This is a genomic window from Sphaerisporangium rhizosphaerae, assembly GCF_042665155.1.
Taxonomy (GTDB): domain Bacteria; phylum Actinomycetota; class Actinomycetes; order Streptosporangiales; family Streptosporangiaceae; genus Sphaerisporangium; species Sphaerisporangium rhizosphaerae.
Window position 1 is genome coordinate 1 of record NZ_JBHTCG010000029.1, and the last position, 115,343, is coordinate 115,343.

The window sequence follows — 115,343 nt, forward strand, 5'->3', positions numbered from 1 at the left end:
ACCCACCAGGAGTTCGAAGCCCTCTGGGTCAGGGCCACGCACCACCTCGACGAACGGGGCTAACAGGCCAGATCACCCAGGGCTCCGCCTAGAATTCCCACGTTCCGAATAAGACTCTCCGCCACTACCGTCCGGCCGTCTTGCCGCCGGTGAAAGTTCCATCCGGACGCTCGCCCGGAGGATGTATTACGGTGACCCGCCGCCCGGTGACCGGGCGGCGGGCGTGGCACCGCGACGTGGCCGCGGGGCGCCTGCCGCGCGGCCCGGCGCCGGTCGGACCGATCAGCCCGGCAGGCGGATGGGGTTGACGATGTCGGCGTAGATGAGCAGGCTGCTCATGGCGATCAGGAAGATCGCGACCGTGTACGTCAGCGGCAGCGCCTTGGCGATGTCCACATGCCCCGGCATCGGGCGGCGGCGCACCCGGGCGTAACCGCGCTTGATTCCCTCCCACAGGCCGCCGGCGATCTGGCCGCCGTCCAGCGGCATCAGCGGGATCAGGTTGAACATGCCGATCGCGAGGTTGAACCCGGCCAGGAGCTGGATGAAGCCGGCGATCTTGTTCTCCAGCGGGATGGCCGCCGCGGCGATCGCGCCGCCCAGACGCCCGGCGCCGACGACGCTCTGCGGGCTGTTGAGGTCACGCTCGGCGCCGCCGAAGGCCGCCTGCCAGACCCCGACGAGCCTCTGCGGCAGTTGCAGCAGTGCCGAGCCGGTGCGCCTGACCAGGTCGGCCATGGCGCCGACGACGTACCCGAGCCCCTGCTTCTCCACGACGAGGGTGGGGCTGACGCCGAGGAAGCCGACGTTCTTGTCCAGCTTCTCCGGGTCGTCGAGGGAGGGGCGATCTTGCGCGATGAGCGTGGCGTTCAGCGTCATCGGCCTGCCGTCGCGCTGGATGCCGATGGCGACCGGGCCCGCGCCATGGGTGCGGATCAGCGTGCTGGCGTCGTCCCAGGAGTTCACCGGCCTGCCGCCGAACGAGACGATCTTGTCCTTGGCCCTGAGCCCGGCGAGCGCCGCGGGCGTGGACCGGTGGGCCGGGGTGCACTGCTGGCCCTTCTCCTGCTCGGCCACGGTGACGACGCACTTGGAGACCTCGGCGACCACGGGCTTGGGCACCGAGATGCCGAAGCCCATCAGCACGATGGCGAACAGCACGAAGGCCAGCACGAAGTTCATCGCGGGACCGCCGATGAAGATGACGACCTTCTGCCACCAGGGCTTGCGGTACAGGACGCGGTCGGCGTCGCCGGGCTTGACCTCCTCCAGCGCCGCCTGCCTGGCGCTCTCGATGAGCGCCTGCCACGGCCCGGTGGAGATGTTGCGAAGCTTGTTCGGATCATCGTTGGGCCGGGGGGGAAGTGCCCCGATCATGCGGATGTAGCCGCCCAGCGGAATCCACTTGAGGCCGTATTCGGTATCGCCGCGGCGGCGCGACCACATCGTGGGCCCGAAACCGACCATGTACTGCGTGACCTTGACGCCGAAGAACTTCGCGGGCACCAGATGGCCCAACTCGTGCAGGGCAATGGACGCGGCCAACCCGACGAAGAAGATGAGAAACCCGGCCACTGCGAGCCAGCTCATAGGTGCTACCCCCACGTCGGAGAAGATGCCTTCTGTTTGGATTGCCCGTTCCGAGCGTAACCGAACGCGCGAGGGCTTCGACCGCCGCCGGAAAACAACACTCAACGACCAAGCGTAGGAGTGACTTGCGCGCGGTGGAGCGAATCGGGAGACTGCATTGACGGTACGCAATCATGTAGACACCGTGGGATATGAGTCGGCGTAGCCTAATTTGCCGGTTCTGTTCCCAAGGACCAAGGGAGCACCTTGATACGCATCCTGGTTGCCGAACACCTCCCTCTCGTCCGCCGGGGCCTCGTCGCCTCGCTGAACGGCGAGAAGGATCTCATGGTGATCGCCGACGTCGCCTCCGGCGAATACATCGTGCCGGCAGCCATGGAACTCACCCCGGACGTGGCTGTGGTCGACGTCGACCTCCCCGACGTCGACGGGCTCACCGCCGCCGCGCGCCTGCACCAGAAGGCGCCGCGCTGCAAGGTGCTGCTGCTGTCGGCCCGGCCGAACCCCGGGCAGGTGCGCCGGGCCTTCGCCGCCCACGCGCTCGGCTTCCTGAGCACGAACGTGGCGCCCGAGCATCTGGCCGACGGCATCCGCCGCGTCGCCTCCGGGCGTAAGGCCGTCGACTCCGACCTCGCCATCGCGGCGCTCACCTCGGCCGACAACCCTCTCACCCCCCGCGAGCAGGACGTCCTGCGCATCGCCGCCCAGGGCGCCTCCTCCAAGGAGATCGCCGCCAAGCTCTATCTGTCTGTGGGAACGGTCCGAAATCACCTGTCGCGCATCATCTGCAAGACCGGAGCCCGCAACCGCGCCGACGCGGTGCGCATCGCCGCCGAGACCGGCTGGCTCTGATCGCGATGGGCGCGGGCGCTACGGCCGCCAGATGAGGATCAGCGCGCAGTCGTCGTTGTGCCCGGCCGACATGGAGTTGACCAGGGGGCGGGCGCCGTCGTGGAAGCCCGAGGGCACCAGCCGCTCGGCCTCGCCGAGCAGCCGGTCGAGCCCGGAGTCGATGTCGCGCCCGGGCTGCTCGATCAGGCCGTCGGTGTAGAGCATCAGCGCGTCGCCCTTGCGCAGCACGCCGCTGTCGGGCTCGCAGTGCAGGTCGGGGACGACGCCCAGCACGACGCCCTTGGCGGCCGACACCTGCCAGGTGCCCGTGCCCGCGTCGAACTTGACCACCGGCGGATGCCCGGCGGAGGTGATCTGGTACGCCCCCGTGGACAGGTCGAGCCGGAGGTGGACGGCGGTGACGAAGCCCTCGCCCTCGGGCTGGCGGTGCAGGTAGGCGTTGCAGGCGGGCAGGAAGGACTCGACCGACCCCAGCAGCCCGCCGAAGGTGCCCGAGAGCATCAGCGCGCGGGTGCCGGCGTCCACGCCCTTGCCCGACACGTCGACCAGGGCGACCTCGAGAACGTTCCCGTGGCGCATGGAGACCAGGAAGTCGCCGCCGAAGGAGGAGCCGCCCGCCTGCTTGAGCACGACCCGCGAGCCCCACTCTTTACGGTTGAGCGGCGGCAGCTCGCCCTGCCGCTTGAGGCGGTCGCGCAGTTCGAGCAGCATCACGTCCCCGCGCAGCCCCTGGACGCCCAGCTTGCCGCGCGTGCGGGCCATGAGGAAGGCGAGCACCGTCGTGAACCCGATGGTCACCAGCAGCCCCGCGCCGACGGAGCGCACGCCGAGCGTGGCCGCGATGTAGCCCAGCGCCACGGCGACGGCGCCCACCAGGACGGCCAGGCTGCGCATGCGGAGTTGCAGGCCCCCGACGAGGGTGGCCAGGATGAACAGGCTCGGTGAGAACCACTCGGTGGAGACGCGCGCGGCGAGGGCGCCGAGCGCCAGCGTGGCGACGCTCAGCGTGATGAGCAGGTTCCGGTCACGCGCCAATGGCCCCCTCCGCAGGAACCGCACGATCCGCACCAGGAACGGGATGCGAACCAAGATCGCGCGGAGCCGCGGGGGGATCAGCGGCGCCGGACGGGAAGTCATGATGCGCTCGACTCTATCTGCCCATCTGCCGTTTGGGCAGCCGACTTGACCAAGACCTTGATCATTAAACGGGGATATTAGGTGGCCGATCCGGTTTGCCCGGTCATAACGTTGGCCAGGTGAACAGCGAACAAAGCACGCGGCCGGGCATGGTCATCCGTCCCATCGACGAGTCGGAATGGCGGGCATGGCTCGACGTGGACGAAGAGGCGTTCTCCGAGGACAACTCCCCCGCCCGCGCCGATGCGTTCAGGTCGCTGCTGGAGTTCGACCGGTCGCTCGGGGCCTTCGACGGCGACCTGCTGGCCGGGGTGGTCGCGGGGCTGACCTTCACGATGACCGTCCCCGGCGGCCCGAAGCCGGTCTGCGGCGTGACCGCCGTCGCCGTGCTCCCCTCCCACCGGCGCCGGGGCGTGCTCACCTCGCTGATGCGGCGGCAGCTCGAGGGGCTGCACGAAAGCGGTGAGCCGGTCGCGGCGCTGTACGCCACCGAGGCCGCCATCTACCAGCGGTTCGGGTACGGCAGGGCCACCGACAACCTGTTCCTCACCATCCCCGCGCGCTCCCCGTTCGCCGTGCACGCGCCGGTCGACCCCTCACTGCGGTTGCGCGTCGTCAGGCCCGCGGCCGAGGCCCGGGCGGACCTGCAGAAGGTGTTCGACACCGTGCTGCCGACCCGTCCCGGCCTGTACGCCCGCAACGACGCCAAGTGGAACATCCTGATGGCCGACGACCCTGACCACCGCCGCGGGGGCAGCGCGCTGCGCTGCGTGATCGCCGAGGACGACGCGGGGCCGCGGGGGTACGCCCTGTTCCGGGTCAAGCCGGGGGTCACCGAGAACGACGTGCCCGACGGCGAGCTGCGGGTGGTCGACCTGTTCGGCCTGGACCCCGCGGCGTACGCCCTGCTGTGGCGCCACGTCCTCGACCGCGACCTGTGCTCGCGGGTGCGCGCCCCCATCCGCCCGGTCGACGACCCGATCATGCACCTGCTCGCCGAGCCCCGCCTGCTGAACGCCGGGTTCGTGGACGAGATGTGGGTGCGGGTGGTGGACGTCGACAGGGCGCTCGCCGCCCGCGCGTACGCCGCGCCCGTGGACGTCGTCCTTTCCGTCCAGGACACCGTGTGCCCGTGGAACGCCGGGCGCTGGCGGCTGTCGGCCGGCGCCGGCGGGGCCGTCTGCGCCCGCACCACCGACCCCGCCGACGTGGAGCTGCCGGTGAGCGTGCTCGGCGCGGCTTACCTGGGCGGGCGGACGCTCGGCGCCTACCAGGCCGCGGGCGTCGTCCGCGAGACCCGCCCGGGCGCGCTGCGCGCCCTGTCGGCCGCGATGGCCTGGGACGTCGCGCCGTGGGGCGGCATGATCTTCTGACACCCGCCGGGTTTCCGGCGGCGCTGTTCTAGGCTTGGCCCATGGCACTGCAGAGCTTGCAGATCACCGCGATCACGGCGATGCGGGCGCGCGACGTCTCGCGTCCTTCGTCCGACCAGCAGGAGGCCGCCGACCGGCGGCCGCTGCGCGACGAGATGGCCCGCAAGGCCGACGCCCCGCGCAAGGGCGAGCCCGCTCGCAAGCCCGAGCCGCCGCGCAAGCCCGATCCACGCCGCCGCAAGGACGCCTAGCGGCTCAGCGGCTCAGCGGCTCAGCGGCCCGGCAGGGGCGGGATGCCGCCGCCGGTCTCGTAGGCCGAGATCTGGTCGATGCGGCGCTGGTGGCGCTGCTCTCCGGAGAACGGCGTGCTCAAAAAGACCTCGACGAAGCGCGTGGCCTCCTCCAGGGAGTGCATGCGGGCGCCCAGGCTGATGACGTTGGCGTCGTTGTGCTGCCGCGAGAGCGAGGCGGTCTGCTCGCTCCAGGCCAGCGCCGCGCGGACGCCGCGCACCTTGTTCGCCGCGATCTGCTCGCCGTTGCCCGACCCGCCGATCACGATGCCGAGGGACCCTGGGTCGTTCACCACGCCCTCGGCGGCGCGCAGGATGAACGCCGGATAGTCGTCCTCGGCGTCGTACACGAACGGGCCGTCGTCGACGACGTCGTGGCCGTGCTCCTTCAGCCAGGAGACGAGGTGGTTCTTGAGTTCGTAGCCGGCGTGATCGGCGGCGATGTAGACGCGCACGCGCCCATTGTCGCAGCCCGGCTTCCCTCGGGTCCATCGGGCCGCGCCGTAGGCGGATCACCGGCCCCCACCGGCGCGGATTCCGTTAGAGTAATAGGCGCTTGGCCACATGACCCCTTACAGGAGAGTTTCATGCGTGAGATCCGCGTGATCGGGGACCCCGTCCTGCGTACCCCCGGCGAGCCGGTCACGTCCTTCGACCGCGATCTTCGGCGGCTGATCGACGAGATGATGGAGACGATGTACGCCGCCGACGGCGTCGGCCTGGCCGCCCCGCAGATCGGGGTGTCCAAGCGGCTGTTCGTCTACGACGCCAGCGGGCGCAAAGGGCACGTCGTCAACCCCGAGCTCACCATCGACGACGCCGAGGAGGTCCTCGACGAGGAGGGCTGCCTGTCGGTGCCCGGCCGCGACACCGGCAAGCCGCTGTACGCTCGCACGCCGCGCGCGGCGGGGGTGAGCGTGCGCGGGTTCGACCGGCTCGGCCGGCCGGTGCGCCTGAAGGCGCGAGGGCTGCTGGCCCGTTGCTTCCAGCACGAGTACGACCACCTCGAAGGGGTCATCTACGTCGACCGCCTGCCCAAGAACGCCGCCCGCGACATCCTGCTGCGCACCCCCTGACGCGTCACCGGGTCACGGAGCGCGTCGTCAGGCGGCCCTGGGGCCGCCCGGCGTCATGGGCGGTCGTCGTGCCCCACGGGCACGGGCGCCGCGCGTCGGGGCTTCCGCAGGCGGGCGACCAGCCACAGCAGGGGCCGGGCGACCAGGCCCAGGCCGGCCAGGAGCAGCGCGGCGACGACGACCCACTCGTTGGAGCCGCCGGGACCGTACACGTGGCCGCGCCGCCCGGTGTCGAAGGCCGGCGAGGTGGCGCCGGCGGTGAAGGTGCCGCGCTCGCTGCCGTAGAACCCGATGTCCTGCCGCACGTCCCTGCCGTCGCGCGAGCGGAACGTGCCGGTCCACGAGCACTGCTCGTGGCCGGGATGCTGGATGCAGTCGAGCCGGCGGGCGGTGAAGGTGCCGGGGATTCCGTCGCCGCGCAGGGCCGCGATGGCCGGCCCGGCGTTCTGGACGGCCAGCAGCATGAGCAGCAGCCCGCCGAGCGCCAGCGCCATCTCGAACGCGCTGACGCGGCGCGCCGTACGGACCGACGGCTTCACCGCGACCGCCCTCCTCACTACAGTTGCAGGGACTTGACCTCGAGGTACTCCTCAAGGCCGAACTCCCCGAGCTCACGTCCGACCCCCGACTGCTTGTAGCCGCCGAACGGGGCCGAGGTGTTGAACCGGCCGCCGTTGATCGCCACCTGGCCGGTGCGCAGCCTGCGCGCCACGGCAACCGCCTCCTCCTGCGTGCCGCCCCACACCGCGCCGGAAAGTCCGTAGGGGGTGCCGTTGGCGATGTCCACGGCCTCGTCGACGGAGGTGTAGGGGATGAGCGACAGCACCGGGCCGAAGATCTCCTCCTGCTCGATGACCATGCCCGGCGCGACGCCGGCGAAAACGGTCGGCTCGACGTAATAGCCGCGTTCGAGCGGCCGGTCGCCGCCGCCGGCGACCAGCCGGGCGCCCTCCTCCTGACCCCGGTTGAGGTAGTGGACCACGCGCTCGCGCTGGGCGGCCGACACCAGGGGGCCGAGGCGGGTGCCCTCCTCGAACGGGCCGCCGAGGGTGTAGGTGCGGGCGAGGGCCGCGGCCTGGCCGGCGGCCTCGTCGTACCGGTCACGGTGCACGAGCATGCGGGTGAGGGCCGAGCACGTCTGGCCGGAGTTGATGAACGCCCCCGCCACTCCGAGCTTCACCGCGGTCGCCAGGTCGGCGTCCGGGAGGATCAGGTTGGCCGACTTGCCGCCGAGCTCCAGCGCGACGCGCTTGACGGTGTGGGAGGCCAGCGCCGCGACGCGCCTGCCCGCCCCTGTGGAGCCGGTGAAGGACACCATGTCGACGCCGGGGTGAGAGGCGATGGCCTCGCCCACGACCGGCCCCGGGCCGCTGACCATGTTGAACACCCCGGGGGGCAGCCCGGCGTCGTGCAGGATCTCGGCGAAGGCGTAGGCCGCGAGCGGGGCGACCTCGCTCGGCTTGAGCACCACCGTGCACCCGGCGGCGAGGGCCGGGGCGACCTTGCACACCACTTGGTGCAGAGGGTAGTTCCACGGGGTGATCGCGCCGACGACGCCGACCGGTTCGCGCAGCACCAGCGAGTCACCGACACGGGTCTCCCGATCGCACCGCTCCTCGGCCAGACGGGCGTGGTCGGCGAGCACCGCGGCGGGCATCAGGGTCTGCACCTTGAGCGCGAAGGCGTACGGGGAGCCCATGTCGGTGGCGATGGTGCGCGCCATCTGCTCGGCGCGTTCCTTGAGCAGGTCGGCCGCCGCTTTGAGGATCTTGCCCCGGTCGGCGGCGGCGGTGCCCGACCACGCCGGGAACGCGGCGCGGGCGGCGGACACGGCCCGGTCGACGTCACCCGGGGAGCCCGCGGGCACCCGGTCGATGACCTGCTCGGTCGACGGATCGACGACGTCGATGCCCTCACCGGACGAGGAGGATACCCAGGCTCCTTGCACGTAAAGCTGACGCATGCCCCTCGATTCTCGCGCGCGGTCGTCGCGGCGGACGGTCACCCCGCCGGGCGGCGCGCCCGCGCCGCCCGGCGGGCGCGACTGCCGAGACCACGGTGCCACGCCGCCGCCACCATCTGCCGCCTGTCATCTCACATAACGGTCAGGGAAGGAGAACGGATCGAGTTGACCATGGCTTTCATGCAGGGCGCAACCCTCCGCACGCATCCGGTCACGGACGGGCCGCGGCCCGGCCGTCAGTCGAAGATCGGATCCCGGGTGCGCGAGCGCTTCAGTTCGAAGAACCCGTCGGTGCCGGCGACGAGCCGCACGCCGTCCCACAGCCTGGCGGCCGCCTCCCCCTTGGGGGCCGGCGAGATCACCGGGCCGAAGAAGGCGACGCCTTCCACGGAGATGACGGGCGTGCCGACCTCCTGCCCGACCAGGTCGATTCCGTGCGCGTGCGACCGGCGCACGGCGTCGTCGAAGTCGGTGGAGTCGGCGGCGGCGACGAGCTCGCGGTCCAGGCCGGCCGCCTCCAACGCGTCGGCGAGCAGCGCGCGCAGGGCGGCGACGGCGTCGAAGTCCTCCTCGCCCTCGGCGGGCCTGAGGCGGCGCTCGTTGTGGATGCGGACGCCGATCTGGGTGTAGAGGTCGCCGATGACGTGCTCGCCGTACTTCTCGGCGGCGGCCTGCACGACCCGGACCGGGGCCATGGCGTCACGGAGAAACTCGCGGTACTGCTCGGGGATGTCCTTGTCCTCGTTGAGCACGAACAGGCTCATGATGTGCCATCGCGGCTCGACGGGCCGTACCTTCTCCACCTCCAGCACCCAGCGCGAGCTCATCCAGGCCCATGGGCAAAGGGGGTCGAACCAGAAGTCCACCGGGGTTCGTTCAGTCATGGCCAGCTTCCCTGCTCCTGCTCGTGGCGGATGTCCCGATACATCTGCCAGCCCCGGCCACGCGTGGGCTATTCCCAATTCCTGGTATCTCGGTGGGAAATCATTTCACCCGCGACCCCTGATGTCCCTGCACCGGTGCGGCATCATGGCGCCCGACGTGGCAGGATTCATGCATTCCTCTCGCGAAGGGGCAGAGGAGATCGGCGATGAGGAGCGGATGTGGCAGGCAATCTGACCCGTGACGAAGCCCGGGTGCGGGCTCGTCTGCTCAAGGTGCGGTCCTACTCGGTCGAACTCGACCTCACCGAGGGCGAAGAGCGCTTCGAGAGCGTCACCACGGTCCGATTCTCCTGCGCCGAACCGGGCGCGACGACCTTCATCGAGCTGGCCGAGGCGAAGATCCGCAAAGCCGTCCTGAACGGCGCCGAGCTCGACGTGACGACCTACGACGCCGAGACCGGCCGCCTGCCGCTGCCCGGCCTGGCCGCCGACAACGAGCTGCTCGTCGACGCCGACTGCAGCTACATGCGCACCGGCGAGGGTCTCACCCGCTTCGTCGACCCGCTCGACCAGAAGGTCTACCTGCACTCGCAGTTCGAGACGGCCGACGCCCACCGCATGTACGCCTGTTTCGACCAGCCCGACCTGAAGGCCGCCTTCGAGCTCGGGGTGCTGGCGCCCTCCGACTGGGAGGTCATCTCCAACGCCGCCCCCGACTCCGTCGAGGAGCTCGAGGAGCACCAGGGCCGCCACGGCACGCTCCAGCGCGCCAAGCGCTGGCACTTCCCGCCCACCCCGGTGCTGTCGACCTACATCACCGCCCTGGTCGCCGGCCCCTACGCCGTGGTCCGCGACGAGCACGACGGCATCCCGCTCGGCGTCTTCTGCCGCGCCTCCCTGGCCGAGCACCTGGACGCCGGCAACATCTTCGAGGTCACCAAGCAGGGCTTCGACTTCTTCCACCGCGTGTTCGGCCTGCGCTACCCGTTCGGCAAGTACGACCAGGTGTTCGTCCCCGAGTTCAACGCCGGGGCCATGGAGAACGCCGGCGCGGTCACCTTCCTGGAGGACTACATCTTCCGCTCCCGCGTCACCGACGCCATGGTGGAGCGCCGCGCCGAGACGATCCTGCACGAGATGGCGCACATGTGGTTCGGCGACCTGGTCACCATGCGCTGGTGGGACGACCTGTGGCTGAACGAGTCCTTCGCCACCTACATGTCGGTGCTGTGCCAGGCCGAGGCCACCCGCTGGGGCCAGGGCGCCTGGACGACCTTCGCCAACGTGGAGAAGTCCTGGGCCTACCGCCAGGACCAGCTGCCCTCCACCCACCCGATCGCCGCCGACATCCCCGACATGCAGGCCGTGGAGGTCAACTTCGACGGCATCACCTACGCCAAGGGCGCCTCGGTGCTCAAGCAGCTGGTGGCCTACGTCGGGCTCGACAACTTCCTCGCCGGCGTGCGCGACTACTTCGACGAGCACGCCTGGGGCAACACCGAGCTGAAAGACCTGCTGTCGGCGCTCGAGCGCACCTCCGGCCGCGACCTGTCCTCCTGGTCCAAGGAGTGGCTGGAGACCGCCTGGGTCAACACGCTGCGCCCGTCCTTCACCGTGGACCCCGAGGGCCGGTTCCTGCACTTCGAGGTGCTCCAGGAGGCCCCGGCCGACTACCCGACCCTGCGCTCGCACCGCGTCGCCATCGGCCTGTACTCCCGGGTGAACGGCTCGCTCACGCGGGTCAAGCGGGTGGAGCTCGACGTCGTGGGCGCCCGCACGGCCGTGCCCGAGCTGGCCGGCGAGGCTCAGCCCGACCTGATCCTCGTCAACGACGACGACCTGACCTACGCCAAGATCCGCCTGGACGAGCGCTCCATGCGCACGCTCGTCGACGGCGGCATCGCCGGCTTCGCCGAGTCGCTGCCGCGGGCGCTGAGCTGGTCGGCCGCCTGGGACATGACCCGCGACGCCGAGATGGCCACGCGCGACTACGTCCGGCTGGTCACCTCCAACGTCCACGCGATCGCCGACATCACGGTCCTGCAGACGGTTCTGCGCCAGGCGCGCCTGGCCGCCCAGCAGTACGCCGACCCGGCGTGGCGGGCCACCGGCCTGGCAGAGCTCTCGGCGGCGCTGCGCCGGCTGATCGCCTCGGCCGAGCCCGGCTCCGACCACCAGCTCGCCTATGTCAACGCCTTCACCGCCGGGGCCACCACCACCGAGGACCTCGCCTTCGTCAAGGGCATCATCGAGGGCACGTCGGTCCCCGAGGGCCTGACCGTGGACGCCGACCTGCGCTGGACGCTGACGCACGCGCTGGTGTCGGGGGGCGTGCTGTCCGCCGGCGACATCGCCGAGGAGCTGCGGCGCGACCCGTCGGCCCGGGGCGAGCAGTCGGCGGCCATGTGCCAGGCGGCCATCCCGACCCCCGAGGGCAAGGCCGAGGCCTGGTCCAAGATCACCGGTGGCGCGCTGAGCGGCGCGGCGCTGCGCTCGACCATCGTCGGCTTCATGGACCCCGACCACGTCGAGCTGCTCCAGCCCTACGGCGAGCGGTTCTTCCAGGAGGTCGGCCGCATCTACAAGAGCTGGCCCTCCGACAGCGCCCAGCGGTTCGCGATGGGGTGCTACCCGGCGCTGCTCATCGACCCCGGGACGGTGGCGAGGACGCAGGACTACATCTCCGCCGAGCAGCCGGTGCCGGCGCTGCGCCGCCTGCTGATGGAGGGCGCCGACTCCATCGGCCGGGCCCTGCGCGCCCGCGCCAAGGACTCCTCGGCCGTCTGATCCACCCCTCCTCCGGGGCCCGCCCGCCGGCGGGCCCCCTCGCTCTGAGGTGCACCCTCCTTTGAGCCCGGCCCGCCTGGTGTCCAAGTCCGGTTGAACGCCAGGCGGGCCGGTCGGCCGCGCATTCCGCGGCCGAGCCTCTCAGCGGGCTGTAAGCCTCCTGCAAGCGTTCCGCGGTGACATGAGAGCCAGCGAAAACGGCAGCGGCCGTTCACAGCGGGCCACGACCGGTCTACTGTGCGCGCTGTCACCGTAAGCCGGGAGGCCCCCCATGATCGCTCTCGCCGTCGTCGGCGTCCTCGCCCTCGTGTCGCTCTTCCTGGTGGTCTCCACCTACAACGGGCTGGTGCGCAGGCGCGGCGCGGTGGACAACGCCTGGGCCCAGATCGACGTCCAGCTCAAGCGCCGCCACGATTTGATCCCGAATCTGGTGGAGACCGTGAAGGGGTACGCCGCGCACGAGCGCGGCACCCTGTCGGCCGTGGTGGCGGCCCGCGGGCAGGCCCTCTCGGCCCAGGGCCCGCGCGACCAGGCCTCCGCCGAGAACCTGCTGTCCGGCGCGCTGAAGAGCCTGTTCGCGGTCTCGGAGGCCTACCCCGACCTGAAAGCGGACCACAACTTCGCCGCCCTCCAGGACGAGCTGGCCACCAGCGAGAACCGCATCGCCTACTCGCGGCAGTACTACAACGACGCCGTCCTGACCTACAACAACGGCATCCAGACGGTGCCGGCGAACATCGTGGCCGGCATGACCGGCTTCCAGGCGCGCGAGTACTTCCAGGCGCCGGGCGAAGAGCGCGGCCCGGTCCAGGTCCGTTTCTGACGCCCCCGATCCGATGATCTTCGTTTGGGCCGCGGCCGCCGCCGTCGCGCTGTGGCTGGCCCTGCTCGCCGCGATGGCCTTCGCCACCCGCAATCCGGGCATCACCCCGGGGCCGCCCACCAGCGAGCTGGGCGAGGAGTCCCCCGCCCTGGTGGACCTGATCACCGGCGACTGGCGCCTGTGCGACGAGGCCGCCTCCGCCACGCTGCTCGACCTGGCCGCCAAGGGCGCGGTGCAGATCGAGGAGATCGGCCCCGAGCTGTCGCTGGTGCGGCTCGGCACGCCCCGAGCACCGCTCGCCCCATACGAGAAGCTGGTGCTGGACCACGTGGCCTCGCTCGCCACCGACGGCGTGGTGGCCACCGGAGCGCTGGCCGAGGGCGCGAGGAACCTCGGCCGCTGGTGGAAGAGCTTCCGCAAGAAGGTCATCGCCGAGGCCCGCGAGAAGGGCCTGTCGCGTCCGCGGTGGAGCCGCGCGCAGGCCGTCCTGCTCACCGCCGCGGCGGCCGTGCCCGCCGTCGCCGTGGGCGTCGCGGTGGCCGCCACCGCGGACGACGGCCATGAGGGAGGCGGCATCGGCGCGGGGTTCATCGCGCTGGCCGTGCTGAGCGCTCTGATGGACAGGTTCAACGGCGAGCGCGGCACGGCACAGGGCGCCCGGGTCGCCGGCCATTGGCTGGGCGTGCGCGCCCACCTGTCCGGCGGCGGCTTCGCCGACCGGCCCGCCGCCTCGGTGACGATCTGGGGGCGGCATCTGGCGTACGCCGCCGCCCTGGGCCTGGCCAGGCGCGCGGTCACCAGCCTGCCGGTCAGCGTCCCCGCCGACGACAAACGGGCCTGGTCGGACTTCGGGGGCATGTGGCACGTGGTGGACGTGCGCTACCCCCGCCGCATCCTGTGGGGGCGCCCGCCCTGGCCGGTGATGTTCGGCGGGGTGGTCGCCGGGCTCGCCGCGGGGTTCTGGCTCTGGCTGCTGGGCGTCGTCGCCAAGGCCCTGACCGACTGGCCGGACGCGCTGGTCATGCCGGTCGCCTACCTCGGCGCGGCGGTGGCGGCGGGCGTCCCGATCGCCTTCGCCATCGCCGACCTGACCACCAGGACCGAGGTCGAGGGCCAGATCGTCCGGCTGCGGGCCTTCCGGGTGGGCGGGGACGAACATCCCAAGTACGCCTACTGGGTGGCGCTGGACGACGGCCGGCGGCGTCAGGTCAAGGCCCTCGGCGCCGAGGAGGAGCTGTGGCGCCCGCTGGCCGAGGGCGACAGGGTCAGGGCCCGGGTCGGGCGAAGGCTGGGCTGGATCCGCGAGATCGAGATCGTCGAGCGGTCGCGGCACCGCGGCGCGGCGTCCTACGACGACACCGGCGAACACGTCCTGCACGCCCCGGAGAACCTCGGCGAGGTCCCCCTCCGCGCCAGGGACGACGCCCACGGCCCCGACCACCCCGCGGACCCGTTCGCGCCGGCGGCCGAGGCGAGCCCCCTCACCCCCGCGGACCCGTTCGCGCCGGCGGGTCTGGTGACGCCAGACGACCTGCGGCGCGTCCTCGGCGTCGCGGTGGGCGCGGCCGGGCCGTACCCGGACGCGCTGCCCACGCCGGCCTGGCTCGCCGTGCGGTCCTGCCGCTACCGGGCGACCGGCGGCACGCCGGTGACCGTGGACGTGCACGCGGCGGCGGGCGCGCGCGGCGGCTACCTGATGGTGCTCGGGCACCTGCTGACCCGGGTCGAAGGACGCCAGGCGCCCGGCATCGGCGGCGCGGCCGCTGCCATGCTCCACCCCGGCGTGGTCGCCGCCCGCACCGCCGAGGGCACCTTCGCCATCCACGTCCACTCCCCCGCCGGCCCGCCGCCGCCCGACGCGCTGGTCGAGCTGGCCCGCGCGGCCGCCGCCCGCATGGACGGAAGATCGCCGGTGGCGTGAGAGGGTGTCCGGGTGGACGAGCCACTTGTGCCCCCCTACCCCCTCGCTCCGCTCGACCTGCTCACCGCGCTGGCCCGGCGGTACGCCTTCGGCGACCTCGGAGCCCTCGCTCCGCTGGTGATGCCGGAGCCCGGCGCCATCCCCGCGTTGTGCGAGTTCGGCCAGCGCCTGCTCACCCTGGACGCGGAGGACTTCGCCGCCGAGGTCGACGCCAAGGCCGTGCCCGCCGCGCTGCGGCGCCGCGCGCGCGAGTGCCACATGCCGCAGACCCCGCGCGAGCAGCCGCGCGGCGCGCTGTCCTCGCTGCGGCCCGCGTACGGGCTGCTACTGGAGGTCATCCAGGTGCGCTGGCAGCGGCGCGAGCTCAGCTCGGTGATGTCGGCGCTGCACATCGCCAGCGAGTACCTGCCGCTGCTGGCCTTCGAGCCGGTGCTCGGCCACGCCGGCGACCCCGCGCGCTGGCCGCAGGGCCTGCGGGCGGAGGGCAGCCGGTTCGGCGTGATCGGCGACCGCGACTGCGACCACACCAAGCCCGAGAAGTCCGCGGCCGAGCGCACGCTGCGCGTCGCCCACGAGCCGGGCGAGGGCTGGCGTGCGTACTTCGACCGGCAGCACAGCCAGCTCTCGGGCGCCATGGCGGCCTGCGTCGCCAAGTGCCGTAAGCCCTGCACGGCGATGGACTGGATTCCCGAACCGGCTCGCGAGGGGCTGGGCCTGCGCTGCAAGGTGGCTCTGGCCTTCGCCGACACCCCGCTGGTCCGGCTGCGCCACGCGGCGCCCGTCGGCCACGGGTTCGGCGTGCCGTCCCCGGAGGAGGTGCTGGACGCCTGGGAGCGGAGCCGGTCCTATCTGGACAAGAACGACATCGGCCACGAGGCGAGCCGCGAGGACGGCTTCCCGCTGCCCGGCCTGCCCAGCCTGTTCTCGGCCGTCGCGGCGGCGCCCATCGCCACCTCGGCCCTGCTGTCCGACGTGGCCGCCCACCTGGTCACGCTCATCGGCGCGCCGGCGTTGCGCGGCGCCGGCGTGTGAGCCCGCGTCCTCACCAGATCTCGGGGCGGCGGTCTCCCCAGAAGCCGCCCACCGCGGCCTCCACCTGCGCCGACAGCGAGATGAGGGTGGCCTCGTCGCCGAACCGGCCGGCCAGCATCACCCCGATGGGCAGCCCCGCGCCGCTCCAGTGCAGGGGGAGGTTGACCGCCGGCTGGCCGCTGATGTTGTACGGCGCGGCGAACGGCGCGAACCGCTCCATGCGGTGGAAGGTCTCCTCGGGGTCCTCGACGTCCTCGAACCAGCCGATCGGCACGGGCGGCTGGGTGACCGTCGGGCTGAGGATCGCGTCGTAGTCGTTCATGACCAGGAACGCGAAGCGCGTCGCGGTCTGCAACGTCGCCTGGGCCTGCAGGAAGGCCGGCGCGGGGGTGGCGAAGCCCCGTTCGCGCAGCCACCGCGTCAGGGGCCGCAGCCTGGGCTCCAGGGACGGGTCGACGGGGTGCATGCAGGCGAAGCAGAACCACAGCCGCTCGAACTCGGCCAAGATGGAGCCGTCGAAGGCCGGCGGCATGTCGACGACCTCGTGGCCGAGCGACTCCAGCAGCAGCGACGCCTCCTCGTAGGCGGCCATGACGTCGGGGTGCACCTCGGCGCCCGGCACGACGGGGGTGGCGTTCCTGCCGATGCGCAGGCGCCCGGGCTCGCGGCCGGCCGCTTCGAGGAAGCCGACGGGCGAGGGCGGCGCGTGGTACAGGTCGCCCGGTTGGTTGTGCGCCATCGCCTCCAGCAGCGCGGCGGCGTCGGCCACGGTGCGGGCGATCGGCCCGTTGGTCGACAGGCCGGCCAGGTCGGGCACGACCGGCGCGAACGAGATGCGCCCGCGCGTGGGCTTGATGCCGTACAGGCCGCACACCGACGCGGGGATGCGGATGGAACCGGCCCCGTCGCTGCCCTGCGCCGCCGGGGCGAGCCCGGCCGCGACCGCCGCCGCCGCTCCCCCGCTGGAGCCTCCGGCCGAGCGCGTCAGGTCCCACGGGGTGCGGGAGGGGGGCGAGACGTCGGTCTCGGTGTAGCAGGGCAGCCCGAACTCCGGGGTGGCGGTCTTGCCGAGCATGATCGTGCCGGCGGCGCGGAGCCGCTCGACCACGCTGTCGTCCACGGGCGCGACGAAGCCCCCGTAGGTGGCCGAGCCGAAGCGGATGGGCACGTCCTTGACGAGGTTCAGGTCTTTGACCGGGATGGGGACGCCGAGCAGCGGCGGCAGGTCGGCGCTCTCCATGACCTGGGCCTCGGCCCGGCGGGCCTCCTCCAGCGCGCGCTCGGGGGTCGGGGTGACGAAGGCGCCGACGCGGGGGTCGAGCCGTTCGACGCGCTCGATGTAGTGCTTGGTGATCTCGACGGGGGACAGCTCCCGGGCTCGGACGGCCGCCGCCAGCTCCAGGGCTGTAAGATCATGTATGTGCGCCACGCTACGGCACAGTAGGGCCTGTGACCACGACTTATCTAGAGAGAAAAGAAATAGATACCCGTCCTTCCGCCCTACAATGCGGGAACGCGGGGCCACAAAAATGTGAACTAGCCAACACTAGGCACACCCTTGGGCGTCAACTACCGTGAGTTACGTGGATTCCGGTCTAGAACCCGATGACGGTCACAATGGGTCACCCATCTGGGTGAGTGACCGCCCTGCGCAGCCGAGGTCACGGCCCGCCGCCCCGGAGGAGACCTACGCCCCGGTCGGTCGCGCGTCGCTGCTCGGTCTGCTCCAGCAGCCCAGATACCGGCATCTGCGCGTGCGCGCGCTGATCGCCGCCGGCGCCGGGCTGCTGGTCGGCATCCCGCTGTGGAGCTGGCGGCTCGGCCTGGTCGCGGCGATCATCGCCGCCATCGCCGACACGGTGTACCGCGCCCGCACGGTCTCCTCGGTCCCGCCCTGGCGCCGCGCGTCGGCCGCCGAGCGGCGCACCGAGGCCCAGTTGAGGAAGCTCGAACGCAACGGTTACCTCACGCTGCACGCCCGGGCCATCCCGAACAGCGACGCGCAGATCGACCACCTGGTCGTCGGCCCGACCGGCGTGTACGCCGTCGACTCCGAGAAGTGGGACAAGCGGCTCCCGGTCCGGGTGCAGTCGCACCGCAAGCTGTTCCACGGGCCGTTCAACCAGAAGCCCCGGCTCGACGAGGCGCGCTGGGAGGCCTCCCAGGCCGGCGAGCTGATCACCAAGGCCCTCGGCCGCGAGATCACCGTGGTGCCGTCCCTGGCCATCTACGGGCCCGCGATCCCGTGGAAGATCCTGAACATCCGCGAGGTGGACGTCTTCGACGGCTCCCGCGTCCGCAAGTGGATCACCAACCGCGAGCGCTCGCTGACCGGCGAAGAGGTCGAGGACATCTACGCCGTCGCCGAACAGGTGCTGCCGGCGCGTTATCCCGAATAACCGAGAAGCCGACCCGTCGAGAAGGTCCTTCGGGATTCCCGTCCCTGTTCCACCACTGCCCCCGGGGATCCCGAAGGACCTTGTCATGTCCCGCCCCGGCGCGCTGGTGTCCATGCTGTGGACGGCGGGTCTCGTCAGGCGGGCGATGGCCGTACCATTTGAAGACTCAGCAGTCGTCGGATGGGAGAACGGTCATGCCGGCCCTCAGATCTCGCACGGTCACTCATGGCAGGAACATGGCGGGCGCGCGCGCCCTGCTCCGGGCCACGGGTGTAGCCGGCGGGGACTTTGGCAAGCCGATCATCGCCGTGGCCAACAGCTTCACGCAGTTCGTCCCCGGCCATGTCCACCTGCGCGAGGTGGCCGAGGTCGTGGCCGGCGGCATCCGCGAGGCCGGGGCGATCCCGCGCGAGTTCAACACCATCGCCGTGGACGACGGCATCGCGATGGGCCACGGGGGCATGCTGTACTCCCTGCCCTCGCGCGAGCTCATCGCCGACGCGGTCGAGTACATGGTCAACGCCCATTGCGCCGACGCGCTGGTCTGCGTCTCCAACTGCGACAAGATCACCCCGGGCATGCTGCTGGCGGCCTTCCGGCTGAACATCCCGACGGTCTTCGTCTCCGGCGGGCCGATGGAGGCCGGCAAGACGCCGGGCCGCAAGCTCGACCTCATCGACCCGATGATCGCCGCGGCCGACGAGAGCGTCTCGGACGCCGAGCTGCTGGAGATGGAGGAGAACGCCTGCCCCACCTGCGGCTCGTGCAGCGGCATGTTCACCGCCAACTCGATGAACTGCCTCACCGAGGCGATCGGCCTGGCCCTGCCGGGCAACGGCACCACCCTGGCCACGCACAAGGCCCGCAAGGCGCTGTTCGAGCAGGCCGGCCGCCAGGTCGTCGAGATCACCAAGCGCTACTACGAGGGCGACGACGCGTCGGTGCTGCCGCGCAACATCGCCACCCGCGACGCCTTCGAGAACGCCATGGCGCTGGACGTCGCCATGGGCGGCTCCACCAACACGATCCTCCACCTGCTCGCGGCGGCCCGTGAGGCCGGCGTCGACTTCGGGCTGAAGGAGATCAACGAGCTGTCGCTGCGGGTGCCCTGCCTGTGCAAGGTCGCGCCCGCCACCGCCAAGTACCACGTGGAGGACGTCCACCGGGCCGGCGGCATCCCGGGGATCCTCGGCGAGCTCGACCGCGCGGGGCTGCTCCACCGCGACACCCACAGCATCCACGCCTCCACCCTCACCGACTACCTCTCCGCGTGGGACCCGAAGTCCCCGACGGTGTCGCAGGAGGCCGTGGAGCTCTGGCACGCCGCGCCCGGCAACGTGCGCACCGTCAAGGCCTACTCCCAGGAGGCGCGGTGGGAGTCCCTCGACCTCGACCGCGCCGAGGGCTGCATCCGTGACTTCGAGCACGCCTACACCCGTGACGGCGGCCTGGCGGTGCTGTACGGCAACCTCGCTCCCGAGGGCGCCATCGTCAAGACGGCCGGCGTCGACGAGTCGATCTGGCGGTTCAGCGGGCCGGCCGTGGTGTTCGAGTCGCAGGAGGACGCCTCCGAGGGCATCCTCGGCAACAAGGTCAAGGCCGGCGACGTGGTGGTCATCCGCTACGAGGGCCCCAAGGGCGGCCCCGGCATGCAGGAGATGCTCTACCCGACGAGCTTCCTGAAGGGCAAGGGCCTCGGCAAGGCGTGCGCGCTGATCACCGACGGCCGCTTCTCCGGGGGAACCTCCGGCCTGTCCATCGGGCACGCCTCGCCCGAGGCGGCCGAGGGCGGCATCATCGCCCTGGTGGAGGACGGCGACCTCATCGAGATCGACATCCCTGGCCGCGGCATCGAACTCAAGGTCTCCGAGGCCGAGCTGGCCGCGCGGCGCGAGCGGCTGCTGGCCGACCTCGGCCGTTACCGCCCGCGCGACCGCGAGCGGGCGGTGAGCGCCGCGCTGCAGGCGTACGCCGCGCTGACCACCTCCGCCTCCACCGGCGCGTCCCGCGACCTGTCCCAGCTCTCCCAGCACTGAGCTCCCCCGGTCCGGCGCCGAGACACTCGGCGCCGGACCGCGAGCTCGCCTGGCGCCGTCTTGAACGGCCCCCGCCGGGGCGCGGGGGGTGGTGGCGCGGGTCGACGACGCGGCGCCGACCACGTCGGCGGGCAGGGCGGGGTTGCCTCACGGAGTCGATGGCGTGGAGGGAAGGCCGCCGTCACCGGAGGGTGAACAACAGTCACCCTCTGGATGCCCGCGACAAGATCTGGTGTTCGAAAAATGTCGGTGTCGCGACGTAGTGTGGACCTATGGCCAACGTCACCACGCCGCTCCTGACGACCGCCGAAATCGCCGCTCTCGCCTTGTCCCTCGCCCATCTCGGCGAGGGTCCGCAGGCGCAGACCGCCCGACACGGGCTGCGCCGCGTGTTCGACAAGCTCGACCTCGACGACGACGTCATCGCGACGACCCTCGAAACGCTGACCACGCCGCTGCCCCCCGATGTCGCCCGGCGCGCCCGCACCATCGCGGGCGCGGTCACCGGCCGGCAGGTGGTGCGGCTCCACTACCGCGACGCGGCCGGGCGGGTGACCTCCCGTGACGTCGAGCCGGTCACCTGCCTGGTCCACCGTGACCATTGGTATCTGGTGGGGTGGTGCCGCTCGAAGGGCGGCATCCGCGCCTTCCGCTTCGACCGCATCGTCGCGGTGGAGCCGACGCTGGTGCCGTCCCGGCCGCACCGCGCCGAGCGCTACCTGCCGTTCCAGCGCCGCACAGCTCCCGAACGACGCCCCGGCGGCACCCTCACCCCCCTGAGAGGCCGCCGCCCGGCCTAGCGTTCAACTGCGGACATTCGCCAACTGCCCAGTGGCGCCGGCTTGTCGGTGCCACCTACGGCGCCGGGCCCGGTGAACGTTCGCAGACAGCGCACTGGCCGAACCGGTCACCAGGCGCGCCGTGGCCCAGCCGGGCCACGGCGCGACCGCCATCGTGATCAGTCAAGCGCGAAGGGCAAGGGCCTCGGCAAAGCGTGCGCGCTGATCACCGACGGGCGCTTCTTCGGGGGAACCTCCTCGGCCGCCCGCCCTGGCGACCGGCGGGCGGGGTGGGGGTCAGCCGCAGCAGCCGCCCCCGCAGCAACCGCCGCCGCTGGGGCGGGGGGCCGCGGCGCCGCCGGTGACGGCGACCGTGGACAGCAGCTTCACCGTGTCGTCGTGGCCCTGCGGGCAGACGGCGGCGTCCGCCGAGGCGGACATGGGGCGGGACAGCTCGAAGGTCGATCCGCAGGCGCGGCAGCGATAGTCGTAACGCGGCATGGCTCAAGGGTACGACGGCCGCCCGCCCGGCGGGGAGAGACCTCCTTCGCCGGCCAGGCGGGCAAGACCCCTCTTCCCGCTTCCCGACGGGAGGAACGGAGCACCTCCCGCCGGCCGGGGGGTTCGGCTGGTCAGGCGGCGGTCTCGGTGAGGTAGGGGGCCCACTGGGGGTCGCCGTCGAGTTGGGCGCCGATGAGCCGCCAGTGGACGCCGTGCGGCACCACCGGGGCCACGCGCAACGTCCAGCCGATCTCCTCCAGGAGCCGGTCGGCCTTGCGGTGGTTGCACGACATGCAGGAGGCGACGCAGTTCTCCCAGGTGTGCAGCCCGCCGCGGGAGCGGGGCAGCACGTGGTCGATGGTCTCCGCCCGCAGGCCGCAGTAGGCGCACCGGTAGTCGTCCCTGCGCATGAGCGCGGCCCGGGTCAGCGGGATGCGGGACCGATAAGGAATGCGGACATATCGCCGAAGCCGGATGACCGATGGGACGTCGACCGTGCGCGAGGCCGACCGGAGCACGGCGCCCCGGCCGTCGCGGTGGACGACGTCCGCCTTCTCCCTGATCACGAGCACGACGGCCCGATGCAGGTTGAGGGTGGTGAGCGGTTCGAACGTGGCGTTCAGCAGCAGGACCTGGCGCATCAGCGGGCCTTCCCCGCCGTCAGCGCCTCCATCGGTTGGGATGTGCCACGGCACACCCCGGCTTGCGGCCCGTCGTCTTGGGCTCCGGATGCTTCCGTCACGTGCACCTCCGCCGGACGGCCCAGCGGATGGGTTCCACGGCACCGCCCTTCAGCAAGTGTGGCCTCTCGGTCGACTCTCCCGCCACCCCAATTAACGGTCGTGTCTTCCAGACCCCGCCTCCCGGTTTATGTCCGGTTCACCCCGCTAAGCAAACCTATTGGGGAAAGATCACTCCAGATCAGGCCAACATCCGCTCTGTCCGCCACCAGCGCAACGGAGCGGAAATGTTGGCCCACGTCGGGTAACGGGGTGCCATAGGCTCGCTCCATGACGCGAACGCCGTACCCGAAGGCACGCCGTGACGACGTGGTCGACGACTACCACGGCACGCCCGTGCCCGACCCATATCGTTGGCTGGAAGACTCCGAGCAGCCTGAGGTCAAAGAGTGGCTCGACGCACAAGGCGACCTGTTCGGCGAGGCGATGGCCGCGTCACCCGGGCGGGTCGCCTTCCGCGACCGCCTGACCGACCTGGTGCGCTCGGGCACCGTGGGCGCGCCGGTGTGGCGGGGTGAGCGCGGCTTCTTCATGCGCCGCACCCCCGAGCAGGAGCACGCCGTGCTCTACACGGCCGACCCCGGCGGGCACGAGCGCGTTCTCCTTGACCCCATGGCGCTGGACCCCTCCGGGTTGACCACCGTCGACTCCTGGCAGCCGGACAAGGAGGGCCGGCGGCTGGCGTACCAGATCTCCGTGGGCGGGGACGAGGAGTCGCGGCTGCACGTCGTCGACGTGGTCTCCGGCGAGCGCGTCGACGGGCCGATCGACCGGTGCCGCTACTCCCCCATCGCCTGGCTGCCCGGCGGCGAGGCGTTCTACTACGTGCGCAGGCTCGCGCCCGGCGACGTGCCCGAGGGCGAGGAGCAGTTCCACCGGCGCGTCTACCTGCACCGCCTTGGCACGCCGACCGAGCAGGACGTCATGGTCCTCGGCGAAGGGCTGGAGAAGACCAACTACTACGGCGTGGCGGTCTCCAAGGACGGCCGCTGGCTGACCATCTCGGCCTCCCGGGGCACCGCTCCCCGCAACGACCTGTGGACGGCCGACCTGTCGGCGTCCTCGATCGAGGCGCCGGAGCTGACCGTCGTGCAGCAGGACGTGGACGCGCAGACCAGCCTGCTGTACGGCCGCGACGGGCGCCTGTACGTCTTCACCGACCGCGACGCCCCCCGCTCGCGCGTCTGCGTGACCGAGCCGGGCGAGGCCGGGTACGAGAACTGGCGCGATCTCATCCCCGAGGATCCCGAGGCGGTGATGTCCGACTTCGCGATCTTGGATGACCTGGACCATCCGGTGATGCTCGTCGGCTGGACGCGGCACGCCATCAGCGAGATCACGGTGCACGACCTGGCCACCGGCGCCAAGGTCGGCCAGGTGCCGACGCCCGGCCTCGGCACGATCGGCGGCCTGCACGAGCGGCCCGAGGGCGGCCACGAGGCGTGGTTCGCCTACACCGACCACACCACCCCGACGTGCGTCCTGCGCTACGACGCCCGCTCGCGCGAGACGACCCTGTGGGCGGCCTCGCCCGGCGCCGTGGAGATCCCGCAGGTCGACACCGAGGAGGTCGTCTACCGCTCGGCCGACGGCACCGAGGTCCACATGATCGTGGTCTCCAAGCCCGGCGACGGTCCCCGGCCGACCATCCTGTACGGCTACGGCGGGTTCGGCCTGCCGATGACCCCGGGCTTCTCCATCTCGACCCTGGCGTGGGTGGAGGCCGGCGGCGTCTACGCGGTCGCCCAGTTGCGCGGCGGCGGGGAGCAGGGCGAGCAGTGGCACCGCGACGGCATGCTCGGCCACAAGCAGAACGTCTTCGACGACCTGCACTCGGCCGCCGAGCACCTGATCGCCACGGGGGTCACCACCGCCGATCAGCTCGCGATCTCCGGCGGGTCCAACGGCGGCCTGCTGGTCGGCGCCGCGCTGACCCAGCGGCCCGAGCTGTACGCGGCGGTGGCGTGCGCGGCGCCGCTGCTGGACATGGTGCGGTACGAGAAGTTCGGCCTCGGGGCCACGTGGAACGTCGAGTACGGCACGGCCGACGACCCCGAGCAGTTCGGCTGGCTGTGGGGCTACTCCCCCTACCACCACGTCCGCGAGGGGGTGCGCTACCCGGCGACGCTGTTCATGGTCTTCGGCTCCGACACCCGCGTCCATCCGCTGCACGCCTGGAAGATGTGCGCCGCGCTCCAGCACGCCCAGGGGGCCGACGAACGGCCCGTTCTGCTGCGCAACGAGAACGAGGTCGGGCACGGGGCGCGCGCGGTCAGCCGGTCGGTGGAGCTCATGGCCGACCAGCTCGCCTTCCTCGCCGAGCACACCGGCCTGACCGGCTGAGCTTCTCTCGCGGGACCGCCGAGGCGGGCCGCCGGACGCTCCGGCAGGCCCGCCCGTCCCCCGTCACCGCCTTGCCCCCTTCACCTTCACCGCCTTGGCCGCATGTGTGCCTTGGCCGCCTTGGCGCCGGACCTTCGCCCTCCGGCGGCTCTCCCGGTGCGGGACGGCGCCCGGTCAGCGGGGGAAGACGATGGTCTTGTGCCCGTCGAGCAGAACGCGCTGCTGGGCGTGCCAGCGCACGGCCCGGGCCAGCGCCAGGCACTCCACGTCGCGCCCCATGGCGGCCAGGTCCTCCGGTGAGTGGGTGTGGTTGACCCGCGCGACCTCCTGCTCGATGATCGGGCCCTCGTCCAGGTCGGCCGTCACATAATGCGCGGTGGCGCCGATGAGCTTCACGCCCCGCGCGTGGGCCTGGTGGTAGGGCTTGGCGCCCTTGAACGACGGCAGGAACGAGTGGTGGATGTTGATCACCTTGCCCGAGAGCTTGGCGCACAGGTCTTCGGAGAGCACCTGCATGTAGCGGGCCAGCACGACCAGTTCGGCACGGTAGTGCTCGACGAGGGTGAGGACCTCGGCCTCCTGGCGGGGCTTGGTCTCGGCGGTCACCGGCAGGTGGTGGTAGTCGATGCCGTACGACTGCGTGAGCGGGCGCAGGTCGGGATGGTTGGACACGACCGCGACGATCTCGATGTCGAGCAACCCTGAGCGCACCCGGTAGAGCAGGTCGTTCAGGCAGTGGCCGAGCTTGCTCACCATGACCAGCACGCGCGGCTTGACGGCCAGGTCGTGCAGGCGGAAGTCCATGGCCAGGTCGGGCGCGAGCTCGGCGAAGGCCGCGCGCAGGTCGTCCTCGGGCAGCGAGGAGGTGAACTGGACGCGCATGAAGAAGCGCGCGGCGCCCTGGTCGCCGAACTGCTGACTCTCGGTGATGTTGCATCCGCGCGCCGCCAGCAGCCCGGAGACGGCCGCGACCACCCCCGGCCGGTCGGGGCAGGACAGGGTCAGGACATACTCGGAGATCACCGGGCACCCACCTCTTCGCTCACGTTGAGGCAGATTACCGCTCCGGGGCGTCGTTGCCCCGGCGACTTCCTGAAGCTTTCCCCGCGACTTGCCCGACGGGCGCGGCGGACGCCGCCGGCCCGCGCGCGGCGGGCCGGACCGATCCCTCGGGTATAAGCGACGTCAAACTCTCTTACGGTCACCCAGCTATAAGGTGGCGTAATCCGACGCGGGCGGTTGCTCGCCGTTGACCTGGGGCTTCATACCCTTTATGACGTGAAATGGGTCGACAGTAGGGGATTTGAGGTCGAGGCGCTGGTCGTGGGCAACCAGCCCTGCCTCCGCGTGAGCAGAGGGCGCCAGTACGTGGCCTACTACCCCGACGTCGCGGAACTGTCCCGGCACCTGGACCTGACCGACCTCGTCGTCACCGCCGAATGATCGTGGCCTGACCGCCCACCGGGCGCCGCCCCGGCGGCGGTGCTGCCGCCGGCCCTCACCGGCGAAGGCGTACAGTGGCGCCCGAAGGAGCGGGAAGGAGCCGGCGGGTGCTGAAGTGGGATGAGTTGTCAGCTGGGGAGAAGCGCGCGGCCGTCGCCCTGGCGGCCATGCTGCCCGGTTACATCAACGCCGTGTTCGTCGCCGAGCATCTGGCCGAGGCCATCGCCTGGCAGCGCGGTGAACTGACCGACGAGCAGCTCATGGAACGCACCGGCTGGACGTTCAACGCCACGCCCGAGCAGTACGCCGACATGGCGATGCGGTCGGCCGAGCGCGCCGGAGTGGACCCGGTGGAGTGGCTCGACGCGATGAAGGGCGCCTACGAGGAGCAGCGCGCCATCGCCGCCGAACTGCAGCGGCAGAGCGCCAGGAAGAGCGCCGACCGGCCCGACGAGTTCTGGGACATCATCAAGGCCAACACCTGGCCGGACGACCTCAACGGCCCCGACGACCTCGCCGGGCCGGACGATCTGCAGGGACCCAAGGACGGCCGGTCCTAGGCGCCGGCCCGATGCAGATCAGCGATCGCCCCGCCGCCCGCGTCCTCTGCCTGGACGGATCCGGCCGCGTGCTGCTGCTGCGCTGGCGTGATCCGGTCGCCGGCGTGGTGTTCTGGGAGCCGCCCGGCGGCGGCATCGACCCCGGCGAGACCCCGCTGGAGGCCGCCCGCCGCGAACTGACCGAGGAGACGGGTCTGCCCGGTGACGCCGTGGCCGACACGTGGGTCCCCGTGGAGCGCGACTACCACTGGCTGGGCGTCCGCTATGTGAAGGTGGAGCGGTTCTACCTGGCACGCTTCGCCGCCACCACGCCGGAGGTCGTCCCCGCCATGCTGACGGGCGAGGAACGCGACCTCCTCCTCGGGCACGCCTGGTTCGCCCCGGCGGATCTGGCCGCGCCGCCCGACCTGGTCGAGCCCCCGTCCCTGGCCGAGGTGATCACCCTGCTGACCGGCGCGGCCGGCCGGAAGTGACCGCGCCGGCCGGGGTCAGGCCTCGCTGAGGGCCTTCAGGACGTCGGGGTCGTGCGGGTCGAGGTCGCGGGCGCGCCGCAGGTCGTCCACCGCCTCCTCCCGCCTGCCGAGATCCCTGAGCGCGATGGCACGGTTGTAGTAGAGCGCGGCGTCCTCCCCCAGCTCTATCGCCGTGGTCAGGTCGGCCACGGCGCCTTCGTCGTCCCCCGTCTCGTGCCGCAGCACCGCCCGGTTCGCCCAGGCGGAGGCGAGCCCGGGGGCGCCCGCGATGGCCCGGTCGAATGCCGCCATGGCCTCATCGTGCCGTCCCACCGCCGCCTCCAACTGCCCGAGGACGCACGACAGGTGCGGGTTGCCCGGGTCCAGGGCCAGGCCCGCCGTCACGTCGGCGCGCGCCTGCTCCTCCAGGCCGAGCTGGACGAGCAGCCCGGCCCGGTTGATGCGGGCGTCCAGGTAGCCGGGGTCGAGCTCCAGGACGTGGTCCAGGTCGGCCCGCGCCCCGTCGAGGTCCCCCGTGGCGACGCGGAGCTGGGCGCGGTTGTAGTACCCCTCGGGCAGCGGCGGACTGAGCGCGATCGCCTCCTCGTAGTCGGCCAGCGCCGCCTCCGGGCGGCCCATCCGGTAGAGCAGGTTGCCGCGGTCGAGGTGGTGGTCGGGGTAGGCGGGGTCGATCGCGACCGCGGCGTCCATCTCGGCCAGCGCCTCCACCGGCCGTCCCAGCATGCCGAGGAGCTGCGCCCGGTTGGCGCGCAGGACCATGCGGTGGATCGGGTGCCGTCCCGGCGGCAGGTCGCTCTCGGCCAGCTCGATGGCCTCCTCCACCAGGGCCAGCGACCTGTCGGTGTGGCCGCCGCGCATCTCGATCAGCGCCTTGCCGTTGAGGTCGAAGCCGAGCTTGAACGCCCGCACGGCCCGGTCGGGCAGCAGGCCGGAGATGGCGATGGCCTGGTTGATCCAGCCCTGCGCCCGGCCGAGGTCGCGCCGGGCCGGGTCGGGATGGCGCGCGTCGAGCATGGCCGTGCCGTACGCCACCGCCGAGTGCACCTCCGCGTCCACGCTCTGGCGGCGAGCCTCCTCGTACAGCTCGCGCGCCCGGTCCCTGCGCCCGAGGCCGGCCTGGGCGGTCGCCGTGCCCTGCAGCAGTTCCCACCATCGCCGCGTCTCCGGCTCGGCGAGCCGCAGGCCGCGCTCGCCGAGGTCGGCGGCCGCCTCCAGGAACCCCTCGCGCATGCAGTGCTCGTGCGCCGCCCACAGGGCTTCGACGCCGGCGCCGCGCGGGTCGCCGCCGTGTTCGCGGTGGTAGGGGATGGCGCCCAGGGTCCAGGAGGGCCGGCCGGTGGCGGCGAGTTCGTCGGCCCGCCGGTCGTGCATGCGGGCGCGCTCGGCCTCGGGCAGCGCCCGGTACGCCGCGAGCGCCCGCGGGTCGTCGAGCACGCCGTCCGAGGCGACGTAACCGGCCGCGGAGCCCTCCGGACTCGCCGATGCGGATATTTCCGTGTTTATGTCATGACCATAGAAAAATTCCGGCGGAGGTTTACTGGAAAGCACGACAATTGTCAATCGACCGGGGTCCGAACGGCGCATAAGCGTGGCGATGAGTTCGCGGTCGGTGCCGTCGGCCTCGTCCACGTTGTCAACGGCGATGACGGGCAGCGCCACCCCGCCGTCCCGTACGAATTCGGCGATTCCGTTCGCAATGCGCAGGCTGCGGCGGGGCGCCGGGACCAGGATGCGCTCCTCGGCTGACAAGCGCGCGTCGAGGGGCTCCCGGCGGGCGACCACCCGATCACGAAAATCGGGCGCCGCCGCCCGGATCTCGGCCCCGTGCCGCGCCACCGCGTCGGAGCAGTGCTCCAACGCGGGCGGCAGCAGCCGGGCGAGCAGGGATCCGCCGAAGGTATAGGGGCCGCACAGGCGGCGATGGGCGTCGAACACCGGAACCCGGCGGGCATCCATGCCCAGGCCGGCCTGTGCGCCGAGGGCATGGAGCGCGCCGCGGCGGTCCCTGGAGCGTCCTCCGTGGATCCAGAGGTGGTGACCGGTGCGGCCGGTCACCCCTTGTGGATCGCGCTGGCGGATCCGGTCAGGTGGACCATACCCGGCTTGCGAACGACGATCTTCTTCATTGGGTGTCCTCCTCGGCTCCCAGGTGCAAAGAACCCATTATCAGGAGGAAAATCGCCAATTTGCAAGCATTGAACATGATTTGTACTAGATAAGTGAATACATGTCGCTAATGAGTTAGTTGGGTGGACGGACGGGCGGCGAGCGTCTTCTCGCCGTAAACAACCACGAGGCCTCCCCTGTCCTCTCTGCGCACTTCACGCCACCCGTACTTGCGGTACAGCTCGAGCGCCGCGCCCTGCAGCAGGGTCGTGTCGCCGCGGAGCGTGCGGTAGCCGAGCCGGACGGCGGCCTCCTCCAGCGCCTCCAGCATCAGCGTGCCGAACCCGCGCCGCTGGTGGTCGGGATGGACGCGCAGCCGGCACATCTCGGCGGACCGCTCGTCGACGCGCCGCAGCCCGCCCATGGCCACGACCCCGGCGCCTTCGACCTCCCCCACCAGGAACTCGCCGCGGTCGGCCAAGTAGACCTGGTTGATCCGCGGCATGTCGTCCTCGTAGTACACCCCGTCCCCCTCGGTGATGCCCACCTGCGCCAGACAGGTGCGATGGAGCTCCCAGACGGCTTCCCGATCGGACCAGCGATACCGCCTGAGCGAAAGCGTCATACATCGACCTCCGAGGTCGCGGAAGTGGAAGGCGGCGGCGAGGCGAGGATGTCCTTGAAGGTCTGCAGCCCGGCGATGTCACCGCATCTGGCGTGGATGTTGCGCGCGAGCTCGGTGGCACGGCGCAGGATGATGTCGGTGCGAAAGCTCTCGCCGACCTGCCGCACGGCCTCCATGCCCATGCGCAGCGCCTCGTCGCCGTCCCCCTCGAGCAGCCGGCAGTGCGCCTGGTCGAATCGGATCAACGTCTGGTCGAGCAGGTCCCCCTCGTACTTCTCCAGCGCCTGCTCCAGGATCAGGTCGGCCTCGATGGTCTGCCCGAGACGCGTGAGCGCGTCGCCCTGGTGGAAGTAGAGCTGGCGCTCGGTGTAACCGAACACCGTGTCCTCCTGCTGGGCCGGCGTCATCTGGGCGAAGGCCGCCCGGGCCCGCGACAGCGCCCGCTTGGCCTGGTCGACGACGTCCTTCTTGCCCCCGGAGTTCGCCAGCATCGACAGCGCCCGGGCCTCCACGACCGGGGCCATGGCCTTGGCCGCGCACGGCGTCTGCCCGGCCAGGTCGCGGCTCTTCTTGGCCAGGTTGAGCGCCTCGCGGGGGTCGCCCAGGAACAGGGGGACCAGCGCCTCGCGGGCGGTGACCCAGGCGCGCAGCGCGCGGTCGCCGGTCTCGTCGGCGGCCATGCGCGAGGTGCGGAAGAACGACCGGGCCATCCGCTGGTCACCGAGATCGATCATGATGATGCCGGCCAGGCCGGACAGCCGGGCGGAGAGGGCGCACAGGCGCTCCTGAAGGTCGATGGGCTGGTGGCGCTCCATCGCCTGGCGCACGGTGCTGAACTCCAGCAGCACGTCGCACAGTTGCCGCATCGGCGGCGTGTTCATGTACTGCCGGCCGAAGGAGGTCGCCGCCTCCTCCCAGTGGTCGAGCATGGCCGGCGACACGGTGGTCGACACGAGGGTCTCGTCCATCCGGCGGCGAATGCCGTCGGCGGCGCCGAGCACCGGAGCGCTCAACGTCCCGGCGGCACCCGCGCCGCTCGCGATGATCTGCAGCAGCGTCCTGCGTAACACGTTCTCGTCCTCCTCACCCCCGTCCGACGAGGGATCGCTGAGCGGCTTGATCCACAGCTCGCGCGATTCGGGGGGACTGTCGGATTCGGCCTCCTGCTGACCGCCACGTACGACGCCCGGCATCCGGTGGCCGTGGCCACAGATGCACGGGCCGTCGTATCCGAGGGCGACCGGCTCCACCCGGTAGACCGAGCACAGGTAATGGAGGTACTCCGGACCGGGGCGCTTCAGCCCGCTCTCGTAGGCGCTCAGAAGCGTCTCTCCGATGCCGGGCATGGCTTTCCCGTCACGTTCGAACAAGGCGCGCACCTGTTCGATGACGTCGGCCAGAGCGATGCCATGGGCGAGACGGTGAGATTTGATTCGAGTTGTCCCGAAATGCGGAGCACACTCATCGAAAATCTCCTCGGCGATTCGGGCCGTAGTGCGCCCCACCGCCAGGCCGCGCGCCCGGGTTCGCCGCGCTAACTCCGTTTCCTTGTGCTGTCTGCCGGACATCCCGGCCCCTCTCTCGTGGCCAGTCGCCATCCTGGTCACCGACCCCGACCGGTCCCATCTGCGCGGACGCGGCCTCTTGCCGGTCAACCGCGTCTAACGAGAATGATGGACCAGTAATGACAGGACCTGAAAGGACGCTCGAACCTGCTGGCATAGAATCGTCCCCCGCCGGGGACGTTCTTTCAACCCACTTGAAATATCCCCTTACCCAGGACGCCACCGAGCTTCGTTGACCCATCGGCACGGGTGAGTCAGATTTGGCCAACCAGCCTCGATTCACCGGCTGTGATCGCCGCGAATCGGTCTAGAGGAAGGCTCGAAGTGGACGACAGCTTCCAACACCTGGAACGCCTGGCCGACGAGCTCGACGCTCGGGGGCTGCTCGCCCGGGTGGTGCACACACAGTCGGGGCGGGCGTTCGTCCGCGTGATCAACCCCAACGCCACCAGCCTCGCCGAGAACGTCACCTGCCGGCCGCAGGCGACCCCCGCCTACTACTGGTGGTCGTGGGGAGAGCGCATGCACCAGGTCGACGATCCGGCAGGAGCGGCCACCAAGGTCGCCCGCGTACTGGCCGCGGTGAGCGAGTAGGACACGTGACGGACGCGGTGCAGCGCAGTCACCGCCGTCCGCCGTGGACACCGCGGCTCTTCGGGGTCGGCGGGGTGCCCGGTGCGGAGCGTCCGGCGTCCGTGGAGACACGGCCGCACGGACGCTGGGCATCCCGTCGGCTCCACCTCCCTGGCACGTGTCAGGGAGGCGACCTCCCTGGCACGTGCCAGAACCATCGCCCGGCGGCGCCACGCGGCGCGCGCCGGCATCCCAGAGCAGCCATCGGGTCCGAGCCTCCATCCTGGCCCGATGGTGATCGGGGACCTCCCCGATCGGAAACGGAGCGGGGCGCGCTTCCGGGTGCGTGCCCCGTCCCGGGCCGTTCGTCACCGGGGTGCCCGGGCCCGCCCTCCGCGGCCCCGGGTCCGGGCACTCCCGTCTTCCCCGGCGTCACGTGACGGCGGCCGGGCCGGTCGGCGGAGTCAGTCGGTTCAAGTACCGTTCCGTCTAGGTCGAGGACCGATAATTGTCTCCGCCGACCGACCCGATCCGAGAGGTGCCCACCGCGTGTCCATGCTCGCCGTCGACCCCACCGCCCCACCGGCGTCCGACCTGCCCTTGCTGCCCGATCTGGGCAAGGAAATGGCGAACGCCTGTACCAGCTCCAGCGGGGACGACGTGACGTGCACCTTCCTGCTCAACTGGCTGTCGCCCGGGTGGGCCTCCCCCCTCGCCTGGCTGGTCAGCGTCGTCATCATCGCGGTGTCCGCGCTGGTCGCGCGGGCGATCCTGCACCGGCTGATCGACCGGGTCATCCGGCGCGCGGCCGACGGCGTGCTGCCCGAGCGCCTGCGCCTCCGGGGCGGCACGAGCGTGGACGGCGCCGCGGCCCTGCTCACCGAGCGCCGCCGCCAGCGGGCCGAGACCCTCGGCTCCGTGCTGCGCAGCCTCATCTCCGTGATCGTCTTCGGCACCGCCGCGATGATGATCCTCGGACGGTTCGGCCTCAACCTCACCCCCATCCTCACCAGCGTGGGCATCCTCGGCGTCGCCGTCGGCTTCGGCGCGCAGGAGCTGGTCAAGGACTTCATCGCCGGCATGTTCATGCTGATGGAAGACCAGTACGGCGTCGGCGACATGATCGACACCGGCACGGCCGTCGGCACCGTCGAGGCCGTGACCCTGCGCATCACCCGCCTGCGGGACGCCGACGGGCGCGTCTGGTACGTCCGCAACGGCACGATCAACCGCATCGGCAACGAGTCCCAGGGCTGGTCGCGCGCCCTCGTCGACGTCCCGGTGGCCTACGACGCCGACATCGCCGCCATCCGCGACCTGCTCAAGAACGTCGCCGAGGAGGTCTGGGCCGACCCCGCCTTCCGTGACTCGGCGATCGTCGAGGAACCCGAGGTGTACGGGCTCGAGCAGATCTCCGACAAAGCGATGATCTTCAGGATCACCGTCAAGACGGTTCCCGCCCACCAGGCCGAGGTGGCGCGCGAGCTGCGTATGCGCGTCAAGTGGGCGCTCGACCGCGCGGGCATCACCCTCGCCGGGGTCTGAGTAGGCTGGAAGGCGTGTCCGCTACCCCTGCCGAGTCCATGTCCTTCTACGACGCCGTGGGCGGCTCAGAGGCCTTCGAGCGCCTCGTGCACCGCTTCTACCAGGGCGTGAAGGACGATCCGCTGCTGCGCCCCCTCTACCCCGAGGAAGACCTCACCGGGGCCGAGGAGCGGCTTCGCATGTTCCTCGTCCAATATTGGGGCGGCCCCACCACCTACGGCGAGCAGCGCGGGCACCCGCGGCTGCGCATGCGGCACGCCCCGTTCGTGATCGGCGAGCCCGAGCGCGACGCGTGGCTGCGGCACATGCGCGACGCCGTGGACTCCCTCGAACTGCCCGACGACCTCTCCGCCAAGCTCTGGACCTACCTGCAGTACGCGGCCCACAGCCTCGTGAACGCATAAGTGGCCGCCTCGGGGGGCAGCCAAGGACGTGTGAAGAACTCCCCTTGGTGGCGTGATGCCGTCGTTTACGAGATCTACGTTCGCAGCTTCGCCGACGCCTCGGGAGACGGCGTCGGCGACCTCCAGGGGATCCGTTCCCGCCTGCCCTACCTCGCGGAACTCGGCGTGGACGCGATCTGGCTGACTCCCTTCCAGCCTTCTCCCATGGCCGACGGCGGGTACGACGTGGCCGACTACCGGGGCGTCGACCCGCTGTTCGGCACGCTGGCCGACTTCGACGCGCTGGTCGCCGACGCCCATGCCCACGGCCTGCGGATCATGGTCGACGTGGTGCCGAACCACAGCTCCTCCGCCCACCGGTGGTTCCAGGCCGCGCTGGCCTCCCCGGCCGGCAGCCCCGAACGCGACCGCTACATCTTCCGCGACGGCGACGCGCCGCCCAACAACTGGACGTCGGTGTTCAGCGGGCCGGCGTGGACCCGCCTGCCCGACGGGCAGTGGTACCTCCACCTGTTCGCTCCCGAGCAGCCCGACTTCAACTGGCGCAACCCCGCGGTCCACGAGGAGTTCTTGGACATCCTGCGGTTCTGGCTCGACCGGGGCGTGGACGGGTTCCGCATCGACGTGGCGATGGGCCTGTACAAGGACGCCGACCTGGCCGACGTGCCGCCCTCGGAGGAGGGGTTCCAATCGCGTTCGCCCATCTGGAGCCAGCCCGAGGTGCACGAGGTGTACCGCGAGTGGCGCAAGGTGCTCGACTCCTACCCCGGCGACCGCGCCGCCGTCGGCGAGGTGTGGACCGACACCGCCGAGGACCTCGCGCTCTACGTCCGGCCCGACGAGCTGCACCAGAGCTTCAACTTCGCCTGGCTTGAGGCCCCCTGGTCGGCCACCGCCTTCCGGAAGATCATCGACGACACGCTGGCCGCCGTCACCGCGCCCACCTGGGTGCTGTCCAACCACGACGTGGTGCGCCACATCACCCGTTACGGCGAGGGCTCGCTGGACCCCTCGGCCGGCCTCGCCCGCGGGCGTGCCGCTCTGCTCGCCATGCTCGCCCTGCCCGGGTCGGCGTATCTGTACCAAGGGGAGGAACTCGGCCTCCCGGAGGTGAAGGACCTTCCCCCGGAGTCGCGCCAGGACCCGATCTTCGCGCGCTCCAAGGGCGAGCTGCTCGGCCGGGACGGCTGCCGGGTGCCGATCCCGTGGTCCGGCGACGCGCAGCCGTACGGGTTCTCACCCGGCGGCGCCGGCCCGTGGCTGCCCCAGCCGGCCTCATGGGCGGCTCTCACGGCCGAGCGCCAGGCCGGCGACCCCGCCTCCACGCTGGCGTTCTACCGCCGCGTCCTTGAGCTGCGCCGGTCGCTGCGGGGCACGCTGCCCGACGCCATCGCCTGGCTGGAGGCTCCGGGCGACGCGCTCATGTTCACGCGGGGCGAGCTGATCTGCGTCATCAACTGCGGCGAGGAGGCCGTCCCTCTGCCGCCGCACCGGGAGGTCCTGTTGTCCAGCGGCAACGGCGAGGGGGCTTCCCTGCCCCCCAACACCGCCGTGTGGCTCCGCTCCGCCTGAACCGGGGGGAGACCGGGGGCGGCATCAGACCATCTCGGAGGTAAGCGCGTCCACCTGGGTGGTAAAGAATCCAACCCAGGCAGGACGACCGGCCGGTGTGTGTCACCGGGGAGGAGATATCTCCACCACAGTACGGCGAAACCACATCACACCTCGGCCGAGTGCTACAGATCTCCACCCACCGCCCGCCCCCGGTTCACCCCACCCCCACCCGGTGGAACGATTCCCACCCCGGCTCGCTCGCCCGGCGTCCTTCCCCCGGCCCCGCTCCTCCGGCCCCGCTCCTCCGGCGTTCGCTCGCCAGGCGTTCGCTCGCCAGGCGTTCGCTCAGGCGTCGCTCACGGAGCGAGCCGGTGCAAATCACGCGGGAACAGCGCGACCTGGCGGACGTTCGGCACGTCGAGCAGGCGTGCCATGAACCGTTCGAGCCCGAATGCGAAGCCACCGTGTGGTGGCATGCCGTAGCGCATCGCGTCGAGGTAGCCCGAGTACGCCGACAGGTCGGTCTCGCCGCGCGCGGTCAGCGCTCGCACGTAGTCGGCGTACCGGTGCATCCGTTGGCCCCCGCTGACCAGCTCCAGGCCACGGAAGATCAGATCGATGGCGCGCGAGTAGCCGGGACGAGCCGGGTCCGGATGGGTGTAGAACGCACGATGCGCGGTCGGGTAGCCCTCGACGAACACGAAGTCCGAGCCATGCTCGCGCAAGGCCCACTCGCCGATCCACCGCTCGTGCGCGGGCGCGAGGTCGGGCTCGCCGGTCACGTCCTCGCCGGTCGCCCTGCTGATCATCTCCAGTACGTCGGCGAAGTGCACCACCACGGGATCGTCGGTCAGCGCGGGCATGGTGACGTCGAGAAGCTCAAGTGAGGCGCCGGCCGATGCCTGGATGCCGGCCAGCATGCCCCCGACCGTCGCATGGCACGCGGCGATGACGTCACGGTGGTCTTCCACGAAGCCCATCTCGGCATCGAGAGAGGTGTAGGAAGCCAGGTGGCGGGCGGTGTCGCTCGGCTCGGCGCGGAAGACCGGTCCGACCTCGTAGACCCGCTCCAGGACGCCGACCATCATCTGCTTGTAGAGCTGAGGGGACTGCGCCAGGTACGCCGGACGGCCGAAGTAGTCGAGCTCGAAGACGTTGGCGCCGCTCTCGGTGGCCGCGCCCACGATCTTCGGGGTGTGGATCTCGACGAACGACATCGCTTCGAGCGCCGTGCGGAAGCCGCCGACCGCGGCCGCACTGATGCGGTGGACGGCGGCGAGCTTCGGGTGGCGCAGCGCGACCGGCGCGTAGTCCAGCATCGTCGGCAGGCTCGCGCGCAGGTCGGGCCGGTAGAGGTCGAACGGAGCCGGCTCGGCCGGGTCGGTCAATGCCTCGATCACCGGCGAAGTGATCTCCACTCCGCCCGGAGCGGACGGCTCGACGGTGACCGTGCCCACCACGGCGACCGTCGTCTCTTCCGGCAGGGTCTCGAGCCGAGCGCGAGCGGCCTTCTCGGACACGACGATCTGGGTCAGGCCGGCGGCGTCGCGCAGGATCAGGAAAGCGACCGACTTCAGCAGCCGGCGACGATGTATCCAGCCCGCGATGCGTACGGTCTCACCGACGTGTGCGGACAGCTGGGTGGACAGGATGCGTTGCATGGTGGTGGCCTCCTCTGGTCGCAACGCGTCCCCTGAGAGGCGTGGGCGAGCGGGATCCTCGCGGTACCACCACACCTTCACCACGCCGTCGTGCGGCGTGGCCTCTGCAAACCCGTGACGTGGGCGATTCGGCGGGACTCTACTAGACGCGAAGGTCGTTCTTCCCCGCAGCTCAGGAGGGTCTTCACGCCCCGGCCGGAGTCCGCCTTCGCAGCTGCCGGCGGCTCTCTCCGACTCCGGTGATCGAGGTGCTACTCGGCTCCGTCGTCGCTGTTGGACGCCATCTTACGCAGATCCGCGTTCGTCGATGAGAGGCGACAGCGTCCGTCAACGAGTTCGGCCGGCACCTGGTGACCGATTCGCACCGATATGACGGTGAGAGATGGCAACGTGCCATGCCTTGCCGAGCCGCCGGCCGGCCCCTGGCTCCGATCGCCGCTCCCGAGACCGGACAACCGGCTGACCGGCACCCACGGCGACGTGCCAAGCGCCCGGGACGACTCAGGGTCGGCTCCCTGGTTGAAGCGCCCGTCGCTCCGGGCGGCGCCGAGGCGAGTGGGCCGGCTGGGTGAGAACCAGAGCCCAACGGTCGAGCAGCCGACGAGCCGGTCGATGGTCGGCGAGTCGAAGACGCCGGCCAATTCCAGGACGGTCCGAGGGCGGTGGTCCAACGGCGGGGTACAAGGAATCGCCACCCCGGTCCGCGACCGGGGTGGCGATGCCGCCTGCTCATCTGTGGACTCAGCCGCGGACCGTCGGTCCTCGCCCGTCCTACTTTGACCCTCAGGCGCTGCCCGTCAGGCGTGGGGTGTCAGTCGCGGGTGAGCTTGCGGTAGGTGACGCGGTGCGGGCGGGCCGCGTCGGCGCCGAGCCGCTCGATCTTGTTCTTCTCGTAGTCGGCGTAGTTGCCCTCGAACCAGAACCAGTTCGAGCCGCCCTCCCACGCGAGGATGTGCGTCGCGGTGCGGTCGAGGAACCACCGGTCGTGCGAGGTGATCACCGCGCAGCCCGGGAACTCGAGCAGGGCGTTCTCCAGGCTGGACAGCGTCTCGGTGTCGAGGTCGTTGGTCGGCTCGTCCAGCAGCAGCACGTTGCCGCCCTGCTTGAGGGTGAGCGCCAGGTTCAGACGGTTGCGCTCGCCACCGGACAGGATGCCCGCGGGCTTCTGCTGGTCGGGGCCCTTGAACCCGAAGGCGGCGATGTAGGCGCGGGAGGGCATCTCGACGTGACCGACCTTGATGTGGTCGAGCCCGTCGGAGACGACCTGCCAGACGTTCTTGGTCGGCTCGATGTTGCCGCGCCCCTGGTCCACGTAGGAGATCTTGACGGTGTCGCCGATCAGGATGTCGCCGTTGTCGGGCTTCTCAGCCTGCATGATCATGCGGAACAGGGTCGTCTTACCGACGCCGTTCGGGCCGATGATGCCGACGATGCCGTTGCGCGGCAGGTCGAACGACAGATCCTCCATGAGGAGCCGGTCGCCGAAGCCCTTGGTGAGGCCGGTCGCCCGGATGACCGTGGTGCCCAGGCGCGGGCCCGGCGGGATCTGGATCTCTTCGAAGTCGAGCTTGCGGTACTTGTCGGCCTCGGCGGCCATCTCCTCGTACCGCTGCAGACGCGCCCGGCTCTTGGTCTGCCGAGCCCTGGCGTTGGAGCGCACCCACTGGAGCTCCTCCTCCAGGCGCTTCTTGCGCTTGACGTCCTTCTGGCCCTCGACCTTCAGCCGGGCGGCCTTCTGCTCGAGGTAGGTCGAGTAGTTGCCCTCGTACGGATAGCAACGGCCCCGGTCGAGCTCGAGAATCCACGTCGCCACGTTGTCCAGGAAGTACCGGTCGTGGGTGACGGCCAGGACGGTGCCGGGATACTTCTCCAGGTGCTGCTCCAGCCACTGGACGCTCTCGGCGTCGAGGTGGTTGGTGGGCTCGTCGAGCAGCAGCAGGTCGGGCTGCTCGAGCAGCAGCTTGCAGAGGGCGACGCGGCGGCGCTCGCCACCGGACAGCTTGGTGACCTCGGCGTCCGGCGGGGGGCAGCGGAGGGCGTCCATCGCCTGCTCGAGCTGGCTGTCGACATCCCACCCGTTGCGGTGGTCCAGCGCCTCCTGCAGCTTGCCCATCTCGTCGAGCAGCTCGTCGCTGTAGTCCGTCGCCATGAGCTCGGCGATCTCTTCGAACCGGGCGCGCATGGCGAGCGTCTCGGCGACGCCCTCCTGGACGTTGCCCAGAACGGTCTTGGACTCGTTCAGCGGCGGTTCCTGCTGCAGCATGCCGACGGTGAAGCCGGGCATCAGCCGAGCGTCGCCGTTGGACGGCTGCTCGATGCCGGCCATCATCTTCAGCAGCGTGGACTTACCAGTGCCATTGGGGCCCAGCACACCAATCTTGGCTCCGGGCAGGAAATGCAGCGTGACGTCATCAAGGATGACCTTGTCGCCGTGCGCCTTGCGGACACGCTGCATCGTATAGATGTACTCGGGCATGCTCCTAAGAGTAGGGGATTCCGCCATCGGAGTTGTCCCCTCACGCCCACCCACAGCCCCCGACCACGAGCCCACCCCCCAGCAGGCCGCCACCCACACGTGATATCGCCATAGTGTCGTCGTCCGGCATGGGATGGACGCGATGAACCATGCTCAGGCGATACCGCCGTCGGTGTTCTCGGCTCGGGCGTGGGGTGGGGGCTCGGGCGCGACGGGGAGGCAGATGCGGTCGCGGCCGAGCTCTTTCGCCCGGTAGAGGGCCAGATCGGCGGCGGCGAGCAGCTCGATCAGATCGTCGCCGTGCAGGGTCATGATGGCCACCCCCGCGGACACCGTCACCGAGATCATCGTGTCCTCGACGGGGATGGCCATGCGGCCGACACGTGACCGCAGGCGCTCGGCCACCCTTCGCGCCTCGGCGACGTCGGCACGCGGGAGCAGCACGACGAACTCTTCGCCGCCGAACCGCCCGACCACGTCATAGTCGCGGAGCTGGCTGCGCAGGGCCGTGGCGACGCCCGCGAGGACCTGGTCGCCCACCAGGTGGCCATAGGTGTCGTTGACCCGTTTGAAGTAGTCGATGTCGACGATCAGCAGCGCCAGCGTCTCGCCTGTGCGCCGCGCCCGGACGATCTCGGTGTCGGCCTCCCGCTGCCAGGCCGTCGCGTTGAGCAGACCGGTCTTGGCGTCCGTACGGGCCGCGGCCTTGAGCTGGGCGTGGAGCAGGCTGCGTTGCAGCAGGACCACGGGCGGAAGGGTGAGCACCAGCAGGACCACGCTCAGCCCGCACGCGATGGCGACCAGCACCCCAAGGCACAGCTCCACGACGTCGAGCAGCACACGCTCGCGATCCCACAGCACGTCGCGCCAGCGGGTGTCCGGATCGAACATGTGAAGCGCGATGGCGATCAAGGCGGTGTTGAGCACGGTGAACAGCGCAGCGCACCCCACCGCGATCGCCAGCGGCCCGCTCGACCCGAGCGCTCCGCCCTTACCGCTCGGCACGAGGGCATGGAAGATCACCGACGCCGCGCCGGCCGCGAGACCGATGGCGGCCGCGCTGAACACCCGCCGGTACAGCACGGTCGCCCGGACGCGTATCTGCAACAGGAACTGCAGCGGCAGCGGCGCGAGGACCGCGTAGACCGGTGGCAGCAGTAATGCGACGGGCAGCCACCAAGCCGAGAGCAGGTCACGAGACACACCCGCCGGCATGCCGAGACGACGGGTCGCCTCGATGCAGATCGCCCCACACGCCATCAACGCGAGGAAGGTCAGCATTTCGGACCAGCGGAACTCGGTGGAGGCCGCGAGATAGGCCGCCACCCCGAAGGCCAGGCCCACGGTGCCGCACAGATAGACGACCAGAACGGCTGGCTGCGCCAGCAGCGGCCATCGGTCGGCTAGCGAAAGCATGCCGCCGCGTGGCTCGACCGAGAGTTCACCGGACGTCATCACATCCCCCAACGCTCACTTCCATCCGGACCGGTTCGTTGCCTCGACTCTACGTCTCACGATGTGTAACACAATAGTCGCGCAGTGTGCGGCCCGCGATGGGAACCGCTACGTTGAGCACTGCGGCCGACACAGCCGGTTGGCCCGATGCGCCCGCTCCCCATCGAGCGGCCCATGCACGAAAGGAACAGCCATGGCGCGAGGCATCATCTGGACCTGACCAACCGCCAGGCCGTATTCATGGTTCATGCTGCTAGACGGTCGGTGGGGCCGGGGGTGGCCAAGGGCGTGTCGTCGCCGGTCGCGCATTGCTCGCTCACCGGGTCCGTCGGGTCGGCGAGGGCGGGAGCATGGGCGCCCGGCAAGGGGTCGGCGGCGTTGCCCGTATGGCCGGACTCGCCGGCCCTCTGCTCGCCTGCCATGGAGTCGACGCTTCTCAATCGGACCCCTTGGCCATCCGTAGCGGCCGGGCTCGCGGCCCCGATGAGCTCCCAGTCGCGGGTGGTGTCCGCGAACTGTCCCCGTGTCGCCTCGTCGAACGCGGGGGCGGCGGGCCCCCGCTGCGGTCTTTCGAAGGTGCTCACGCCGCGTCGCAGGTCATGGCCGACGGAGGTGGCCTCGACCTCGGCGACGAACCGGCGCTCGCCGTCACGCTCATAGGAGCGGATGCGCAGCCGACCGTGGACGACGATCGGCTGGCCCAGCTTGATGGACTGGGCGACGTTCTCCGCGAGCGTCCGATAACACCGCACGGAATAGAAGCTGGTCTCGCCGTCATGCCAGGTCTGGGAAGATCTGTCGAACACGCGCCGCGTCGAGGCCAAACGCAGCGACGTGACGCGGGTGCCGTCGTTGAAGTTGAACTGGCGGGGGTCGGCGGTGACGTTACCGACCAACGTGATGTAGGTGTCGTTCATCGTGCCTCCCATGGCGGACCGGCGGACCGTCTCCGCCGACATGGGAGCCAGTCTGGCCCGGCCCGTCACTCTCCATGATTGCCGAACTGCATTCTGTGGATAGGACGCCGCGCCGCACGCGCGCCTGTGGAGAACCGCGAAGGCGCAGGCCAGAGCACCACAGCAGCCGGAATCGTGCCACAGAAAGCAGACACAACACCACGATCAGCGCGTCGAGGGCGCCTGCCTCACCGCTTCATCTGTTCACATCGCGACGCCATGAGGATGTCCACGCACGGTCCGCGGCGCCATGGTCCGCCTGCCGTCGGCGCCGCTCAGGGCCCGGTCTCCGAAGAGGGATGGCCCGGCGGCGCGGGTGGGGATGACTCAGCGGCAGGCAGGCGAAGGGGTGACTCGGCGGCGGGACGGCTCAGCGGCGGGCGGACGGGTGGCTCGGCGATCGATGGCTCAGCGGCGGGCGGAGGTCAGGGCGGCGAAGAATTCGTTGTAGCGGCGCAGTTCCTGTTCCACCGGCTGGACGACCATCCGCTTGGAGACGGCCGAGATGCGGCGGCGCATCTCGCGTTCGAGTTGCTCGCGTTCGTTGCCGGCGCCGAGGACCACGAAGTTACGGCTCGCGATCGCCGAGAACAGGCCCAGCCCCAGCACGCTGACGATCATGAGCCCGAGCCATGGCAGCGTGGTCACATCGCCCAGCAGCTCGGCCGGCGCTCGGCCGATCTTGAAGACGCCGTACAGCAGGATGGCCCCCGCCCAGCCGACTCCGGCGACGAACAGCACGACCAGCAGGTACTGCCAGATCTTCAGCAGCCACCACCAGCGAGGCACGCGGTCGAGGCTCGGGGCGATCTCGGCGAGCTCGCCGGACAGGACCTCCGGCAGTTTGCCGAGTTGAGACCGGGCGGCATCCCGGACGCCGTTGCGCCATGCCTCGGGCATGCCGGAGCTCAGGCCGTCGGCGAGGGCCTGGACGGCGTTCTCCACCTCGGCGGGCTGGGCGCTCACCGAGGCCGCGGTCACGGCTTTGATCTCGTCGCGCAGGTTGCCCAGACGCAGGCTGTTCAGCGGGTCGGGGCGCAGCCGCGCGGCCCAGCGCGCATAGGGCCAGCCGACCCAGTCGATGGAGCGCACGCCGTAGACGTTCTCCAGAGCCTCGCCGACGGCCGGGACGCCGACGGCGTCGCAGAGGGCGTCGGTGAGCCCCTCCTGCCGGGCGAGGTCCACGGTGGGCTGCACGGCCAAGGCCTCAGGGGCGGGCATGACCTTGGCGAGCTTGCCCATGAGGCGGTTGAGGTCGGCCTCCAGGCGCTGGACGGCGGCCCGCCGCTGGGCGACGGACTCGGCGAGCACGCTCTTGAGGCTGTTCACTCCCCTGCCGGTGGTCGCCGAGGTGGGCACGATGCGCGGATGCTGCACGCCCTCGCGCTTCAACAGGTCCGACAGGTCGACGACGCACTCGGCGAGCTCCTCGGGCGCCAGCCTGTCGGCCTGGTTGAGCGCGAACACGGTGACCGCCTCGTGCCCCGCCAGCTCGGAGACGTACTTGGTGTGCGTGGCCGCGTCGGCGTACTTCTGCGGGTCGAGCACCCACACGATCAGGTCGGCGACCTGGATCAGCCGGTCGGCCTCGTGGTCGGTGATCGCCCGGATGGAGTCGTGGTCGGGCAGGTCGAGCAGGATCAGCCCGTGGAGCTGGCTCTCTCCCCGGTCGAGGGCGCTCGCGCGGGCGAACCGGTGGCGCCACTGCACCTGCAGCCAGTCGAGCAGCGGCCCCGCCCCGTCCAGGCCCCACACGCAGGCGTGCGTGCGCGCGGTCGTCGGGCGGCGCACCCCGGTCGGGGACAGTTCGAGCCCGGAGACGCGGTTGAAGAGCGAGGACTTGCCGCTTCCGGTCCCTCCCGCGAGGGCGACGACGGTGTGCTCGCCGGACAGCTTGAGCCGGTCGCCGGCGCGCAGCAGCAACTGGCCGGACTCGGCGATCAGCGCCGGATCGACCCTGCCGGGACCGAGCTCCACGATCTTCGCCAAGGCGGAGAGCCGGTACGCCAGATCGCTTCGCGTATCGGTCGTCCCCGGACGAACGCTGACACTCATCGGGCGACCTCAAGGTTGTACGTTGCCTGGTAGAGCCGCTTGGCCGCGGCCTCGTCGGGGATCCCCGCCTCGTCGAGCACCTGCACGTATCGGAACGTCTCCTCGTCGAAGAGGACGCTGATGCGGGCTCGCAGGTCGCTGCGCGCCTTGGTCCCGATGTTGCGCAGCGCCTCGGCGCCGAGCACGCCGCGCAGCAGCCGCTCGGGAAGGGTGCCGGTGCCCGAGACCGCGGCGACCTCCGAGCTCCCGTAGCCGAGCAGGCCCATCATGAAGACCATCGACAGCGCCTCCTCGTCGAAGGCGACCAGCTTGGCGACCGTGCGCTTGGTCACCCCGCCGGAGCGGATCAGCCCGATGACGTGCTCCTGCCAGGCCCCGATGGTACGGCCGACCCGGCGGGCGAACTCGTCGGACGGCCGGCCGAGTCCCTGCGTCTCGGCCAGGCGGTCGCCGGCGCCGTCGCGCTGACGCCACCTCGCGATGACCTCCTCGGCCGCCCGCTGCCCCGCGGAGACGATCACCGCCTCGAGCCCGGAGCGGAGCGCCGAACGGAAGGCGTGCAGGCGGGCGGGGGCCTGCTGGGCGGTCTTGGTGGCCAGGCGGCCGGGACGGCGCAGATGCAGGGTCTTCATCAGGTCGCCCGAGCCCGCGAAGTCCTGCCAGCGGGCCAGGACCTCTCCGCGCAGCAGCGAGCCGTTGTTCATCGCGTCGTCGATCTCGGCGAGCGCGCCCATATACGCGGCGTCCACGTCGGTCCGCAGCTCGGCCCGGAGGGCGACCTGGGCCTCCATGTGCCGCGCCAGTGCGGGCACGCGCCCGCGGAAGCTGTTCAGGACCCCTTCGAGGGTCGCCCGGACGGCCTGATCGCGGCGCTGGTCGTCGACCGACAGCTCGGTGAGCCACATGCGCAGGTCGGCGACCTCCTCCTCGGGAAGGCGGCCGGCGGTGACGGCGACCTCGTTGACCACGAACCGGTCGATCTCGCCGAGGCCGTACTCCTGGAGCATCCGGGCGAAATGCTTGTCGATCACGTCCCGGGACTTCGGCGGGACCCGGGACAGCACGATCGCCATACGCGCGCCGCGCTCCTTGGCCAGCCGTAACAGGTTCCACGCGGGCGCGTCGGCGTACCGGGTGGCGGTCGTGACGAAGATCCACAGGTCGGCGGCGTCCATCATCCGCTGTGCCACCTCGTGGTGGGTCTCCACCACCGAGTCGATGTCGGGGGTGTCGAGCAGCGCCGTCGCGGGGGGCAGCCGCTCGCTCGTGGCCAGCACGAGGCTGTCCAGCCCGCTGCCGGGCGCCGGCCGGTCGAGACGGACCAGGCCGCCGAGCACGTCACCCTTCGCGAACCACTCGCCGTCGTCGGGGTGGCAGACCAGGACGGGCGTCCCGGTGGTGGGACGGCGCACGCCCGTCGCGCTGACCTTGGCCGCGGCCAGGGTGTTCACCAGCGTGGACTTGCCCGCCCCGGTGGACCCGGCGACGGCGATGAGCGCCGGCGCGGTGCTCATGTGCACCCGGGGGATGACGTAGTTCTTGATCTGGGCGAGGATCTCGGCCTGCGCCTTGCGGGCCTCCTCGACGCCGGGGACCTCCAGGCCGAGCCGGACCCCGCTGACGGCGTCACGCAGCCCGGCGAGCGCCGCCGTCAGCGCCCGCGAGACGGGCTTGGGCAGCGCCACCTCGCGCACGCGGTCGTACGGACCGTGCTGCGCGTCCGGGCCCGGGTCCGCTTCTGGATGATCCGCCGAGCCTGTGGAGGACTCGGGCTGGGCGGTGGTCGCGGGGACGGAGGAGGCGTCCGCGTGGGCCTCCCAGACCGAACGGGCTTCGGCGGTCGCCGCCGAGCGTGCGGGCTGGAACAGGCTGCCCGCGGTCGGGTCGGACGTGGGCGCCGCCTCCGGAACGTCGGTGGCGGCGTCATCGCCGACCGGCGTCACGCGGGCGTGCCAGATGTCCTCAACCGGCTGAAAGCCTCTGGCGTCGTCCGCCGCGCCCCCAATGCCCTCTACGCCCTCGGCGGTTTCCAGGCCCTCGGCGTCCTCGGCGTCCTCGTGGTTCCAGAGGGCTTCGGCGTTCCCCAGGTCGTCAGTTCCAGGGGCGTCGTTCCCAGGGGCGCCGGAGTCGTCGTTCCCGAGGTCGCCGGGGCCATCGACGGGCTCGGCGCCGTCGCCTTCGCCGGCGTTGTCGGCATCGTCGGCTTCGTCGGCGTTCTGGACGGCCGCCGCGTTGTCCGTGCCTTCGAGATCGTCGAGGTTCCGAACGTCCCCGGCATCATCGGCGCCGGCGCTCTCGACGCTGCCGAAGTTCTCGACGTTGCCCGAGGTCTCAACGTCGCCGGTGTCCTCGCTGTTGCCCGAGGTCTGGACGTCATCCCGGTTGTCGGCATCCTCGGCGTCGTCGGCGTCGTCGGCGTCGTCGGCGTCGTCGGCGTCGTCCGGGGTCTGGACAGCCTCGGCGCCCGGGACGTCTCCGGCGTGCACAGGGTCCTGGACGTCGGCGGTGGCCGCCGTCGGGTCATCCGCGTTGACGGTCGAGGGGGCGAAGTCGGCGGCGGGACCGCCGGAGGAGTCCTCAGAGGCGGAAGCGTCGGCGGACTCGCTGTCGGTGGATTCCGCGTCGACGGACTCCGCCTCGACGGAAGCGGTGTCGACGGAATCGGCGGCGGAAGCGGACTCTGCGGCGGTGGACGCCGCGGCTTCGACGGGCGCGGCGGCGGCCGGGCCGTCGTCATCGCCCCGGATCGCCTGGAACGTTACCGTCCGCTCCTCCGGGGCCTCGGGGGAATCCTTGCCCTCGATCACCGTTTCACCCGACTGCTCGGTGTGTTCATCGGCCCGCTCGGTCTTCCTCGCAGCCGATTTCACGGAACCCGCTCCGCTCGAACCATCTCGATCTCCTGGCCGACCTTGACGACGTCACCGACGACCACGATCGCCGGCGGCCGCGTCCCAGCGGCGATCACTCGCTCCGCCACCGTGGAGAGGTCGGCATAAAGAGCTCGCTGGGTCGGAAGAGTACCGTCCTGTACGACCATTACGGGGGTTTCCGGCGAACGTCCCTCGCGTAGCAGGGTGTCAGCGATCATGGCTATTCGTTCAACAGCCATCAGAAGTACCAGGGTTCCCTGTGATCTCGCCAGTCCTGCCCAGTCAACAGTTGATCTCGGATCGTCGGGCGCGACGTGGACGGAGATGACGTGGAACTCCTGGCTCACTCCCCGGTGGGTCACCGGGACGCCGGCGGCGGCGGGAACGGCGACCGCGCTGGTGACGCCGGGGACCACGATGACGGGGATGCCGGCCCGCGCACAGGCCAGGGCCTCCTCGCCGCCGCGGCCGAAGACGTACGGGTCGCCGCCCTTGAGCCGGACGACGAACCGGCCCTTCCTGGCGTGCTCGACCAGCAGTTCGTTGATCTTCTCCTGCGCGAGGTAGCGACCGTAGGGGATCTTGGCCGCGTCGATGAGCTCGACGTCGGGCGCGAGCTCGTCCAGCACCGATCGGGGTGCGAGCCGGTCGGCGATGACCACGTCCGCCTGGGCCAGCAACTGGCGCCCGCGCACGGTGATCAAGCCGGGGTCTCCGGGGCCCCCGCCGACCAGAGCGACGCCGACGGGTTTGGTGCGGTCGCGGCGCGCGTCCACCGTGCCGTCGCGCAGAGCGTCGACCACGGCGTCCCGGATGCCCGCCGCGCGGCGCGGGTCGCCTCCGGCGGTGATCGCGACGCTGATCTCGTCCACGCGTCCGCTCGCGGGCGTCCAGGCGGCGGAGGCGTCGCGGTCGTCGGCGCGTACGCACCAGATGTGTTTGGCCTCGGCCTCGGCGGCGATCGCCGCGTTGACCGACCGCTCGTCGGTGCACGCCTGGACGAGCCAGGCCCCGTCGCAGTCGCCGACCTGGTACGGGCGGCGCTCCCAGGCCACCAGGCCGTCGGCGATGAGGTCGTCGAGCGCGGGCGTCACGCTCGGGGACACCAGGGTGACCGACGCGCCGGCCTGGAGCAGAGTGGGCACCCTGCGCTGGGCCACGCGCCCGCCGCCGACGACGAGCACGCGCCTGCCGTTGAGACGTAGACCGAGCAGGTAGGGCGACGACATGGGACGGTGTTCCCTTTCCCGGGAAGAGGCAAAACCCGTTGTCCGTGAGGTAAACCTACAGGCCCGCCGCCGCGGGAGGCACGGCTCGCCTGCCTTCCAGGAGCGGCTTTCGCGGATCCCAGGGCTCGCCTCCCGCGGCCGTCTCGCGCCTGCGCGCGATGGCCGACAGCGCCTCCAGGATGACCCGGTTGCCGAGGTAGGCGGTGATGTCCGCGTGGTCGTACGGCGGGGACACCTCGACGACGTCGATGCCGACCACCGGCAGCTCGTAGCAGATGCGGCGGACGGCGTCGAGGAGCTGGCGGGAGGACAGGCCGCCGGGCTCGGGAGTGCCGGTGCCCGGCGCGTGCCCGGGGTCGCACACGTCGATGTCCACCGAGAGGAACACCCCGTCGCACTCGTCGGTGGCGATGGCGAACGCCTCGGTCAGGCACTCGGTGAGCCCGCGCTCCACGATCTCGGTCATCTCGTAGGAGCGCATGCGCTGCTGGGCCATCCAGTCGAGCGTGTCGGGGCCGGGCCAGTATCCGCGCAGCCCGATCTGCAGGAACCTGTCGCCGCGGATCGCCTCTGACTCGATGAGGCGCCGCATCGGCTGGCCGTGCCCGTAGAGGTTGCCGAACTCGACGTCGCCGGTGTCCGCGTGCGCGTCGAAGTGGATCATGGAGACCCGGCCGTACCCGTGGTGGCGGGCGACGCCGCGCGCATCCGGAAGGGCGACGGTGTGGTCGCCGCCGAGGATCAGCGGGACGGCTCCGGAGGCCGAGATCGTGTGGACGGCCTCCTCGATGTCGCGGATGGAGGTCTCGATGTCGCCCGAGAAGCACTCGACGTCGCCGGCGTCCAAAACCTTGAGGTCCTTCAGGGGATCCACGCGGAGAGCGAGGCTCGGACGTGATCCGTCGTGGGGCAGGTAGCACGCCTGCCGCAGGGCCATCGGGCCGAACCGGGCGCCGGGGCGGTTGCTGGTGCCGCCGTCGAAGGGCGCCCCGACGATCACGACGTCCGCTCCCTCGAAGCTCGCCGGATCGCCGAGGTCACAGCGCTCCACGCCGAGGAAGGTGATGTCGGGTCCGAACATCGGGCCGTAACGCATCGTGGTCCAATCACGCCTGACAGCAGAACGTCACCATTTAACCGCATTGTCGGCAAAATTCCCCTGCTAGCCGACTTTCCCCGGAATGCCGCCGATGCCCGGCGCCGCACACCACCCGATATGGGGCCATCCGGCGTTCGATCAGCGTCCACGGCTTAGGCGCGCGTCCGCGTCCGTCAGGGGTCCCAGACGCGGACGTCGCTTCTCTGGTCCGAGGTGGGCGTTCCTTCTCGGTCATGGCGACGTGGGCCGGGTGTCCTTGTCGGTCACGCCTGCGGAGTCGAAGGTCGCGACCTCGTGCATGACGCGGACCGCCGAGCCGACCAGCGGGTAGGCGAGCAGCGCGCCGGTGCCCTCGCCCAGACGGAGATCCAGGTCGACCAGCGCTCGGAGGCCGAGATGATCGAGCGCGACCCCGTGCCCGGGCTCGGCCGAGCGATGGCCCGCCACGCAGTAGTCGATGGCGTGCGGGGACAGCGCGACGGCGACCAGGGCCGACGACCCGGCGATCACCCCGTCCAGGATGACCGGGACGCGGGCCGCGGCGGAGGCGAGGATGAACCCCGCGAGGGCGGCGTGCTCCAACCCACCGACCGCCGCCAACGTGCGCAGCGCCTCCGACACGCCTTCGGACACGGCCGGGGGGGCCGCTGACGCCGGGGGCGTGGAGAGGCCGTTGATCTCAAGGGCGCGGCGGATGACGGCGATCTTGAGCTCGAGGGTCGTGTCGTCGACGCCCGTGCCCCTTCCCGTGGCCAGCGCAGGGTCGTGTCCGGTGAAGGCGCAGATGAGCGCGGCCGAGGCCGTGGTGTTGGCGATGCCCATGTCGCCGGTGATCAGACAGGCCGCCCCCGCGTCGATCAGGTCGACCGCGACGGCGATGCCCGCCTCGAGTGCCGCGACGGCCTGGTCGGAGGTCATGGCCGGGCCCTGCGACAGATCGGCGGTGCCGTAGGCGACCTTGCGGGAGACCAGGCCGGGGGCCTCCGGCAGGTCGGCCGCGACTCCGACGTCCACCACGGTCACCGACGCGCCGGCCTGGGCAGCGAAGGCGTTGGCCACCGCACCGCCCGCGAGGAAGTTCGCCACCATCTGGGTGGTGACCTCCTGCGGCCAGGGGGTGACTCCCTGGGCGTGCACGCCGTGGTCACCGGCGAAGATCGCCAGGGCGGCGGGAGCCGGGAGCGGGGGCGGGCAGGCCCCCGCGACGCCGGCGAGGCGTACGGCGACGTCCTCCAGCGCTCCGAGCGCTCCGCGGGGCTTGGTCAGGCGGTCCTGATGGGCTCGCGCCAGGTCCATCGCCTCGGTGTCGGCGGGCTTGATCGCCGCCAGGGTGCGTGCCAGGGGGCCATCGTGCACGATCACACCAGTCCTTCCGCCGGGGGGCCTGGCGACCGGACCACTTCGCCGCCAGGGGTGCGCGGAGGAAGCCTCGCGGAGGGAGCCTCGCGAACGACCATCCGCGCCGAAGAAGTCTCGCGCATGCGCCCCCCGCCCCCGCCATCCGGGGCCCCGGCCGGCCCGACCACGAAAGGTCACCGGGTTCCCGCCGCAAGCGGCGCCGGATTCGCCGACCCCCCTCTCGCCGACCCGGCGCCGGGAAGAGGCCAACACGGGTGGGAGAGCCTGGTCAGGCAAATCGCGGGTCGGGTTGAGTACCAGGGGTGGGGCGGCGAGGTCGAAGCGCGGGCGGCGAGCGGCTTGGGGAACCGTACCTGCCCGCGCGGGAAGCCGTGAGAGGGCTACACGAGGCCTTCGGCGAGGGTGGGCTGGTCGCGGGTCAGGCGGCGGACGGGGGGTTCGTCTCCGCCCAGCACGTCGTCTCCCCGTAGCGGGTCGTCTTCGCGCAGGACGTCGTCGCCTCGCAGGACGGGGGCGGTCGGGTCTTCGAGGATTTCGGGGGCCGGGAGGGAGTCCAGTTCTTCCAGGGACAGAGGCTCGTCGGCGGGGTCGAGGACGGCTTCGACGGGATCGGTGAACGCCGGGAGCTCCCCTTCGACCGCGCGGAAGGCAGCGGTGTCCGCGCCGAAAGCGGCGGTGTTCGCCTCGAAGGCGGTGTCCGATTCGAAGGCGGTGTCCGCCTTGAAAGCGGTGTCCGCGTCGAAGGCGGTGTCCGCCTTGAAAGCGGTGTCCGCCTCGAAGAGGGTGTCCGCGTCGAAAGCGGCACTGTCCGCGTCGAAGGGGGCGTCCGGGGCGAAGGCGGCGGTGTCCGCGTTGAAGGGGGTGCGCAGGGCGAAGGGGGTGCCGTTCTGGTGGCTCGGCCATGGGGAGGCGGCGTGGAGGGCTTGTTCGTATCTGTCGATGATCAGGTCGGCCAGGCCCTCGCAGTCGCCGATCACCTCGGCGCAGCGCACGTCGAGGTCGATGTGCCCGGCGGCGTAGGCCAGCGCCTCCGCCCAGATGCGTTCGAGGACACCGCCGGCGAACAGCAGGTAGGGAAGCACGACGACCCGCTTGGCGCCCAGGCGGCGGCAGCGTTCGATGCCCTGCGCGACCGACGGCGGGGCGTCGGAGACGTACGCGGTCTCGACGGTCAGCAGGTCGGCGGCGTGGGTCTCCCAGAACAGGCGGGACACGCGGTGGACCTCGGCGTTGGCGGCGGTGTCCGGTGATCCGTGCCCCACCAGCACCACGGCGGTCTCGGCAGGGGAGATCGGCTCCCAGGCCGCCTCGCCGTGCTCGTCCCCCACGGTGACGGAGGCGAGGCGGGGCATCTCGGCGAGCGCGTCCGCGAGCCGCTCGGCCATCAGGCCCAGCACCTGGGGTGAGGCGTCGAGCGGGCGGGCGAGGTCGCAGCTGAGGGTGGGGTGCATGACCTGCGCTCGAGCGATCTCGGCGGGAATGTCACCATTGTCACCGAGGGCGAGCGGGACGGTCACGAGGCGGTGGTGTCCGCGGGCGAGGAGAGAGGCCACGGAGTCGTTCAGCGACGGCCGGCCCTTGGCCACGAAGCCGCCGGACACGTCCGCGGCGACCTGGTCCAGACGGCACCGCAGTCGGTGGACGAAACGGCCGAACTCTGCCGCGCCCGTGTCATCGTGGGCGCCGTGCCCTATGAGCAGAAGCGGCGGCTTCATATGGATCTCCGATCCTTTGACCTGCGGTTTTCTGGTCGGGTCGCGAGGATATCTGAATCTGTCAACGCTTGGACATGCCTTTGCCCACCTTTTGGGCGAACCCAGACCTTCCGTTCATGGTCGTCCGGCCCGCGGGCCTTACGTACCCTGGAGATGCCTTCCTATCGTCACAGCGCGCGATTCGTCGACCTCAATGGGTGATCGGATGTCCGGGCGCGGCCGGGGACGCATCGAACGGTCTCGTCAGACGGTCTCGCCCTTGAGCAGGCTGAACAGGACCGCGTCGGATATGCCGCCGGAGATGGGCAGCGCCCCGCGCAGGACGCCCTCCTCGGTGAAGCCGGCCTTGCGGGCCACGGCCTGGCTGGCCACGTTTCCGATGGCGACCAGCAGCGTGACCCGGTGGAAGCCGCGCATCATCAGAAACGTGCTGACGGCGCGCGTCGCCTCGCAGGCGATGCCCTGGCGGCGCGCCCACGGCGAGATCCAGTAGCCCACCTCGACGTCGCCGCGTTCCCAGTCGGCCCGCTGGATGCCGGCGGACCCGGCCAGGCGGCCGCCCGCCTTCGACTCGATGGCGAACTGCACGCCGTTCACCGAGTCCACGTGGGCGAACCTGGTGCACCATTCGTAAGCCCTCTGCAGGTCGTATCCCGCGGCCCAGGGCATCCAGCGGTTGATCTCGGGGTCGCCGTCGACGGCCTCGAAGACGTCCTTGGCGTCGGTCCCGGTGAACGGGCGCAGGATGAGCCGCTCGCTCTCGAGGCGCACGCCCGTCCCGAAGCCCCGGCCGTTCATCGTGGGCGGGCCCATCGCCAGGTCGCGGGCGAGCAGCCCGAACACGACCAGGTCGTGCGGGCCGTCGTCCTCGTAGCCCGCGCCGCGCAGCAGCCCCTCACGGGTGAATCCGGACTTCTCGGCGACGCGCAGGGAGGCGGTGTTGTCCAGGTTGGCGCGCAGCTCGACGCGGCGCAGGCCGCCCTTGGTGAGCGCCCACTCGGTCAGGCCGCTGACGGCCTCGGGGGCGTACCCGCGGCCACGGTGCAAGGGGTGGACTCCGTACCCGACCTCGGCCGTCCCGGCGCCCCAGACGGTCTTGAACAGGCTGATGGCGCCGACGACCGTGCCCTCGGCGACCATGGCCAGGTGGATGCCCTGGCCGGAGCGCCACAGCTCGTGCACGCCGTACGAGAGCCACTGCGGCACGCCGGACGGATGGCCGGGCACGCCCGGCGGGAGGAACTGCGCACCCGACTCGAGGATGGCGCGCACCCGGTCGGCGTCCCGTGGGCCGAAGGGCCGCAGGAGCAGCCGCCGGGTGGTGATCGTCAGGTGCTGATCGAAGCCGGTCAATCTTCATCCCCCTTGTGCGGACACATCAGCTCATCGCACAAGGGGGGGTGTCCGCAACTTGGCGGGCCCGGGTGAACCGGTGCGGTGCGCCGGTTCGGCCGGGACCACGTCGTCTCTCGTCACACCGGTCCCAGCGGACGCGCACGCCGGGCGCCGTCCGCGGAGGCCACAGGAGTTCACTGCCGTCCACGGAAGCCGCGGTGGTCAAAGAGCCGTGTGAGGAAGCCGCGCGGAGGCCGCGGGGGTTCAGGAATGGCGGCGCAGCACCTCGCTCCACCGCACCCGGGTGCCCGTGCGCAGCACCGCCCGCTGGTAGACCCGCCCGCCGGCGTACAGCACGGCGGCCACCGCGGCCACCATCAGGCCCATGGCCAGGGCGGTCTCCCACACCGGCACCCGCACGACGGTGGAGCGCACCGGCATGAGCATCGAGGAGAACGGCGGGACGATGGACAGCACCCGCGCCAGCGTGCTGTCGGGCGACTGGCCCACGAAGAACCCGACCAGATAGGAGGCCGTCATGAGCATCGTGGCCGGGCTCAGAACGCCGCTCAGCTCCTCCTGCCGCGATACCAGCGAGGCGATCGCGGCGAACATCGCCGCGTAGAAGGCGTAGCCGAGCAGGAACCACACGACCACGCCGGCCACCACCCCGTAGGTGCCGTCGGGCAGGTGGGGCACCGCGCCGGAGATCTGCGCGGCGGCGAGCCCGACGGCGGCGATGACGACCAGCTGGGACAGCCCTAGCACGCCGAGGCCGATGACCTTCCCGGCCAGCAACTGCCATGGCCGTACCAGCGTCAGCAGGATCTCGACGATGCGGCTGCCCTTCTCCTCCACGACGCCCATCGCGACCCAGGTGCAGATCTGGAGGAGCAGCATGAACAGGACGACGACGATGGTCAGCGCGATCACCATCCGGACGGTGGCGTCCTCGCCGCTGCCGTTCAGCGTGACCCTCGACATGACGGGCACCTGCTGGGCCTGGGCGACCTTCGCCGGGTCCAGGCCCGCCGAGGCGAGGTTCTGTTCCGTGGTGACCATGCGGTGGGCGGTGTCGAGCAGGACCGAGAGTCCGGTGCCCAGGACGGTCTTGGAGATCACCGAGGTGTTGTCCACGATCGCCGCCTCGACGTCGCCCGCGGCGACGGCCGCGCGGGCCGCCGCCGCGTCGGCGTAGCGCGTGACCTTGATGGACCGGTCGGCGTCCTGCGCCGCCTGGGCGCCGAGCGCGGCCTGCAGCCGGTCGGCCCGCGCGCCCGCGAGCCCGATGGCGTGGTCGTCCGCGCCGCCGAACAGCTTGGGGAGCATGGCGAGCACGGCGACCAGCACGGCGGTGACGAGCAGGCCGTAGCGGTATCCCTTGGTGCGGCCGCGCACGGCGATCTCACGGCGGGCGACCAGGGCGATGGGGTTCACGCGACCACCTCACGAGGGATGCCGGCCAGGGCGCGGGGGTTCACACGACCACCTCCCGCAAGGAGGTCGGCCAGGGCGAGGAGGTTCACGCGACCACCTCGCGGAAGATGTCGGCCAGGCCGGGCTCCTGCCAGCCGAAGTGCTGGACCCGGCCGGCCCGCGTGGCCAGCCGCAGCGCCTCCTGGTCGTCGGCCGGGACGAGGATCACCTCGTCGTAGCGCTCGTGCTCCTCGGCCGTCGCGAGCGGCGAACGGTCGGTCCTGGCGACGATCTCCCCGGGCAGCCGGTCGGCCCAGCCGGCCTCGGCGCCGGTCACGACGATGCGCAGGCGCTTGCGCGACTCCCGTGCGCGCAACTCGGCGACGGTGCCCACCGCGACCATGCGGCCGGCCTTGATGATGCCGACCGAGTCGCAGAGCCGTTCGACCAGGTCGAGCTGGTGGCTGGAGAAGACGACCGGCACCCCGGCGGCGGCGCGCTCGGCGAGCACCCCGGCCAGCGCGTCGACGGCGATCGGGTCCAGGCCGGAGAACGGCTCGTCCAGGACGAGCACCTCGGGATCGTGGATGAGCGCGACGGCGAGCTGGACGCGCTGCTGGTTGCCCAGGGACAGGCTGTCGACGTCGTCGCCGCGTCGCTCTGCCAGGCCCAGCCGCTCGATGAGGGCGTCGGCGGAGCGGCGGGCGTCCGGCGCGGCCATGCCGCCGAGCCGGCCGAAGTACTCGACCTGCTCGGCCACCCGCATCTTGGCGTACAGCCCGCGTTCTTCGGGCATGTAGCCGAACCTGCGGCGGGTGTCGTGGCCGACGGGCGCGCCGTTCCAGCGCACCCGCCCGGCGTCGGCGCCGAGCACGCCCATCACGATGCGCATGGTGGTCGTCTTGCCGGCCCCGTTGGCGCCGACGAAGCCGAACATCTCGCCGGGGCGAACGGTCAGGCTCACGCCGTCGAGCGCGACGGTGTCCCCGTAGCGCTTTTCGAGCCCTTCCACCTCAAGCATGGGGGGATCCCTTCATGATCTTCTCGAGCACCGAGACGTACTCGCGGAAGGCCTCGCGTCCCCGGGGGGTGAGCGAGAGCCAGGTGCCGGGCTTCTTGCTGATGAAGGCCTTCTCGACCTTGACGTAGCCCGCCTCTTCGAGGGTCAGCATGTGCTTGGACAGCAGCGAGTCGCTGACCTCGATGGTGTCGCGCAGGAACCGGAACTCCACGTTGTCCGCGGCGGCCAGCGCCGCCATGATCGACAGGCGGACCGGCGTGTGGATGAGCTGGTCCAGGTCGTGGCGGGGGTGGGCGCCGCTCTCGGTCACCTGGCGCCGTCCCAGGGACGCAGGCGCCAGGCGGCGTACAGCACGGGGACGGCGGCGGCGACCGCGGCGGCGAGGCCCGCGGCCACCCACCAGCCGGAGGGCCGCTCGGGCATGACGTAGTACCCGAACAGCGCCACGCCGACCATGACGGCCACCCAGACGAGGGCCACCCGCGAGTGCAGGCGGGAGTGGCCGTAGACGCCGAGGCTGTAGGCGTAGACGAAGGACAGCGCGGTCATCGCCAGCCAGGCGATGCCGGCGATCCGCGGGATGGGCGACGAGGCGAAGAACATCGCCGGCCAGTACAGCAGCGCCGCGACGCCCCAGACGAGGTAGAGCCACCCCATCGCGGCGGCGGACCGTCCGACGCTCCTGCGCACGCGGCCGATCTGCGCGAGCGCCTCGCCCGCGCTCATGTCCGTCTCGGAGCCCGTGTGCGTCCCCGCACCCTGATCGTCACCGGCGTTCATGCCCTCATCCCCCTTTCCTGTACTCAACAAGTTAGCAAGCGCTCAACTCCCATTCAAGTGCTTCACCGGACGTTGAGAACAACGAACCCCGGCACGGCGCGCGGCAGCCGTACCGGGGCGGACGAGGTGGACGTCAGAGGACGATGATCACCTCGAGCGTGCGGGGGCCGTGCACCCCCTCGACGCGGTTGAGCTCGATGTCGCTGGTCGCCGACGGGCCGCTGATCCACGTCATCGGCCGCGACGCGTCCAGGCGCGCGACCGCCTCGGGGACGCCGGGCACGATCTGCCCGGCGCGCACGACGCACAGGTGGTAGTCGGGCACCAGGGTGAGGGCCCTGCGTCCCTGGCCGGGGCCCGCGTCCAGGATGATCGTGCCGGTCTCGGCGATGGCGGCCGCGCAGCCGGTGACCACGCCGTCCGCCGCGTCCAGCTCGGCGGCGGACGGCGGCGGGACGTCGCCCAGCCGTTCCACGCCGGGCGGCAACGCGCCCAGCCACTCCTCGGGCAGCCCGCCGGGGACGACCAGGCGGCGCGCGCCCCGGCCGGCCAGCGCGTCCGCGACCGTGGCCGCCACCTGGGCGGCGGGGACGACGTGCACGGTCGCCCGGTAGTCGCGGACCCGTTCTGCGAACAGTTCGACGCCGCCCGGCTCATCGCGGGAAGGACGGTAACCGCGCGTCACCTCCACCGGCGGCGCGCCGGCGACGGCCGAGCGGATGCGCGCCAAGATGGCCTCGCGCGAGCTCATCGGCCCACCTCGCGGACGCACGCCACGATCATCCCTCTGTGCGAGCTCATCGGCCCACCTTCCGGACGCGCACCGAGACCACATCTCCCTGCGAGCTCATCGGTCCTCCTCCTGCGTGCGCCGCCACCAGTCGCGGAACGACTCGCGCGGCACGGGCGGCACGTCCCGGGTGGCGGTCCAGGCCGCGCCGGGGCCCGGCAGGTGCGTCTTGGGCACCAGCCCGCGAAGGCGGGTGACCAGCCGCTGGGCGCTCCGCAGCCGCACGGGCTCGTCCAGCACCCAGCCGGCGGCCGCCAGCCCGGCCCGTTCGGCCGGGGCGTGCGGAGCCCTGGCCCGCAGATGGACCAGCACCTCGGGGATGTCGATGGCCACCGGGCACACGTCGTAGCACGCCCCGCACAGACTGGAGGCGTACGGCAGCGAGGCGTCCAGCTCGGAGGTCATGCCGCGAAGCTGCGGGGTGAGGATGGCCCCGATCGGCCCCGGGTAGACCGAGCCGTACGCGTGGCCGCCGACCCGCTCGTAGACCGGGCAGACGTTCAGGCAGGCCGAGCAGCGGATGCAGCGCAGTGCCTGGCGCCCGATCTCGTCGGCCAGGACGTCGGTGCGGCCGTTGTCCAGCAGCACCAGATGGAACTCCTGGCCCTCCGCGGCGCCGGTCCACATGGAGGTGTAGGGGTTCATGCGCTCCCCCGTGGAGCTGCGCGGCAGAAGCTGCAGGAACACCTCCAGGTCGCGCCAGGTCGGCAGGACCTTCTCGATGCCCACCACGCTGATCAGGGTCTGCGGCAGGGTCAGGCACATGCGGCCGTTGCCCTCCGACTCCAGCACGACGAGCGTGCCGGTCTCGGCGATCAGGAAGTTGGCGCCCGAGACGCCGACCTTGGTGGACAGGAAGCGCTCGCGCAGGTGCAGCCGGGCGGCGTCGGCGAGCGTGCCGGGCTCGTCCCCCAGGCCTTCGGGGGCGGGACGGCCCCACTCCCCCATGTGCGCGAGGAAGATCTCACGGATCTCCGAGCGGTTGCGGTGGATGGCCGGCACCAGGATGTGCGAGGGCCAGTCGTCGCCGAGCTGGACGATGAGCTCGGCCAGGTCGGTCTCGTAGCCGGTGATGCCTTCGCGTTCCAGGGCCTCGTTGAGGTCGATCTCCTGCGTCACCATGGATTTGACCTTCATGACCCGCGTCTCGCCGGTGGCCTTGATCAGGCCGGTGACGATGCGGTCGGCCTCGGCGGAGTCCGACGCCCAGTGGACGTGGCCGCCCGCCTCGACGACGGCCTCCTCGGCCTGGACCAGGTAGCGGTCGAGGTTGCGCAGCACGTCGTCCTTGATGGCGCGCCCGGCCTCGCGCAGTTCGTGCCAGTCGGGCAGCTCCGACACCACCGCGCCGCGCCTGGCCCGGATGGTGTGGGTGGCCTTGCGCAGGTTGAACCGCAGTTGGGAGTCCGCCAGCGCCTTCTCGGCGTTGCGCGGGAAGGAGGGCATCCCGAGAAAGGTGCCCTGCCCGGGGCCGCTCATCGCGTGTCTCCTTCACAGGTGTGGAAGCACGGGGCTCCTTCGCGGACGGACAGGGGCCGCCTCACCGCTCGGCCTCGGTGCTCGCGAGGATCTCCGCCAGGTGCATGACCCGGACGCCGGAGCGCTGGCGGTTCAGCGTGCCGCCGATGTGCATCAGGCAGGAGTTGTCGGCCGCGCAGAGCACCTCGGCGCCGGTGGTCATGACGTTGGCCACCTTGTCGGCGCACATGGCCGAGGAGACGGCGGCGTTCTTGACCGCGAAGGTGCCGCCGAACCCGCAGCACTCCTCGGCCCCCGGCAGCGGGACCAGTTCGAGGCCCCGGACGTTGCGCAGCAGGGCGGCGGGGCGGTCGCCGACGCGCAGGCCGCGCAGCGAGTGGCACGTCGGGTGGTAGGTCACCCGGTGCGGGAAATAGGCGCCGACGTCGGTGACGCCGAGCACGTCCACCAGGAACTCCGACAGGTCGTGCACCTTGGGCGCCGTCTCGGCCACCGCCCGCGCGAACGGCGAGCGCCCCGCGTGGGCGCTCGCGAACGCCGCCGGCCGCGTGGCGCCCATGCCCGCCGCCAGCTTCGGGTACTGCTCGCGCACCATGGCGGCGCACGACCCCGAGGGCGTCACCACGGCGTCGTATCCGGCGAAGACGTCCAGGAAGTGCCGGGCCAGCCGGACGCCCTCGTCCCGGTAGCCGGTGTTGGCGTGCATCTGGCCGCAGCACGTCTGGGCCTCGGGGAACTCCACCTCGCAACCGAGGCGGCGCAGCAGCGTCACGACCGCCTTGCCGGTGTCCGGGAAGAGCGTGTCGTTGACACACGTGATGAACAGTGCGACCCGCATCGCGGCCTTTCCTCAAGACGCTCCGGACCCACCCGGAACGAACGCGCCGGTGGACGCCCCTGGAACCGAGTATGGTCAGACCATACTCCAGGCGAGAGGGACGGTCACGTGGCGGACGGCAGGCGACGCACACGCGCGTTCGAGGAGGTGCTCCTCCAGGTCGAACGGCGCATCGCCGACGACGGCCTCAAGGTGGGAGACCGCCTGCCAGGCGAGCGGCAACTGGCCGAGCAGCTCCAGGTCAGCCGGTCCTCGGTCCGCGAGGCGATTCGCGTCCTGGAGACGCTGGGGGTGGTGTCCTCGCAGGTGGGCCGCGGTCCGGACGCGGGGGCGGTGCTCACCTCCCGGCCCGACAGCGCGCTGACCGACCTGCTGCGCCTGAGCCTCGGCCTGTCCAGCCTCTCGCTGCGCGAGGTCATCGACACCCGCCTGATGATCGAACGCTGGTCCGCCGAACACGCCGCGCGCGCCGCCCCCCTGCCGGAGCCCGCCGAGGCGCTGATGGAGGCGATGCCGGCCATGGAGGCCGCCGCGAGCGCCGAGGACTTCGTGCGACACGACATCGCCTTCCACGTGGCCATCGCCGAGGCGTCGGGCAACCGGCTCATCGCCGCGGTGATGCGCGCGCTGCGCGGGGCGATGCGCAAGTACGCGATCGAAGCGGTCGACCGGCTCGGCGACACGCGCGTGCTGCGCGAGGACCACCGCCGCATCCACGACGCCATCGTCTCCGGCGACGCCGCCACCGCGGTCGACGCCGTAACGGCGCACCTGGCCCACGCCTACCCCGAGCTCTTCTAGGACTTCCGCCGGCCGTCCGTCCCCCGGAGCACCGGCATGGAACCACGCAGGACGTGAACACGACAAAAGCCAAAGAAGTGTTTGACATCCGCCGATGCCAAAGTATTGTTTGACATATGCAGATCAGCGATCCGAAGGCGATCAGGGCCCTGGCCCACCCGCTCCGCCTCGACCTGCTCGAACTGCTCGCCACGATCGGCCCGGCCACGGCCGCCCGGTGCGGGCGCGTCCTCGGCTCCTCCCAGGCGAACTGCTCCTTCCACCTGCGCCAGCTCGCCAAATACGGCTTCGTGGAAGACGCCGGCCCAGGGCGCGACCGGCGCGAGCGGCAGTGGCGGGTCCCCGACCGGCGGCCGGCGCTGCGCATCGCGGCCGGCGGCGACGCCGTCGTCACGCGGCAGCTCCAGCGGGTCGTGGTCGAGCGCGAGACGCAGGCGATCCTCGACCACATCGACCGCGGGGGCGGCGACGAGCAGGCATGGGACCACAAGGCGGGCATGGTGACCGCGGTGGCCGTCCTGTCCGCCGACGAGGCCGCCGAACTCAAGGAGAGGTGGAAGGCGCTCCTCGAGCCCTACACGACGAGGACCACGAGCGGCTCTCACCAGCTCGAACCCGGACAGCGTCATGTCCGGTACTTCATGGCGGCGACGCCGATGCCAGATTTCGACTCACGGGACGACGATGATGAATCCGACGACTGACGGCCTGATCGACTTCGTGAGCGCCGCCCCTGCCACCGGCTCCCTGGACGTCGCGTGGAGCCACGGCGCGCCCCCTGGAAGGCCCGCCCGCGATCCGCTGATCCAGGTCCACCACTACGACGAGCACACCGTCATCATGCGTCAGAGCAAGTCGGTGAATTACGAGGCCCCGTTCCTCTACCTGCTGTTCGGCAACGACCGGGCCCTGCTGCTCGACACCGGCGCCACCGCCGACCCCGGCCTGTTCCCGCTGCGCGAGACGGTCGACCGGCTCATCGCCGCCTGGCTCGAACACCACCCGCGCGAGGAGTACGAACTGATCGTCGCGCACACCCACGGGCACGGCGACCACGTGGCCGCCGACCCGCAGTTCGCCGGCCGCCCCGCGACCACCGTGGTGGCGCGGGATGTGGAGGCCGTGCGGGCGTTCTTCGGATTCGGCGAGGGCTGGCCCGCCGAGACCGTCGCCTTCGACCTGGGCGGCCGGGTCCTTTCGATCCTGGGCTCGCCGGGCCACCACAAGGCGGCGATCACCGTCTACGATCCCTGGACCGCGATCCTGCTCACGGGCGACACCGTCCTGCCCGGCAGGCTGTACGCCTTCGACTTCCCCGCCTACCTCGCGACGCTCGATCGCCTGGTCGCCTTCGCCGAGACCCACCCCGTGGCCCACGTGCTCGGCTGCCACGTCGAGATGACGAGCCACCCAGGCCGCGACTACCCGCTCGGCGCCGCCTACCAGCCCGACGAGCGCGCCCCCGAGATGACCGTGGCCCACCTGGCGGCCATCCGGGACGCGGCGGCGTCCGTCGCGGGCAAGCGAGGAGTCCACCGGTTCGACGACTTCCTCATCTACAACCAGCCCCGCCGTAGCGACATGCTCAAGCTCATGGCCCGCGGGCTGGCGCACAAGGCCCGCGCCGCGCTCTCGCGGCGGTGAAGCCCCCGCCGTGAGCCGGCCCCTCGCGCCACCACCGCCCCTCGCTGACCCGTCCCCGGCAGGCTCGCCACCACCTCACCAGTCCTTCGTGGGACGGTCGCCGCGTTCGGCGGCGCGTGTGCGTGTTCAGGTGAGCTGCCGTTCCTTCTGTCGCCGCATGAGCTCCTCGATGGCGGTGGGCAGGGTCGTCTCGAAGTCGATCAGTTTGGCCCAGGTCGGCTTCACCACGACCCGGACCATGCCGAGGTAGAGCGACTTCACGCCTTCCTCCCACTCGGCCCGTTGCTCGGGCGTCATCTCATACGTGCCGTTCCACTGGAGGTACTCCTCCGGGATGCCGTCGACGACGTCCAGCTCCGCCCGGCCGCGGATGAGCAGGACCTTCGGCGGGTGCGACTCGGTGTCGATCGTCAGGGCGACCGCGGGATCGCGACGCAACGCCGGGAGCTTCCGTGCGTTCGTCGCGGTGCACATGACGATCTCCGTGCCGTTCCAGGTGACCCCGATCGGGATCGACCGGGGCGTCCCGTCGAGCGCGATGAAGGCCAGCCTGGCCAGGTCGCGGGCCAGCAGTTCCTGGCTGAGCGGGCGGTTCAGCACCTCGTCGATGGCGTGCTGGTCCATGGTCGGAGCTCCTCTAGTTGTAGTAGCGGCGGGCGCTGGACCCGACGCGGGTGATGTCGGTGCCGTAGATGTGCAGGCTGATGGCGATCTCGTCGCCGACGTTGCGGATGCGGTGGATGTCGCCGGGCGGTGCGAAGCCGCTGACCTCGCCAGGCGGGTTGTCCCGCGTGCCGATGGGGTTGAGCGCTTCGTCGAACAGTTCCTCGTGCTCGATGCCGGACAGCACGCCCACGACGCACCAGGTGATGTGGTCGTGGATCCGGGTGGTCTGCCCGGGGCGCCAGACCAGGCCGAGGATGGAGAACGCCCCGTCGGGCTCGGCGTGCAGCAGGTGGCCCGCGACCCGGTCGTGCCGGCCGAGACGCTGATCGGGCGTCAGGACCTCGGGGCCGGGCAGATGCGCCCGGAGCCGATCGGCGACCAGGTCCGCGGTGTCCGTCCAGCCGGTCCGCACGTCGGTCGCCTGGCGCACGGCCGCGACGAGATCGGTGAGCGTCGTGAGTGAGCGTGTCATCGCCGCGTCCTCCTCGCAGAGCGGGTTCGTCCCCCTCAGCCTCCCGCGCGCCTACCCATTCGTCTAATGACAAGGATTGAGCCAACTCATGCGTAATCTTTATGCATGCTGGATATCCTGCGGTTACGGGTGCTCGCGGCGATCGCCGCGCACGGTTCGGTCACCAAGGCCGCCAAGCACCTGAACTACTCCCAGCCCGCCGTCAGCCATCATCTGGCCAGGCTGGAGGCCGAGACCGGCGCCAGGCTCGTCCAGCGGGTCGGCCGGGGCATCCGGCTCACCCCGGAGGGCGAGCACCTGGCCCGCCGCGCCGCCGAGATCGTGGGCCGGGTCGACACGGCCGCCGCGGAGCTGTCCGCGATGGTGGGCCTGCGCACCGGCCGGGTCCGGGTCGCCGGCTTCCAGTCGGCGCTCGCCGCGCTGGTGCCGCACGCCGCGGGCATCCTGCGCCGCGAGCACCCCGGCATCGAACTGCGCCTGGTCGAGGCCCACCCGCGCGTGGCACTCGATCTGCTGCGAGCCGGGCAGGTCGACGTCGCGGTCGTCTTCCGCTACGACGACGCGACACCGGACGACGTCCGCGCCACGCACCTCTTCGACGACCCGATGTACCTGCTCAGCCTCGAACCCGGCCAGACACTGGCGGGCAACCGCGACTCCGCCTGGATCGCGGGCTGCGAGAACTGCCGCCGCGAGTTCCTCGAGGCCTGCGACAGGGCGGGCTTCGTCCCGCCCATCGCCTACACCAGCGACGACATCATCGTCCAGCAGGCACTGGTCGCCGCGGGCATGGGCGTGACCACCATGCCGGGGCTGGCACTGCGCACCCACCGCGCGCCCGGAATCGAGGCCAGCGTACTTCGCGACTTCCGGCGGCACGTCTACCTGGCCACCTACGGCGACCCGCCGGACCCGCCGGCGACCACCGCCTTGGTCGGCGCGCTGCACCACGCCGTCCGGCAGGTCCGGCCGGGCGAGCCGGCCCCGCCCTCGTAGGCCCCGCACTCGGCGCACCTCGGCCCCGCGGGCGTCCCTCGACCCTGCGGATAGAACGTGTTCTAATTGCGCCGGACGGACCTTGGAGGATGGGCATGAGCGGTGAGCTGAGGCTGGGGTTGAACCTGGGCTACTGGCAGCGGGACGCCGACGACGCCACCGAGGTCGTCCAGACGGCCGAGCGGCTCGGGTACGACTCGGTGTGGACCGCCGAGGCGTACGGGTCGGACGTGTTCACCCCGCTGGCCTGGTACGGCGCGCGCACCAGCACGATCAAGCTCGGCACGAGCGTGGCGCAGATGTCGGCGCGCGCCCCGGTCACCACGGCCATGACCGCCATGACGCTCGACCACCTCACCGGTGGCCGGCTGCTGCTCGGCATCGGGGCCTCCGGGCCACAGGTGGTCGAGGGCTGGTACGGCGCCCCGTTCCCCAAGCCGCTCGCCCGCACCCGCGAGTACGTCGACATCATGCGCAAGGTGTGGCGCCGCGAGGAACCGGTCACCAACGACGGCCCGCACTACCCGCTGCCCCACCCCGGCGGCGCAGGGCTCGGCAAGCCGCTGAAGTCGATCACCCACCCGCTGCGGGCCGAGATCCCGATCTACCTCGGCGCGGAAGGGCCGAAGAACGTCGCGCTGGCCGCGGAGATCACCGACGGCTGGCTGCCGCTGTTCACCTTCCCCGAGAAGATCGAGAGCATGTACGGCCCGTCGCCGGCCGCCGCACGGCCGGGGTTCGACGTCGCCGCGATGGTCTACGTCATGATCACCGATGACGTCCGGGCCGCCCTGGACGGGGTGAAGATGATGCTCACGCTGTACATCGGCGGCATGGGCGCCAAGGCGCGCAACTTCCACGCCGACATCGTCGGCCGCATGGGCTTCGCCGACGCCGCCCACAAGATCCAGGAGCTGTACCTGGCCGGGCGCAAGGACGAGGCCTTCCGCGCCATCCCCGACGAACTGGCCGACGGCATCTCCCTGGTCGGCCCGCCCGGCCGCATCCGCGAGCGCCTCGCGCCGTGGCGCGCGAGCCCGGTGACCACCCTGCTGGCCATGGGGCCCCGCGACGAGCCGACCCTGCGCACGGTCCGCGACCTCGTGCTCGGCTGATCAGGCGGCGGCGCGGCACCGGGGCGGCGAGCGCGAGCCGCGCCACCCCGATCCGCCGAGACGGCCTGGGGGGAAGGCCCCGGCGCCCGCGGGACGGGCGCCGGGGCGCTGGGTCAGTTGAGCTGGGTGAACCTCCACTGCTGGTTGGTGCCGCTGTTACAGGTCCACTGGACGAGCTGGACGTCGTTCGCCGTGGAGGCGTTGGGAACGTCCAGGCACTTGCCGCCGTTCGCCGAGATGACCCGGTAAACGTTCGTCCCGACGGATTCCAGGCGCCATCTCTGGTTGGCGGCGCCCGAGCATCCCCACTGCTGGACCAGGGCGCCGTCGGCGGTGGAGGCGTTCGCGACCTGCATGCACTTGCTGCTGTGCACGGCGGCCAGGGTGTAGGTCCCGCTTCCTGCGTCGGTCACCTTCCACTGCTGGTTGGTGCCTCCGCCGGCCGTCCACTGGATGACGGCGGCGCCGTCGGCGGTCGACTGTCCTCTGACGTCGGCGACCTTGCCGCTGTGCCCGGCGGTCAGCGTGTAGTTGCGCCCGCTCTGCGGGCCACCGGTGTTGCCGCCGCCCTGGCCGACGCCCTGGCCGTTGAAGGTGATCGAGTCCAGGTCGTAGGCGTTCGCCGTCGGCGCCCGGAACACCAGGTAGTAGTTATGGGTGCCACCGGGGTTGGTGACCGTCGCCGCCGGCAGGGACTGGTAGGTGTTCGAGCCTCCGGTGCTCGGCACCGAACTGGAGGCGACGAGCGTCCCGGTCGGCGAGTCGGCGCGCAGCTCGATCGATCCGCCCGTGTTGGACGCCGCCGAGACGCGGAAGGACACCGAGTCGATCCCGGACAGGTTCATCGGCGTGTAGGAGACCCAGTCGCCGCCCGAGATCTCGCCGACGCGCCTGCCGCCCTCGGCTCCGCTCTGGTCGACGACCTGGACGCCCGACGAGCCGGTGAAGAACTCCGCCTGCTTGTGCTTGGGCTGCAGCGTGATCCCGGTGCTGCCCTTCAGGCCGCTCTTGTCGGTGTACTCGGCCAGAAGCACGTAGTAGACGTTGGCGGCCTCGTCGTGCCCGGACGCGGTGGTCGTGATCGTCCCGGAGCAGCCGGTGACCTGGCCGGTGTCGTGGCTGTGCGTGTCGTGCCCGAGCGCGGGGATCACCGTCACCTTCGAGCAGTCGATGGTGCCGTCCTCGGGATCGGTGACGGTCACGTTGTAGTTGACGGTGTCACCGAAGTTGATGAACCCGCCGTCCGGCGGAGCGCTGAAGGCGACCGTGGGACGGGTGTTGCCCACCCCGATGGTCAAGGTGATGGTGCCGGTCTTCCCGCCGGAGTCCTTTACGGTCAGCCTGGCGGTGTAGGTGCCGTTGGAGCTGTAGGTGTGGGACGGGTTCGCGCTGGTGGAGGTCCCGCCGTCTCCGAAGTCCCAGGCGTAGGTGATCGCGTCGCCGTCCGGGTCGGACGAGCCGGCGGAGGAGAACGCGACGGTCAGCGGCGCGCTGCCGGTGTCCGGCGAGGCGCTCGCCTTGGCGACGGGAGAGCGGTTGCCGCCGGCGCCGCCGATGTAGTCGATCCGGTAGATGCCGTCGTCGGTGTTGCTGTGGCCGAAGCCGTTGCCCCAGTCGGCGTAGTACAGGGCGCCGTCCGGGCCGAACTTCATGTCGACCGGCGCGTGCAGGGAGAGCTGCGGGACGAAGGAGTTGATCTTCAACAGGTTGCCGGAGGAGTCCAGCCGCAGTTCCTTGACGAAGTTGCGGCTCCACTCGTAGAAGAACGGCGTCTTGTCGAAGTACTCCGGGAACTTGCGGTCGGAGGAGCTGTTCGGGTCGTAGTGGTAGAACGGGCCGCCCATCGGGGCCGCGCCGCCGCAGCAGTTGATCTCGGGGAACTCCGCGGAGGCGTGGTAGTTGTACCAGATGGTGGCGGACTTGGCCGCGGGCAGGTTGGTCAGCCCGGTGTTGTTGGGCGAGTTGTTCACCGGCGCCGAGCAGTTGAACTTCGAGCCGGAGGTGTTGGTGGAGAAGTTGAAGTCGTTGAACGGGATGTTGTTGCCGACGCAGTAGGGCCAGCCGTAGTTGCCCGGCTCCTTGATCAGGTTCCACTCGACGGTGCCCTCGGGGCCCCGGTTGGAGTTCGCCGACCCCGCGTCGGGACCGTAGTCGGCCGCCGAGATCCAGCCGGTGTCCTTGTCGACCGAGAAGCGGAACGCGTTGCGGAAGCCCATCGCGTAGATCTCGGGGCGCGTCTTGGCGGTCCCGGGCGCGAAGAGGTTGCCGCTCGGGACGGTGTAGGTGCCGTCGGACTCGGGGTGGATGCGCAGGATCTTGCCGCGCAGGTCGTTGGTGTTGGCCGCGGACCGCTGGGCGTCGTAGTGCTCGCGCCCGGACCGCTCGTCGATCGGGGCGTACCCGCTGGAGCCGTTGGGGTTGGTGTCGTCCCCGGGTGCGATGTAGAGGTTGCCGTTCGGGCCGAACGCCATGTAGCCGCCGGTGTGACCGGGTTCGTCGACGTTGCGGTACGCCGGAACCTCGAGGATCTTCTTCTCGCTGGACAGGTCGAGCGTGGTGCCGTTGAGCGTGAACCGGGACACCCGGTTCACCTCGCCGCCGTTGCTGGGCGAGTAGTTGAGGTAGATCCAGCGGTTGGTGGCGAAGTTCGGGTCGAGCGCCAGGCCGATGCCGCCGTCCTCGCCACCGTCGTACACCGACAGGGTGCCGATCGTGCGGGGGGAGCCACCGGGGGCGATCATGTTGACCTTGCCCGACCGGGAGATGTAGTAGAGCGTGCCGTCGGCCGCCACTTCCAGCTCCATGGGCTGGTCGGGCGCGCCGTCCAGGGTGACCTTCTGGAACCGGCTCGCGACCGTGCCGCCGCAGTCGCCGGGTTCGTAGCCCGCCGCCCACTTGAGCCCGCCGAGCAGGTGCTGCTTGAACAACGTCTCGGAGTAGGAGGAGGCGTTGTGACCCATCGCGGTGGCCCACACCCGGCCGCCCTCAGGGTTGTGACACCAGGAGATGGGGTGGTCGGCGCCCATCTTGTTCGCACCGGCGTCGTAGGTCGTCTCGTCCGCGGTGACCAGCACGTGGACGCTGCCGCGCATGTTCTTGTCGAAGTTGTACCACTCTTCGGTACGCGTCCACCGGTCCGGCAGCCCCACGGTCGACGGGTGCACCTTGTCGGCGACCTTGGCCGTGCCCTGCACGATGGAGGAGTGCTGGGTCATGTGGGCGCCGGCCAGCACGGTCTGGTCCCACCAGGGGAACTGCGACTCGATGTTCTGGTCGACGGCGTTGTGGATCGCGACGATGCCGTGGCCACTGCGCACGTACGCCTGCGCGGCCGCGCGCTGCGAGTCGTTGTCCCAGACCATGCCGGAGGTCTGGAGCATGATCACCGCGTCGTAGTTGTTCAGGTTGGTCGTGTTGAAGACGCTGGAGTCTTCGCTGCGGTCGAGCTGGAAGTTGTTGGCGGCGGCGAGTTGCTGGAACATCGTGATGCCGGCGCTGATGGAGTCGTGCCGGTAGGCGCCGGACGCCGTCTTGCTGAACAGCAGCACCCTGTACAGGGGCGCCGCCGCGTTGGCCGCCGGCACCGCGCCGAACGGCAGCATCAGCAGCACGGCGGTCAGGAGGAGGAGCAGGCGTGGTCTTCGCATTCGGGATCTCCAGGGGACGGACGACGCCGGCTCTCGGCCGGCGCCGCGGAGGAGGAGCGGGATTTCGATGACGGGGAGGGTCACCTCCAGAGGGTGCGCAGGAAGGACAGTCCCTCGGTGGCGAGGGCGTCCTGGGACGGGGCGAGCGGTCGCCAGATGGACGCGGCGGTGGCGATGGTCGTGTTGTCGGCGGTGAAGGACTCGATCACCAGCGGACCGGCGTAGCCCGCGTCGCGAACGGCGGCGGCAAAGCCGGGCCAGTCGAAGTGGTCGGCGCCCGGGGCGCCGCGGTCGGTCCCGCACACCTGGATGTGCGCGATCCGGTCGCCGGCCAGCCGTACCGCCCGCGCCGGGTCCTTCTCCTCGATGTTCATGTGGTAGGTGTCCAGGGCGAGGCCGCAGTCGTCCGGGAGGGCTTCGAGGGCCTGCTCGACGGTGTTCAGCAGGCTGGTCTCGTACCGGTTGAGCGGTTCGACGCCGATCCGGACCCCGCACTCGCCCGCGTGGGCGAGCACGGGCTTGAGGTTCTCCCCGAGCTCGGCGTAGACGGCGCGGCGCTCGTCCGGGCTCATCGGCCAGACCCGGCCGACGGAGGCGTAGGCGGGCCCGCTCACCGCGGGCGCGCCCACGGCCACCGCGACGTCCACGCAGTGCCGCAGATAGTCCTGGGTCTCCCCGATGGTCCAGCTCGGCGCACTGACCAGTTCGCGCCCTATGGGCATCGTGAGCACGACCGACGCGCCCAGCCCGAGCTCGGCCAGCAGGTCCGCCGCCCTGCGGGGGTCCCATTCGCCCGGCCGCTCGACCGGCAGCTCGATGACGTCGAACCCCCACTCCGCGATGCGCGGCGCCAGGGCGGCCAAGGAGTCGTCGGTGAGCGGCGAGACCCACACCCAGGTGTTGACGCCGATCAAGGCTTGCCACCCCACTTCTCGGGGTAGCCGGGCAGGTCCTCGCAGCCGCACAACGCGTAGTGCAGCGGCGGCATGCCGGGCTTGAGGTAGGTGGCGAGGTTCTCCTGGGTGACCGTCGGCTGGGGCAGATTCCACACCTTCGGCACCTGCTCGCCCTTGAGGATCTTGAGCGCGGCGATCACCGGGGTCCGCCACTGGTAGGTCGGGTAGGTCGGGGCGATCGCGGTCAGCTTCGCGTCGCTCCACTTCTGCAGGAAGTCCTCCTGGTCCTCGCCGTTGATCGGCGGCACGGGCTGCCCCGCGTCCTCGAAGGCCTCGACCGCCGCGACGGCGGTGGCGCCCGCGTCCATCCAGACACCGTCGATCTTGCCGTGCCGCTGGATGTAGTCGCCGACGATGCTCTTGGTCTTGGCGGCGTCGCCGTCGGTGAACTCCACCCCGACGACGTCGAGGTCGCTCTTGTCGAAGGCGATCTTCGCCGCCGACCAGCGGGTCTCCAGGACGTCCACACCGGGAAGGATGCGCAGTGCGAGGATCTTCCCGCCTGCGGGCACCTTGCCGACGAGGAACTCGGCGGCCTCGGCGCCGAAGGCGTAGCCGCCGATCGGCTTGATGAAGGTGACCGGGCAGTCGGTCTGCACTCCCCGGTCGAACACGATCACGGGCAGCTTCGGGCACGCCCCGGAGACCGCGGGGGTCAGCGTCGCGGTGGTGTTCGGCGAGATGATCAGCGCGTCGCAGCCTTTGCCCTGCAGCTCGGCGATGTCGGAGATCTGTTTGTCGTCCTTGCCCTCGGCGTCGAGCATGGTGAACTTCTTGATCTCCTTGTGCAGGCCGACCTCCGCCTGCATGGTCTTCAACCCGACCTGCCGCCAGGGGTTGTTCACCGCGGCGTTGGAGAAGCACAGGTGGTAGGGCCCGTCCTTCTTGTGTTCGGCGGTGTCGACGAGCTTGGAGTCGATGCTCTGCTCCCACGGTTTGCCGTCCGGGCCGGTCGGCTGCGCCGACCGCATCGCCATCTGGGCGTCGTAGTCGCCCTGCACGAAGAACTTCGACTGCTCTCCGGTGTTCGAGCCGGACGACGGCGCCGCCGAGGCCGCGGCCGTCGTCGGCGCGGCGGAGGTGGCGGGCCTGTCGGTGGTGCACGCGGTCATCGACGCCACCAGTCCGGCCAGCGCCACGCCGGCGAGCGTTCGCCGCGAGGAATATCGCAAGGTCGTTCCTTTCGATCGGTATCGGGTCAGGTCGCCGCGGCTCTTCTGCGCGGGAGGCTCACGGCTCCCAGCGCCACCGCGGCGATGATGATGACCCCCTGCACGGCCGGCTCCAGTGCCCCCGAGATGCCGTACAGATTGAGCAGGGTGAACAGCGCCTCCAGGGTGAAGGCGCCCGCCATCGCGGCGACCACGGAGCCGCGGCCGCCACCGAGGGCCACGCCGCCGAGCACCACCGCGGTGATGGCCTGGAATTCGAGACCGGCGCCGACCTGCGCGGAGACGCCGGCGAAGCCGCCGAGCAGGATCGCCGCGACCGCCGCGGAGAGCCCGGAGATCATGAACGCCACCGTCCGGACCCGCGCGACCCGGACACCGGACAGGGCCGCGGCCCGGTCGTTGTCGCCGGCCGCGACCAGCGTGCGGCCGAAGTCGGCGCGCATGGCCAGCATCGCCACGGCCCCGGCCACCACGAGGATCAGCACCGACCAGGGCACCGGGCCGAGGCTCCCGCGCCCGAGTTCGCGGAACTGCGAGGACAGGGCGCCGCGGGGCGCGCCGCCCGTCCACAGGAAGACGGCCCCGGACAGGATCAGCAGCATGCCGAGGGTGGCGATGAACGACGGCACCCGCAGCATCGTGGTGACGACCCCGTTGACCAGCCCGGCCAGCAGCCCTAGGGCGATCAGCAGGGCCAGCACGGGCCAGGTCGCCTCCGCCGAGCCGTCGATGAGCCGGGCGGCGATCACCACCTCGGCGGTGACCAGCGAGCCGACCGACAGGTCGTACTCGCCGGACACGATCACGAAGTACTGCCCGGCCGCGAGGATCACCAGCGGCGCGGCGCGCTTGACGAAGGCGAGGAAGGCGGGCGGCTCCAGGAAGTACGGGTTGATGACCGCGATGGCCACCAGCAGCCCGGCCAGCACGACGAAGATCGGCAGCGCTCGCCTCATGCCGTACGCCTCCCGCGCGCGTAGATCGCCAGGGCGGCCACCAGGACCACGCCGCGCACGACGTCCTTGGCGAAGGAGTTGATCTCCAGCTGGTTGAAGACGCTGTCGAGGACGGCGAGGAGCAGGACTCCTCCGACGGTGCCGGCCACCCCGCCGCGGCCACCGGCCAGCGCCGTCCCGCCGAGCACGACCGCGGCGATCGACTCCAGGTCGTAACCGCCGTCGGTGCCCACCGTCGGAGCGCCGGCCCCGAGCCGGGAGGCGAGCAGCAGCCCGGCGATCCCGGCGCAGAGCGAGCACAGCACGTGGGCGACGACCACGACCCGCCCGGTCCGCACGCCCGACAGCCGCGCGACCTCGGCGTCCCCGCCGACGGCGTAGATCCGGTGGCCCAGGCGCGTCCTGCTCAGCAGGAACCACGCCGACACCGCCACGGCGGCCCACAACAGTGCCGACACCGGCAGCGGGCCGATGCGGTCGTACCCGAGATGCTGGAAGGAGGGCGGCACGCTCCCGGCCGGCCCGTCGTACCGCCAGTCCAGCACCCCTTTGAGGATCAGCGCGACGCCGAGCGTGGCGATGAAGGGGTGCACCTTGAGGCGGGTGACCACCAGTCCGTTCACCAGCCCGACCGTCGCGCTCACCGCGAGCGCCGCGGCGACCGCGGGCACCACCCCGGCGTCCCCGCCTGCCATGATCTCGGCCGCCACCAGGGAGGTCAGGCTGATCAGGTAGGCCACCGACAGGTCCAGGCTTCCGGTCAGGATCGCCACGGTCTGCCCCACGGCGACGATTCCCAGCGCCGCCGACCGCTGCTGGATCCCGACGACGTTCTCAAGGCCCAGGAACCCGCCGCCGTCCAGTTCGAACAGCACCCAGCCCAGCGCGATGAGCAGGACCAGGGCGAGGTACACCGCGCGCGCGGGCCGATCGGCCGACATCCACCCGAGATGGGCCACGCGGGCGGGGATTCGCCGCGGTTTGACGTGCTCGGTCATGACGCGGCCGCCAGGCGCATGACGTCCTCCTCGGACGGGCCGGCCGGCAGTTCGCCGGTGACGCGGCCTTCGCGGAGCACCACGATGCGGTCGCTCATGCCGATGAGCTCGGGAAGCTCGGAGGAGATCATGAGGATCGCCATGCCACCGCGTGCCAGTTCGCGCATCAGGTCGTGGATGGCGGCCTTGGCTCCGACGTCGACGCCGCGGGTGGGTTCGTCGAACAGCAAGACGCGCGGCGCGACCGCCATCCACTTGGCCAGCACGACCTTCTGCTGGTTGCCTCCGGACAGTAATCGGACCTCCTGCGCGGGCCGGGGTGGTCTGAGCCCCACGCGCTCCAGCAACCGGTCCACTCCCTCCGGGCGCCGCCCGGTGGCCCGGGCGACCAGCATGGCGTTGTCGCGCACCTGCTGGTCCAGGAGCAGCCCCTCGGCCTTGCGGTCCTCGGTGACCAGCCCGATTCCGGCCACGATGCCCTCGCGGGGCGTCCGGGGACGGCATGGGGTCATCTCGCCGGTGGTGAAGGGCTCGGCGCCGAACAGCGCCTTGGCCAGTTCGGTGCGGCCCGAGCCCTGCAGTCCGCCCAGCCCGACGATCTCGCCCGCCCGAAGGTCGAGGTCGATGCCGCGCAGCTTGGCGTTGCCGCCGCCGCGCACGCGCAGCACCACCTCCCCGGGCGGCTGCGCGGCCCGGGGCGGGAAATAGGAGTCCAGCTCCCGTCCGACCATCAGACCGACCAGCGCGACGGGGGTCAGCGTGGACGCGGCGGCGGTGGTGACCCGGACGCCGTCCTTGAGCACCGTGATGCGGTCCGCGAGCTCGAAGATCTCGCGGAGCCGGTGCGAGATGTACAGGACCGCGATTCCGCGCCCGGTGAGCCGCCGCACCAGGGTGTAGAGCAACTCGACCTCGTGGTCGGCCAGGGCGGCGGTCGGCTCGTCCATCACCACGATGCGCGCGTTCAGCGACAGCGCCTTGGCGATCTCGACGACCTGCTGCTGCGCGACCGACAGCCGCCGGACGAGATCGCGCGGGCCGAACGACTCCTCACCGAGCGAGCGCAGCAGCTCACCGGTCGCCGACTCCATCGCGGCCCGGTCGACCAGCCCCCACCGGCCCGGTTCCCGGCCGAGGAACACGTTCTCGGCGACCGTCCGCTCCGGCAGCAGAGTGAACTCCTGATGGATGATCGCCACCCCGGACCGCTGCGCCTCGACCGGATGCCCGAACACCACACGCCGGCCGTCGATCTCGATCGTCCCCTCGTCCGGGGTGTGCACCCCTGCGAGGATCTTCATGAGCGTGGACTTGCCGGCGCCGTTCTCCCCCACTACGGCGTGCACCTGTCCGGCGGCCGCTTCCAGGTCCACGTCCCGCAGGACCCGGACGCCCAGGAAGCTCTTGCCGATGCCGGTCATCTTCAGCACGCGACCCGCCCTGCGGGGCATGCGCCGGCGCCGGCCGGGGCGGGAACGGCGCGCGGTGTCACGGCGGTGAGCCCGGCCATGACGAGTCTGCGTACCGCGTGTGGCGCGGCTTCGCGCATGGGCGCTCCTAACGAGGATGCGGGGGTGGGCGGATGACCAGGGCGGCGGCCGTGGTGGTGGCGGTCGGCCGGCGCCATCGCGGCGAAGGTCACTCGTCGCGGCGTGGAGGTCCTCCGGGCGGATCTTGTGCGGATGCGGGTATGGGTGTGGGCCGCGGGTGCGGGTGTGAGGTGCGGATGTGGCGTGGCCGACGTCCGGCGCGGTCCGCCGGACGATCCGGCAGGCGTCGCGCCGGAGCCCGCACGCACGGGTCGGGAGCCGCCGGTCCCGGCGGTCTCCACCTCTGGTGGTGCGGGGGCCCTACCTGGCTGCCACGCGGCCGGACGGGCGCACCCCTCCACCGGCTGCGATGAAGGCGGCGGACAGAGCACTCTGCGTCCGGCCCCGCAGGGTGGCCGGGGTCAGGTGTCCCGCGACCACCGTGCGCGACCGGGTGTGGCCGGCGCGTCCCTCCGGGGGTCGCCTCGTCCGCGAAGCTTGTTCCGATCGGTCACGTGCTTCTCCAGGTTGACATGGCCTCGCGAGGCATGACATGGGATGTCTCCGAAGCAGGCAATGGAAGTCGACGTGGCCGACCACGCTGTGAAGGAACCGTGAGGCGCCTCCACACCCGCCGAGATGTGGCCCAGCCGTACAAGTCCTCGAAGGTGTGTGACCCGAGGTCTTGGCTACCAATTACGTTCTGATCACCCCGGGCGCGTCAAGACCTTAGGCATGCCTATTTTCCGGGATCGGCGGTCCGGTCTCCGGCGCGGCCGACGTCATTTCGCTGCTCACCAGCCCGAATGGCCGCGCCGCGCACCCTGGACGCCTACTGTCTCGATCCCGCTCCGCGCGAAATGATTCATACACAAAAGGTGGGATGTCTCAGGCTCATCCAGGGTGCTGATCGTCCTCGTCACACCGCCGGCCCGCAAGGCGCATGAACGTTTCATTCCTCGTACGCTCCGAGGCGGGCGAGGGTCGCTGACGAGGTGCCGGTTGGCGCCTCAGGCAGGTGGGGGGAACCGACCGGAGGCTTGACAGGTGCCGTGCGGCCATGTGTGCTCTCTGGACCTGGCGCCACATCCAACCGCCGATGGAGAAACGCCGGGCTTTTCCGACAGTAGCCATCATCGACACTTTGGCCGCGCCCGTTGTCGGGTACGCGGCGAGGCCGGATTCGGTCGCGCCCGTACTCGAATCGGTTCGACGGCCACTGCCGAGGGCGCTTCGGGAGCGGGCGCTCGATGGACCCGTTCCCGCGGCGATCCTCCCTTGGGACGTGCCAGCTCCCGTCGGCTTCTCCTGGGCGCGGTGACGCCTGCTCCACCTCGTCAAGGATTCGACGACGCGGCCTCTATCGGATCGCGCAGGTCTGAGCACCGGAGGGCAGGGCGGCCAGCCCCGGTTACGCCCTGCCCTCCAGTGCTCGCGGGTACGGTGGCCATTCTCGAAGAGTGCGCCCCACTCCTCTCACCGCACCCGGGCTTGTCACCCGTGAATCACACCTTCAACGGTAGGCGGCCGGGCGCAGATTTGCAACTATTCCTACTAGCTTTACATGGTTAGTTCGCGCTTCCCCATAAGCCGGCGGACCGGCCGACAAGCATCGGGCAAGTGATCCACGGCATCGTGGGAAGCGTCCTAGGAAGGCCGCGGCGACGGTGTGGAGACAGCAGCCATGAGCGGTACGGTGCTCGTCCTCACCGAGGACGGCGACCCCCAGGCGCGGCACGTCGCTCGCGCCCTCGCCGGACGGGGAGCCGACACGCTGGTCCTGGTGCCGGAATGGTTCCCCGGCTCCGCGCGGCTGTCGGTGACCCTCGACCCGTCGGGATCGGCCCGGCGCACACTGGTCACCGGAGACCGGCGCCTCGACCTCGACCGGCTCACCTCCGTCTGGTTCCGGCGCCCCGGCCCCCCGGCCGGGGCCGGTTCCGGCGAAAGCGCCGTCCAGCAGAACGGGTTCGCCTCCGACGTGTGGGACACCCTGGCCTGCCCCGCCGTCCCGGCGTCCCGTGCGGTGATCCAGCGGGCCCAGCGCAAGCTCTACCAGCTCTCGGTGGCCGGCCGGCTCGGCTTCGAGCTGCCCTCCACGCTGATCAGCACCGACCACGACGAACTGCTCGACTTCTACCTCGCCCACCAGGGGCAGATCGTCACCCGGGTGCTCGACCGGCCGTGGGCCATCCCCGAGCGCAACCCGTCAGAGGACGAGGTCGTCACGCTCTCCGACCCGCACGGGACGGGCCCGTTCCCGCTGGTCGCCCAGGCGCACGTGCTGCGCCGGCTGGCCCTGCGGGTGGTCGTCACCGGCGCGCGGCTGTTCGCCGCCGAGATCCACTCACCCAGGAGCACGCGGCGGCTGCGCCCGCACCGGCTGCCCGAGGACGTGCACCGGCGCTGCCTGCGCCTCATGCGGCACCTCGGGCTGTCGTTCGGGACGATCGACCTGACCCTGACCCCCGAGGGCCGCTACGTCTTCCTGGAGGTCAACCCGGAGGGAGGCTTCCTGCTGATCGAGCAGATCACCGCCATGCCCATCACCGAAGCCCTCTGCGACCTCCTGCTCACCCCGCCGGCGCCGGAACAAGCATGAATCCCCCGTCATCGTCCGGCCCGGCGGGGATCCGCCGGTCCGGACGACACGGTCAGAGGCGGAGGAAGGCGAGGTCCACGGCGTCGGCCATGGCCTGCGCGCCCGCGTCGTTGGGGTGCAGGTGGTCGCCGCTGTCAAGGTCGGGGCGGATCGCGTCCGGCTGACCGGGGTCGGCCACGGCGTGCGCGTAGTCCACGACCGCGTCGAAGACGCCGGAGGTGCGGATCCAGTCGTTGACCGCCCTGCGCACGACCTGACCCTCCGGGGTGTCCACGCCCGGGTAGATGGTGCCCAGGTACGGTCCCATGGTCCCGCCGATGACGGTCAGGCCCGCGTCGCGGGCCCGCCGGGCCAGCTCGGCGAAACCGGCCGTGAGGTCGTCGGCGGACGGCGGCCGGTCGCCGTTCGCGGAGCCGAGGCCGATGTCGTTCAGCCCGAAGTGCAGCAGGACGTGCGTCGCGCCCGGCACCGACAGGACGTCCCGGTCGAAGCGCGCGAGCCCGTGCAGGCCCACCTCGTCGGTCAGCAGGCGGTTGCCGCCGAGACCCTGGTTCACCACCCAGCCGCGCTCAAGCCGGGCGTTGAGGAGGTTGGGAAAGCGGAGATTGGCGCCGTGGGTGGTGCCGGCCCCCTCGAACCAGGAGTCCCCGAAGGCCACGGCCACGGCGGTCCCCTCGGGGGCCAGGACGTCCACGCCGGTGATGAAGAAGCGGGAGTCGACCTCCTCGGCGGCCGGAAGCGAGGACGCCGACACCGCGTCGCCCTCGGCCACGTAGCCGGTCTCCAGCGGAGTGTGGGAGTAGGTCGCCGGGCCGGTCTCCTCCGGCAGGTACAGGCTCACGGCCAGGTCGGTCCCCGCACTGACGGCCTGGGGCACGGCGTCGGAGGCGACCTCGGCGCCGGGGGCGAGGGTGACCTCGGCGGCGCCGCCGAACGTGAGCGGCGCGTCGGTGCCGGGAAGGATCTCGCCGCCGGACTTCCGTAAGGCCACGCGGGCGGCGGCCACCACGAGCGGCCGGTCGCCGAAGCGGTTGGTGAGCAGCACGCGAAGCGCCTCTCCCCCGCCGTCGAGGTGGAGGATCTGCCGGAGGGTCTGGCCGGCGAAGCCACGGGGCTCCTTGAAGCTGAAGCTTTCAGCGGGACTGAGAACGGCTGAGCGGAACGCGGCGGTCCAAGTCGTCGTCATGGCCGTCCAGAACACCCGCGCATACCACCCTGTTCCCGATATAGGCGGCAAATGACTTCCTCAGCTGATCCTCCCGGCATATCCTCCAGCGATACTCGCCCGGGAAGCGGCTCAGAGGAGGAACACGATGTCACGGCGTTCCGGAGCAGGGAAATGGTCGCTATGCGCACTCGGGCTGACGCTCCTGGCCCAGGGGCAACCCGCCTCGGCAGCCGCCAACGGGCCCGTACGCCCGGCCGGCGGCCCGGCCGCCGCCACCGGCACGACTGCGAACCGGGCGGCCGATTTCACGGTCTTCGCCTTCAGCCAGTCCGACGTGGAGCAGGAAGACCCGCAGGTGTACAAGCTGGTCCCGGACATCAATATCAGGGCCATCGGGAAATGGTCCACCAACGGTGATGAGCCGGCCGACTACAACTTCGGCCAGATCAGGCGTTACCACGACAAGGGCATCACGTTCATGGGCAGCGGGACGTCCAGCGTCATCTTCCCGCAGGACTTCCCCAGCGCCGAAGTGTTCGACGACATGTCGACGCGCGACGCGAACGGCGATCCGGTCCCCCACGACGAGTTCGGGTTCCCCGAGCCCGCACGCCGGGGCAACCTGTTCAACCCGAAATATCGCCGGTACCTGCTGGACTGGGCCGAGATCCAGGTCGACGGCGGCGTGGACGGGGTCACCTTCGACGAGGTGAACGCCGGGTTCAGCGGCGGGCAGAAGTACGGCTTCAATGGCAACGAGGGATTCGACGACTACGCCATCGCCGACTTCACCCGATACCTGCTGAACAAGTACCCCGCTTTCACGGCCACCGACTGGAAGAGCCGCTTCGGAATGACCGACGGCAACCTCCCGAGGCGCGACGTCCCCGCCGGAGACCTGACGCGCAACTTCGACTACCGCGCCTACCTCAAGGCGAACGGCTGGAACGCAGACCCCCTCGCCTCCGCCAATCCGCTGGCCGGCGAGTGGGGGCGGGTGACCGCCAACCGGATGTACGCCGAGGACACCTCGTTCACCGGGACCTACCTGCGGCGCTACTGGAAGCAGATGGTGGACGAACTGCGGGCCTACGCGCTGCGGACCGCGCACCGCCGGATCCTGATCTCCTCCAACGGGCTCCTGCCGTACGTGGACTTCAACAGCGTCGGGATGTACCCCTGGAATCCCGACGAGCAGACGCCCGACTACCGGGGCGCCGACTACGTCCCCGTCGTCGGCGGCCACCTGAACGGCGCCAAGTCGCTGCAGGCCAACTACCGGTACCTGAAGGACCAGAGCCGCCGCATCGCCGGCGACGTCCCGGTGACCGTCTTCATCGACTGGCCGAACGACATGATGACCGACTACCTGAACCTGCCGCTCGCCGAGAAGCAGGACTACTGGAAGATCTTCGGCGCCGAGGCCTACGCCAACGGCATCTTCCCGGCCTTCCACCTGAAGGACACGGTCGGCAGCCCGACCGCCGAACAGTACGGCATGCTCGACTTCTTCCGGACCTACACCCGGTTCTACAAGGATCACCGATCGCTCTACCAGCGCAACGACATCGGGGCGCAGGCCGTGAGCGTCGGGACGCCCAACGTGTCGGCGAGCCTGCTCCAGCAGCGCGGCACCAGAGCGCGGTCCATCCACCTCGTCAACCACAACTACGCCCAGGGCATCGTCCCGCAGAGCCAACTCAGCGTGCGGACGCGGCTCCCGCAGTGCCCGCGAAAGGTCTCCCTGATCTCCCCCGACTTCGCCGGCTCCAAGACCCCCGCCTCCTCCTGCCACCAGGGCCAACTAACGGTCACCGTCGACCGCCTCGACCACTACGACATCCTCACCCTGAGCTGAGGTCCCGCAGCATCGAGTCAACCGCGACGGAGACCAGGATCACGCCAGGTGCGCGCCCTGGGCTGTGGCGAGGATGCCGAGGGAGCGGAGTTCCTCGTCCAGGGTACGGACGTGCTTGTTCCCCGCCCAGGGCTGGAGGCGGGCGCGGGCCTGCCGTACGGAGTCTGCGAGCCGGGTCGAGCTGTGCCTGACGGTGGTCCGCGCCGCGCCACGGATCTTGTCGACGGCGCCGGGGATCTCCCGTTTACGGGTGAGCGCCTCGGCGTAGTGGAGCAAGGCATGCCCGCGCGCGAGACTGAGGGTCGTCGGCGCAGCCAGGGTGTTAAGGACAGAACCGATCGCTTCGTCCGGCCGCCCCCAATGAAGCTGGCAGTCGGCGGTGCTAGCCCGCACCTGGCCGATCGTCCACCAGTACAGATAGGCGGGGTCGGCCTCGGTTCTCGGCTGCTCGACCATGCCGCTCGCATAGGCCAGCGCTCGCTCACTCTCGTTCGTCTCGCCACGGCGAGCCAGCACGCGGGCGAGTTCCATCGCGTGCACTGAGCGCATCAGATTGCTGGGACTGTGCCGCGCCCAACCTTGGGCGGCGTAGACGTGGTCGAGCGCCTGCCCTATCTGGCCTCGATAGACGGCCACGTAACTGAGGCAGGTGTGCAGGTAGGCGATCATCGTGCCGTCGCGGATCTCGTGGGCTGCGGTGAGCCCTTCCTGATACCGCAGACGTGCGCCTTCGTGATCCATCAGGTCGTGGTGGAGCCAACCGGCGAACTGACTGAGCTCGGCGTAGGCGTAGGTGAGGCGGTCACGCAGGTCCGGAAGCAAAGTGGTGCGGCTCAGCAGGTCGGTGACGAGGCGGCGTTGGCCGTCGACGATGGGCAGGACGGTCTGCGGGCCGAAGTCGTCGTCCAGGCGGCGGCACCGGGCGGTGAGCTTCTCGATCACCTCCACGGTCGCGGCGTCCACGCGGGCGGACGCGCGGACGGCCGCGGCCAGACGGTCCTTCTCCGGCGGGGACAGATGGCGGAGCAGGATCACAGCGGGGGCTCCGCCGAGCGCCAGGGCCAGCTCGAACAGCAGATCGCGGCGCTTCACATCGGCCTCCTCGGCTCCGAGAGCACGCAGCAGCGAGGCGCAGTCCTGCGGCGTGGGGACAGGAACCGTGTCGCGTGCCGCTTCCAGACTCATGGTGACATGACCGGGAATCGGGCTCGGGACGCGAGAAGGCCGCTGTGCCGGGAGGTGCCGATGATCCGTCCGGTCGATGAGCTGCCGGTCGCGGACGCTGTAGGAGGCGTACACCTCGTCGGTGATCAGGTGGCGGGCGGCGGTGCGGTAGACCTGCGCGAACAGCGCCACCGTGCGCGCGGTCGGCCGCTTGCCGCGCCTCGGCCAGTGCTCGAAGTCGTACAGCCGTGACTCCCGCAGCGCGGCGGTGCCGGCCGGATCGAGATCGTTGTACAGCGCCACGGCCTCGGCGGCGGTACGCCCATAGGCGTACCGGTACAGCCGCAGCGGACTCACCTCGTGGTACACCGAGAACAGTTCGGCGATCTGCTCGAAGCCGTAGCCTTTGGCCCGCAACGCCTCACTGCGCCGCCGGCATTCGAGCAAGGTGTGGACCGCTTCGCCTGACATCACGCAACGCCTCCCCGGGTACGACGCGGTAGAGGAAATCTTACACACACCGTGCCCGTACGATTACCTTGAGCGACGAAGATTGTGATGCTCGCCGTCGCCCGCGAGAGGCGGCGATCCGGGCGATCCTTCTCGTCGGGGCAGTTCACCGGCCCGTCGCAGGAGAGTGGTCCGGCCGGGCGAGGCGGGGATCAGCGAGCCGCGTGGCACCGGCCATGGTTCTGGCTTGTGCACCCGCCCTTCGATTCCCGTGACGAGGAGGCCCGCGTGGCCGCCGATCCGGTCACGCTCCCCGACCTGCTCGCCGACGGCCATCCGTCTGCGATCGCCCTCCCCCACCCGCTCGTGGACGGCCATCCGTCACGGTCGGAACCGATCACCGAGGCCGTGCGGCTGGGACCCGAGGTCCTCATCTGGCGGCGCGCCTTCTCCGCCAGGCCGGACCAGGCGGCCGAGGCCAGGAGGTTCGTCCGCTTCCTGCTCGGCAGCACCGTCTTCGCCGACGACGCCGAGTTGATCGTCGGCGAGCTGGCGGGCAACGCGATCCGCCACACCCGCAGCGGGCCGCCCGACGGCCACTTCACCGTGGAGATCACGCTGACCTCCGCCCGCCACGAGGCTCTCACCGCTCCGGCATCGGCGGTCAGCGTCCTGGTCACCGTGTACGACCTCGGCGGTGGCGGCGTCCCCCGGTTCGGCGACGACCGGCACGGCTCGTACGAGGAGAACGGACGCGGCCTGGCGATCGTGACCGCGCTCGCCGCCCGCGTCGGCTACCAGGGCACCCCCACCGGTGGCCACCGAGTATGGGCCTACCTCACCACCCCGGACCCACGACCGCCACCCTCCTGACCGCGCGCCGACCCGCGACGACTTCGTCCGGAACGCTCCTTGAGCGTCGGCCCGTCGGTGTCGGCGACCCTTCGGTCCGGCACGCCTGGCCGGCCTCGTCACCGGACATTAGAGTGGAGGGCAGGCCGCCCCGGGGCCGATGGCCACCTGGGAATCACGGCCTCGACTGTGTGTAGGTCCTTTCCAGGCGTCACAGCCTGCTCGGATCGCGTGTCGTTCCGGGTGAAGCGTCATCCTCCGGGGGCGTCCACCCCCGGAGGCCGCCTCACCTCGACCAGCGTGCGCTCCCGGGATGCCGCCTCAGCCGCCGAGCATGCCCTGGATGGCGGTGACCACGCCCACCAGCGCGGTGCCGGCCGCGCCCGCGTCGGTGGCGATCTCGAAGATCGTCTTCAGCCTGGCCTTCAGGCCGCCCTCGCTGCGCTTGCCCGGCTCCTTGTCCAGTTCGCGCTCCACGCCGTTGGCCGCGTCCTCGACCGCCACCGCCTGCTCCTCGGGCAACTGGTCGCGCAGCACGTAGACGGCGTCGAGCAGGTCCTCCACCAGGGCGCGCAGGTCGGCCGCGTCGTCGGGCGCGTTGTTCACGGTGGCGTCACCGGTGCCGGTGCTGATCGCGCTGTTTCTGAAGGTGTTGCCGTTGAAGGCGGTCACGTTGACCTCCGGGGAGTAGAAGAACGGCCGGTCGGACTCGGCGGCGGCCATGAGCACGCGTAGTTGTTCGACGCGGGCGGCGATGACCGGGTTGGCCGAGGAGCCGGCGAGGAAGTCGAGGGTCTGCACGGTGTCGGCGTAGACCTCGCGGGTGCGGGCGAGCATCTGCGCCAGCATCTCGGCGGCGGTGAACCCGAACCGCGAGGGCCGCAGCAGCAGGTCGAGTGCCCGCTTCAGATAGCCCTCGACCTCCGGCCTCCCCACCTCAAGCCTGCCGTCCTCGCACAGCGCCAGCACCTGCTCGACGACGGCGTACTCGGAGTGCAACCGCGACAGCAGCATCCGCATCCGCCGCAGCTCCTCGTCCGGCTCGTCCTGCTCGTGGGAGGGGGTCACGTGCCACATCGACACCCGCTGCCCCGCCTCGCGCACCCAGGCGTGGTGGACGGCCTTGTGGCGCCACCAGTAGTCCTCCACGACCACCGACGGCGTGCCCGCGCGCACCCACCACTCCTCCGGTTCCGCCGCCGCCGAGGTGCTGTCGAGCAGGTGCCGCGCGAACCGCGGTCCGAACGCCACCAGCGGCACGTGCGCCCCGCGCTCGCCTCGCAGCCACGTCGGCGCCGACATGGCCAGCCGTACGACGTTCTCCTGGCCCTCCCAAATCTCGTTGGGGTCGAGCCATCGTCGCTGGAACCCCACCTCCAGCCGGTTGACGACGCGGTCGGCGTAGAAGTTGCGCAGCACCGGTGTGACCGTCACCGACTTGCGAAACCCCTCACTGTGCCGCTGCCGGGTGAGCCGGACCAGGTTGCCGACGTCGACGTAGTAGGACTCGGAGATCCAGGGCGCCACCCCGCCGCGCAGCCGCGGCCGTACCGCGCCCACGCCCCGCACATGATCGGAGCGATGGTGCTCTGGTGAACGGCCCGGGAAGACCCGGTCGGGGCGCGGCCAGCGCGGCGGCTCGCGGCGCCGGGTCTCGGCGGGCAACAGCGGACGCAGGTCCACGATCGGTAGCTGGACGGTGACGTGCACCCCCCAACAGTGACGCGGAACCCCCGCGACCTCAACGCGTTGACGTCATTTCCCGAACGCGGGACCGCTGATGCCGGACCGCCGCGGTGACGGTGGTTCAGCGGGTGGGCTGGGTGGGGTGGGTGGGCCAGGGGCCGGGGGCGAACATGGTGTTGGTGAGTGCCCAGCGTTCGTGGTCCGCCCAGGTGCCGTCGATGAAGAGCAACTCAGGCGAGATGCCCTCGTAGCGGAAGCCGAGCCGCCGCACCAGGTTGATCGAGGCGTGGTTGCCCGGCTGGATCTGGGCGTCCAGCCGGTGCAGGCGCAGCCGCTCGAACGCGTACCGGAGCACCAGGCGAAGGCCCTCGGACATGTAGCCCTTGCCCGCCGTCGGGGCGAAGGCCCCGTAGGCCAGGGAGGCGTTCTGGAAGCGCCCCCGGATGATGCTGTTGAGGAACACCGTGCCGGCGATCGCCCCGGTGTCGCGCAGGCAGACCAGCAGGCCCTGCGCCGTCACGTGGTCGAATCTCGCGAGGTACGCCTGGTAGTTCTCCGGCGTGTCCGGCAATGCCATGTAGGGGCCGTGCAGCTCCGCGCTGTCCCGGACGAGCGCGACGAACTCGTCCTGGTCGTCCCGGGTGAGCGCCCGCAGGGTCACCCGGGAGGAGTCCTCCAGTCGGTCCGACAGGAACGCCTCGACCTCCGCCGTCGTCCGCACGACGCCGACGCCATCACCGTGATCCATCCGAGGAACCGTACCTTGTTCTACTCAACCGGACATAACTGGAATCGGTCGGTCGGGTGGGGAGTCGGGTCGGTGGTCGCCGAACGCAGGAGAGGGCGGACCAGGCGCCGGCCCCTGTGCCGGTGACCTGGGCGGCCGCACGGAGGTGGTGGAGCACCCACCTCAGGCTCTCCATGGCAGTGTGGAGCCTGGCATTCTCTATGAATGCGACAAGTAACCGTTCTCGGCAGTTGTGGTGCGTACCCGGAGCCGGGCCGTGCCTGCAGCGGGTTCGCGGTGGACTGGGACGGTTATCGCCTGCTGCTCGACCTGGGCTACGCCACACTGCCGCGGCTCCTCGCGCACTGGCCGGACGGCGCGGTGGACGCCGTCGTCATCACTCACGAGCATCCCGACCACTGCATCGACCTGCACGGGCTGTTCCGGATGCGGTTCTACGGCGACCCCGGTGGGCCGCGGCTGCCGTTGTACTGCCCGCCGGGCGTACTCGACCGGATCAGCGGCCTGGAGCCCGATGCGGACCTCCACGCGGTCTTCGACATGCATCCGCTGCCTGGCAGCCACCAGGTGGGGCCATTCACCCTCACCGGACTGCCGCTGCCGCACTATGTGCCCAACGCCGGCATCCGCGTCGAGGCCGACGGAGTCGCGCTGGCCTACACCGGTGACACCGGCCCGGCCCCCGCGCTCGCCGACCTGGGCCGCGACGCCGATCTGTTCATCGTCGAGGCCACCGATCACGACGGCGAGACCGACCGCCCTTCCCGCAATCTGCTGACCTCCACGGAGGCCGGCCGATGGGCCGGCCGCGCGGGTGCCCGACGGCTGATGCTCACCCATTTCTGGCCGGGCAACGATCGGGCCGTCTCCGTGGCCGCCGCGCGGCGGGAGTTCGGCGGTGAGGTGCTGGCGGCCGAGGAAGGACTCACCGTCGCGCTCGGACCGAAGTAGCGCGATGAGGGAGCCCCCACTAGTCGGGGCGGGGGGCCGGGTCGGTGGTGACGGAGCGGAGGAGGGGGCGGCTGAGGGCGCCGGCGCCGATGACGCCCGCGAAGCCGGCGGCGGCGCAGACCAGCAGGGTCAGCCCGCCGGTCGCGCTCATCGCCAGACGGGCGAACGGGGCCGCGCAGAACATGCCCGCGGCGATCGAGCCGCCGCCCATGACGGTCAGCGGGATCAGCGTCTCCAGTCGCCGGGCGCGGTCGAGCACCGAAAGGTCGGTGCCGGCCAGGCGCAGCAGCGCGTAGGTCTGGCGACGGTCCAGGACCGCGGACGCGGCGGTGATGCCCGCACTGACGATCGCCACCAGGAAGGACACCAGCAGAACGATCAGCGTGCCCGTTCTGATGTCCTGTAGAAGCCAGGCCGTCACCGGGTCGTTCTCGACGGAGATCGACGCGCTCGGAGCGAGCAGCCCGATGAACCCGGCGACGAACCCGGTCAGCGCCACCCCGCTCACCGTGCGCCAGGCGGAACGGGGGTCGTCCACCAGGCGCCGCCCGGCCAGCAACCTCGCGGGCCGCTTGGCGGTGCGGGCCGTGATCCGGCCGATCATCGCCACCACCCACGGCCCCACGAGGTTGACCGCGAGGAACGACAGGCTCAGCACGACCACGACGACCGTCACGCTCGCCCCGGCGCCGAAGGCCGGCACCGCGGCCAGGCACGCCAGCAGCGCCACCACGCGCACGAACCGCATCGCGGGCGGCGTCTCGCGCCTGGCCACGCCGAGCGGGCTGACCACGACCCGCCGCAGGCCCACCACGGCCGACAGCCCGACCAGCAGCGGCACCGCGAGCAGCACGGCCGCGATGGGCAGCGGCCCGGGCCAGATGTCGGAGGCGAACCAGGCGCCCCCGGCGATCCGCACCTGGCTGAGCGGCGGGATGGCGACCGTGTACAGCAGCAACCCCAGCACCGCCCCCGCGAACGCCGTGATCACCGCCTCGGCCACGGTCATCGCCACGACCTGGCCGGGGGTCGCCCCGACCAGACGGAGCGCGGCCAGACGCCGGTCCCGGCGCGCCACCGTCAGCCGGGCCGCCGCGCCCCCGAACACCAGCAGCGGCACGACCATCAGCACGCTCGCGACCGCCGCCAGCGCCTGGTAGGCACCCGCGTCAGGTGACGGGCTCCCGGTGAGGTCGGGGACCTTCGTCGCGGACACGCCGAGGCGGTAGTCCCCCTTGTACTTGGCCGTCATGATGTCCTCGCCGGGCGCGTGGCCGACGACGGCGACCAGCTCGCCGGGGTGGACCAGCGCCTCGTCCCCGATCGTCCCGGCCCTCTTCTGCGGGAAGCGGCGGCCCACCGAGCCGTCGTCCCGGGCCAGCTCGGCGAGCGCGGGCGACATCACGACCTCGCCGGGCGCGGGCAGGCGGGACACCCCGCGAGGCGGGGAGACGCCCGGCGACAGGACCGCCACGTGCACCACGGTGATCCGCCGATCGCCCGAGAACTCGCCGCGGACGGCTTCGACCGCCCGTGGCGGCCCGCCGGCCGTAGCACCGGTCGGCGGCTCGGGGTTACGCCAGGCGCCGCGCTCGGCCCGTCCGGCGAAGGCGAAGTTGATCGCGACCGCGAACAGCAGCAGCGCGGTGGACACGCCCACCGCCGCCAGCGTCAGCGACGACCCGAGCAGCCCGCGCCGCCCGCCGCCGCGCAGCAGCCGCCAGGTGAGGTCGAGCAGGTTCCTCATCGTCCGCTCCCCTCGGCCCCGTGGACGGGAACGTGCGAGACGGACGGCACCTGGCCGAGCACCTGCGTGTGCGGGGTGGGGGTCTCGGCGTACCGGACGCCGGACGTGGGGAGGATGTGGCCGTCTCTGACCTCGACCACGCGGTCGCACCAGCGGGCCACGTGCGGGTCGTGGGTGACGACGACCAGCGACGCGTCGTTGTGCCTGGTCGCCTCCACCAGCAGGCGCATCGTGTCGTGCCCGGTGGCCTGGTCCAGCGCGCCGGTGGGCTCGTCGGCGAACACCACCGCGGGCCGGGTCACGAGCGCGCGGGCGATGGCGACCCGCTGGGCCTGCCCGCCGGACAGCTCGCCCGGGCGACGCCCCTCCATGCCGGCCAGGCCCAGCGGCCCGAACCAGGAGCGGGCCTGGCGGACGGCCTGAGCGCGCGGGACGTCGCCGAGCATGAGCGGCAGCGCGACGTTCTCGTCCACCGGCAGCTCGGGCAGGAGCTGGCCGAACTGGAAGACGAACCCGAAGCGGGTGCGCCGCAGCGCGCTGCGCCTGCGCTCCCCCAGGTTGTCGATGCGCTCGCCGAGCAGGTGGACCTCGCCGGCGTCCGGCTTCATGATCCCGGCGAGGCAGTGGAGCAGGGTGGACTTCCCGGAGCCGCTCGGCCCCATGATGGCGACGGCCTCACCCTGGTGGACCATCAGCTCGACACCGGCCAGGGCGACGGTGGACCCGAAACTCTTCCTCAGGCCGAGCCCGTGGAGAACGATTTGCGACGGCATGAGCAGAGCCTCTCCCGCGGGCGGCGGCCCGCGGATCGGCCGCCCGCCCGATCCACCGGACGGCCCATCGGCCGAAAGGCCGATCTCCCCCGGCCGGCGGGCCCGCGCTCGGTTCCTGGCGTGCGGGCCCGCGGTTGGTTCGTGGCGTGCGGGCGCGCGCTTGCTGGCAGAATCGGGCGGGTGAGGGTACTCGTCGCGGATGACCAGGAACTGGTGCGCACCGGCTTCCAGATGATTCTCGACGCCCAGCCCGACATCGAGGTGGTCGCGGCCGTGGCCGACGGCGTCGCCGCGGTCGAGCAGGCCCGCCGCCTGCGGCCGGACGTGTGCCTGCTGGACATCCGGATGCCCCGGCTGGACGGCCTGGAGGTCACCAGGATTCTGGCCGGCCCGGGGGTGCCCGACCCGCTGCGCGTGGTCATCGTGACCACCTTCGACCTCGACGAGTACGTGTACGGCGCGCTGCGCGCGGGCGCCTGCGGGTTCCTACTGAAGGACAGCGGCCCCACATTGCTCATCGAGGCGGTGCGGGCCGCCGCCAACGGCGACGCCCTGGTCTCGCCGTCGATCACCGTGCGGCTGCTGTCCCACCTGGCCCGGCCGATCCCGGTCGTGACGCGCCCGCCGCGCGAGCCGCTCACCGACCGCGAGATGGACGTCGTCCGCCTGATCGCCCGGGGCCGCACCAACCAGGAGGTGGGCGGGGAGCTGTTCATCTCCCTGTCGACGGTGAAGACGCACCTGGCGAGCATCTTCGCCAAGCTGGGCGCCCGCAACCGCGTCGAGATCGCCGCCTGGGCCTGGGAGGCCGGCGTCGTCCGCTGACGCGCCACCGGCCCGCCGCGCGTGCCGGTCAGAACAGGACCGGCACGGCGGATAAGGCCACTATGTGCCTGGTGCGCCGCGGACGCTCACCGGGCCGGGCGACGTAGATCGGCGCCGGCTTCGCCGTACCCCCGACCCGCCGACCCGGCGCCGATCGCCTCCAGCACATGGCGGGGAAGTGGTCGCGGTGACGACGGTGTGGCGGGCGACGGTTCAGGGGGTGGTTGTGGCGGTTTCGGTGATCACGGTGTGGTGGGTGACGGTGGGGTCGAAGGCGGTGAGGACCTTCTGTGCCTCGGGTTCGACGACGGCGGCGTCCACGTCGGGCGCGGCGAAGTCGCGCACCGCGTCCATGGACGCCCACAAGGTGATCACCTCGATCTCGACCTGACCGTCTCTGTCGCGGTTGAGCAGGTAGGCGCCCCGGTGGCCCTCGATGCCGCTCAGCTCGGGGATGACGGCCTGGGTGAAGTGCCGCCGGTAGGCCTCGGCGCCCTCGGTGGTCGCGGTCGCACGCCAGATTCTCGCGATCATCACGCTCTCCTCCGGTTCGGACGGGTTTCGCCGGTGGTTGGGCAGTGTCGGGCAAACCCTAGATCATCTCGGGGAGATCCAGGATCTTCTCCTCCGCCTCGCCGATTAGCGGAGAGGCGCACGGGATAGGAGTGAGTCAGGCGTCGCGCTACGTCACAGATGAAACCACGACTTTCAGCGCATGCCGGGGGGAGACATCATGCGCTATGCCCGATCCGCAGTGAGCAGGTCGGCGGTCGGCGTCTACCTGGCGCTGGCCGCCCAGATCGCCACCCTGACCTGCCTGGTCGTCTTCGAGGAAGCACGCGGCAAGCAGCTCGCGCGGCAGGTCGCGCGGCTGGGCAGCGACCCGCACGCGCCCGGGGCGGAGGCCGTCGTCGGCGCCGTCACCTGGTTCGCCATCCTCATCCTGCTGGTGGCCGCCGCGACGGTCGCCGCCGGCTGCTCCTACTTCGCCTGGCTCCGCCACGCCGGGGCGACCCCCCGCATGATCGCCATCGCCTGGTTCGTGCCGGTGCTCAACCTCGCCGCGCCCGCGCTGCTCGTGCACGCTCTGCGGGAGGACGCCGGGCTGCGGGAGGGCCGCCGCCGGTCATGGGTGGTGCTGCTCGCCGCGTGGTGGGGGTGCTGGCTGGCCATGGTGTTCCTCATCCTGATGCGGCTGCCGTTCACCCACTCGCCGCAGGGCAGGGACCTGACCGGTCTCGGCGCGGCCGAGCTGGTGGTGGCGGTGGTCGCCGCGCTGCTGTGCGCGGCGACCGTCAGGGAGATAACCCAGGCCAGGGTCAGCGCCCGTCCTTCGTCGATCGCGCATTCTCTGAAGCTGCTGCCCGCGTTGCGGTCGCTTCCCCGGCACACCTATCCGGCGGGGGACTGAACCCGAGCGGCCCGGAGCTTCCCGGGCTGGCGTGCCACAGTTTGCGGGGCGGCCCGGTCACCCCGGGCGCGGCGCCGAGGTCGGCGTAGGGGGACAGCCGGTAGCCGTTGCCGTACTCGATGCGGCGCCCGCCGACGCCCGCCCGCTCCTCCCGCGAAGCGCGCGACCTCGCCCCGGCCGGCTGCGGGGTGAGGCCCAGGGCGGCCCGCACCGCGTCGGGCCCCTTCTCCCGCCACAGCCGGTCGAGCTCGGCCAGGTCCCAGCAGTCGACGGCGCGCAGCGACACCGCCCGCGCGCCGACCCGGCGCACGACCCCTCTGGCGACCAGCATCCACGACCCGAACACCGTGGCGGCGCAGCGCGCCTGGACCGACTCGAAGAAGGTGAGGTCGACGGGGCCGGTCGAGTCGTCCAGCGTGGCGAAGATGACGCGCTGCCCGGAACGGATCGCCGGGGTCTGCGTGGCGACCTTCACCCCGGCGACCAGGATCTCGGCGCCGTTGCGCAGCGTGAGCAGCTCGCTGGACCTGACCACGCCGATCGCGTCGAGCAGTTCGTCGTAGAAGCCGATCACGTGCCGGCTGACGTCCAGGCCAAGGATGTCCAGCTCGGCCTCCACGGCCTCGGCCTCGGTCATCTCCGGCAGCTCGCCGGGCGCGATGTGCTCGGTGAACGCCATGGGGATCTGCACGGCGGACGGCGGCCCGCCCGCCCCCGAGCCGGCCGATCCGGGATTCGGGCCGGGGCCAGGAGGGGAGGCGGGGGCGGGAGGGGAGGCGGGGGCGGCGGGACGGGGGCGACCGCTCGGGCGGGCCTTGCGCCGCGCGGTCACGCCGGTGGAGGACGCGCGGTCCAGGACGCCGATCTGGGCGATCAGGTCGCGCCTGGTCAGCTCCCCGGGACGCCAGCGCGGGCCGCCGGGGTGCAGCCCGTGCAGCGCGTCGAGGCCGCCGACCTGCACGATGCGCTCGGCGACCGGCCGGGACGGGCGGGCGCGCTCCCAGAAGTCGGCCAGCGAGGTGTAGGGCCGCCCGGTGACCATGCGGTCGACCTCCGCCTCACTGATCCCCTTGACCGCCGAGAACGGCACCCGCAGGCCGTACCCCGCGGAGAACGTCCCGGGATCGCCGCCGGCGGCCCCCGCGCCGCCATTGTTCTCCGCATCACCTGGACGCATCGCATCACCTGAACGCGTCGCGTCGCCGAAACCCGGCGCGTCGCCGAAACCCGGCGCGTCGTCGGAACCCGGCGCGCCGCCGCGGGGATTCCGGAGGCGTTCGACGAGCCAGTGGCGGCCGGAGTGGTTGACGTCCAGGGGGAGGACGGCCACGCCGCACTTGCGGGCCTCGTCCAGGATCACCCGCCCGGGGTACATGCCGGGGTCGTGCGTCAGCACCCCGGCGAGGAACGCCGCCGCGTGGTGCCGTTTCAGCCAGGCCGACTGGTAGGTGGGCAGGGCGAACGCCGCCGCGTGCGCCTTGCAGAACCCGAACGAGCCGAACGCGTCGAGCACCTGCCAGGCGCGGTCGGTGGTCTCGCGGTCGAACTCGGGCAGCACTTCGGCCTCCCACCACGCGCGCACCCGTTCGCGGCCCTCGGGGGTGCCGAGGGCGCGGCGGACCTTCTCGGCCTCCGACAGGCCGCAGCCGGTCATGACGTCGACGACCCTCAGGACCTGCTCGTGGAAGACGACGACGCCGTTGGTCTCCTGCAGCGCCGGCCGGAGCAGGGCATGGGGGTAGGACGGCTCGCGCCAGCCGTGCCGGGACTCCAGGTACGGGGTGACCATGTCGGAGTTGACCGGGCCGGGCCGGAACAGGGAGATGTCGACGATCAGGTCGTGCATGGTGCGCGGTTCGAGCTTGGTCACCAGCTCGCGCTGGCCGGGCGACTCGATCTGGAAGCAGCCGATGGTGCGGCCGGTGCAGATCATGTCGTAGGTGGCGCGGTCGTCCTGGGGGACGTCGCGGTCGAGGTCGATGTCCTGGCCCTCCACCCGCCTGATCTCGCCGAGCGCGTACGCCATCGCCGACTGCATGCGCACGCCGAGCACGTCGAGTTTGAGCAGCCCGGCCTCCTCGACGTCCTCCTTGTCGAACTGGCTCATCGGGAAGTCGAGCAGGCTGCGCTCGACGGGGGTGCGGTCGCGCAGCCCGGAGTTGCCGACCAGCACGCCGCAGGGGTGCAGGGCGATGTGGCGGGGCAGGCCGTCGAGCCGTTCGGCGAGCTGGAACATGGCCGACAGGGCGCGGTCGTCCAGGCCGCTGCCGCGCAGTTCGGGCAGGTCGGACAGGGCGGCGCGGATCTGCCGGGCCCGGACGTGCGGGAACGCCTTGGCGATGAGGTCGGTCTCGTGCGGCGGCAGCCCCATGGCGGCGCCGACGTCGCGGATGGCGCTGCGCGCGCGGTAGGTCTCCATCATCGAGACGCAGGCGACCCTGTTCTCGCCGTAGCGGTCGAGGATGGCCTGGTAGCAGTCGAGCCGCCGCGCCGACTCCACGTCGATGTCGATGTCGGGCAGCCCTTTGCGCCCCTCGGACAGGAAGCGCTCCATGAGCAGGCCGTGGTCGAGCGGGTTCACCTCGCCGATGCGGATGAGGTAGTTGACCAGGCTGCCCGCGCCGGACCCGCGGATGGCGCAGCGCACCCCCATCGCGCGGATCAGGTCGGTGATGCCGGAGACGACGATGAAGTATCCCGAGAGCTGCTTGCGCTCGATGATCCGCAGTTCCTCGGCCAGCCGTTCGCGCGCCTGCCTGGATCGTTCCATGCCGCGCGCGTACAGCCCGTCCTCGCACCGGCGGCGCAGCAGGGGGACCGGGTCCTCCTCGACCTCCGGCAGGTGCACGCGTTCGGGGTCGTTGCGCAGCGCGAGGATGTCCAGCGGGTCCAGGACGCACCGTTCGGCGACCTGCCGCGTGGCGGCGAGCAGGCGGCGGGCGTGGTCGTGGTCGCCGTCGCAGACCCGCGCGGCGACCTGCGCCATCTCTTTGCCGCTTTTGAGGTAGGCGTGCGAGGCGGAGTGCTCCAGGTGCCGCGTGTGCAGCGGCACGAGCTTGCGCGCGGCGTCGAGCACGTCGCCGACCCGGTAGTCCCCCGCGTCGAGGTGGCGCACGGCGTTGGTCAGGACGGCCGGCACGCCCAGCGAGCGGGCGAGGGCGAGCATTCGCCGGGCGGTGCCCGCCTCGTGCTGACCGTACTGGTCGACGACCTCGACGACCAGGTCGGGGACGGCCGCCCGCCAGGCGGCGAGCAGGGCGCGCGCCCGCTGGTCGTGGCGCGCGGCGACGGCCCGCCCGACGTCGGACCTCGGGCCGAGCATGACCAGCAGCCCGGCGGCGTGCCGGGCGACCAGTTCGCGGGTCACCCGCGGCTCGCCCCGCCGCCCGGCGTGGTGGGCGTCGGTGGTGAGCCGGCACAGGTGCGCCCACCCGCCCGTACGCGCGAGGACGGTGACGCGCTCCTCGCCGTCGCCGTCGTCCCCCGCCGGGCCGCGCAGCGCCAGGTCGACGCCCACGACCGGGTGGAGGCCGGCGTCGAAGCACGCCTGGACGTGCTTGACCGCGCCGTACATGCCGTCGCGGTCGGTCAGCGCGAGGATGTCCATCTCGTGCTCGGCCGCCCGCGCGACCAGCTCGCCGGGGAACGCCGTGCCGTACCGCAGGGAGTAGGCGGAGGCGACGTGGAGGTGGGGGAACATCAGTCCCACGCCCTGAGCATCAGCCAGCCGTCGCCGGCGGTGTCGAACCGCAGCTCGTAGGTGCCGGTCGCGGCGCCGGGGCTCGCCTCCACCCGCCAGAAGCGGCGCTCGCCCGGGTCGTTCTCGGAGATCTTCCACCACTCGCGGGAGGTCACCCAGTGGTCGAGGACCCGGTGGACCACGTAGAGACGGTCGCGCCAGACGAAACGGGCGGGCTCGCCGTCTCGCGTCCACACCTCGATGGGGTCCCCGTAGATTCTGCTCAAGGCGCTCCTTCTCCCTGGGCCGCGGTGGAACTTCGTGAGCACCCGGGGGAAGGCGGGTCGTGCTACATCGAACATATGTTCTCAGAGCCCAGAGGGCAAATCACCTCACCCTTCGCGTGTCGCCCCGGCCGTCGCGCCAGTGAACGATCACGTCACCGTGTGTTCACACAACGACACCCGAACGCAGCGGAGTAGATACGTTTTGTTGTCCGGCCCCGCCTATGTTCATCCCCACAACCTCGAAAGTGGGATACAAGCGTGCAAACACCTCGAAAGCGGCTCGTCGGGCTGGCAGCCGCACTGACCGTCGCCGCGTCGCTGGGCGCCGCCGCCTGCGGCGCGGCCCCGACGGCCGACTCCGGCGCCTCCGCCGGTGGCGCCGGTGGCGCCGCCAAGACGGCGACCTCCGCCGCCGACCTCGGCGGCCTGGACAAGCTCGTCGAGGCCGCCAAGAAGGAGGGGCAGCTCAACGTCATCGCCCTCCCGCCGAACTGGGCCAACTACGGCGAGATCATCAAGGCCTTCTCCGACAAGTACGGCATCAAGGTCAACAGCGAGAACCCCGACGGCTCCAGCGCCGACGAGATCAACGCCGTCAAGACCCGCAAGGGCCAGGACCGCGCCCCCGACGTGCTCGACCTCGGCCAGGCGTTCGCCCTCAGCGGCGCCCAGGAGGGCCTGTTCGCCCCCTACAAGGTGCAGACCTGGGACAAGATCCCCGAGGGCCAGAAGGACGCGAACGGCACCTGGTACAACGACTACGGCGGCTACGTCTCCATCGGCTGCGACGCCAAGCGCGTGAAGACCTGCCCCGCCACCTTCGCCGACCTGCTCAAGCCCGAGTACAAGGGCCAGGTCGCGCTGAACGGCAACCCGACCAAGGCCGGGTCCGCCTTCGCCGGCGTCTACGCCGCCGCCCTCGCCAACAGCGGGACCTTCGACGACATCCAGCCGGGCCTCGAGTTCTTCAAGAAGCTGAAGGCCGCCGGCAACTTCAACCCCGTCGAGTCCACCCCGGCGACCGTGCAGAGCGGCGAGACCCCGATCAGCATCGACTGGGACTACCTCAACGCCGGGTACACCGACGAGTTCGTGAGCAAGGGCGTCGACTGGAAGGTCACGGTCCCCTCGGACGGCAAGTACGCCCAGTACTACGCCCAGGCGATCAACAAGGACGCCCCGCACCCGGCCGCCGCGCGGCTGTGGCAGGAGTACCTCTACAGCCCCGAGGGCCAGAACCTCTACCTGAAGGGGTACGCCCGCGCCGTGCTGCTGCCCGCCATGCAGACCGACGGCACCGCCGACGCGACGCTGGTCGGCAAGCTGCCCAAGGTCGAGGGCACCCCGCAGTTCCCCACCGACGCGCAGGTCACCAAGGCCAAGGAGACCCTCGCCTCGGGCTGGGGCGACGCGGTCTCCGGATGACCCGCACCTCGACGATGCGATCGGCTCTCCCCCATGGCTGAAACGCACTCGGCGGCTCCCGCCGGCCTTCCTCTCAACACCAAGGTGAGGGAAGGCGGGAGCCGTCCCCGCTCCAAGGGCTGGACCGGCGCCCTGCCGCTGCTGGTGTTCGTCGGCCTGGCCTTCGGCATCCCGACCGTGGCGCTGCTCGGCGGGGCGTTCACGGCGGACGGCGCGCCCAGCACCGCCAACCTCACCGCCTCCCTCAAGGGCGCCTACCTCACGGCGCTGCTCGGCAGCGTCAAGCTGTCCGCGGTCGTCGCCGTCGCCGGAGCCGTCGTCGGCACCTTCCTCGCCCAGGCGGTCGTCACCTCCCGGTTCCGCGCCCTGCGCGAGGCCGTGCTGACCGCCTCCGGCGTGCTGGCGAACTTCGGCGGCGTCCCGCTGGCCTTCGCCTGGACGGCCACCCTCGGCAACTCCGGCGTGCTCACCCGGCAGCTGAACCTGGGCGACCACGGCTGGAACCTCTACAGCTTCTGGGGCCTCGCCCTGGTCTACCTGTACTTCTCGGTCCCGCTGATGGTGCTGGTCGTCGTCCCGGCCCTGGACGGCCTGCGGCCGCAGTGGCGGGAGGCGGCGCAGAACAACGGCGCGAGCGCGTGGCAGTTCTGGCGCCACGTCGGCATCCCGGTGCTCACCCCGAGTTTGCTCGGCGGCGTGGTCCTGCTGTTCGGCGGCGCCTTCGCGGCGTACGCGACCGCGGCGGCCATGGTCGGCACCGTGGTCCCGCTCGTCACTTTGCAGATCGCCGACGCGCTCACCGGCAACGTGCTGATCGGCCACGAGAACGTGGCGCTGGCCCTCAGCCTCGACATGATCGTGGTGGCCGGCCTGGTCATGGCCGTCTACCTCCCCCTCCAGCGCAGGAGCGCCCGATGGCTCCGCTGACCCCCCGCCCGCACGCGGCCCCCGACCACCGGAGCCCGCGATGGCCGCGCTGACCCCTACGGTGCTGCCCGACGCCGGCGCCCCGGCCGCGCGCCCCGGCCGCCCGCGCCGCGTGCGCGTGTGGCGCGGCGTGGTGCTGCTGGTGGCCGCGCTGTACTTCCTGACGCCGCTGCTCACCTCGTTCGTGTTCACCGTGAACGACCCGATGCGCGGCTTCACCCTGGACGCCTATCTGGAGATCTTCTCGGCCGAGGGCTTCGTCCAGAGCCTGCTGCTGTCTCTCGGGCTCGCGGTCGCCACGATCGTCGTCGTGCTGGCCCTCACGCTGCCGGCGATGCTGGCCGTGCGGCTCAGCGCGCCCCGGCTGCGGCCGGTCATGGAAGTGGTGTGCACGCTGCCGCTGGTGGTGCCGCCGATCACCTTCGTGGCCGGCATCAGCACGGTGCTGCGCTGGGGGCCCGACTACCTGGCCACCACCCCCTTCTACCAGACGATCATCGCCGTCCAGAACCCCGCCTTCCCGGCGGTGCTGGTCATCGCCTACGTCGTGCTGGCGCTGCCGTTCGTCTACCGGGCCCTGGACGCCGGGCTCGGCGCGATGGACGTCCGCACGCTGGTGGAGGCCGCGCGGAACTGCGGGGCCTCCTGGCCGCACGTGATGCTCCGCGTGATCATCCCCAACCTGCGGACCGGCCTGGCGAGCGCGTCGTTCCTCACCCTGGCCCTGGTGCTCGGGGAGTACACCGTGGCCCGGCTGCTCGGCTACCAGCCGTTCCCCGTGTGGATCGTCACGATCTCCGGCTCCAACGCCGCCATGTCGGTCGCCGTATCGATCTTCAGCCTGCTGTTCGCCTGGCTGTTGCTGCTCATCCTTTCCACCGCCGGCAATAGGCAAAGGAGTGGTTCGTGAACGGGGCTCGGGTGGAGTTCCGGGGGCTTCGCCGCGCGTTCGGCGCGACCGTCGCCCTCGACGGCCTCGATCTGACCGTCGAACCGGGCGAGCTGATCGCCCTGCTCGGCCCGTCGGGCTGCGGCAAGACGACGGCGCTGCGCTGCGTCGCCGGGTTCGAGAGCCCCGACGCCGGGGCCGTGCTCGTCGACGGCGAGGACATCACCAACGTCCCGGCCAACCGCCGCGACGCCGGAATGGTCTTCCAGTCCTACAGCCTGTTCCCCAACCTGAACGCCTTCGACAACGTGGCGTTCGGGCTGCGGGTGCGCAAGGTGCCCGCCGCCAAGCGGCGCGCCCGCGCGGCCGAGCTGCTGGAGCTGGTCGGCCTGCCCTCGCACGGCGACCGCTACCCGCACCAGCTCTCCGGCGGCCAGCAGCAGCGGGTGGCTCTGGCGCGCGCGCTCGCCCTGGAGCCGCGGGTGCTGCTGCTGGACGAGCCGCTGTCGGCGCTCGACGCCAAGGTCCGGGTCACGCTGCGCGAGGAGATCCGGCGGCTCCAGCTCTCGCTGGGCATCACGACGATCTTCGTGACGCACGACCAGGAGGAGGCCCTGTCGGTCGCCGACCAGGTCGCGGTGCTCAAGAGCGGGCGCCTGGAACAGGCCGGGCCGCCCGCCGAGATCTACAACCGCCCCGCGACGCCGTTCGTGGCCGAGTTCGTCGGGACGATGAACCACCTTCCCGGCCTGCTCGACGGCCAGGAGGTGCAGGTCGCCGGGCAGCGGCTGCCCGTCCACGGCGCGACGCCCGGCACCCCGGAGGTGGACGTGCTCGTCCGCCCCGAGACCGTGCTGGTCACCGCGGCGCACGACGGCGAGGCGCTGGTGGTGACCAGCTCGTTCCGCGGGTCGTCGGTGCGGCTGCTGCTGCGCCTGGCCGACGGCACCGAGCTGCTGGCCGACCTGCCCGCGCACGACGCCGCGCGGCTGTCCCCCGGCGTCCAGGCCGCCGTCCGGCTCGTCGAGCGCCCCGTCCTGGTGGCAGCCCGCACCCCGGCGGCGACCCCGGCCACCGCGGCCACCGCGGTGGCCGCCGCCGAGTAGGCCGCTTGACGGCCCGGTGGCGGTTCGCAGGACGACCGCCGCCGGGCCGTTATGCGAGGAAGGCCGCCGGGGGGCGCGCTCTCGGTAGGCTTGCCGTCCCGAAAAGGTGCATAGCGGTAAGGCGACGTGGTGAACAACCTAGGTCCGGGCGACCCCCTCCAGATCGGCCGATACCGGCTGCTCGGCCGGCTGGGCCGCGGTGGCATGGGCACCGTGTACCTCGGTCAGGACGAGACCGGGCAGCGGGTCGCCGTCAAGGTGATCAACCACGAGTACAGCCAGCACGACCAGTTCCGCGTGCGCTTCCGCCGCGAGGCCGAGGCGGCGGGCCGGGTGCGCCGCTTCTGCACGGCGGCCGTCCTGGACGCCGCCCTCGACGGCGACCAGCTCTACGTCGTCACCGAGTACGTCGAGGGGCCGAACCTGTACGACGCCGTGCGGTCCTCTGGGCCGCTGCGCGGCTCCAGCCTGGACGCGCTGGCCGTCGGCGTCGCCACCGCCCTGACGGCCATCCACAGCGCGGGCGTCGTCCACCGCGACCTCAAGCCGTCCAACGTGCTGCTGTCGCCGGTCGGCCCGCGCGTCATCGACTTCGGCATCGCCAGGGCCCTGGACACGCTGAGCGGGATCACCGGCACCGGGCAGCTCATGGGCACGCCCCGGTACATGGCCCCGGAGGTGCTGCGCGGCGCTCCCGCCTCGCCGGCCTGCGACGTGTTCTCGTGGGGCTGCCTGGTCGCCTTCGCCGCCAGCGGCCGCACGCCGTTCGGCGGGGAGTCCCTTCCCTCGATCGTGTACCAGGTGCTCAACAGCGAGCCCTCGCTGGAGGGCATGGAGGCGGCGCTGCGCGGACTGGTTTCGGCGACGCTGGACAAGGACCCGGCGCGGCGGCCCACCTCGCAGCAGATCCTCGACCACATGGTCGGCCGCACCACCCCCGAACGCGCCCAGCACACGGTCGTCCAGACCTGGCAGGCGGAGCGGCCGGAGGCAGGACACCCGGAGGCGGGGCGTCCCAGTCAAAGCACGGCGTCCCCCGGTCAGAGCACGGCGTCCCCCAGCCAGAGCACGGTGTACCCCGGTCAGACGCCCGCCCACCCGGCCCCGTTCTCCACCTTCGCGGGCCCGCCGCCCACCGCCCCGCTCACGGGCGGGCCGACCACGGCCGCCTGGCAGCCGCCCGGCCAGGCGCCCACCGTCGCGGGGCAACCCCCCACCATCGGAGGAGGATCGCCGACCGCCGGAGGGCAGCCACCGACCATCGCCGGGCAGCCTCCAACCGTCGCGGGCGGGACCGCCGGGCCGGGAACCGGCTGGCCGGGGGCCGGCGGGGCTGGGGTCAGCGGGGCGAACCGGCGTACGCGGCTGATCGGGCTCGCCGTCGCCGGCGTCGTCGTGCTCGCCGCGGGCGGGCTCGGCCTGCGCGCCTGGCTCACGCCGTCCGGGCCGCCCACCGAGCTGAGCTACCTCTACCGGGACGACTTCAACGACAGCGGCACCGGCTGGGGCGGCAGCGCGTACACCGGCCAGGAGTACAACACCTACGGCTACGCCTCCGGCGGGTACTACGCCATCGACGTGACCGACGATCGCGCCGAGCGCATCGAGACGGCCCCGCTGCCGTTCGTCCCCAAGCAGCCCGCCACGCCCGATCCGTCCGCCACCCCGACCCCGACGACGCCCGAGCAGGTGCTGATCACCGTCACGACGCGCGTCCGCGAGTCCAAGGGGCCCGGCGAGTACGGGCTGTTCTGCCGGGCCGACAAGGAGTCGCGGAGCAGCCGGTACGAGTTCCTGGTCACCGCGGAGGGAGAAGCCCGCATCCGCCGGGTCACCAAGGGCACCGGCGGCAACCTCACCACGCCGGTCAAGGTGGGCGATCTGTCCAAGAGCGCCACCTTGCAGGCCGAATGCGCCGCCACCGGCGAGGGGGTGCGGCTGCGGATGTGGGTGAACGGCGAGGCGGTGCAGTCCTACGTCGACGACTCCGGCGCGCCCGCGAGCCTGCCCAACGGCGACGTCGGCTTCCTCGCCCGCGTGCCGGACAAGGCCGGCGCGACGCTGAAGACCTCCTTCGACGACTTCGTCGTCCAGGGCCCCTCCCCCAGCGCCTCCGGCCACGGCTGACCGCACCACGCGAAGTCCGGACGGCGCGAGACCCTGGCCCGCTGCCACGAACGTTCGCCGGGACGGGAGGATCAGGTGGTCGCTGGATGTGAACCGGCGGGGACGGGGACGGGGTCGGGGGCGCGGTTGAGTGCGGCGGCGCGAACGATCTCTTCGGCGATGACCTCCCGCGTGGGCCAGGTGGTCACCGCGACCGCCATCAGGACCAGGCCGCACAGCGCCCAGGCGCCGACCACGACCGGCACGGGGAACCGTTCGGCGAACGCGCCGGCGGCGAGCACGGCCACCGCGTGGGTGAGCTGGATGCCGCCCAGCATGATGCCGAAGGCGCGGGCGCGGTAGGCGTCGGGCAGCATCTGGACGAACAGCCCGTTCAGCGGGACCAGCACCGTGTTGACGGCGGCGGCCGCCAGGAGCACCAGCGTGAGCACCACCGGGAACGGCGGCGCGGCCAGGACGCCCACCAGCAGCAGCGGCCCGGCGAGCAGGAGCGGCTTGAGCAGCCGCAGCCGCCGCTCGGGACCGGTCATGCGGGTCACCAGCGCCCCGATGACGGCGCCGACGGGCAGCGCGGCCATCAGCAGGCCGGTGATCTGCGAGCCGCCTCCATAAGTGGGCGCCCACGCCGCGGCGAGCCCTTCGGGGACGATGGTGATGCCCACCACGCTGAACACCACCACGGCGGTGGGCCGCATGACCCGGTGCCCGAACACCAGGCCCAGCCCGTCGCCGGTCTCCCGCAGCAGCGAGCGCCGCGCGAGGTGGGTCACCGGGAGCGGCCGGGGACGCACGCCCCGCCAGAGCAGCAGTGTCGACAGGGCGAACGTCGCGGCGTTGATCAGCAGCGCGGCGTGCGGGTCGATGGCCGTGACCGCGCCGCCGACCGCGTACCCGGCGACCTGCGCGGCCTGGCCGGCCATGTTCTGGAAGGACAGCCCGACGACGTACCGGTCGCCGGTGAGGAGTTGCGCCACCATGGCCGAGCGGGCCGCCTGGAACGGCGGGGTGAGCAGCGAGGCGCCGAGCAGCAGCAGGAGCAGTCCGGGCATCGGCATCCCCGGCAGGGCCATGAGGCCGACCAGCGCCATCCGCGCGACGTCACAGATGATCATGACGCGGCGGTACGGGTAGCGCTCGGCCAGCGCCGCGAGCACCGGTCCGCCGGCCACCCAGGGGAGGTAGCTGATGGCGAAGCCGATGGCCGACAGCAGCACCGAGCCGGTGTCGGCGAAGACCAGGAAGGTCACGGCCACCTTGGCGAAATAGTCCCCCACCCAGGACAGGACGGCGGCGCCGAACAGCGCGCGGTACTCCGCCACCCCGAACACGTCCCGGAACGTCGCCGGCCGGTCGCCCGCGTCGGCGTCCGCGTCGGCGTCCGCGTCGGCGTCCGCGTCGGCGTCCGCGTCGACACCCGCCTCCCCGGTGACCGGTTCCCGATGTTCTCCGGCCTCGATCTCTCCACGCTTTTCGCTCACCGGCGTCCGTCCTCGTGTCAAGGGTCGCAGGTGGCGTGGTCCAGCGTGGGAGCCCGCGTCACGCCCGTCGGGTCGGCATAGCCCCCCACGACGCCATGTCGCATTTCTCCCTCTTCGACATGGCAAGGCTACAAAAAGTCATGATTACAGAACGAGGAGAGGTCTGTGGGACATTCTGCCGTGGATCCCTGGGATACCCTGGGGTCACCCCTAGCCACCCCTATTGCCTCTTGAGTGATATCTACCCCTGAATCCCGTTCAAGGGCTTATGAGGGGTAATCGATGCTGTTGACACAATACGTTCCGCTTCCGTCACCAGCGCCGCCAGCCGGGTACCGTGCGCGCCCCGCCAGTACACCCGGGCGCACACCGCGCAGCGCGCGAAGGTGTCGTAGCTACGCCGCGTGCCCGGGCGCAGCGCCGGCGCCACCCGCTCCTTCGGCACCGCCGCCAGCCGTCCGTTGCAGGCCGTGCATCTCGTCCAGGGCGCCAGCGGCGGGGCGAACCGTTCGAGTATGTCCTCGAACTGCTCCCTCGGCCGCGTGCCGCGCACGTAGGCCCCCAGCCACAGGCTCCGGCGGCACAGCAGCCCGCGGTCCTGCGTGAGCAGCACCCGCCGCTCGGCGTTCGCCCAAGTGATCAGCGCGTCGTCGTCCCGGTCGTTCTCGTACGCGGCGTCCACCCCGACCACCCGCAGCCACCGCGCCGGCGTCCCCAGATGCACGTCCAGCAGGAACCGATGCTCCGGCACCGCCTGCGGCCGCCGCACCCCGAGCACCGACACCACGGCCCCCGCCACCGGCCGGAACGACGGCGCCACCCGCCGGCCGTCCACCTCCAGCCCGCCCACCTCGGTCAACGGCACCCCGACGGACTCCACCACATGCCCCACCGACGACGTCCCGTCATAGGCGACGACGACGTCGTCATCGGCGGCCACGGCCCCCGCCCGCCGGCGCCGTCCGAGGAACACGCGGAGCCCGTCGTCGAGCCGGACCGCCAACTCCCCCACACCGTCCAGCATGCCAGGCGGGCCTCACGCCGAGCTTCTCACCACCAGCTCCGCCGGGAGGATGACCGAGGAGACCGGGCCGCCGTCGAGGTGGCGGAGGAGGAGGCGGACGGCGGCGCGGGCCTGGTCGGCCGGGGAGGTGCGGACGGTGGTGAGCGGCGGGACGGTGTAGGCGGCGGCCTCGGCGTCGTCGAAGCCGACGACCGCGACGTCCTCGGGCACGCGGCGGCCCGCCTCGCGCAGGACGCTCAGCGCGCCGACCGCCATCAAATCGCCGGCCGCGAAGACCGCGTCCAGGCCGGGATCGTCCTGGAGCAGCTCGCTCATGGCCCTGGCCCCCGACGAGCGGCTGTAGTCGCCCATGGCGACGATTGACCGGCGCCCGGCGTCGCGCAGGCCGTCGCGGTAGGCGGCCAGGCGGTCCTGCGCGGCGGTGCCCTCCAGCGGGCCGCAGATCATCGCGATGCGGCTGCGCCCCTGGGCGAGCAGGTGGGTCACCGCCGCCCTGGCGCCACCGGCGTCGTCGCTCGCGACATAGGGGACGGTGATCGGGGCCGAGGGCCGGCCCAGCGAGACGATGGGGACGCCCGTGCGCACGAGCGCGCTCAGCAGCGGGTCGGCGCCCGCCGTCGAGACGAAGACCACCCCGTCCAGGTGACCGGCCCCGACGTGCTGCTCGACGCGCTGCCGGCTGCCCACCGAACCGCCCAGCATCAGCGTGACCTGCTTGCCCGACGCCTCCAGGGAGTGGGCCGCCGCCCGGACGACGGCCGCGAACAGCGGGTCGTCGGCCCCGTCGGGCGACCCGGGCACCACCAGGCCGATGGTGTCGGTGCGCTGGGTCACCAGGCTGCGCGCCGCGGAGTTCGGCACGTAGCCGAGCTCGTCCACGGCGTTCATGACGGTCTGGCGGAACTCCGGGCTGACCGTGGCCTGCCCGTTGATCACCCGCGAGACCGTGGAGCGCGACACGCCCGCCCGCGCGGCGACCTCCTCCAGCGTGGGACGCCTGGCGCGCTCCCTCCACAGCCCGTTGCGCCGGATCACCTCGCGGTACCACAGGCCGCTGTCCTTCAGCAGCCTGCGCTGGCTGTCGAAGTCGACGTGCACGATGCCGAACCGCTTGTTGTACCCCTCGGCCCACTCGAAGTTGTCCAGCAGCGACCAGACCAGGTAGCCCCGCAGGTCGGCCCCCGCCTCGATGGCGGCGTGCGCCGCGCGCAGGTGGCCCTCCAGGAACGCGGTGCGGTCGGCGTCGTGCACCCGCTCGCCGCTCACCGCGTCGTCGAAGGCGGCGCCGTTCTCGGTCACCAGCAGCCCGACGCCGGGGTAGTCACGCGTGAGCCGCAGCAGCAGCGCAGACAGGCCCGTCGGCACGATCGGCCAGCCGGTGGCCGTCGTCGGGGCGTAGGCGCCGGTGAACTCGATGTCCTCGGTGCCGGGATAGGCGGGGTTGGCCGGCTCACCCGGCCCGGACCGCACGACGCACGGGGTGTAGTAGTTCACGCCCAGCAGGTCGATCGGCCGGCCGATGGCCGCCAGGTCGCCGTCGTGGATGTGGCCGAGCCCGGCGACGCGTTCGATGATCGGCAGCACCCGCTCGGGGTAGCGCCCGCGCAGCACCGGGTCGAGGAACTGCCGGTTGATCAGCGCGTCCACCCGGTCGACCGCCTCGGCGTCCTCGGGCGACAGCTCCAGCGAGGGATCGTTCACCTGGCCGGGGGTCAGCACGGGCGCCAGGTTGACGGGCAGGGTGATCTCCTTCGCGCCGCCGCCGCGCAGCACCTGCACACCGAGCCCGTGTGCGAGCAGCAGGTGGTGGGAGACGCGGAAGGCGTCGGCCCAGGAGGTGCGGCCGGGCGCGTGGACGCCGATGCCGTACCCGAGCACGGCCGCCACCCACGGCTCGTTGACGGTCATCCAGGTGCGCACCCGGTCGCCGAGCCGGTCCTGGACGATCTTGGCGTAGTCGGCGAACCGGTACGCCGTGTCACGGTCGGTCCAGCCGCCGCGGTCCTCCAGCGCCTGCGGCAGGTCCCAGTGGTAGAGCGCCACGTACGGCGTGACGCCGGCCTCCAGCAGGTCGTCCACCAGCCGCTCGTAGAAGTCCAGCCCGGCGGCGTTGACCGCGCCGCGCCCGTCGGGCTGCACACGTGACCAGGACACCGAGAACCGGTAGACGTCCAGGCCGAGCCGGTCCATCAGGCGGATGTCCTCGGCGTGGCGGTGGTAGTGGTCGCAGGCGGTGTCACCGGTGTGGCCGCCGGCGATCGCGCCCGGCCTGCGGCAGAAGGTGTCCCAGATCGACGGCCCCCGGCCGTCCTCCCGCGCCGCGCCCTCCACCTGGTAGGCCGCCGTCGCGGCCCCCCAGACGAACCCGTCGGGGAAAGCGAGCGTCTGCCCGCGGGTGGCGGTGCTTGTCACGGACATCCTCTGGAAGCTCCCGTCCTGCCGTGCCTCTGGGCCCTGCCCGTTCCACCCGAACCAGGTGGAACGCGACACAGCCATTCTGGCCGTCCGGCCCCTCCCGCGCACCTCGCTATCGACGCCGATGTGAGCCGGAGGGAAGAGACCGGAGGGGGAACAACCGGGCGGCCACGGGTGGTTGGCCATCGCGAGGCACGGCCTCACGCCCCGCCGCTCGCAGAAGCACGATCGCGAAGGAGTTCAGCGCCATGCATGCCATCGTCGTCGCCGATCCAGGAGATTCTTCCGCGCTCGTCCCCACCGAGGTGCCCGACCCCGAGCCCGGCCCCGGCGAGGTGCTCGTGGACGTCGCCGCGAGCGGCGTGAACTTCATCGACGTCTACCACCGCGAGGGGCGCTACCCGCTCCCCACTCCCTTCGTCCCCGGCTCCGAGGGCGCGGGCACCGTCGCGGCCCTCGGCCCCGGCGTGGCGGACATCGCCGTGGGCGACCGGGTCGGCTGGCAGGGCGTGCTCGGCGGGTACGCCCAGAAGGCCGTGATCCCCGCGGACAGGGCCATCCCGCTGCCGGAGGGCATCGACCCCGAGCAGGCGGCGGCCGTGCTCCTGCAGGGCCTCACCGCCCACTACCTGGCCACCTCGACCTACGCCGTGCAGCCCGGCGACGACGTGCTCGTCCACGCGGCGGCGGGCGGCGTGGGGCTGCTGCTCACCCAGATCGTCAAGCTGCGCGGCGGCCGGGTGATCGCCACGGTGTCCACCGCCGAGAAGGAGAAGCTCGCGCGGGACGCCGGCGCCGACGAGGTGATCCGCTACGAGGGCTTCGCCGAGGCGGTGCGCGCCCTGACCGGCGGGCAGGGCGTCCACGTCGTGTACGACGGCGTCGGGGCGGCCACCTTCGACGACAGCCTCGCCTCGCTGCGCCCGCGCGGCGTGCTGGCCCTGTACGGCGCGGCCAGCGGCCCGGTGCCGCCGTTCGACCCGCAGCGGCTGAACTCGGGCGGCTCGCTGTACCTGACCCGGCCCACGCTGGCCCACTACGCGGCCACCCGCGAGGAGCTGCTCGCCCGCACCGGCGACGTGCTGGGCTGGGTGGCCTCCGGCGAGCTCAAGGTGCACATCGGCGGCCGGTATCCGCTGGCGGACGCCAAGCGCGCCCACGACGACCTCCAGGGCCGCCGCACCACCGGCAAACTCCTGCTGATCCCCTGACCCGTCCGTCCTGGCCCCAGGCTCCGGTGTCAGCCGGAGCCGGTGGCCAGGCCGAAGATCAGGACGCCCAGATAGATGCCGCCCGCGATCGCGATCACGTGCAGCGCGATCGCCCAGGCGCGCAGCGCCGTCTCGTTCCTCATCGCGTCCTCTCGTCTCAGTGCCGGTCGCCTCGGTGCCGGTCGCCTCAGTGGTGGCCGTTGAGCAGCCGCGCCTTGGCGGCGGCGTACTCGGCGTCGTCGAGCCGGCCGTCGGCGTGCAGCGCGGACAGCCGTTCGAGCCGCCCGACCAGGTCGCCCGGGGCGGCGTCGGCCGGGGCGTTCTCCGGCGTCAGCTCGGCGAATCTCGAACCGTCCGCCCGGGCCGCGCCCGCGAGCCGCGAGGCGTCCCCGGGGGGCGCGTCGGAGGGCCGGACGGCGTCCGCGGGGGGCGCGTCGGTGGAGCGCGGCGCCGGACGCGCCGGAGGGCCGTCCGGCGGCCCGTCCTGCCGCTCGTCGCCGGGCGGGTAGTCGGCCTGCGGCCCGGCGGCGCGTCCCCGGCCGCGGCTCCGGTCGTCCTCCCCCGGCAGCACCACCGACCGCGTCCACCGCACCGTGCCCGGCGGCGTCCTGTCCGGCGGCGCGGACGGCGCGGGCGCCGTCCCCCAGAACACCGACCGCAGGGCGCTCCGGTTGAACAGCACCAGCAGCGGCGCGCCGCCCATCAGCACGAACATCACTCCGCAGACGACGAACCCCGCATCGACGGAGGAGCCGGAAAAGGCGCTCTCCAGGAAGGCGTAGCCGAGGCTGAGGAACAGGGCGGGCCATGCCAGCATCGTCAGCCGGGGCCCCACCGGCAGCCCGCTGAAGGCGTAGACGAAGATGCCCGCGATGCCGGCGAAGATGGAAGCCGGGACGAGCCAGGCGACGCCGTCCGGGCAGGACGCGGCCACGACGGACGGCCCGCCCGACCCGCAGCTCCCGCCGATGCTCATGACCGCGCGGGACCCCAGGAACAGGACGGTCATGCCGCACGAGGCGCCGCCCAGCCCCACCAGGATGCCGATCGACCGGCGGACGAGCTGAAGGGGGGTGATCACGCTCCGTATGGTAGGGCAGAGTCCCCGTACCAGGACAGAACCCCGTTCTTTCCGTTCTAGACCACAAAGCCGCTGGACCAGCCCGGTTCAGGAGGTGGGGCCGGGTGGCCAGCCGAGCAGGCGGGCGCCGAGCACCGCGGTCTCCAGCGTGAAGCGCTGCGTCGGATCGTCCGGCGAGAAGCCCGTGAGCCGGCGGACGCGCTCCAGCCGGTAGGTCACCGCCCGGGTGCTGATGCCGAGCCTGCGCGCCGCGGCCGTCTGATTGCCCTGCGCCGCGAACACCGCCTCCAGCGTCTCCAGCAGAGGCCCCGCGCCGCCGCGCGCGTTCACCAGCGGGTCCAGGACGGTGGACACCAGGTCCTCGATCGCGTCCCTGTCGCGTAACAGCACCGGGAAGACCAGCAGGTCGGACGCCTTGAGCACCTGCGGGCGCAGTCCCAGCCGCTCCCCCAGCCCGATGGCGTCGCCGGCCTCGCGAAAGGAGGTCACCACCCCGCCCGGGCCACGATGCGGACGTCCGATGCCCACCCGCCAGTCGCCCGCGAGCGAGCCTCGCACGTGGTGGGTGAACTCCCCGGTGGCCGCCGTCAACGTCCCGGGCGCCACGCAGACCAGCAGCCCGTCCCGGGCCGCGACCAGGATGTTGTGCGAACCGAACCGCGCGATGAGCGCCTGCTCGATGCGGCGGACGATCGGATCGCCCTCGGCGATCGGCTCGGCGTCCTTGGCCACCGCGACGACGTACGCCTCGGCGAACCGCAGCCCGAAGTGCTCGGCGCGCTCGGCCAGCCGGTCCGCCCGTCCCTGGAGCAGGTCGTCGATGAACTCCCGCCGCGCCTGCTCCTCCTGCCGCAGGGCACGCGACTGCGCTTCCTCGTACCCCTCGAAGTACGCGCCGAGCGCGCGCCGCACCGCACCGAGCACCGGCGCCTCGGCCGGGCGGGCGGTCAGCTCGGAGGTGAGCAGGCAGGCGTCGGCCAGGGAGCGCATCGGCACGCCGCGCTCGGCGGCGGCCGTCCCCAGCGCGCGAAGCGCCTCGACGGCGTCCCGGCCGGGCAGGCGGCCGGTGGCGCCGGCCGCGACGAGCACCGGAAGGCACCCTTCGAGCAGGTCGGAGGGCACCCCGGTGGCCTCGCTCACATGAGCGAGAACGTCCATCACACTCCTACGTCGCGCCGGTCGAACGACAGCACAGCGGTCAGGGCGAGCACGGCCGTCCCGGCGAGCAGCACCAGGTAGTCCCCCACCGGCAGGCCGTTGGCCAGCGGGTTTCCCTCACTGTAGTAGTGGAAGGGCGACACCCAGCTCAGCCATCTCATCACCTCGATGTCATGGGCCAGCACGGTGACCACGTAGCCGGCGACCGCGTACACGCCCGCCACCGCCAGGGCCGTCCCCTTGCGGCCGGTGGCCGCCCCCACGGCCAGCGCCAGCGTCCCGTAGAACAGCACCAGCAGGTACAGGCCGAGGTGCGCGGCCAGCAGCCTGCCGAAGGGGACGCCGAGGTCCACCACGGCCCCGAGCACGACCAGCACCGTCAGCGACACCGCGGCGACGGCGAGCAGCCCGGCCGCCAGGGCCGCCAGCCGCTCCAGCACCAGCCGCCTGCGGTCCACCGGCAGCGTGAGCGTCAGCTCGAGCGTCCCGGACTCCTCGGGCGCCGCGATCGCCTTGTTGCCCAGGACCACGGCGCACATGATGAAGAGCAAGGGGATGAAAAGCTGGTAGATGACCGCCTGCAGGAAGCCGGCGCCGGAGGTGAAGTTCTCCAGGCCGCCCATGAGCTTGCGGACGCCCTCGGGGTACTTGGCCATGGCGATTTCGCTGTAGAGGCCCGGGTTCGCCCGCATCTGCGGGTAGAACGAGGTGTACATGCCGATGAACGCGCAGATGCCGATCGTCCAGCCGATGAGCGCGCGGCGGTACTCCCGCAGGGTCTTACGCACCAACGTGGGCATGGTGCACGTCCTCGCTGTAGTAGGTGAGGAAGATCTCCTCCAGGTCCGGCTCGGCGGAGATCAGGTGGACGACGGTGAAGCGCGCCGCCGCCTTGATGAGCGCGTCGGGACGGCCGTCGATCGTGCAGCGCAGGCTCGCGCCCTCGATCTTCAGGTCGCGCACCCCGGGCAGGTCGCGGAACGCCTCCTCGGGGATCGGCGCGTCGAAGTGCAACTCCACCTTGCGCACCGCCTTCTCCCGCAGCGCCGCTATGTCCTCCACCGCGACCAGCCGCCCGCGCCGGACGATGCCCACCCGGTCCGACACGTGCTCCACCTCGGCCAGGACGTGCGACGACATCAGCACCGTACGCCCCGCCGTGCGGACCTCCCGCACCATCGCCAGGAACTCCTGTTGCACCAGCGGATCGAGCCCGCTCGTCGGCTCGTCCAGGATCAGGAACTCCGGCTCGTGCATGAACGCCTGGATCAGGCCGACCTTCTGCTTGTTGCCCTTGGACAACTGACCCATCCTGACCGACAGGTCGGCCTCCAGCCGCTCGGCCAGCGTCTCGATCTTCCCCTTGGCGACGCCGCCCCGCACGCTCGCGAGGAACTCCAGGTACTCGCGGGCCTTCTCGCGGCCCTCCAGGGCCAGCTCGCCGGGCAGGTAGCCGATGCGCCCGCGGACCGCCGCGTCGCGCGGGTCGGCGCCGAGCACCCGCACGACGCCGCGCGTCGGCCGGATCACGTCCAGGAGCAGCCTGATCGTCGTCGTCTTCCCGGCGCCGTTCGGCCCGAGATACCCGAACACCTCGCCGGGACGGATCTCCAGACTGAGATCCTCAAGCCCCCGGCGCCTCCCGTAGAACTTCGTCAGCCCTTCGGCCTCCACCACTGCTGTCATGCCCGCATCTTGATCCCCACCCGGACACCACCAACAGCCCAACCCCCGGACACTTACACCCCCCTTCCTTTCCACACCCCGGCAACCACGCAGCCCGATGTCGACTGTCCCCGAACCACGCAAGCCCAGCTCCCCCAGAACCGGCCGTCCAAGAACTGCGCCCTTCAACCCCCGCCCAGACCGGCTCCTCCCGAACGGCGCACGCTCAAACACCCGCCCCGCATGGCTCCTTCTGAACGGCGCCGGGTCGGCGGGACGGTGTACGGCGAAGACGGCGCCGCCGTACGGCGGGCTAGCTGGTCAGCGGGTCTCGCCGATGGCGCAGGCGGTGGTGCCGCCGGGGAGGCGGTGGCGGTAGCGGGCGATGAGGCGGTAGACGCCCTCGGCGGTCCAGCTCACCGGGGGCGCCAGCATCACCATGCCGGCCGCTCGCAGGACGGCCCGCGGCTGGAGTGCGAGCAGCACCGCGACGGCCCGTGCCCCCTCGGCGCGCAGACCGTGCGGGCCGAGGAGCTGCACCGACCGGGTCACCTCGTCGAGGGTCAGCCCGTGCTCGGCCAGGTCGAGCTCCTGCCAGGGACGCGTCTCGGGCATGAAGGGAAGGTGTTCGCGGCCGAAGTCCACGCACCGCCGGCAGAAGCCGCAGTCGCCGTCGTACACCAGCACCCGTCGATTCTCGCACGCGCCCTCAACACCTCACCGTCCCCCCGGCGGCACCACGGGTGTCTTCGGCGACATGGCGAGGGTGCCTTCGACGGCACCAAGGTCCTCGGGTGACGCTACGGTGCTCCCGGCGGCAGTACGGGGAGACCTGCGGGTGCGCCCTCCTCCAGGAGGCGGAGCAGAGCGTCGGTGTCCACGTGCCGTTCGATCAGGTCGCCGAGCGCGTCGAGCTGGCGTTCCCTCAGGGCCGCGAAGGAGACGCCGGACGCGGGCACGAAGCGCCGGCCCGCCGCCGCGGCCACCTCCGCGAGGAACGCACGGCGGAACCCGTCGTTCTCCAGCGCCCCGTGCCAGGTCGTCCCCCACACCGCCCCGGCCCGGCACCCGTCCAGAAACGGCTCCACCTGGTCGAACGACGTGACCCGGCCATCGGCGGGCGGCTCCGCCTCACGATCGCCCTGGGAGCCGGGCCAGGCGACGGTCACGGTCCCGTGGTGGATCTCGTAGGCGGCGACGCGGCAGCCGTACGCCTCCCCGACCGGCCGGGCCAGGGTCTTCTCGGCGGCGAACTCGACGGAGGCGGGCAGCAGCCCGAGTCCTTCGACGAGCCCGGCCCCCGACTCCACCTCGTCCCTGATCGAGCGGGCGAGCATCTGGTATCCGCCGCAGATACCGAGGATCGGCCCGCGCCTTGCCGCCAGCGCGGCGGCGAGCCCGGTGCGGCGCAGCCAGTCCAGGTCGGCGACCGTGGCCCGCGAGCCCGGCAGGACGACGAGATCGGCCTCCCGGAGCTCTCCCACCTCGGCGCCGGAGGTGACGAACCGCACCACGACGCCCGGCTCGGCGGCGAGCGCGTCCACATCGGTGAAGTTGGAGATCCGGGGATACCGGACCACGGCCACCCGCAGGACGTCCCCGTCCGCCGGACCCGCCACCGCCGGCCGGGACCGGCCGTCCAGGGCGAGGGAGTCCTCCAGGTCCATCCACAGCCCGTCGAGCCAGGGCAGGACCCCGTACACCGGCCGCCCGGTCATCGCTCGCAGCATGTCCAGCCCGGGTTCGAGCAGTTCCCTTGCCCCCCGAAACTTGTTGATCAGGAAACCGCTGATGAGCGCCTGATCACCGGCGTCCAGCAGAGCCAGCGTGCCGTACAGGGCGGCGAACACCCCGCCACGGTCGATGTCCCCGACGACGACCACCGGAATGTCCGCCGCCCGGGCCAAGCCCATGTTGGCGATGTCCCCCCGGCGCAGGTTGATCTCCGCGGGACTCCCCGCGCCCTCGCAGACCACGACGTCATACGCGGCGCGCAGCCGCTGATAGGACTCCAGCGCGACCTGCCTGAGACGGTCCTTGTAGGCGCCGTACTCCATCGCGTCGACGTCGGCGAGCGGCCTGCCGAGGACCACCACCTGGCTGCGCCGGTCGCTGCCCGGCTTGAGCAGGATGGGGTTCATGTCGGCCGTCGGCTCCACCCCGGCCGCCTGCGCCTGGGCCACCTGCGCGCGCCCGATCTCAGCCCCGTCCGCGGTCACGAACGAGTTGAGCGACATGTTCTGCGCCTTGAACGGCGCCACGCGCACGCCCCGGCGGGCCAGCCACCGGCAGATGCCCGCCGTGACGACGCTCTTGCCCGCGTCCGACGTCGTCCCCGCGACCAGCAACGTCCCTTTTGGCACGGACCAAGGATGCCAGGGCCGATCACGACGCCGAGACCCGCGGTGCCGCGCGATTAATCGAGTGGCCCTCACCTGTGCCTCTGCACTTCGATGGTCTTCATCACCGGTGGCTCCGACGGCTCCATCACCGTCGATCGAGACCGGTCCTACGCGCGCGATGGCCATGCGACGGAAACGCTCAAGGGAGGCGAGGAGGCATGACGATCGTCCCGGCGGCGGGTGTGCGACGTCCCTGGCAGGACGTGCCGGACGAGCTGCGCGACGCCATCGAGTCCCACATGGGGGCGAAGGTGACGCGGGCCGTGACGCAGAGCGGCGGGTTCTCCCCCGGCGTGGCCGCGAGACTGCTCTTTCAGGACGGCAGCCGCGCCTTCGTCAAGGCCGTAGGTCCGACGCCCAACCCGCACAGTCCGGACATCCACCGGTCGGAAGCCCGCGTCGCCGCGCTGCTTCCCCCGCAGGTTCCGGCGCCGCGGCTGCTCGCCTCTTTCGACCTCGACGGGTGGGTGGCGCTGCTCTTCCAGGACATCGACGGCCGCCAGCCCGCCCAGCCGTGGCGGGCGGACGAACTGACGCGGGTCCTGGACGCGCTGGACGAAATGGCCACGCGGCTGACGCCGTCCCCGATCGCCGTCCCGTCCGCCTATGAGCGGCTCACCGGCATGTTCGAGAACTGGCGCACCGTGGCCGCCGCCCGCGACGCGGGCGAGGACGATCTCGCCGACCTGGGCCCCTGGGTGGCCGCGCACCTGGACGACCTCGCGGAGCTGGAGAGCCGATGGCCCGCGGCGACCGAGGGCGACAGCCTCGTCCACGGTGACATCCGGGCCGACAACCTGCTGCTGACCGATGACGAGGTCTTCGTCGTCGACTGGCCGCACGCGTTCCTCGGTCCGCGATGGTTCGACGTGGTCGCGATGCTGCCAAGCGTGCGGATGCAGGGCGGGCCGCCGCCTGAGGAGGTGATCGCCGGGCACCGCGTGGCCCGCGAGGCCGACCCCGCCGCGCTGACCGCCCTCCTCGCCGCGTTCGCCGGCTACTTCGCCTGCCAGTCGCGCCTGCCCGCCCCACCCGGCCTGCCGACCCTCCGCGCCTTCCAGCACGCCCAGGGCCAAGCCGCCCTGGAGTGGCTGCGCACCCGCACCACCTGGCCCTGATACCACGACCAGGAACACCAAGATCTTTCCGTCTCCCGACTCCTGCCCCGCGACGTGGGCCGCGCCACGGCCGATCACCTGGGGCGACGGCCACGCCCGGGTTCATGCGCCTCGGCGGCGCCCCCGGCCCAGGGCCCAGGCGGCCGCGACGGCGAGCCCGGCCGCCGCCAGGTTCACCGCGCGTGCCAGCCGTACCGACCTGGCGATGTCGCCGACCCGCGGATCGCGGCCGTCCCCCAGGACGGGCCGGTGC

95 protein-coding genes (1 of these 95 running past the window's edge) are annotated in these 115,343 nt (G+C 71.6%); 37 read left to right on the forward strand and 58 right to left on the reverse strand.

Annotated elements, in window-relative coordinates:
• Nucleotides 1–282 precede the first annotated feature (282 nt).
• Nucleotides 283–1,590 (reverse strand): M50 family metallopeptidase, encoded by a 1,308-nt coding sequence (locus ACFQSB_RS30900; RefSeq protein WP_380830396.1) that lies wholly within the window; start codon nt 1,588–1,590, stop codon nt 283–285.
• 246 nt (nt 1,591–1,836) lie between these two features.
• Between ACFQSB_RS30900 and ACFQSB_RS30905 the strand changes: the two genes are divergently transcribed.
• Nucleotides 1,837–2,442, forward strand: coding sequence for a response regulator transcription factor (locus ACFQSB_RS30905; protein WP_354850656.1), 606 nt, complete (start codon nt 1,837–1,839; stop codon nt 2,440–2,442).
• A gap of 18 nt (nt 2,443–2,460) precedes the next feature.
• Here the strand turns inward: ACFQSB_RS30905 and ACFQSB_RS30910 are convergent, their stop codons facing one another.
• The gene (locus tag ACFQSB_RS30910; RefSeq protein WP_380830397.1) at nt 2,461–3,579 is read right to left on the reverse strand and encodes a PP2C family protein-serine/threonine phosphatase; all 1,119 of its coding nucleotides are present in this window, start codon (nt 3,577–3,579) and stop codon (nt 2,461–2,463) included.
• A gap of 119 nt (nt 3,580–3,698) precedes the next feature.
• Here ACFQSB_RS30910 and ACFQSB_RS30915 point away from each other — a divergent pair, with 119 nt between their 5' ends.
• A complete protein-coding gene (locus ACFQSB_RS30915) occupies nt 3,699–4,952 on the forward strand; it encodes a GNAT family N-acetyltransferase (RefSeq protein ID WP_380830398.1) in 1,254 nt (417 codons plus the stop codon).
• Between the two features lie 41 nt (nt 4,953–4,993).
• Nucleotides 4,994–5,203 carry a hypothetical protein gene (locus tag ACFQSB_RS30920; RefSeq protein ID WP_354931778.1) on the forward strand — a complete coding sequence of 70 codons (210 nt, stop codon included), beginning with the start codon at nt 4,994–4,996 and terminating at the stop codon, nt 5,201–5,203.
• Between the two features lie 20 nt (nt 5,204–5,223).
• Here ACFQSB_RS30920 and ACFQSB_RS30925 read toward each other — a convergent pair whose 3' ends face one another.
• Nucleotides 5,224–5,697: a ribose-5-phosphate isomerase gene (locus tag ACFQSB_RS30925; protein ID WP_354931781.1), complete on the reverse strand. Its 474-nt coding sequence runs from the start codon at nt 5,695–5,697 to the stop codon at nt 5,224–5,226.
• 132 nt (nt 5,698–5,829) lie between these two features.
• On the opposite strand from ACFQSB_RS30925, the gene def reads away from it, so the two are divergent.
• Complete coding sequence (gene def, locus ACFQSB_RS30930; protein WP_354850642.1) at nt 5,830–6,318, forward strand: peptide deformylase; 489 nt, start codon at nt 5,830–5,832, stop codon at nt 6,316–6,318.
• Nucleotides 6,319–6,371: 53 nt separating this feature from the next.
• Here def and ACFQSB_RS30935 read toward each other — a convergent pair whose 3' ends face one another.
• The 3 genes from ACFQSB_RS30935 to ACFQSB_RS30945 form a co-directional block, all read right to left on the reverse strand.
• Nucleotides 6,372–6,857 (reverse strand): hypothetical protein, encoded by a 486-nt coding sequence (locus ACFQSB_RS30935; protein ID WP_380830399.1) that lies wholly within the window; start codon nt 6,855–6,857, stop codon nt 6,372–6,374.
• A 17-nt stretch (nt 6,858–6,874) separates the two neighbouring features.
• A complete protein-coding gene (locus tag ACFQSB_RS30940) occupies nt 6,875–8,281 on the reverse strand; it encodes an aldehyde dehydrogenase family protein (protein WP_380830400.1) in 1,407 nt (468 codons plus the stop codon).
• Between the two features lie 236 nt (nt 8,282–8,517).
• Nucleotides 8,518–9,165: a mycothiol-dependent nitroreductase Rv2466c family protein gene (locus ACFQSB_RS30945; RefSeq protein ID WP_380830401.1), complete on the reverse strand. Its 648-nt coding sequence runs from the start codon at nt 9,163–9,165 to the stop codon at nt 8,518–8,520.
• Between the two features lie 219 nt (nt 9,166–9,384).
• Here ACFQSB_RS30945 and pepN point away from each other — a divergent pair, with 219 nt between their 5' ends.
• The 4 genes from pepN (at nt 9,385) to ACFQSB_RS30965 (ending at nt 15,728) form a co-directional block, all read left to right on the forward strand.
• Complete coding sequence (gene pepN / locus ACFQSB_RS30950) at nt 9,385–11,952, forward strand: aminopeptidase N (protein WP_354931959.1); 2,568 nt, start codon at nt 9,385–9,387, stop codon at nt 11,950–11,952.
• A 271-nt stretch (nt 11,953–12,223) separates the two neighbouring features.
• On the forward strand, nt 12,224–12,775 hold the full coding sequence (locus ACFQSB_RS30955; protein ID WP_354850628.1) for a LemA family protein: 552 nt from the start codon (nt 12,224–12,226) through the stop codon (nt 12,773–12,775).
• 13 nt (nt 12,776–12,788) lie between these two features.
• A complete protein-coding gene (locus tag ACFQSB_RS30960) occupies nt 12,789–14,696 on the forward strand; it encodes a DUF2207 family protein (RefSeq protein WP_380830403.1) in 1,908 nt (635 codons plus the stop codon).
• A gap of 12 nt (nt 14,697–14,708) precedes the next feature.
• Nucleotides 14,709–15,728, forward strand: coding sequence for a hypothetical protein (locus ACFQSB_RS30965; RefSeq protein WP_380830404.1), 1,020 nt, complete (start codon nt 14,709–14,711; stop codon nt 15,726–15,728).
• Nucleotides 15,729–15,738: 10 nt separating this feature from the next.
• On the opposite strand, the gene ACFQSB_RS30970 is transcribed toward ACFQSB_RS30965, so the two are convergent.
• Nucleotides 15,739–17,157: an amidase gene (locus ACFQSB_RS30970; protein WP_380830405.1), complete on the reverse strand. Its 1,419-nt coding sequence runs from the start codon at nt 17,155–17,157 to the stop codon at nt 15,739–15,741.
• 205 nt (nt 17,158–17,362) lie between these two features.
• Between ACFQSB_RS30970 and ACFQSB_RS30975 the strand changes: the two genes are divergently transcribed.
• From ACFQSB_RS30975 to ACFQSB_RS30985, 3 genes are all read left to right on the forward strand, one after another.
• Nucleotides 17,363–18,127: a nuclease-related domain-containing protein gene (locus ACFQSB_RS30975; protein ID WP_354850617.1), complete on the forward strand. Its 765-nt coding sequence runs from the start codon at nt 17,363–17,365 to the stop codon at nt 18,125–18,127.
• A 194-nt stretch (nt 18,128–18,321) separates the two neighbouring features.
• Nucleotides 18,322–20,163, forward strand: coding sequence for a dihydroxy-acid dehydratase (gene ilvD / locus ACFQSB_RS30980; RefSeq protein WP_354850614.1), 1,842 nt, complete (start codon nt 18,322–18,324; stop codon nt 20,161–20,163).
• Between the two features lie 272 nt (nt 20,164–20,435).
• Nucleotides 20,436–20,963: a helix-turn-helix transcriptional regulator gene (locus ACFQSB_RS30985; RefSeq protein WP_354850611.1), complete on the forward strand. Its 528-nt coding sequence runs from the start codon at nt 20,436–20,438 to the stop codon at nt 20,961–20,963.
• A 276-nt stretch (nt 20,964–21,239) separates the two neighbouring features.
• Here ACFQSB_RS30985 and ACFQSB_RS30990 read toward each other — a convergent pair whose 3' ends face one another.
• Nucleotides 21,240–21,443, reverse strand: coding sequence for an FmdB family zinc ribbon protein (locus ACFQSB_RS30990; RefSeq protein ID WP_354850608.1), 204 nt, complete (start codon nt 21,441–21,443; stop codon nt 21,240–21,242).
• A 131-nt stretch (nt 21,444–21,574) separates the two neighbouring features.
• Nucleotides 21,575–22,084 (reverse strand): HNH endonuclease, encoded by a 510-nt coding sequence (locus ACFQSB_RS30995; RefSeq protein WP_354850605.1) that lies wholly within the window; start codon nt 22,082–22,084, stop codon nt 21,575–21,577.
• Between the two features lie 369 nt (nt 22,085–22,453).
• On the opposite strand from ACFQSB_RS30995, the gene ACFQSB_RS31000 reads away from it, so the two are divergent.
• On the forward strand, nt 22,454–24,526 hold the full coding sequence (locus ACFQSB_RS31000; RefSeq protein ID WP_380830406.1) for a prolyl oligopeptidase family serine peptidase: 2,073 nt from the start codon (nt 22,454–22,456) through the stop codon (nt 24,524–24,526).
• A gap of 174 nt (nt 24,527–24,700) precedes the next feature.
• On the opposite strand, the gene purU is transcribed toward ACFQSB_RS31000, so the two are convergent.
• Nucleotides 24,701–25,549 (reverse strand): formyltetrahydrofolate deformylase, encoded by an 849-nt coding sequence (gene purU, locus ACFQSB_RS31005; protein WP_380830407.1) that lies wholly within the window; start codon nt 25,547–25,549, stop codon nt 24,701–24,703.
• 255 nt (nt 25,550–25,804) lie between these two features.
• Between purU and ACFQSB_RS31010 the strand changes: the two genes are divergently transcribed.
• From ACFQSB_RS31010 to ACFQSB_RS31020, 3 genes are all read left to right on the forward strand, one after another.
• Complete coding sequence (locus ACFQSB_RS31010; protein WP_354850600.1) at nt 25,805–25,969, forward strand: hypothetical protein; 165 nt, start codon at nt 25,805–25,807, stop codon at nt 25,967–25,969.
• Nucleotides 25,970–26,076: 107 nt separating this feature from the next.
• Nucleotides 26,077–26,529 (forward strand): hypothetical protein, encoded by a 453-nt coding sequence (locus ACFQSB_RS31015; protein ID WP_354850597.1) that lies wholly within the window; start codon nt 26,077–26,079, stop codon nt 26,527–26,529.
• A gap of 11 nt (nt 26,530–26,540) precedes the next feature.
• Nucleotides 26,541–27,002, forward strand: a complete 462-nt coding sequence (locus ACFQSB_RS31020) for an NUDIX hydrolase (RefSeq protein WP_380830408.1) — start codon at nt 26,541–26,543, stop codon at nt 27,000–27,002.
• 15 nt (nt 27,003–27,017) lie between these two features.
• Here ACFQSB_RS31020 and ACFQSB_RS31025 read toward each other — a convergent pair whose 3' ends face one another.
• From ACFQSB_RS31025 to ACFQSB_RS31035, 3 genes are all read right to left on the reverse strand, one after another.
• Nucleotides 27,018–29,057, reverse strand: coding sequence for a tetratricopeptide repeat protein (locus ACFQSB_RS31025; RefSeq protein WP_380830409.1), 2,040 nt, complete (start codon nt 29,055–29,057; stop codon nt 27,018–27,020).
• A 178-nt stretch (nt 29,058–29,235) separates the two neighbouring features.
• Entirely contained in the window at nt 29,236–29,733 is a 498-nt protein-coding gene (locus tag ACFQSB_RS31030; protein ID WP_354850590.1) for a GNAT family N-acetyltransferase, read from the reverse strand.
• On the reverse strand, nt 29,730–31,079 hold the full coding sequence (locus ACFQSB_RS31035) for an XRE family transcriptional regulator (RefSeq protein ID WP_380830410.1): 1,350 nt from the start codon (nt 31,077–31,079) through the stop codon (nt 29,730–29,732). The genes ACFQSB_RS31030 and ACFQSB_RS31035 overlap by 4 nt, the downstream gene beginning before the upstream one ends.
• A gap of 543 nt (nt 31,080–31,622) precedes the next feature.
• On the opposite strand from ACFQSB_RS31035, the gene ACFQSB_RS31040 reads away from it, so the two are divergent.
• The 4 genes from ACFQSB_RS31040 (at nt 31,623) to ACFQSB_RS31055 (ending at nt 35,392) form a co-directional block, all read left to right on the forward strand.
• Entirely contained in the window at nt 31,623–31,892 is a 270-nt protein-coding gene (locus ACFQSB_RS31040; RefSeq protein ID WP_354850584.1) for a hypothetical protein, read from the forward strand.
• 534 nt (nt 31,893–32,426) lie between these two features.
• Nucleotides 32,427–33,416: a mechanosensitive ion channel family protein gene (locus tag ACFQSB_RS31045; protein ID WP_380830467.1), complete on the forward strand. Its 990-nt coding sequence runs from the start codon at nt 32,427–32,429 to the stop codon at nt 33,414–33,416.
• Between the two features lie 14 nt (nt 33,417–33,430).
• Nucleotides 33,431–33,820 carry a globin gene (locus tag ACFQSB_RS31050; RefSeq protein ID WP_354926931.1) on the forward strand — a complete coding sequence of 130 codons (390 nt, stop codon included), beginning with the start codon at nt 33,431–33,433 and terminating at the stop codon, nt 33,818–33,820.
• Nucleotides 33,821–33,850: 30 nt separating this feature from the next.
• The gene (locus ACFQSB_RS31055) at nt 33,851–35,392 is read left to right on the forward strand and encodes a glycoside hydrolase family 13 protein (RefSeq protein ID WP_380830411.1); all 1,542 of its coding nucleotides are present in this window, start codon (nt 33,851–33,853) and stop codon (nt 35,390–35,392) included.
• A gap of 338 nt (nt 35,393–35,730) precedes the next feature.
• Here ACFQSB_RS31055 and aspS read toward each other — a convergent pair whose 3' ends face one another.
• From aspS to ACFQSB_RS31145, 18 genes are all read right to left on the reverse strand, one after another.
• Entirely contained in the window at nt 35,731–37,035 is a 1,305-nt protein-coding gene (gene aspS / locus ACFQSB_RS31060) for an aspartate--tRNA(Asn) ligase (protein ID WP_380830412.1), read from the reverse strand.
• An 811-nt stretch (nt 37,036–37,846) separates the two neighbouring features.
• On the reverse strand, nt 37,847–39,511 hold the full coding sequence (gene ettA, locus ACFQSB_RS31065) for an energy-dependent translational throttle protein EttA (protein ID WP_380830413.1): 1,665 nt from the start codon (nt 39,509–39,511) through the stop codon (nt 37,847–37,849).
• A 153-nt stretch (nt 39,512–39,664) separates the two neighbouring features.
• Nucleotides 39,665–40,927: a GGDEF domain-containing protein gene (locus tag ACFQSB_RS31070; protein ID WP_380830414.1), complete on the reverse strand. Its 1,263-nt coding sequence runs from the start codon at nt 40,925–40,927 to the stop codon at nt 39,665–39,667.
• A gap of 284 nt (nt 40,928–41,211) precedes the next feature.
• Nucleotides 41,212–41,883 carry a single-stranded DNA-binding protein gene (locus ACFQSB_RS31075; protein WP_380830415.1) on the reverse strand — a complete coding sequence of 224 codons (672 nt, stop codon included), beginning with the start codon at nt 41,881–41,883 and terminating at the stop codon, nt 41,212–41,214.
• A 447-nt stretch (nt 41,884–42,330) separates the two neighbouring features.
• Nucleotides 42,331–43,977, reverse strand: coding sequence for a GTPase (locus ACFQSB_RS31080; protein ID WP_380830416.1), 1,647 nt, complete (start codon nt 43,975–43,977; stop codon nt 42,331–42,333).
• Nucleotides 43,974–46,847 carry a GTPase family protein gene (locus ACFQSB_RS31085; protein ID WP_380830417.1) on the reverse strand — a complete coding sequence of 958 codons (2,874 nt, stop codon included), beginning with the start codon at nt 46,845–46,847 and terminating at the stop codon, nt 43,974–43,976. The genes ACFQSB_RS31080 and ACFQSB_RS31085 overlap by 4 nt, the downstream gene beginning before the upstream one ends.
• Nucleotides 46,844–48,079 (reverse strand): uroporphyrinogen-III C-methyltransferase, encoded by a 1,236-nt coding sequence (gene cobA / locus ACFQSB_RS31090; RefSeq protein ID WP_354850551.1) that lies wholly within the window; start codon nt 48,077–48,079, stop codon nt 46,844–46,846. Before cobA ends, ACFQSB_RS31085 begins: the two co-directional genes overlap by 4 nt.
• Nucleotides 48,080–48,134: 55 nt before the next feature.
• Nucleotides 48,135–49,160 (reverse strand): agmatinase, encoded by a 1,026-nt coding sequence (speB, locus tag ACFQSB_RS31095; protein WP_380830418.1) that lies wholly within the window; start codon nt 49,158–49,160, stop codon nt 48,135–48,137.
• Nucleotides 49,161–49,409: 249 nt separating this feature from the next.
• Nucleotides 49,410–50,540 (reverse strand): nicotinate-nucleotide--dimethylbenzimidazole phosphoribosyltransferase, encoded by a 1,131-nt coding sequence (gene cobT / locus ACFQSB_RS31100; RefSeq protein WP_380830419.1) that lies wholly within the window; start codon nt 50,538–50,540, stop codon nt 49,410–49,412.
• Nucleotides 50,541–50,917: 377 nt separating this feature from the next.
• Nucleotides 50,918–52,252, reverse strand: coding sequence for a sirohydrochlorin chelatase (locus ACFQSB_RS31105; protein WP_380830420.1), 1,335 nt, complete (start codon nt 52,250–52,252; stop codon nt 50,918–50,920).
• Between the two features lie 243 nt (nt 52,253–52,495).
• The gene (locus ACFQSB_RS31110; protein WP_354850540.1) at nt 52,496–53,605 is read right to left on the reverse strand and encodes a GNAT family N-acetyltransferase; all 1,110 of its coding nucleotides are present in this window, start codon (nt 53,603–53,605) and stop codon (nt 52,496–52,498) included.
• A 246-nt stretch (nt 53,606–53,851) separates the two neighbouring features.
• Nucleotides 53,852–55,024: an ABC transporter permease gene (locus ACFQSB_RS31115; RefSeq protein WP_380830422.1), complete on the reverse strand. Its 1,173-nt coding sequence runs from the start codon at nt 55,022–55,024 to the stop codon at nt 53,852–53,854.
• An 85-nt stretch (nt 55,025–55,109) separates the two neighbouring features.
• The gene (locus ACFQSB_RS31120; RefSeq protein WP_380830424.1) at nt 55,110–56,024 is read right to left on the reverse strand and encodes an ABC transporter ATP-binding protein; all 915 of its coding nucleotides are present in this window, start codon (nt 56,022–56,024) and stop codon (nt 55,110–55,112) included.
• Complete coding sequence (locus ACFQSB_RS31125) at nt 56,017–56,334, reverse strand: winged helix-turn-helix domain-containing protein (protein WP_354850531.1); 318 nt, start codon at nt 56,332–56,334, stop codon at nt 56,017–56,019. Before ACFQSB_RS31125 ends, ACFQSB_RS31120 begins: the two co-directional genes overlap by 8 nt.
• On the reverse strand, nt 56,331–56,804 hold the full coding sequence (locus ACFQSB_RS31130; RefSeq protein WP_380830426.1) for a hypothetical protein: 474 nt from the start codon (nt 56,802–56,804) through the stop codon (nt 56,331–56,333). Before ACFQSB_RS31130 ends, ACFQSB_RS31125 begins: the two co-directional genes overlap by 4 nt.
• A gap of 133 nt (nt 56,805–56,937) precedes the next feature.
• Nucleotides 56,938–57,555 carry a LutC/YkgG family protein gene (locus ACFQSB_RS31135; RefSeq protein ID WP_380830427.1) on the reverse strand — a complete coding sequence of 206 codons (618 nt, stop codon included), beginning with the start codon at nt 57,553–57,555 and terminating at the stop codon, nt 56,938–56,940.
• Between the two features lie 96 nt (nt 57,556–57,651).
• Nucleotides 57,652–59,073: a lactate utilization protein B gene (locus ACFQSB_RS31140; protein WP_380830429.1), complete on the reverse strand. Its 1,422-nt coding sequence runs from the start codon at nt 59,071–59,073 to the stop codon at nt 57,652–57,654.
• Between the two features lie 61 nt (nt 59,074–59,134).
• Nucleotides 59,135–59,911: a (Fe-S)-binding protein gene (locus ACFQSB_RS31145; RefSeq protein WP_354926965.1), complete on the reverse strand. Its 777-nt coding sequence runs from the start codon at nt 59,909–59,911 to the stop codon at nt 59,135–59,137.
• Between the two features lie 108 nt (nt 59,912–60,019).
• On the opposite strand from ACFQSB_RS31145, the gene ACFQSB_RS31150 reads away from it, so the two are divergent.
• From ACFQSB_RS31150 to ACFQSB_RS31160, 3 genes are all read left to right on the forward strand, one after another.
• Nucleotides 60,020–60,712, forward strand: coding sequence for a FadR/GntR family transcriptional regulator (locus ACFQSB_RS31150; RefSeq protein WP_380830430.1), 693 nt, complete (start codon nt 60,020–60,022; stop codon nt 60,710–60,712).
• Between the two features lie 116 nt (nt 60,713–60,828).
• Nucleotides 60,829–61,416 carry a winged helix-turn-helix domain-containing protein gene (locus ACFQSB_RS31155; RefSeq protein WP_380830431.1) on the forward strand — a complete coding sequence of 196 codons (588 nt, stop codon included), beginning with the start codon at nt 60,829–60,831 and terminating at the stop codon, nt 61,414–61,416.
• A complete protein-coding gene (locus ACFQSB_RS31160; protein WP_380830432.1) occupies nt 61,400–62,356 on the forward strand; it encodes an MBL fold metallo-hydrolase in 957 nt (318 codons plus the stop codon). Before ACFQSB_RS31155 ends, ACFQSB_RS31160 begins: the two co-directional genes overlap by 17 nt.
• 126 nt (nt 62,357–62,482) lie before the next feature.
• On the opposite strand, the gene ACFQSB_RS31165 is transcribed toward ACFQSB_RS31160, so the two are convergent.
• Nucleotides 62,483–62,980 carry a pyridoxamine 5'-phosphate oxidase family protein gene (locus ACFQSB_RS31165; protein WP_380830433.1) on the reverse strand — a complete coding sequence of 166 codons (498 nt, stop codon included), beginning with the start codon at nt 62,978–62,980 and terminating at the stop codon, nt 62,483–62,485.
• A 13-nt stretch (nt 62,981–62,993) separates the two neighbouring features.
• Nucleotides 62,994–63,494, reverse strand: a complete 501-nt coding sequence (locus tag ACFQSB_RS31170) for a cysteine dioxygenase family protein (RefSeq protein WP_380830434.1) — start codon at nt 63,492–63,494, stop codon at nt 62,994–62,996.
• Between the two features lie 105 nt (nt 63,495–63,599).
• On the opposite strand from ACFQSB_RS31170, the gene ACFQSB_RS31175 reads away from it, so the two are divergent.
• Both ACFQSB_RS31175 and ACFQSB_RS31180 read left to right on the forward strand, forming a co-directional pair.
• The gene (locus tag ACFQSB_RS31175) at nt 63,600–64,490 is read left to right on the forward strand and encodes a LysR family transcriptional regulator (protein WP_380830435.1); all 891 of its coding nucleotides are present in this window, start codon (nt 63,600–63,602) and stop codon (nt 64,488–64,490) included.
• A 95-nt stretch (nt 64,491–64,585) separates the two neighbouring features.
• A complete protein-coding gene (locus tag ACFQSB_RS31180) occupies nt 64,586–65,605 on the forward strand; it encodes an LLM class F420-dependent oxidoreductase (RefSeq protein ID WP_380830436.1) in 1,020 nt (339 codons plus the stop codon).
• A gap of 113 nt (nt 65,606–65,718) precedes the next feature.
• Here the strand turns inward: ACFQSB_RS31180 and ACFQSB_RS31185 are convergent, their stop codons facing one another.
• The 6 genes from ACFQSB_RS31185 to ACFQSB_RS31210 all read right to left on the reverse strand — a co-directional run bounded on the left by ACFQSB_RS31185 (nt 65,719) and on the right by ACFQSB_RS31210 (nt 74,755).
• On the reverse strand, nt 65,719–69,252 hold the full coding sequence (locus ACFQSB_RS31185) for a ThuA domain-containing protein (protein ID WP_380830437.1): 3,534 nt from the start codon (nt 69,250–69,252) through the stop codon (nt 65,719–65,721).
• Nucleotides 69,253–69,332: 80 nt separating this feature from the next.
• Nucleotides 69,333–70,166, reverse strand: coding sequence for a sugar phosphate isomerase/epimerase family protein (locus ACFQSB_RS31190; RefSeq protein ID WP_380830438.1), 834 nt, complete (start codon nt 70,164–70,166; stop codon nt 69,333–69,335).
• Entirely contained in the window at nt 70,163–71,320 is a 1,158-nt protein-coding gene (locus ACFQSB_RS31195) for a substrate-binding domain-containing protein (RefSeq protein ID WP_380830468.1), read from the reverse strand. Before ACFQSB_RS31195 ends, ACFQSB_RS31190 begins: the two co-directional genes overlap by 4 nt.
• An 86-nt stretch (nt 71,321–71,406) precedes the next feature.
• Complete coding sequence (locus tag ACFQSB_RS31200) at nt 71,407–72,336, reverse strand: ABC transporter permease (protein WP_380830439.1); 930 nt, start codon at nt 72,334–72,336, stop codon at nt 71,407–71,409.
• A complete protein-coding gene (locus tag ACFQSB_RS31205; RefSeq protein ID WP_380830440.1) occupies nt 72,333–73,295 on the reverse strand; it encodes an ABC transporter permease in 963 nt (320 codons plus the stop codon). The genes ACFQSB_RS31200 and ACFQSB_RS31205 overlap by 4 nt, the downstream gene beginning before the upstream one ends.
• A gap of 35 nt (nt 73,296–73,330) precedes the next feature.
• Complete coding sequence (locus ACFQSB_RS31210; RefSeq protein ID WP_380830469.1) at nt 73,331–74,755, reverse strand: sugar ABC transporter ATP-binding protein; 1,425 nt, start codon at nt 74,753–74,755, stop codon at nt 73,331–73,333.
• 1,792 nt (nt 74,756–76,547) lie between these two features.
• On the opposite strand from ACFQSB_RS31210, the gene ACFQSB_RS31215 reads away from it, so the two are divergent.
• Nucleotides 76,548–77,465, forward strand: coding sequence for an ATP-dependent carboxylate-amine ligase (locus tag ACFQSB_RS31215; protein WP_380830441.1), 918 nt, complete (start codon nt 76,548–76,550; stop codon nt 77,463–77,465).
• Nucleotides 77,466–77,517: 52 nt separating this feature from the next.
• Here ACFQSB_RS31215 and ACFQSB_RS31220 read toward each other — a convergent pair whose 3' ends face one another.
• Nucleotides 77,518–78,651 (reverse strand): SGNH/GDSL hydrolase family protein, encoded by a 1,134-nt coding sequence (locus ACFQSB_RS31220; protein WP_380830442.1) that lies wholly within the window; start codon nt 78,649–78,651, stop codon nt 77,518–77,520.
• A gap of 127 nt (nt 78,652–78,778) precedes the next feature.
• Between ACFQSB_RS31220 and ACFQSB_RS31225 the strand changes: the two genes are divergently transcribed.
• Nucleotides 78,779–80,491, forward strand: a complete 1,713-nt coding sequence (locus ACFQSB_RS31225) for a hypothetical protein (RefSeq protein WP_380830443.1) — start codon at nt 78,779–78,781, stop codon at nt 80,489–80,491.
• Between the two features lie 39 nt (nt 80,492–80,530).
• On the opposite strand, the gene ACFQSB_RS31230 is transcribed toward ACFQSB_RS31225, so the two are convergent.
• On the reverse strand, nt 80,531–82,126 hold the full coding sequence (locus ACFQSB_RS31230) for a hypothetical protein (protein ID WP_380830444.1): 1,596 nt from the start codon (nt 82,124–82,126) through the stop codon (nt 80,531–80,533).
• A gap of 267 nt (nt 82,127–82,393) precedes the next feature.
• Between ACFQSB_RS31230 and ACFQSB_RS31235 the strand changes: the two genes are divergently transcribed.
• Complete coding sequence (locus ACFQSB_RS31235) at nt 82,394–82,978, forward strand: ATP-binding protein (RefSeq protein WP_380830445.1); 585 nt, start codon at nt 82,394–82,396, stop codon at nt 82,976–82,978.
• 300 nt (nt 82,979–83,278) lie between these two features.
• Here ACFQSB_RS31235 and ACFQSB_RS31240 read toward each other — a convergent pair whose 3' ends face one another.
• Both ACFQSB_RS31240 and ACFQSB_RS31245 read right to left on the reverse strand, forming a co-directional pair.
• Complete coding sequence (locus tag ACFQSB_RS31240; protein ID WP_380830446.1) at nt 83,279–84,667, reverse strand: hypothetical protein; 1,389 nt, start codon at nt 84,665–84,667, stop codon at nt 83,279–83,281.
• 97 nt (nt 84,668–84,764) lie between these two features.
• Nucleotides 84,765–85,391, reverse strand: a complete 627-nt coding sequence (locus ACFQSB_RS31245; RefSeq protein WP_380830447.1) for a GNAT family N-acetyltransferase — start codon at nt 85,389–85,391, stop codon at nt 84,765–84,767.
• A 204-nt stretch (nt 85,392–85,595) separates the two neighbouring features.
• On the opposite strand from ACFQSB_RS31245, the gene ACFQSB_RS31250 reads away from it, so the two are divergent.
• Complete coding sequence (locus ACFQSB_RS31250) at nt 85,596–86,342, forward strand: MBL fold metallo-hydrolase (protein ID WP_380830448.1); 747 nt, start codon at nt 85,596–85,598, stop codon at nt 86,340–86,342.
• Between the two features lie 19 nt (nt 86,343–86,361).
• On the opposite strand, the gene ACFQSB_RS31255 is transcribed toward ACFQSB_RS31250, so the two are convergent.
• Entirely contained in the window at nt 86,362–88,089 is a 1,728-nt protein-coding gene (locus ACFQSB_RS31255) for an FtsX-like permease family protein (protein WP_380830449.1), read from the reverse strand.
• Nucleotides 88,086–88,862: an ABC transporter ATP-binding protein gene (locus ACFQSB_RS31260; protein WP_380830450.1), complete on the reverse strand. Its 777-nt coding sequence runs from the start codon at nt 88,860–88,862 to the stop codon at nt 88,086–88,088. The genes ACFQSB_RS31255 and ACFQSB_RS31260 overlap by 4 nt, the downstream gene beginning before the upstream one ends.
• Nucleotides 88,863–89,042: 180 nt before the next feature.
• Between ACFQSB_RS31260 and ACFQSB_RS31265 the strand changes: the two genes are divergently transcribed.
• The gene (locus ACFQSB_RS31265; protein WP_354927019.1) at nt 89,043–89,687 is read left to right on the forward strand and encodes a response regulator transcription factor; all 645 of its coding nucleotides are present in this window, start codon (nt 89,043–89,045) and stop codon (nt 89,685–89,687) included.
• A 213-nt stretch (nt 89,688–89,900) separates the two neighbouring features.
• Here ACFQSB_RS31265 and ACFQSB_RS31270 read toward each other — a convergent pair whose 3' ends face one another.
• Nucleotides 89,901–90,221, reverse strand: coding sequence for an antibiotic biosynthesis monooxygenase family protein (locus ACFQSB_RS31270; RefSeq protein WP_354850457.1), 321 nt, complete (start codon nt 90,219–90,221; stop codon nt 89,901–89,903).
• 199 nt (nt 90,222–90,420) lie between these two features.
• On the opposite strand from ACFQSB_RS31270, the gene ACFQSB_RS31275 reads away from it, so the two are divergent.
• Nucleotides 90,421–91,098, forward strand: coding sequence for a DUF4328 domain-containing protein (locus ACFQSB_RS31275; protein ID WP_354850454.1), 678 nt, complete (start codon nt 90,421–90,423; stop codon nt 91,096–91,098).
• On the opposite strand, the gene ACFQSB_RS31280 is transcribed toward ACFQSB_RS31275, so the two are convergent.
• Nucleotides 91,007–94,798, reverse strand: a complete 3,792-nt coding sequence (locus tag ACFQSB_RS31280; RefSeq protein ID WP_380830470.1) for a DNA polymerase III subunit alpha — start codon at nt 94,796–94,798, stop codon at nt 91,007–91,009. The two genes, ACFQSB_RS31275 and ACFQSB_RS31280, sit on opposite strands and share 92 nt — an antisense overlap.
• Nucleotides 94,798–95,064, reverse strand: coding sequence for a DUF6504 family protein (locus ACFQSB_RS31285; RefSeq protein ID WP_354850451.1), 267 nt, complete (start codon nt 95,062–95,064; stop codon nt 94,798–94,800). The genes ACFQSB_RS31280 and ACFQSB_RS31285 overlap by 1 nt, the downstream gene beginning before the upstream one ends.
• Nucleotides 95,065–95,322: 258 nt before the next feature.
• Here ACFQSB_RS31285 and ACFQSB_RS31290 point away from each other — a divergent pair, with 258 nt between their 5' ends.
• The 5 genes from ACFQSB_RS31290 to ACFQSB_RS31310 all read left to right on the forward strand — a co-directional run bounded on the left by ACFQSB_RS31290 (nt 95,323) and on the right by ACFQSB_RS31310 (nt 101,538).
• Nucleotides 95,323–96,489: an ABC transporter substrate-binding protein gene (locus ACFQSB_RS31290; protein ID WP_380830451.1), complete on the forward strand. Its 1,167-nt coding sequence runs from the start codon at nt 95,323–95,325 to the stop codon at nt 96,487–96,489.
• Between the two features lie 33 nt (nt 96,490–96,522).
• Nucleotides 96,523–97,416, forward strand: coding sequence for an ABC transporter permease (locus tag ACFQSB_RS31295; RefSeq protein WP_380830452.1), 894 nt, complete (start codon nt 96,523–96,525; stop codon nt 97,414–97,416).
• A 40-nt stretch (nt 97,417–97,456) separates the two neighbouring features.
• A complete protein-coding gene (locus tag ACFQSB_RS31300) occupies nt 97,457–98,326 on the forward strand; it encodes an ABC transporter permease (protein ID WP_380830453.1) in 870 nt (289 codons plus the stop codon).
• The gene (locus ACFQSB_RS31305; protein WP_380830454.1) at nt 98,323–99,411 is read left to right on the forward strand and encodes an ABC transporter ATP-binding protein; all 1,089 of its coding nucleotides are present in this window, start codon (nt 98,323–98,325) and stop codon (nt 99,409–99,411) included. The genes ACFQSB_RS31300 and ACFQSB_RS31305 overlap by 4 nt, the downstream gene beginning before the upstream one ends.
• 129 nt (nt 99,412–99,540) lie before the next feature.
• The gene (locus tag ACFQSB_RS31310) at nt 99,541–101,538 is read left to right on the forward strand and encodes a serine/threonine-protein kinase (RefSeq protein WP_380830455.1); all 1,998 of its coding nucleotides are present in this window, start codon (nt 99,541–99,543) and stop codon (nt 101,536–101,538) included.
• A gap of 71 nt (nt 101,539–101,609) precedes the next feature.
• Here the strand turns inward: ACFQSB_RS31310 and ACFQSB_RS31315 are convergent, their stop codons facing one another.
• The 3 genes from ACFQSB_RS31315 to ACFQSB_RS31325 form a co-directional block, all read right to left on the reverse strand.
• Nucleotides 101,610–103,016 carry an MFS transporter gene (locus tag ACFQSB_RS31315; protein ID WP_380830456.1) on the reverse strand — a complete coding sequence of 469 codons (1,407 nt, stop codon included), beginning with the start codon at nt 103,014–103,016 and terminating at the stop codon, nt 101,610–101,612.
• Between the two features lie 241 nt (nt 103,017–103,257).
• Nucleotides 103,258–104,019, reverse strand: coding sequence for a Mut7-C RNAse domain-containing protein (locus ACFQSB_RS31320; RefSeq protein ID WP_380830471.1), 762 nt, complete (start codon nt 104,017–104,019; stop codon nt 103,258–103,260).
• Nucleotides 104,020–104,052: 33 nt separating this feature from the next.
• A complete protein-coding gene (locus ACFQSB_RS31325) occupies nt 104,053–106,452 on the reverse strand; it encodes a GH1 family beta-glucosidase (protein ID WP_380830457.1) in 2,400 nt (799 codons plus the stop codon).
• 251 nt (nt 106,453–106,703) lie between these two features.
• On the opposite strand from ACFQSB_RS31325, the gene ACFQSB_RS31330 reads away from it, so the two are divergent.
• On the forward strand, nt 106,704–107,666 hold the full coding sequence (locus ACFQSB_RS31330) for a quinone oxidoreductase family protein (RefSeq protein ID WP_380830458.1): 963 nt from the start codon (nt 106,704–106,706) through the stop codon (nt 107,664–107,666).
• Nucleotides 107,667–107,853: 187 nt separating this feature from the next.
• Here ACFQSB_RS31330 and ACFQSB_RS31335 read toward each other — a convergent pair whose 3' ends face one another.
• From ACFQSB_RS31335 to ACFQSB_RS31360, 6 genes are all read right to left on the reverse strand, one after another.
• Complete coding sequence (locus ACFQSB_RS31335; protein ID WP_380830459.1) at nt 107,854–108,747, reverse strand: SHOCT domain-containing protein; 894 nt, start codon at nt 108,745–108,747, stop codon at nt 107,854–107,856.
• A gap of 87 nt (nt 108,748–108,834) precedes the next feature.
• A complete protein-coding gene (locus ACFQSB_RS31340) occupies nt 108,835–109,905 on the reverse strand; it encodes a PucR family transcriptional regulator (protein ID WP_380830460.1) in 1,071 nt (356 codons plus the stop codon).
• On the reverse strand, nt 109,905–110,705 hold the full coding sequence (locus ACFQSB_RS31345; RefSeq protein WP_380830461.1) for an ABC transporter permease subunit: 801 nt from the start codon (nt 110,703–110,705) through the stop codon (nt 109,905–109,907). Before ACFQSB_RS31345 ends, ACFQSB_RS31340 begins: the two co-directional genes overlap by 1 nt.
• Nucleotides 110,686–111,591: an ABC transporter ATP-binding protein gene (locus tag ACFQSB_RS31350; protein WP_354850414.1), complete on the reverse strand. Its 906-nt coding sequence runs from the start codon at nt 111,589–111,591 to the stop codon at nt 110,686–110,688. The genes ACFQSB_RS31345 and ACFQSB_RS31350 overlap by 20 nt, the downstream gene beginning before the upstream one ends.
• Nucleotides 111,592–111,891: 300 nt before the next feature.
• A complete protein-coding gene (locus ACFQSB_RS31355; protein WP_380830462.1) occupies nt 111,892–112,257 on the reverse strand; it encodes a thiol-disulfide oxidoreductase DCC family protein in 366 nt (121 codons plus the stop codon).
• A 113-nt stretch (nt 112,258–112,370) separates the two neighbouring features.
• Nucleotides 112,371–113,933: a cobyric acid synthase gene (locus ACFQSB_RS31360; protein WP_380830463.1), complete on the reverse strand. Its 1,563-nt coding sequence runs from the start codon at nt 113,931–113,933 to the stop codon at nt 112,371–112,373.
• A gap of 197 nt (nt 113,934–114,130) precedes the next feature.
• On the opposite strand from ACFQSB_RS31360, the gene ACFQSB_RS31365 reads away from it, so the two are divergent.
• Nucleotides 114,131–115,090, forward strand: coding sequence for an aminoglycoside phosphotransferase family protein (locus ACFQSB_RS31365; protein WP_380830464.1), 960 nt, complete (start codon nt 114,131–114,133; stop codon nt 115,088–115,090).
• A gap of 102 nt (nt 115,091–115,192) precedes the next feature.
• On the opposite strand, the gene ACFQSB_RS31370 is transcribed toward ACFQSB_RS31365, so the two are convergent.
• Nucleotides 115,193–115,343, reverse strand: the final stretch of a protein-coding gene (locus tag ACFQSB_RS31370) for a cobalamin biosynthesis protein (RefSeq protein ID WP_380830465.1). Its footprint extends 1,112 nt past the window's final position; the window shows 151 of its 1,263 coding nt (coding positions 1,113–1,263); the start codon falls outside the window, past its right edge; it ends in the stop codon at nt 115,193–115,195.

Excerpts from the sequence above, each read along its gene's own strand:
- ACFQSB_RS30900 (WP_380830396.1), bottom strand. The coding sequence starts at position 1,590 with ATGAGCTGGCTCGCAGTGGCCGGGTTTCTCATCTTCTTCGTCGGGTTG.
- ACFQSB_RS30910 (WP_380830397.1), bottom strand. The coding sequence starts at position 3,579 with ATGACTTCCCGTCCGGCGCCGCTGATCCCCCCGCGGCTCCGCGCGATC.
- ACFQSB_RS30920 (WP_354931778.1), top strand. The coding sequence starts at position 4,994 with ATGGCACTGCAGAGCTTGCAGATCACCGCGATCACGGCGATGCGGGCG.
- def (WP_354850642.1), top strand. The coding sequence starts at position 5,830 with ATGCGTGAGATCCGCGTGATCGGGGACCCCGTCCTGCGTACCCCCGGC.
- ACFQSB_RS30940 (WP_380830400.1), bottom strand. The coding sequence starts at position 8,281 with ATGCGTCAGCTTTACGTGCAAGGAGCCTGGGTATCCTCCTCGTCCGGT.
- ACFQSB_RS30945 (WP_380830401.1), bottom strand. The coding sequence starts at position 9,165 with ATGACTGAACGAACCCCGGTGGACTTCTGGTTCGACCCCCTTTGCCCA.
- ACFQSB_RS30955 (WP_354850628.1), top strand. The coding sequence starts at position 12,224 with ATGATCGCTCTCGCCGTCGTCGGCGTCCTCGCCCTCGTGTCGCTCTTC.
- ACFQSB_RS30960 (WP_380830403.1), top strand. The coding sequence starts at position 12,789 with ATGATCTTCGTTTGGGCCGCGGCCGCCGCCGTCGCGCTGTGGCTGGCC.
- ilvD (WP_354850614.1), top strand. The coding sequence starts at position 18,322 with ATGCCGGCCCTCAGATCTCGCACGGTCACTCATGGCAGGAACATGGCG.
- ACFQSB_RS30985 (WP_354850611.1), top strand. The coding sequence starts at position 20,436 with ATGGCCAACGTCACCACGCCGCTCCTGACGACCGCCGAAATCGCCGCT.
- ACFQSB_RS30990 (WP_354850608.1), bottom strand. The coding sequence starts at position 21,443 with ATGCCGCGTTACGACTATCGCTGCCGCGCCTGCGGATCGACCTTCGAG.
- ACFQSB_RS30995 (WP_354850605.1), bottom strand. The coding sequence starts at position 22,084 with ATGCGCCAGGTCCTGCTGCTGAACGCCACGTTCGAACCGCTCACCACC.
- ACFQSB_RS31000 (WP_380830406.1), top strand. The coding sequence starts at position 22,454 with ATGACGCGAACGCCGTACCCGAAGGCACGCCGTGACGACGTGGTCGAC.
- ACFQSB_RS31020 (WP_380830408.1), top strand. The coding sequence starts at position 26,541 with ATGCAGATCAGCGATCGCCCCGCCGCCCGCGTCCTCTGCCTGGACGGA.
- ACFQSB_RS31030 (WP_354850590.1), bottom strand. The coding sequence starts at position 29,733 with ATGACGCTTTCGCTCAGGCGGTATCGCTGGTCCGATCGGGAAGCCGTC.
- ACFQSB_RS31035 (WP_380830410.1), bottom strand. The coding sequence starts at position 31,079 with ATGCCCGGCATCGGAGAGACGCTTCTGAGCGCCTACGAGAGCGGGCTG.
- ACFQSB_RS31045 (WP_380830467.1), top strand. The coding sequence starts at position 32,427 with ATGCTCGCCGTCGACCCCACCGCCCCACCGGCGTCCGACCTGCCCTTG.
- aspS (WP_380830412.1), bottom strand. The coding sequence starts at position 37,035 with ATGCAACGCATCCTGTCCACCCAGCTGTCCGCACACGTCGGTGAGACC.
- ettA (WP_380830413.1), bottom strand. The coding sequence starts at position 39,511 with ATGCCCGAGTACATCTATACGATGCAGCGTGTCCGCAAGGCGCACGGC.
- ACFQSB_RS31070 (WP_380830414.1), bottom strand. The coding sequence starts at position 40,927 with ATGCTTTCGCTAGCCGACCGATGGCCGCTGCTGGCGCAGCCAGCCGTT.
- ACFQSB_RS31075 (WP_380830415.1), bottom strand. The coding sequence starts at position 41,883 with ATGAACGACACCTACATCACGTTGGTCGGTAACGTCACCGCCGACCCC.
- ACFQSB_RS31080 (WP_380830416.1), bottom strand. The coding sequence starts at position 43,977 with ATGAGTGTCAGCGTTCGTCCGGGGACGACCGATACGCGAAGCGATCTG.
- cobA (WP_354850551.1), bottom strand. The coding sequence starts at position 48,079 with ATGTCGTCGCCCTACCTGCTCGGTCTACGTCTCAACGGCAGGCGCGTG.
- speB (WP_380830418.1), bottom strand. The coding sequence starts at position 49,160 with ATGTTCGGACCCGACATCACCTTCCTCGGCGTGGAGCGCTGTGACCTC.
- ACFQSB_RS31105 (WP_380830420.1), bottom strand. The coding sequence starts at position 52,252 with ATGAAGCCGCCGCTTCTGCTCATAGGGCACGGCGCCCACGATGACACG.
- ACFQSB_RS31120 (WP_380830424.1), bottom strand. The coding sequence starts at position 56,024 with ATGCTTGAGGTGGAAGGGCTCGAAAAGCGCTACGGGGACACCGTCGCG.
- ACFQSB_RS31130 (WP_380830426.1), bottom strand. The coding sequence starts at position 56,804 with ATGAACGCCGGTGACGATCAGGGTGCGGGGACGCACACGGGCTCCGAG.
- ACFQSB_RS31135 (WP_380830427.1), bottom strand. The coding sequence starts at position 57,555 with ATGAGCTCGCGCGAGGCCATCTTGGCGCGCATCCGCTCGGCCGTCGCC.
- ACFQSB_RS31140 (WP_380830429.1), bottom strand. The coding sequence starts at position 59,073 with ATGAGCGGCCCCGGGCAGGGCACCTTTCTCGGGATGCCCTCCTTCCCG.
- ACFQSB_RS31145 (WP_354926965.1), bottom strand. The coding sequence starts at position 59,911 with ATGCGGGTCGCACTGTTCATCACGTGTGTCAACGACACGCTCTTCCCG.
- ACFQSB_RS31155 (WP_380830431.1), top strand. The coding sequence starts at position 60,829 with ATGCAGATCAGCGATCCGAAGGCGATCAGGGCCCTGGCCCACCCGCTC.
- ACFQSB_RS31160 (WP_380830432.1), top strand. The coding sequence starts at position 61,400 with ATGAATCCGACGACTGACGGCCTGATCGACTTCGTGAGCGCCGCCCCT.
- ACFQSB_RS31165 (WP_380830433.1), bottom strand. The coding sequence starts at position 62,980 with ATGGACCAGCACGCCATCGACGAGGTGCTGAACCGCCCGCTCAGCCAG.
- ACFQSB_RS31170 (WP_380830434.1), bottom strand. The coding sequence starts at position 63,494 with ATGACACGCTCACTCACGACGCTCACCGATCTCGTCGCGGCCGTGCGC.
- ACFQSB_RS31175 (WP_380830435.1), top strand. The coding sequence starts at position 63,600 with ATGCTGGATATCCTGCGGTTACGGGTGCTCGCGGCGATCGCCGCGCAC.
- ACFQSB_RS31180 (WP_380830436.1), top strand. The coding sequence starts at position 64,586 with ATGAGCGGTGAGCTGAGGCTGGGGTTGAACCTGGGCTACTGGCAGCGG.
- ACFQSB_RS31185 (WP_380830437.1), bottom strand. The coding sequence starts at position 69,252 with ATGCGAAGACCACGCCTGCTCCTCCTCCTGACCGCCGTGCTGCTGATG.
- ACFQSB_RS31195 (WP_380830468.1), bottom strand. The coding sequence starts at position 71,320 with ATGACCGCGTGCACCACCGACAGGCCCGCCACCTCCGCCGCGCCGACG.
- ACFQSB_RS31200 (WP_380830439.1), bottom strand. The coding sequence starts at position 72,336 with ATGAGGCGAGCGCTGCCGATCTTCGTCGTGCTGGCCGGGCTGCTGGTG.
- ACFQSB_RS31210 (WP_380830469.1), bottom strand. The coding sequence starts at position 74,755 with ATGACCGGCATCGGCAAGAGCTTCCTGGGCGTCCGGGTCCTGCGGGAC.
- ACFQSB_RS31215 (WP_380830441.1), top strand. The coding sequence starts at position 76,548 with ATGAGCGGTACGGTGCTCGTCCTCACCGAGGACGGCGACCCCCAGGCG.
- ACFQSB_RS31220 (WP_380830442.1), bottom strand. The coding sequence starts at position 78,651 with ATGACGACGACTTGGACCGCCGCGTTCCGCTCAGCCGTTCTCAGTCCC.
- ACFQSB_RS31225 (WP_380830443.1), top strand. The coding sequence starts at position 78,779 with ATGTCACGGCGTTCCGGAGCAGGGAAATGGTCGCTATGCGCACTCGGG.
- ACFQSB_RS31230 (WP_380830444.1), bottom strand. The coding sequence starts at position 82,126 with ATGTCAGGCGAAGCGGTCCACACCTTGCTCGAATGCCGGCGGCGCAGT.
- ACFQSB_RS31245 (WP_380830447.1), bottom strand. The coding sequence starts at position 85,391 with ATGGATCACGGTGATGGCGTCGGCGTCGTGCGGACGACGGCGGAGGTC.
- ACFQSB_RS31250 (WP_380830448.1), top strand. The coding sequence starts at position 85,596 with ATGCGACAAGTAACCGTTCTCGGCAGTTGTGGTGCGTACCCGGAGCCG.
- ACFQSB_RS31255 (WP_380830449.1), bottom strand. The coding sequence starts at position 88,089 with ATGAGGAACCTGCTCGACCTCACCTGGCGGCTGCTGCGCGGCGGCGGG.
- ACFQSB_RS31260 (WP_380830450.1), bottom strand. The coding sequence starts at position 88,862 with ATGCCGTCGCAAATCGTTCTCCACGGGCTCGGCCTGAGGAAGAGTTTC.
- ACFQSB_RS31270 (WP_354850457.1), bottom strand. The coding sequence starts at position 90,221 with ATGATCGCGAGAATCTGGCGTGCGACCGCGACCACCGAGGGCGCCGAG.
- ACFQSB_RS31275 (WP_354850454.1), top strand. The coding sequence starts at position 90,421 with ATGCGCTATGCCCGATCCGCAGTGAGCAGGTCGGCGGTCGGCGTCTAC.
- ACFQSB_RS31280 (WP_380830470.1), bottom strand. The coding sequence starts at position 94,798 with ATGTTCCCCCACCTCCACGTCGCCTCCGCCTACTCCCTGCGGTACGGC.
- ACFQSB_RS31295 (WP_380830452.1), top strand. The coding sequence starts at position 96,523 with ATGGCTGAAACGCACTCGGCGGCTCCCGCCGGCCTTCCTCTCAACACC.
- ACFQSB_RS31300 (WP_380830453.1), top strand. The coding sequence starts at position 97,457 with ATGGCCGCGCTGACCCCTACGGTGCTGCCCGACGCCGGCGCCCCGGCC.
- ACFQSB_RS31330 (WP_380830458.1), top strand. The coding sequence starts at position 106,704 with ATGCATGCCATCGTCGTCGCCGATCCAGGAGATTCTTCCGCGCTCGTC.
- ACFQSB_RS31340 (WP_380830460.1), bottom strand. The coding sequence starts at position 109,905 with ATGGACGTTCTCGCTCATGTGAGCGAGGCCACCGGGGTGCCCTCCGAC.
- ACFQSB_RS31345 (WP_380830461.1), bottom strand. The coding sequence starts at position 110,705 with ATGCCCACGTTGGTGCGTAAGACCCTGCGGGAGTACCGCCGCGCGCTC.
- ACFQSB_RS31350 (WP_354850414.1), bottom strand. The coding sequence starts at position 111,591 with ATGACAGCAGTGGTGGAGGCCGAAGGGCTGACGAAGTTCTACGGGAGG.
- ACFQSB_RS31365 (WP_380830464.1), top strand. The coding sequence starts at position 114,131 with ATGACGATCGTCCCGGCGGCGGGTGTGCGACGTCCCTGGCAGGACGTG.